This window comes from Komagataeibacter diospyri (genome assembly GCF_043995075.1).
Taxonomy (GTDB): domain Bacteria; phylum Pseudomonadota; class Alphaproteobacteria; order Acetobacterales; family Acetobacteraceae; genus Komagataeibacter; species Komagataeibacter diospyri.
The window spans coordinates 1,974,394-2,089,068 of the sequence record NZ_CP171836.1 but is presented as its reverse complement, the minus strand read 5'-3'; the positions used below and the strand labels follow the sequence as shown (position 1 = coordinate 2,089,068).

The window sequence follows — 114,675 nt, the reverse complement described above, 5'->3', positions numbered from 1 at the left end:
GTATTTTCATCGGGAACGGGGGCGGACAGGAAGGACTGCCGGTGGGAATGGGGCATTGCGGGCGGTTCAGTGACGCTCGACTTCCGCTGCAAGGACATAGCCACCCCCGCGTACTGTCTTGATAAGCTGCGCGTTACGCCCGTTATCTTCCAGCTTGCGGCGCAGGCGGCTTATGGCCACGTCGATCGCCCGGTCAAACGGGCCGGCCTGCCGACCGCGCAGCAGGTCAAACAGCATGTCGCGGGTCATGACGCGGTTGGCCCGTTCCAGCAGGGCCAGAAGCAGGTCGTATTCCCCGCCCGTCAACGGCACTTCCACCCCTTCGGGGTTGAGTAGCCGACGCCGCCCGGTATCCAGTTCCCACCCGGCAAAGCGCAGCGTATGCAGCACCGGCACGCTGCGGGGGTCGGGGATGTCGGATGCGCGGCGCAGCACGGCGCGGATACGGGCCAGCAGTTCACGTGGGTTGAAGGGCTTGGGCACGTAATCATCGGCACCCAGTTCCAGACCGATGATCCGGTCGGTATCATCGCCCATGGCGGTCAGCATGACGATGGGCACATTCGCCTGCGTGCGCAGCCAGCGCGAGATGTCCAGCCCGCTTTCACCCGGCAGCATGAGGTCGAGGATCACCAGCTGGTAATGCCCTTCGGACCAGCGGCGGCGTGCTTCGTGGCCATCACGCGCGGTGGTGACGCGCAGTTCGTTGCGTTCGAGGAAGCGTGCCAGCAGGTCACGGATCTCGCGGTCATCATCAATGATCAGGATATGCGGCAGCGGGCTCATGTCACGATCCTACATCACAAAAAGGGCGGGAACATCAGATGTTTCAATCCGTAGCAATTCCCGTCCCATCAGGTGAGAACCCTCAGGCCAGCCAGCTGGGAACCGGCAGGTCCTTGGCGCGCAGGAATTCGGGATTGAACAGCTTGGACTGGTAACGCGCGCCCCCGTCACACAGGATGGTGACGATGCGGTGCCCCGGCCCCATGGCGCGGGCGACACGGATGGCAGCAGCGATGTTGATGCCCGCCGAGCCGCCGACCGACAGCCCTTCATGGATCAGCAGGTCATAGATCTGTTCCAGCGCTTCCGGGTCGGGAATGCGCACGGCGTCATCAAAATGCAGGCCCTCAAGGTTGCCCGTTACCCGCGACTGGCCGATGCCTTCGGTCACGGATGACCCGCTGACCGACAGGTCGCCCGACCTGACCCAGCCATACAGGCCCGACCCCTCCGGATCCGCCAGCACGACGCGCGGCCGTGCGACACCGGCCTTTTTCGCGCAGTCCTCCAGCCCCAGCGTAACGCCGGCCAGCGTGCCGCCTGTCCCGCACGAGCAGGTAAAGGCATCGATCCTGCCATCCAGCTGGTTCCAGATTTCGGGGGCCGTGGTGTGGCGGTGGCCTTCACGGTTGGCGGTATTGTCAAACTGGTTGGCCCAGACGCCGCCAGTCTCCTCCGCCAGGCGGCGCGAGACATGGACGTAGTTGCCCGGATCGCGGAACGGCTTGGCCGGGACCAGGCGCAGGTCGGCACCGATCATGCTCAGGAAGTCGATTTTCTCCCGGCTCTGTGTCTCGGGCATCACGATGACCGAACGGTAGCCACGCGCGTTGGCCACCAGCGTCAGCCCGATGCCGGTATTGCCCGCCGTCCCTTCGACAATCGTGCCGCCGGGCTTGAGCGTGCCACGGCGTTCGGCATCGTTGATGATGGCAAGGGCCGCGCGGTCCTTGACCGAGCCGCCGGGATTCATGAATTCCGCCTTGCCGTAGATATCGCAGCCCGTTGCCTCTGATGCCCGTCGCAGGCGGATCAGGGGCGTATTGCCGATGGCAGCCGGCATGTCCGGTGAGAGGGATGAGGCGGGATTTGCACTTTCGGCCATAAGGCAGCACCTTCACTGGTCTGGATCATATCATGCGGCACGGCGGCCAGACATGGCGGCCATGCCGGGCGTGTTGCATTCCTTACTATCAGGAATGCGTGCGGCTTGGCATATCCCTAAACAGGTTTTCCCGATGAAAGGAAACAGCGATGATTGATGATATTTCCCCCGCCGCCACGTGGGAGGCCGTGCGTGGCCGCCCCAACGCCTGGCTTGTTGATGTGCGCACCCCCATGGAATGGGAGCATATCGGCGTGCCCGACCTGTCGGGTGCGGGCAAGGTGCTGGTGCGTGACAGCTGGCAGCTGCCGCCTGCAGGGCAGGTCAACCCGGATTTCATCACCACGCTGGAAAAGGCGGGGATCGGCAGGACGGACGAGGTCTATTTCATCTGCCGTTCCGGCGCGCGCAGCATGGCGGCCGCCCACGCGGCGTATGATGCGGGCTATCACAATGTACACAACGTGGCCGACGGGTTTGAAGGGCCTGAGGATGCAACCGGCAGCCGTGGCCGCCTTGCCGGCTGGCAGGCATCCGAACTGCCGTGGTCACGCGGCTGACTGACATGGCCGTTACAGCCAGATCCGGCCCGGCGGGCATGAACCTTGCCGGGTGCGGTGGCTACTGGTCCGTCTGCGGTTCGCTGTCGGCATCGTAGCGGACCTGCAGCACGACGCACCAGGGGTAGCGCGGATCGAGGCTTTTGCCACTGTGGTCGGCCAGTCGCCCATCACGGCCCACCGGCACATGGGTCAAAGCGACCGCGTCGTCTATGTTGCCACCGATAATGCTGATTTCATGGCCGAAGGGCGCATCATCATGCGGGCCTGCCACCACGATGCCGCAATGGGCAGGAAAGCCCTGTTTCGTGGGCAGGTCACGAAAACGCACCGACTTGCTGGCCCCCCGCCCCACACAGATCAGATCCCCCAGCTTTGGCGCATAGCGGGCGGGACTGCGTGCCTTCACGCCCTTTTCCTGCCCGCTTGCGGCTGCGTTGATGTAAGTGGCGTGGTTGGGGGAATAGGCAAAACGGTCGTTCGCTCCCGCCACCCGCATGACATAGGAAATGAATGCCGCCGACCAGGCAAAGCGGCCATCATGCACGAAATCGGTTATGTGGCCGTCCGCATCATGCTTGCCGTCCCATGCGATCTCGGTTTCCTGCGGGTCCTGACCGATCCACCAGTATTCGCCCACGCGCTGCCACAGACCGGGCGTGCGTTCGGGCTTGACCACCGGCGTGGTTGGTTCAGGGCGCAGCAGGGGGTCGTCATCACTGACCGGTTCGCCAAACAGCCGCCATTCGCGCAGGGCAATGGCCACCACGTCCTGCCGGGTAAAGGGTTCGTAATTGCGGGTGGCGAAATCCGGCACATGGGTATTGACCGCCATCGGCCCCGCCCCGGTTGCGTATTGCGCGACCGGCGTGGTCGCCCGCCGGGCATGGTCGTCCGGCCCATGGGCACAGGCGGCAAGGCAGGCCAGGAACAGGAGGGGGGCTAACTTGCGCAAAATCGGCACTCCATTGCAGGCGGCGTGCTCATTCCATACGGGGTGGACCGCGCTGGTGGAAGGGGGGACGGCGCTGTATGGATGAAAATGCATCCTGCATCCGGCCCCATGGGGAAGGTGGCCATTGCATGTGGCGCAGGTATATTTTGACATGCGCCTGTATTGTCAGGATGACGTCAGGCGGTGCGGTCAATATCCGGGCCGCTTCAGCGGGCACGGTTTCGGTGCAGGAATAATGATCACCGGTAACCTGCGGTCATACTGTTATGTCAGCTCAGATATAGGCATATCGCGGCGGTGTTCGGCATCAAAGGCGATGGGGATTAAGGGAAAGGTATTCCGATGCCTGACCACAGATCAATGGCAGGATAGGGACGCCTGCAGGTTCGGGGTTGCGCATGCGCGATATCAGTCACGTAACATGATGCGCATGACCCGACCGGCATGATGCGAACGGACCAGCGGCGGTCGTTACAGGCTGGACGGGAAGGGGGTAATCCCCGCGGGTCCGATGACCGCCGGGATCATCCCGTCAATCTCCGGTCATGCCCGGCACATGATTCAGGTGCCGATCCGGTCAGTCGTCAAACCGGTCGCCCGTGTTTGTAGCATAATGGGTACGCCATGCGCCTTCAGACACCATGCATTCCGAGTAAAAATGGACATGGTTGCCACCAGCCTTGGCGGTGGCGTTGCCTGTTGCCCCTTTTGAAATGACACCCATCGAGGCTTTCGTCTCACATTTCTGCTCGGCTGCGATGTAGCGGGGGTCATGTTCATCCATGGCGGCAATGTAGCCCCTGACCTGGCCATAAGGTGAATTCGCATGGACATGGCGCTGGGGCATGCTGAAGTGGTGCGAACGGGCCTGGGCACCGGATGTGAGGATCGTGGCAAGGCATAGCCCCGCAAACAGGATGCGGAGGGAGGGCATGGCAGGCTTCTCCTGAAATGGTCATGCGCGGTTGTGTCGTGGGTATAGGGATGCGGACCGGCCGTGTCAGTGGGTCACAGCTTCGGCCATGCGTTCACTGGTGGGCTGTATTGCGGTTTCATGTCCGGCATGGGGCAGGCTGTCAGGGCGGGGCAGGGAGCGCGCCTCGATCTGCAGTTCCTGTTCAATGAAATCAAGTTCCTGATTGATGGTCCATTCGGTTTCATCATTGATGTGCTTCTGGATCACGCGCATGTGCAGGCGTTCGCGCATGTGCCGGATGATACGGAAGCGCAGCGCCAGTTCGGCGCGCTTTTCCCGTATGGCGGTCGCGCGGATGCTGGCTTCTGCAGCACGGGAATTATCCAGCCGGTGCACGGTGTCCTGATATTCATGCAGCAGGCGGCCAATGGCTTCCTGTTTCAGGTCCACCGATTCCTCATGGCCGGGCAGGTCCTCGATTTCCTGCTGCGCCAGCGCCGCCTGTTCGGCATGCAGGGTCTGGATGGCGGTCTGCGCCAGTTCGATGCGCATCATGTCCAGTTCGTGCAGGGTGGGGTCTTCCTCATCCGTACTCATGCCATGCAGCAGCGACGGGATGGCGAGGCTGGCCAGCAGGAGCGAGCAGATGATGACGCCCGCCGCCAGCGTGACCAGCAGATCACGCCCCGGAAAGCCCGGCCCGGACAGGGACGCCACCGGGAGTGACAGCACGGCTGCCAGCGTAATGGCTCCGCGCGTGCCCGCCACCGTCATCAGCAGCACCGTGCGTATGGATGGAATGACGGTCTTGCGGTGGCGGAAATGGGCGAAAAGCCGTCGTGCGGAAATGGAAATCCAGATCCATGCGAAGCGGATCAGGCTCATCATGAGCTGGATCCCGATGATGGCCAGGATCAGGAACCATGGCGAAACACCGCCCGCGCGTGCGATCGCGGCGCCGCCGTTCACCAGGTCGGGCAGCTGAAGTCCCAGCAGCAGGAAGATCACGGCATTGAAGGTGAAGTTCACCATGTCCCACACCGTGGTGGCTTTCAGGCGCGTCTCGGTCCGGGCTTCGTTCATCACGCCGGTAAACTTGACGGTCATGCCCCCCGCCACGGCGGCAAGGATGCCTGAACACTGCAGCGCGTCGGCAATCAGGTAGATGCCGAACGGCAGCATCATGGCCAGCGTGATATGGGTGGGCGGGTCGTCATACCCGCGCACCAGCAGCATGTGTTCCGCCCGGCAGGCGGCCCATGCGCAGGCAATGCCGATCACCACGCCGCCGGTGGACATGAAGATGAAGCTGCCCAGCGCCTGCTGGAAGGAAAACAGCCCCGTCATGGCTGCCGCCACCGCGAACTTGAAGCACACCAGCCCCGATGCGTCGTTCAGCAGCGCTTCTCCATGCAGGATATGCACCACGCGCGCGGGTGCGCGGCCACCTTCGATCATGCTGCCGACCGATACCGCGTCGGTGGGGGACATGACGGCGGCGAGTGCAAAGGCCGCAGGCAGCAGGATGGGGGGGATCAGCCAGTGGATGAAGTAACCACAGACCAGCGTGGTAAAGACCACCAGTCCCAGCGCCATCATGATGATGATGTTCCGCAGTTCGCCAAATTCGCGCATCGGCATGCGGTAGGCATCAGCATAGAGCAGCGGCGGGATGAACAGCAGCAGGAACATGTCGGGATCGAAGCCGATATTCAGCCCCGCCAGGGCGGCGATCGCCCCAACCCCGATCTGGATCAGCGGCAGGGGCACGGGAATGCGCCCCACGCGTGAAATCAGGCTGCTGATCCCGGTGACGGTCAGTAATGCAAGGGTGATGAAAACGGCATGCATCTGCAGGGGTCTTTTTTATATTTCTATTGTTGTTGGGGAATACTTCATTTTTCATTTAATTAAAAATACAAAAAATGTTATTTCGAAGTCTCTGTTTTGTTATTTTCTTCTGCCTGCCATGCAGGAAATAAAGATTTCCCCCTGCTTTCATTGACCCGGTCCGCCCCAATTCCCATTATCGGGGTAAGAGGGGCCGCAAGGTCGTATTCATGGTGTTCGGGACGATAACGGGCGTGGCACAGGCCGGGCTGGCATGTTCCGACGGAGGGATGATTTTTAAGTGAGCAAGGATCCATACGAAGTACTCGGCGTCGCCCGCACGGCAAGTCAGGATGATATCCGCAAGGCCTATCGCAAGCTGGCCAAGAAATATCATCCCGACCTCAACCCCGGTGACAAGGTGGCGGAGGAGAACTTCAAGGCCGTTGGCGCGGCCAATGCCCTGCTGTCGGATGAGGAACAGCGCGCCCGCTTCGACCGTGGCGAAATCGACGCCGCAGGACAGGAAAAGGGCTTCGGTTTCGGTGGCGGGCGTGGCGGCTACCGTGACCATGCCGAAGGGGCGCAGGGTTTCAATTACGGCGGCGGCCAGTTTTCGGAAGATGATCTGGGCGATATTTTCGGCACCATGTTCGGTCAGGGCGGCGGGGCCGGCTTTGGCGGGGGATTCCGCCGCAGGCCGCAGGGGCCTCAGCCGGGGGGCGACCGGCAGTACGCACTGACCGTAAGCTTCCTTGATTCCGTCAATGGCGGCACTTCGCGCATTACCCTGCCCGGCGGCGCGCAGCTGGATGTGAAGATTCCCGCCGGCATTACCGACGGCCAGGTCATGCGCCTGCGTGGCAAGGGGGACCCGGGCATACAGGGCGGCCCCGCGGGTGATGCGCTGATTACCATCACCGTCGCCCCGGACAGTACCTACACGCGTGATGGCAATGACATCCGCATGTCGCTGCCGGTGGACCTGAAAACGGCGGTGCTCGGCGGCAGCATCACCATTCCCACGCCTGCGGGCCCGGTAAAGATGAATGTCCCGCCCCATTCCGACAGTGGCAGCGTGCTGCGCCTGCGCGGACGCGGGGTCAAGGCGCATGGCAAGCAGGAAGCAGGCAACCTGTATGTCAAGCTGGTCGTGACCATAGGCAAGGTGGACCCTGCCCTTGAGGCCTTCCTGAAAGGCACGACGACGGATGAGGCGAAGGAGCAGGGGAAGGACAAGAAGGCATGATCACGCTCGAAACCCTGTGCGTGCGTATCGGCAACGTGCCAGCGGACGAGGTGCAGGGCTGGATCGACAGCGACTGGCTGCGTCCCGAAGGGGTGCGCGGGCATTACCTGTTCCGCGAGATTGACGAGGCCCGCGCCCGCCTGATCCTTGAACTGCGCGATGACATGGGCATCAACGCGGAAGGGATGCCCGTCGTCCTGTCCCTGCTGGATCAGCTTTATGCCGCCCGGCGCCAGATGCGTCGCCTGCGTGAGGCCATCAGCGTCCCGCGTGAAAACGAACTGCGCAGCCGGGTGCGCGCCCTGCTTGCCAGCATGCAGGACTGACTGATCGTATGGCCCCCATGCCGAACCGGCATGGGGTATTTTTTACTTAATCCGCGCGGCTGAGCGGCAGGTTCATCTTCTGGCCCGGCTTTTCGCCCTGCATCTGCAGGTCGGCGGCGTTGGGCGATGTCAGGCGGAACACCGCGCGCGGATTGTCATTAATCGACCGTAGCGATGTATCGTCCTGCACCTTCATTTCAATGGTGCGTCCGGTCAGGCCGGTGATCTTGCCCAGCGAGTCCGGCAGGCGGAGGTACAGCCTTGCCGCCGGGCCAAGCGCCTTGTTGGCGCTGATGGTGACAGGCTGGAGACCCAGCGCTGTCCAGTTTCCGGTATAGGCGCCCGGACCATAGGGGGGCTTTGGGTCCGTGCCATCGGCGCGGGCGATGGTGCTGCACCCGACAGCGCCACCCAGGGCCAGTGCGGCCAGTGCCATGTGGAATGGTTTCATCAATTACAGTCTTCCTGATCTGATTCCGGCATTCACAATGGCAGGTGCGCGCCCCGATGGGCAAGCGCACGCGCTGCACGCCAGTCCCCACGGATGGAAACGGGCAGGGCATAATCCATATGTTTTATATATGGAAATAGCCTTGAATATATATTGGACGTACGAACCCGCCTGCTTCACCATCCCCCTGCAATCACATATGACCGGGAAGTGCGGCGCCCAGGGGCGTGCTGTCACCCGATGCAGGAGACTCAGGTCTTGAAGCTGAAATGCTACTCGGTAGGCGATATCGATACCCGTTCCAGTGCTGCGGATACGACGGGCGTGCGTCCGCGCATGAACCGTCTGTACCAGACATCCACCATGGCGGCACTGCTGGACGCGGTGTACGATGGGGAGACCACCCTTGATGAACTGCTGATGCACGGTAATTTCGGGCTGGGCACGTTCAACGGGCTGGATGGCGAGATGATCGTCAATGACAGCGTGATCCACCAGTTCCGCGCCGACGGTCAGGCCGGACGCGTGCCGGGTGATCTCAAGACCCCGTTCGCCTGCGTCACCTTCTTCAACCCGGAGAAGGAATACATGATCGACACGGCGCAGGACAAGGAAGGCTTCGAGGCGATTGTCGACCAGCTGGTCAACAATCCCAACCTGTTCGCCGCCGTGCGCTTTACCGGCATGTTCGAACGGGTCGAGACCCGCACCGTGTTCTGCCAGTGCCGTCCCTATCCGCCCATGCTGGAAGTGGTGGCGCGCCAGCCGACCATGCAGCTTGGTGCGTCCACCGGCACCATGCTCGGCTTTCGCACGCCGGGCTACATGCAGGGCGTGAACGTCGCGGGCTATCACCTGCACTTCCTGACGGAAGACGGGCGTCGCGGTGGCCACGTGACCGATTACGGCGTGCTGAAGGGCAGGCTGGAAGTGGGCGTGATTTCCGACGTGGAAATCCAGCTGCCCCGTACGGAACAGTTCGCGCGCGCCAACCTGTCCCCCGAAAACATTCACGAAGCCATTCGCGTGGCTGAAGGCGGCTGAGGGGTTTTTCCCCTCCCGTTTCCTTGGAATTGACCGCCCGCGCACTGGCTGCGGCGCCTACCCGTTCAGGATATCTGAAATAATGACTGACAAGAACAAACCTGCCACGCCTGAGTGCGGGGCGGACATGATCGTGCGCAACCTGGTCGCACACGGCACCACCCACGTATTCGGTATTCCGGGTGCAAAGGTGGACCGCCTGTTTGACGCGCTGGTGGACAGTCCGATCGAAACGGTGGTGACCCGGCATGAACAGAATGCTGCCTTCATCGCCGGTGGTATTGGCCGCCTGACGGGCAAGGCGGGTGTGGCCATCGCAACTTCCGGCCCCGGTGCGTCCAACTTCGTGACCGGTCTTGCGACCGCCAATTCCGAAGGCGACCCGGTGCTGGCCATTGGTGGCGCGGTCAAGCTGGCCGACCGGCTGAAGCTTACGCACCAGAGTATGGACACCGTTGCCCTGTTCCAGCCGATCACGAAATACAGCGCGGAAATCACATCTCCTGCTGCCGTGTCGGAATGCATTTCCAACGCCCTGCGCTTTGCCGAAAGTGGCCGTCCGGGTGCGGCCTTCGTCAGTACGCCGATGGATATCCTGTCCATGCCAGCCGAAGGCAAGGTGCTGTCGGGCCGCAAGGTGCCCACCGCCGGCGCCGCCCCCGCTGAAGCCGTGAACGAGGCGCTGACGCTGGTGCGCAAGGCGCAGCGTCCCGTCATCCTGCTGGGCCTGCTGGCCAGCCGCCCTGATGTCGCTGACGCCGTGCGCGCGCTGGTCGCAACCACGGGCGTGCCGGTTATCGGTACCTATCAGGCTGCGGGCGCGGTGTCGGAAGACCTGTCGGACCGTTTTGGCGGTCGTGTCGGCCTGTTCCGCAATCAGCCGGGCGACCAGCTGCTGCATGAGGCGGATCTGGTCATCTCGATCGGTTACAACCCGATCGAATACGATCCGTGGCTGTGGAATGTCGATAACGGCCGCAGGATCGTCCATGTTGACGTCGTGGCTGCCGAACTGGACACGCATTACGACCCGGCGGTTGAACTGGTCGGTGACATTGCCGCATCTGTTCGCGCTCTTGCGACGCAGGCGGGCAAGCTGCCGCGTGCGCCCCAGCTGGAAGAAATCCTGTCGCAGTACCACGCGACCCGTCTGGCCGCGCTGTCGGGCGCGCGCAGCACCTCCAACACGGCGGTGCATCCGCTGCAGATCGTGCGTGAGCTTGAGCCGTTCGTGACCCCTGATGTCACGATGTGCCTTGACATGGGCACCTTTCACATCTGGCTGGCACGTTACCTGCTGTCCTTCCGTGCGCGCCAGATGCTGATCAGCAATGGCCAGCAGACCATGGGCGTCGGCCTGCCGTGGGGTATTGCCGCAAGCCTGGTCAACCCGGCGCAGAAAGTGATCTCCATTTCCGGTGACGGCGGTTTCATGATGTCATGCATGGAACTGGAAACGGCGGTGCGGCTGAAGTGCAACCTGATCCACATGGTCTGGGTTGATCAGGCCTACAACATGGTCGAGATGCAGGAAAAGAAGAAGTACGGTCGTGGTTCGGGTGTGGAATTCGGGCCGATCGACTTCGCCCTGTTCGCCCGTTCGTGTGGCGCGCACGGCATTTCGGTGCAGTCTGCCGACGGGATTGCCAGCGCAATGCGCGAAGCCATGGAAATCGAAGGTCCGGTCGTGATCTCGGTGCCGGTTGACTATTCCCAGAATCACCTGCTGATGAAGCCGCTGGCCACGCTGGGCGAGACGTCGGCCGCCGCATAAACCGGTCGCATGCATGACGCGAACGGCCCGCCACGCCCTGACCGGCGGGCGGGTCGTTCTGTTTGGACATGTGACATCGGCATTTTATGCGCACGTCGTCCGATGCAGAACATGCCAGACTATAAAACGCTATTTTGGAAATGCGGCATGGCCTGGCCACGGGGCGCCGGCAGGTTTCAGAATGGGATTGAGGAACAAATAAAATGCTGAAAGCGGCACAGGACATGTCATCTACTGCGGGCGCACGACTGGTTACGGAACTTCAGCAGGTGGTGGGACACCACCATGTGCTGACCGAAGACGGGGCGACCCTGCCGTATCGCCGGGGGTTCCGTTTTGGCGAAGGCCGCGCGCTGGCGGTGGTCATGCCCGGTTCGCTGGTGGAACAGTGGCGTGTGCTGCAGGCCTGTGTGAAGGCGGGCGTGATCGTGATCATGCAGGCAGCCAATACCGGGCTGACCGGCGGCTCCACGCCTGATGGCAATACCTATGACCGCGACGTGGTGATCGTGCACAGCATGCGCATGCGCACGATCCACCTGATTGGCGAAGGCAGGCAGGTCGTGTGCCTGCCCGGCGCCACGCTGGACCAGCTTGAAAACATGCTCAAGCCCATCGGGCGTGAACCGCATTCGGTTATCGGGTCGTCATGCATTGGCGCGTCGGTGTTTGGCGGTGTCAGCAACAATTCCGGTGGCGCACTGGTGCGCCGTGGCCCGGCCTATACCGATATGGCGCTGTTCGCGCAGGTGTCGGACAGGGGCGAGCTGCAGCTGGTCAACCACCTTGGCATCGAACTGGGCAGCGATCCCGAGGAAATCCTGAAGCGCACGGAAGAAGGCAACTTCCCTGACGCCAGCATCAACTGGAACGCAGGCCGCGGGCATGACGACGATTATGCCCGGCATGTGCGCGACGTGAATGCTGACACGCCCGCCCGCTATAATGCCGACCTGCGTCGCCTGCACGAAGGGGCTGGCTGTGCGGGCAAGCTGGGTCTGTTCGCCGTCCGTCTTGATACGTTCGAGGCGGAAAAGGATCCCGTCGTCTTCTATATCGGCACCAACCAGACCGATGTGCTGGAAGACGTGCGTCGCCACATCCTGTCATCCTTTGCCGAACTGCCGATTGCGGGCGAATACCTGCATCGCGACGCGTTCAACATTGCCGAAAAATACGGCAAGGACACGTTTGTCATCATCCGCATGATCGGCACGAAGCGCCTGCCGGCCATGTTCGCGATGAAAAACGCGTTTGACCGTCTGGCTGATAAAATCGGGTTCCTGCCCAAGCATTTCAGCGACCGGTTCATGCAGTTCATGAGCCATTTCTTTCCGCAGCACCTGCCCGCGCGCATGCGCGACTACCGTGACCGGTTTGAACATCACCTGATGCTCAAGGTCAGTGCGTCGGGCGCGCAGGAAGCACGGGAATTCCTGAAAAGCCATTTTGCAACGCATGAGGGCGATTTCTTCGAATGCACGCCCGATGAGGGATCGAAGGCATTCCTGCACCGCTTTGCCGCAGCAGGAGCCGCCGTGCGGTACCGCAACGTCCATACCGATACGACCGAGAATATCGTGGCGCTGGACGTGGCCCTGCGCCGTAACGACCAGAACTGGTTCGAGGTACTACCGAAAGACATCAATGACGAGATCATCGTCAAGCTGTACTATGGCCATTTCCTGTGCCACGTAATGCATCAGGATTATGTGGTCCGCAAAGGCTATGACTGCATGGCGCTGGAACACCGCATGCTGCCGCTGCTGGACAGACGCGGCGCGCGGTACCCGGCGGAACATAATTTCGGGCACCTGTATGCGGCACCCGATGACGTGCTGGCCCATTACCGTCAGCTTGATCCGTGCAACTGTTTCAATCCGGGCATTGGTCAGGCCACCAAGCGCCGGAACTGGGTTGCCGAAAGTGTAGGGTGAGCAGCTGGCCGCACACGCGGCCGCCCCTGCTGTCCTTTCGGCATAATGGCCCGGTTGCGGGCCATCCATGTGGTTCCCCCATGATGGGGAAAGGGCGCGGCATGCCACGCCCCCACACAAGGGAAGGAAAGTCTGAATAATGACATATACAGTTGGCCATTACCTTGGTGAACGCCTGGCGCAGATCGGGCTCAAGGATCATTTCGCGGTTGCGGGCGACTACAATCTTGTCCTGCTGGATCAGCTTCTTGAAATTGACGGCCTGCGGCAGGTTTATTGCTGTAACGAACTGAACTGCGGTTTCAGCGCGGAAGGTTACGCCCGTGCGAACGGGGCGGGTGCCGCCGTCGTCACCTTCAGCGTGGGCGCGCTGTCGGCGCTGAACGCCATTGGCGGCGCATATGCTGAAAACCTGCCGGTCATTCTGATTTCTGGTGCGCCCAACTCCAACGATCATGGCAGCGGGCATATCCTGCACCATACCATTGGCACGCCGGATTATGGCTACCAGCTTGAAATCGCCAAACGCCTGACCTGTGCGGCGGTCTCGATCACTTCGGCCGGGGACGCACCGGTGCTGATCGACCACGCCATCCGCACCGCGCTGCGTGAGAAGAAGCCGGCCTATATCGAAATCGCGTGTAATGTCTCGTCCCAGCCATGCCCGCGTCCTGGTCCGGCAGGCGCGATCCTGGCGGATGCGCCGTCCGACCCGGACACGCTGAAACTGGCGATTGATGAACTGGCCGACTTCATTGCCGCGCGCAGGAAGCCGATCATGCTGGTGGGCAGCCGCCTGCGTGCCGCAGGCTGCGAGGATGCCGCCATCCGTCTGGCCGATACGCTGGGCTGCGTCGTGACTACCATGGCCGCCGCCAAGAGCTTCTTCCCCGAAGATCACCCCGCCTATGCCGGGACGTACTGGGGGGATGTCAGCAGCCCCGGTGCGCAGCAGATCTTTGACTGGGCGGATGGTGTGCTGTGCCTGACGCCGGTGTTCAATGATTATTCCACCGTTGGCTGGACCGCGTGGCCCAGGGGCGACAACGTGGCGCTGATGGATACGCGGCATATCGCGGCCGGTGGCAAGGCATTTGACGGCGTGCACCTGCGTGATGTGATCGAAGGTCTGATCGCACGGCTGAAGGGCCAACCAAAAAAGGATGCGACGCTGGTTGAATACCGCCGCATCAAACCTCCCGAAGCGCCGGTGGCCGTAGCCGACCCCAATGCCCCGCTGGTACGGGCCGAAATGGCCCGCCAGATTCAGGGCCTGCTGACATCCGATACGTCTGTCATTGCCGAGACCGGGGATTCCTGGTTCAACGCCATGCAGATGAAGCTGCCGCGCGGTGCGCGCGTGGAACTGGAAATGCAGTGGGGTCATATCGGCTGGTCCGTGCCCGCCACCTTCGGTTATGCCGTGGCTGCACCCGAACGTCGGATCATTGCCATGATTGGCGACGGATCGTTCCAGTTGACGGCGCAGGAAGTGGCCCAGATGGTGCGGCTGAAGCTGCCGGTGATCATTTTCCTGGTCAACAACCGTGGCTACACCATTGAAGTCCAGATCCATGATGGTCCGTACAACAATATCAAGAACTGGGACTATGCAGGTCTCGTGAACGTATTCAACGCGGAAGACGGCCATGGCAAGGGTTTCCGCGCCACGACCGGCGCTGAAATGGAAAAGGCCATTGCCGCAGCCGTCGCGAATAAGGAAGGTCCGACACTGATCGAATGCGTGATCGATCGTGACGATTGCACCAGCGACCTGATTTCGTGGGGCCGCCGCGTTGCAACCGCCAATGCCCGGCCGCCTGCCGTGCGCTGATTACGAGCCGCTGTAATGCCCGAATGGGATCATATGGGTGGGGGCGCCTTCGGGTGCCCCCTTGTCGTATGGGATGTGTTTTTCAGGGGCTGTTTTAAAGAAGTCTCTTAAATGGGAAGACAAAGGAACATGACGGCAATAACCGGCCCACGCGTGGGATGTGGTGCGGCCATTGTGGATAAAAAGGGCCGTATCCTGCTGCTGCGACGTCTGAAACGGCCGGAAGCCGGATGCTGGGGCCTGCCCGGTGGCAAGGTGGATTCTTACGAAACCACGGCCCAGGCGGCAGAACGTGAAATTGCGGAGGAACTGGGCATCACCATACAGGCCCGTGACCTGCTATGCCTTGTGGAGCAGATGGACGCCGATGCCGGATATCACTGGATTTCGCCTGTGTATCTGGTCACATCATGGCAGGGTGTGCCGGCCCTTATGGAACCGGACAAGCATGAAGGCCCATGCTGGTACGCACTGGACGCGTTGCCGGTGGATCTGACCGAACCAACCCGCCATGCCCTGGCGGCCCTGCAGATGCGATCAGAAAAATAATGTCAAAGTTTGATTTTTATCGTGGCCGGTGTGCTGGCCATGCGGTCAACTGATTAAACGATGCTGGCAGATCAGGCATTGTCGGTAGTGGTTGCCAGCGTGCGGGCATAGTCCCGCAGGGCGCGACGGTGGCGGGAATAGATCATCCGGGTGGTCTGGGACCGGGTCGGGATTTCATCGGATGCCACGGACAGTCCAACGGCGACGACGGGGGAAGCTGCCGGGGACGAGGCAATCGTGTCAACTGCAGGGGTCATTGCTGTTTTTCCGTTATGTGCCAAGGACGGGACGGGCTCCGGTGAATCGGGTTGTTAACCGAACGACACATTACCTAACGTCCATACATGTCAGGAATGAGGCATAAAAGACATACCACGCCGGAAATGCGATTCTGTAAGTCACATTTAATTGATACCATGCAACCCAGCGGCATTCTGTCCTGCGCATTACAAAAGTTTCCAAAAAGTAATGTGGCCGCATTCATCGCATAGATGAATTAAAAAAATATCTAATTATCCTTTTCTCCAAACCGGTGTCAGCCGATATCGCGCAGCAGTCGCCCCCGTGTCCACGCATGGCATAACCCCAGCGTGCCGTCGAACCAGTCGGGGCCAAGGCTGTGGACCTGTTGTGTGTCGTGATGCGTGCCGGTCCATGCCAGAAGCTGGATGCGGCGCTGGATGACCAGGGCGGGCAGGATGTCCAGATCCGCCTGTGTAATGGTGCCTGTCGTGCTGTAGCCGCGTAGCCAGTGATCGACCCAGCGCGGTACATGCGGATGGTCTTCATGGAAACTCAGCGCTGCCGCAAGATCCTGCATGAACCAGCTTATGCCGCAGTCATCAAAGTCGATCAGGCGTGTATGCGTGCCGCTGACCAGCAGGTTGGCCAGCCGCAGGTCGGCATGGATCAGTCCGAATCGATCCGGGTGCATGCCATAACCGGCCAGTTGCGCATCAACCTGCCGCACGCATTGCGCAATCAGGTCGTGTGCGGATGGGGTCATGCCCGGTACCCAGTCCCATCGTCCCCACAGGGCGTGGGGACCCGTCATGGTGTCAGGTGTCCATATCTTGCGGATAAACCCGTCGGGACGCGTCCAGCCGCGGCTGTGGCCATGCAGGCGTGCGGTCATGCGGCCCAGCCGGTCAAAGGCTGCCGGGTCAATGTCCGACGTGGGTTCGGTGCCATCCATCCATGCAAACAGGACCGCATGGCGCGTTACCCCGTCACCACACTGCACGGTGCGCAGGGGCATGCCGTCATGGGCGGGGATGGGCAGGGGAACTTCCAGTCCCGCTACGTGAAGGGCATCAAGCCATGCCAGTTCGCTGCGGATTTCGGGCGCGCTGTGGTAGCCGGGCCGGTGCAGGCGCAGTGCATAACGTCGCCCATCGCCTGCGTCGATACGGAAAATGACGTTTTCTGAAATGGACAGCAGGGTGGTCTGCGCATCAGGCAGGCGGTAATCAGCCAGTGCCGTATGGGCCTGTCGGTAAAGGAGGGCGGGATCGGTCATGATCCGCCCCCCATACCGTGGGAAACCCCATTGATGAAGGGTGCGTTACAGGATGCAGTTGAACTGCAGGCCCATCACCGCCGCATCATGATAGGTCGTGGTGCCGCCGGGGCGGTTGATGTACTGGAAATCCGGCTGGAAGCTCATGCCACGAGCGGTGTGGATGTTGTAGAACAGCTCGTACACATCTTCATGCGTCTGGATGCCCCATACCTTGCCCCACTGGTTGGTCAGGAACGGCGTGCCAGCCAGCACCGAGGATTCCTGCTGCAGGACGGATGCGCGGCTCATTTCGAAATAGTGGAACATTGCCCCCACCGTATCGAGCGGACGGCCCCATTTCGCACCGGTTTCCACCATGCCGGCCCATGCGTGGTATTTCATTGCCGAGACCTTGCCCGACGTATACATGAAGCCCGCCAGCGCGATCAGGCCGTTGGTCGGACCTGCGCCATTGCGCATGAACATCTGGTCTGCCTGGAACCATGCGGTACTGACGCCCGACTGCTTGCGGAACGGCCGGCCCGTCAGAACGGCCGAGTTGCCGTTTATGTCCTGATACAGGTCGCTGTACTGGGAATTGTCGTAGCCGTAACCTGCCTTGTAGTGACCGGCCAGGTGGTGGGGACCAAATTCCGGCAGCCAGCCGATTTCCACCGGGGTGGAGAATTTGCCAAGGCCACTCTGTGCCCATGACCAGCCTGAAATGCCACCGTTATAGGAATGCGGTGATACGGCGAACATACTGGCCATGATGTAGGTATCGACCGTCGGCATGACGCGGGCTACGACACCCAGGTTGCCCGAAGGCCAGTCACGGCCACCCGGCACGTATTTGCCCGGCGCGGGGTTACCGCATATCGACACGTTCATGAAGTCACAGAACAGCGGGGATGCGGCGAAGAAGCTGCCCACCGGGATCCAGCCTGCGCTGATGTCCAGCCGGTTATGGAACAGGGACTGTTCGGCATACATGTACACCAGATGGGCGACCACGTTACCACGGGCGCCATAGATCTGCTGCACGCCGGCAAGGGAATCGTGAATGTAATCGGTACTGGCATTACGGCCATGACCGTTCACGATCATGGTATGTGTCCAGAAATTCTTCGGTGCACCGGCCAGCTTGTGCCAGTCGATATCGATTTCCACACCGACCTGACCCGCATCGGTCACGCCCTGCTTGGCACCGCCACGGAAGTTACCCGCCAGCTCCTCATGCACGTCGGCCTCGATATGTACGCCGTGTTTCAGCAGGAAGGGCTGAATCCCGGCCCAGTCCCCGAAAAAATGCTGGTTTCCGTAAGGCGCGCTGAAAAATGATCCCGGATCGTTCACTGGGACATTACGTCGTGCATTGACGTTGAGGCTGGGCTGAGAGCCGATCACGCCCTGTCCTTCGCCGGGGATGGCCTGTGCCGATGCGGTTTCACTCTGGGTGAAAAACGCAAGAAGAAGCAGGGATAGCGGGACAAAAAAGCGGGAGAATGTTCTGATCATCCGCGTATCGATAGCATATTTCATGCCGAATATAAACCTTGGCAGGGGAATTATGTAAAAACTAATGTTTTGTAAAATAACGGTAAAGGAATTTTTTTTGTTATATCAATAGATTTATGTAAGATGTTATTATTAATGTGTATGTTTTTTTGTGCAATGCACAAATACATCAGAATTTTGTGTTTGTTCTCACACATTACTCATTATTTCCCTGTCGGAATGACGGTGGGCATGCCCGCTGCGATGCCCGTTGACGCCATGGCGCGGGAATGGTGAACATGGCTTCATGTCGCGACTTGATATGAAAAAAACCTTCCTGCCTGTCCGCATCGCGGTGCTGACGGTATCCGATACCCGTACGCCGGAAACGGACAGATCCGGCGATATACTGGCCGCGCGCATCACCGCCGCAGGCCATGCCGTGGCAGCGCGCGCCATCGTGTCCGATGATGTCGGGCAGCTTGCCGCCACCCTGTCGGGGTGGGTTGCGGACCCGCAGGTGGATGTCGTCATCTCGACGGGCGGCACGGGGGTAACGGGCCGTGACGTTACGCCGGAAGCTTTCGATAAAGTGATCGAAAAACGGATTGAAGGCTTTGGTGAGCTGTTTCGCATGCTGTCCTACCAGAAAATCGGCACATCCACGATCCAGTCACGCGCACTGGCTGGGGTTGCGAATGGTACTTATCTGTTCGCGTTGCCCGGGTCATCCGGCGCGGTGAAGGACGGGTGGGACGACATACTGGTCTGGCAGCTCGACAGTCGCCATGTGCCCTGCAATTTTGTCGAACTCATGCCCCGGCTGCGTGAGCACCTGTCCCCGGACGACCATCACGACTGACCGGATAACGGGAAGGAAACGGATAATGAGCGCACCAAGGCTGCTGCTGCTGGCTGGCGATTATGTCGAGGATTATGAGGTCATGGTGCCCTATCAGGCCCTGACCATGCTGGGCTATCGCGTTGATGCGGTCTGTCCGGGCCGCAGGAAGGGCGAACATGTCCTGACCGCCATCCATGATTTTGAGGGGGCGCAGACCTACAGTGAAAAGCCGGGTCACCGCTTTGCGCTGAACGCGACCTTTGATGAGATCAGTCACGGCGACTACGCGGGCCTTGTCCTGCCCGGTGGGCGTGCGCCGGAATACCTGCGGCTGGACGCACGGGTGATCGAACTGGTCCGCGCCTTTGCCGACCGGCCCATTGCTGCGATCTGCCATGCGGGCCAGCTTCTGGCTGCCGCCCGCATCATTTCGGGACGGAAGGTTTCAGCCTATCCTGCCTGCCGCCCGGAAGTGGAACTGGCAGATGGTATTTATGCCGATATCGCGCTGGATGCCGCGATTACCGATGGCCAGCTGGTCACGGCCCCGGCATGGCCCGCCCATCCGGCATGGCTTGCACAGTTCATCGCCGTGCTGGGGGCGAAAGTCACCCTGTAGCCTCGCGATAAATAAAGAAGTTTCTGGCGAAGCTTTTTTTAAGCTTCAGGGAAACGCCGCCTTTTTAAAAAAGGCGGCACCAAAAACTTTTTTTATCAATCAGATACCGCTGCTGTTCATGGCCGGACGGTTGAGGATCGACAGGAATTCGCGCCGTGTGTCCGAATTGGTACGGAAGGTGCCCAGCATGCGGCTGGTGACCATCGACACGCCGGGACGATGCACGCCGCGCGTGGTCATGCACTGGTGCGATGCCTCGATCACCACCCCCACGCCATAAGGCTGCAGTTCCTCGTTGATGGTGTTGGCGATCTGGGCCGTCAGCCGTTCCTGGATCTGGAAACGCCGGGCGTAGGCATCCACCACGCGGGCCAGCTTGGAAATCCCCACCACCCGCTTGCGCGGCAGGTAGGCTACGTGGGCCACCCCAATGATGGGCACCATGTGGTGTTCGCAATGGCTTTCCACGCGGATATCGCGCAGCAGCACCATCTCGTCATAATCATCGACTTCGGAAAAGGTGCGGCGCAGCAGGTCGACCGGGTCTTCGGCATAGCCGCAGAAGAATTCGTCATATGATTTTATGACGCGCTGGGGCGTATCACGCAGTCCCTCGCGGTCGGGATCTTCACCCGCCCAGCGCAGCAGGGTGCGGACGGCCTCCTCTGCTTCCGTGCGGGAGGGGCGGGAATCGATGGGAGTCATGCTGTTGGTTCTTGTTGCATGGGCCTGTCCGGCAGGGACACGCCGCAGAGGGGAAATTTAATGAAGGATGGCCGGATGATGCGGGCTGTCCAGGCTGAAGACGGGAATACTGACATCAAAATGCTGCCGGCTGGCGGGGCGGATCATGTGGTACATGCCACCCATGAAGCCGGTTGGCGTTTCAAGGGCGGCCCCGGACATGTATTCGAAACTGGCGGCGGCGTCGATAAGGGGCTGCTCCCCTACCACGCCGTCGCCTTCCACGCGGTCGATCCGTCCCTTTCCGTCCACGATGCGCCAGCTGCGGCGCAGTAGCTGGATCTGGTCCTTGCCGTGGTTTTCGATACGGATTCGGTACGCCCATACATAACGGTGTTCATCCGGTTCCGACTGGTCATCCAGCCAGAAGGTCTGGACAACCACGCGGACATTGTCGGTCGTCGCCTCGAAACAGGGGGTATTGTCCATTGTCTCGCCCAGCGGGGATTCCGCTCCTTCCCCACCGGGGGGAGGGAAAGGCCTGTTCTTGCTCATGGAGGGAAGCTCCTTGCTTACCGGTTGCCCAGCGCCGCGATGCCGCGCTTGAGGTCATCAATCAGGTCGTCGGCATCTTCCAGTCCGACGGAAAAGCGGATCGCCCCGTCTGTAATGCCAAGGCGGGCGCGTTCTTCGGGCGCCAGCTTCATGTGCGTGGTCGTGGCCGGATGCGTGACAAGCGAGCGCGCATCGCCAAGGTTGTTGGAAATCGAGATCAGGCGCAGTGCGTTCATGAAGACGAACGCCCCTTCCTTGCCGCCCTCGACCTCAAACGCCACCAGCGTGGAACCGGCGGACATCTGCTTTTTTGCCAGCTCATACTGCGGGTGGTCCTTGCGGCCGGGATAGAAGACCCGGACGATGCCGGGTGCATCCGCCAGGAAGTCCGCAACCCTTGCGGCATTCTGCGTCATGGCATTCACGCGCAGGCCCAGTGTCTCGATGCTTTTCAGCATGACCCATGCGTTGAAGGGCGACAGGCTGTTGCCGGTATTGCGGGTAAAGGGACGCAGGACCTCGTCAATCCATTTGGCATTGCCCAGCACCGCGCCACCCAGTACGCGGCCCTGTCCGTCGATATGCTTGGTGCATGAATACACCACCACGTCCGCACCCAGTTCCAGCGGCTTCTGGTACAGCGGGGTCGCGAACACATTATCCACCACCACAGTCGCCCCGGCCTTGTGCGCCAGTTCACAGATCATGCGGATGTCCAGCACATCCAGCATCGGGTTGGACGGGCTTTCCAGCAGCACGGCGCGCGCAGGCTTGCTCAGCGCGTCCTTCCATGCCGCCATGTCGCCACCATCGACGAATATGGTTTCCACGCCATAACGCGGCAGCAGCTCGGCCACGATCCAGTGGCACGAACCGAACAGTGCGCGTGACGCCACGACCCGGTCTCCCGCGCGCACCTGCGCCAGCAGGGCGGAGGAGACAGCGCCCATGCCCGTTGCCGTCAGCACGCAGGCTTCCGCGCCCTCCAGATCACACAGGCGGCGTTCAAGGTTGGACGTGGTCGGATTGCCAAAGCGCGAATACTGGTAATGCGAGACATCGCCCGTAAAAGTACCCTCGGCCTGTTCCGCGCTGTCATAGACAAAGCCGGAGGTCAGGAACATCGCTTCGCTGGTTTCACCATATGGCGTACGCTCAAGGCCCGCGTTGATCAGACGGGTGGCGGGGCGGAAGGATTTGGGATCAGGCTGGTCAGTCATGGCGGATGGCGATTCCTGTGAACGGGGATGGGCGTGAATACGGGCAGGGGCCAGCGCCGGTTCTGTTCCGGCAGCCCATTCCCCCAAAAGGCGGTTCACGACCGTGGAAACCATGATGCCCGCGCCCTTGCGGGCGGGATCAGGCCTCTTTAGCGCGTATGTTTTACCTCGCCGCAAGCCGGCCGTATCAAATCACGAGGGTCTGACGGGCAAGCCAGCCAGACATCAATGCTTATTGCGGATCAGGGCAGGGTGCGTCAACTGCCGCCCGTATGGCGGGGTGATTGCATCCGTCCGGCTTGTGCAGTATAGAGGGGCCGGAACGCGGGTGTAGTTCAATGGTAGAACGGCAGCTTCCCAAGCTGCATACGAGGGTTCGATTCCCTTCACCCGCTCCATCCCCCCCAAAAAAACACCATGTCCAGCCGATCTGTCCGGCAATGTCGGTGTCGCGAGGTACCGGTCGTTTACCTGTCTGTCGGCGTGGGGGACGGTTCGTCTGCCGCCTGCGTATCGATATAGGTCGTGCCGGTCCAGATCCAGCGATCCGTGTCATCAACCAGCAGGTCATGCATGCCGTCATGCATCTGTGGGGTAATGGTGATCGGCCCGCTGACGGAATCCAGAACCAAAATCCACTTGCGCCCATCGGGCAGATACACGGACGTGGAACATCCCGCCGATCCGCACAGGCTGGCGGACTGCAACTGTACAAACAACGCCATGCGGCGCGGGTTGTCCGACAACTGGCCCGATCCGGTCAACAGGACGGGCTGTTCACGCTGGTTCGCGGCGTCATGCAGGTCCTGTGTCACCAGTTTTCGGGCCTGCCGGTCCAGTTCGGTGCCGGGATGCTGCGCCAGGATCACCGGTCCGCTTTCCGCCCGCGCAACACCCGTGCCCGACAGAAGTGCTGCAGACAGGCTGGCGACACAGGCAGCCCCACGAAGGGAAGGGAAAAATCGGGGCATGGCGGACACTCCGGCTGGGGGAACAGGGTTGCGCACCCAATGTCTTTCATGCCGAAAGGTTCCCCATTCGTGCGGGGCGGATGCCGCAACCCGGCCATTTCCCTGATGCTGCCAGACCGGGACAGGACTGGCTCCCGTCCCGCTGCAGGGTCAGTTGCTTGTGTGGCGGTGGAACGTCATGGCGGTCTGTGGCGTCGCTGTGCCGGTCGTGCTGGGCCAGCTTGCCTCGATCCGGTCGCTCAGTTCATTCAGCAGGTTTTCGGTCACCTTGGCAATATTGGCATTGCTGCCCGTATTGCCCTGCGTGACGATGGTGGTGCGGTTACGCAGGATGGAGGCGCGCGAATCCTGCGGAATGATGGCCCAGTCTGCATTCAGGGCGGCCTGGCCGTCGCGGCTGACATCAAGACGGCTGATATTGAGCTGCAGCCGCCATGTCGGCCGGTCAGGCTGGCTCTGGTCGGTTACGAACAGGTGCGGCCATTTCTGCGCCAGCCGCGCCGTGATCAGGTCGGTCGCACCCACCGACAGGCGGCTGGCCCAGCGGCCCAGCCCACTGCGTTCGATCTCGTGGCCGTTGCGCACCATGATGTCCTGACTGTCCAGATAGTCGGGCATGCGCGCGCGTTCGACCTCGATCACGGGCGTGCTGTCCGTGATGGGCATGGTGGCGGTGCTTTCCGCGCCGACGGCCACGGCGGGCGCGCCAAGGGTATAGAAGCGCACCGGGGCGGAGGAACAGGCCGACAGCACAACCGCCGACAGCAGCAGTCCGCCCCCTGCCCGCAGGGCCGGATACAAACGGGAAAGGGAGACAGCGGGCTGGCGCGTTTTCATTTATTGCGTCCCATCAGCAGAAGTTGCGGATTACTTTCGACTTCATTGGCGAATCCGCGCAGCCCGTAACCAGCTTCCATAATATCACGCATCGTATCGTCCAGATTGAGCCTGTCACGTGATTGCGGGTCGGTCAGCGTTCGCAGGCTGGCAAGGGTTTCATGCGCCTGTGTCATGGTCTGGCGGGTATTGGCGATCAGCGTCAGAAGCTCCGCCCGCCGTGCGGCGAACTGCTGGCTGTTGGTGGCGATCAGCTGGTCCAGCTTGTTGATGGTGATGCTGGCGCGGTTTTCCACATCTGCAACGGCAGTACGGATGTGGGTGACCGCCGCGTCACTATGTACGGATGTCTCGCGGATACTGGCGATCATGCCCGGCAGGTCACGGTTCATGTCTTCCGCCAGCTTGTGGATACTGGCCATAGCGGTCTGCAGATCATGATGAAGCTGCTGGACGGATATGGCGACCAGCGAGGTTTCCATCTGCTGCAGCGCCGTCTGTCCCATCGGTATTTCCGTCAGGTCCGTGTCCACCAGTCCCGGGTGCAGCAGGGCCGGTACGTTGGGGGCAAGGTCAAGGTCAAGCTCGGTCTGTCCGGTGACAAGGCTGTGCAGCGACATTTCCGCCCGCAGCCCGTTGGCGATCAGTTCGGACAATGCCGGCAGGTCGCTGCGACCGGGCGCATGGTCGGGATCAAACAGGATATAGACCGGCATGTAGGTGTGATGGCTGGCCGGATCGACCTTGACCGTAATGCGTTCGACGGCACCCACCGGCACGCCCCGGAAATTAACGGGGGAGCCGATGTCCAGCCCGTTGGTCGGGCTTTCAAAAATCACCAGTGCCTCGGTGGTGCGACCGGGCAGGGGAAGCGATCCCTTTACGCCCAGTATGACGAGCGCAATGGCCGCAACCCCCAGCACGGCTGAACCGATCAGCGTCTGCCTGCCGGGCATTGGCATTACCCGTTTCCAGCGGGGCTGGAACTGTCCAGCTGTTCACGGTGCATGAAGGCATGAACCATCGGATCGGTGCAGTGGTCGCGCAGCCAGCGTGGTGATCCGTGGGCAATGGCGGTTTTCTGGTCGGCATCAAGGAAGATGCCGTCATCAGCGATGTGGAACAGGCTGGACAGTTCATGGCTGACGATGATGATCGTCGCCCCCAGCCCGTCGCGCAGGTTCAGGATCAGTTCATCCAGGCGGGCGGACGTGATCGGGTCCAGCCCGGCGGAGGGTTCATCAAAAAACAGGATGTCAGGGTCCAGCGACATGGCGCGTGCGAGGCCCGCACGCTTGCGCATGCCGCCACTGAGTTCGGACGGATACTGATCAATGGCGTGCAGCATGCCCACCAGCCCCAGCTTGAGTTCCACAAGCTGGCGGATCACGTCCGGTTTCAGCTTGGTGAACATCTGCATGGGCAGGGCGACGTTTTCGCCTACCGTCATGGAACTCCACAGCGCGCCACTTTGGAACAGGACGCCGAAACGCCGCCCGATCCGCACGCGGCTGGCGTCATCGCCTGCCCAGTAATCGTCCTTTTCCACCAGGTAAGTGCCATGGGTGGGACGCAGCAGGCCGATCATGCTCTTGAGCAGGGTGCTCTTGCCGCAGCCCGACCCGCCCATGACCGCAAAGATGCTGCCACGCTTTACGCGAAAGGATACGTCGTGCTGGATCACCTTGCTGCCGAAGGCCAGCGTCACGTCATCGACGGAAATCATCACCGGGCGGTCATCGGTGGAGGGCATCTGGGTATTCGTATCATTCATGACGGTCAGATCCCGATGACATTGGCAATAACCGCGAAAATCGCATCCAGCGCGATTACGCCCACAATGCCCACGACCACGGCCTTGGTCGCGGCAATGCCCACGTCGGCGGCGCTACGTCCGGCCTTCAGCCCGATGCGGCAGCTGGTCAGGCCGACAAAGGTGCCGAACACGAAGCTCTTGATGAAGCCGAAGGTGAACTGGTCCAGCGGCAGCGCCTGGATCGTTTCATGGAAGTAGCCCAGCGGCGACACATCCAGCATGATGTAGGACACGAAGAACCCGCCCAGCATGCCGATAAGGCACCCGTACAGGTAAAGCAGCGGCATGGTGAAGGCGAGTGCCAGCACCGAAGGCAGGATCAGGTAACTGGAAACCGGGATGCCGAATACCTGCAGCGCGTCGATTTCTTCATTGGCCTGCATGGTGGAAATGCGCGCGGCATAGGCGCCACCGGTGCGCCCGGCCATGATGATGGCGGTCATGACGGCGGACATCTCGCGCACCATGGCGATGGCCACAAGGCTTGCGACATAGATGTCGGCCGCGAATTTATGCAGTTCCACCGAACCGACAAAGGCAAGGATCGCGCCCACCAGAAAGTTCACCACGCCCACGATCAGCAGCGCCGCAGGCCCCGCCGCATTCAGGTCGGACATGAGGTCGACGGTGCGCATCATCCCGCGCCCGACCAGTGAGGCCAGGCCACCACGGGCTGCGGCCGTCCCCATTTCGCTGACGCAGCCGACCTCGTTCAGGGTATCGAGCGTAAACTGTCCCACTGCCGCCACCGGCGCGAAATGGTGGGAGGGTGGAGGCGTTGGTTCGGGTGGGATTTCAGGCAGCAGGTCCAGCAGCTTGTGCGCGGATTCCGGCAGGGTGTTGGTATCGACTTCCACATGGGCTTCACGCGCGCTGCGCTTGAGTTCCCACAGGAAGCTGATGAGCGAGGTATCCCATCTGCCCAGCTGGTCGGTGCGGAATTCAACCGGCTCACCGTGCGGCACATCCTTCAGTGCCTCGGCGGGAAAGGCGGGGGTACGTCCTTCCTGTGCAATCCAGTTCCCTGACAGTGTGACAAGGGTCCGGTTCGCCTCGGGCTGAAGATGCCATTGCGGCGCACCATTGACGGACGTATTCACCAGCCTCTCCAACCTCAGTGCCGCAACCTATGCCTGCCCGGTCACGGGGGCGGCATGCACAGAACGATCCCCGTCCACGTTACATGGATGCGTCGCGCATGCGTATGGCGGGCATCCCATGGTATTCTGTTTTCCATACCAGATGACCCGCCCGGCACAAGCCCCGCCGGTGTGGAGGCTCCGCGATGGCAACGCATGGCTTTGGGTTACTGCTGGTCCGTATCGGGCACGCCGCGTGGGTCATGCAGTATATCCAGCGCTGGATCCGCAACCGGCCTTCCCTGCACGACAGCCGTGATATCCGCCACCAGCCGCCGTGCCACCGGAAGTCGGTAATGCAGCGGATCCCAGAAATTATCGCGGTTTTCCGTCAATGGGCTGTCATGGTTGAAATCAAGGGCGATCACGTTGGGCCAGTGGGCCGCGATCCTTTCTACCCCTAGCCTGCATGCCTGCAGCCGGGTTGCGGCGATACCGCCTGCCGTTCCGTGCAGGAAAGCGGACGCAGGCGCAAACCACAGGATGGGTATGGTGGAAGCAGGCATGCGTCCGACCATTGAATCCAGTAGCGCCATGGTGGCCGGTGGCGTGGCGGCCATGCCCGGTGGGGCGGGGGTGTTGTCAGGTGGCGTCCAGTGGTCGAAGGCGGCCTGCACCCGGTTGCGCAGCTGGTCATAGCGGTTATCGGGCGGCACGAAACTGGTGTAGCCATCCAGACCGAAACGCTGGGTTTTCAGCCCCACCAGCCACAGGAACTGGTTGGTCGCTTCCTGCAGGGCATACAGGCTGGCCATGTGCAGGTAGCCGGTCCATGCGGGGTGGCCATACATCCATTCCGGCCACGGGCGGTTGGGGGATGTCAGGCTGCCGGGGCGTTCATGGCACCAGGCGGCGTCCACATCGATCATGACAATGCGCGGGGCGGGATGGGCACGCAGGAAGGTATCGAGTTCGCGCGCCTGTTCCCACGGGCTGGCGCTGTTCATGGCCATGTTCAGGAAATGGGTGCCCAGTGCGCGGTCCATCACGACGGGCTGGATCAGCCTGCTGGTGGATGTACCCAGCATGACGGAATCGAAGCGCGGGTTACGCGCCAGCGCGGGCATGGTGTAGCGGGCATTGGATGTAATGGGAATGCGTGGCAGGCAGGGGGAAAAGGGCAGTACGTCCCACGGGTCAACCGTTACGATGAACAGGTAAAGCCCGCCGCCCACCACCAGCATGGTTCCCAGCGCAAGCCGGCAGAACTGCTTCCATGCGCCAGGGCGCGCCCGCGTCATTGATGGCGGAATGTTACGACCAGTACGTCACGATAGGCCGGTCGCGCGGGATCAAGGGGCTTTACCGCCGTCACCCCGTGATAGACGCGGTTGTCGTTGACCACCGCCGTATCCAGCGGTTCATCCAGCATGAAGCTGCCTACCATGTTGCGTTGCAGGTCATGGATCGCGGTTTCGCCCGACATGACGTTCTCGCGCCGGATCATCACGACCATGACCCAGTCCACGCCATCACGGTGCAGCCCTTCCGGTGTGGGCTGGCCGGGACTGTCATCCAGCGCCTCGATACGGAACTGGTGGATTTCGGTATGCCATGTATCAGGCATGCTGGCCGGATCGGTCAGGTCCGCCACGATCCGGTGCATGAGCCGCAGGATGGCGACCAGTGCGGGGTGTGCGCCCACTTCCGGTTCCACCGCGCGGAACCAGCGTTCGATCCCGCCATTGAGTTCGTTGTAATCACGGCTCTGGTAATGGGGCTGGTGTTTCTTGCGCTGGATGCCGTCGTCGCTGATGGAAAAAGTGGCATGGCGGCGGCGGCGGTAACGCCCGCCATCCGCCATGTAGCGGTCCAGGCCCAGCCGGTTCCAGCTGGCGGCGAAGCTGGTCCAGTCCCGTAGGCCATACTGCTCCAGCAGGGGCCGCATCTCCCCTGCCGGCACGAAAGCGTAGCCATCCGTGCGCAGGGGAGATTCCAGTCGCGCCAGCAGCGTGGGCGTGCCGTCAGCCATGGGAGGGTTCATCGCCCTTGGGGCTGGTTGCATCCCTGCCGTCGCTGTCATCCGGGCTGGGGGGGGCAGGTTTGGACGCATCAGGCTGCGCGTTGTGCGCAGCGAGGATGGCTGCGGGGTTTTCCTCCATGTTCATCTGCAGGGCGCCCTTCGGGCCATTGGCCAGCAGGTTGAGCGAAGTCGGAATCGGGAATGCGACCTTTTCCTTCACCATGCGCGCGCCAAGACGGGCATAGTATTCACGATAGACCTTCCACTTCGCTCCCGCCGCCGTGCGGATGGAGCCAAGGAACTTGGCCCCGTTCCCATCAGCCTGTTCGACACCAAGGAACGAGAAGTCGGACTTGATCAGCGGGCCATAGACGGGGTCCTTGCGCAGCACGGACAACTCGTCCTTCAGGATCGCCGCGACCCGGTGCGGATCTTCCGTCAGGTCCAGCATGAAGCTGACCACCACAAGGTTGTAATCACGTGAGGTATTGGCGATCGACGTGACGGAGGAGAACGGGATGATATGCAGGTCCCCGTTGATCGCGCGCAGTCGCAGGGTGCGGATCGACAGGTGTTCCACCGTACCCGCGACACTGCCCGCGGTGACCCAGTCACCCACCTGCATCGCATTTTCCACCAGCATGAAGAAGCCGGTGATGAAGTCCTTGACCAGACTCTGCGAACCGAAGGCGATGGCCGCACCCATGATGCCCGCACCGGTCAGCAGCGGGGCGACGTTGATGCCAATCTGCGACAGCGTGGTCACGGTCACGATGATGATGATGAAGGTCAGCAGCACCGTGCGGATGATCGGCAGTACCGTGCGCAGCCGGGTGGCGCGGGATGCCTGGTCCGATGTCTCGAACCGGGTAATCTGGTTCTGCAGCGTGGCGTTGGCTACTTCCCACACCACGATGGCGATGGTGTAGGCGATCATGACCGTCAGCATGGCCCCCACGATCTTGGTGCCCAGCGAACCATGCACGAAGAAGCGGATGGCGGGCAGCCCCCATGACTGCAGCAGCAGCACGACGGTCACGAATGTCAGCAGCACCGACAGCGCACGCCGCGCGATGGGGTAGTAGTAGTCCACGCGGGCCTGCAGGCCGGGATAGCGCTTTTCGGTCGCTTCAGGCACATGGAAGATCTTGTTCTGCACGCTGAAGGCCAGCACGGACAGCAGCCGTGCGCCAAGGATGACCACAATGGTCAGCGACAGCGTGCGCAGGATCCAGGCATAGCCACCACGGATCTGGGTGGCCCAGACCAGCCACAGCGCGAAGTCGAAGAACATGGCCGGAATCCACCAGAAGCGGACCATCTTGCCCACGAAGATCCAGAACGGCTTTTCACGCAGGCGGCCCGAGGGCTGCAGTGCCGCACCCACATGGTGGCGGATGCGCCAGATGAAGATCGCGATCAGGATATGTTCGATCAGCACCACGGCGCGGATGATGGCTTCCGTGCCGCGGGCGGGCATGTGAAACACGCCACCCAGCGTGGACAGGCAGACCACGATGGACGGGGCCGCGACAAGGAAGTTCCACCACCGCGTGACCATGCGCGCCGTCGCGTCCGATGCACTGCACAGGCGGATGGTGGGGGAGTGCGGGACGAACACCGTCTCCAGCAGCAGGTAGATCACGCGCGCAATTACGTACGCGTTCGTCAGCGTGATGGTGACCATCGCGGCCTGATGGGTGGAGGTGAACAGCGCGGATGCGCCATAACCCAGCCCGCAGAACAGGGCGACCGGCAGCAGTTTGATCAGCAGGTGCAGCAGTGAATAGGGAATGCGCGTGATGATGCGCAGCGTTTCATGCTGCTGGCGGTCATCGTTCTGGCGTGCCTGTTCGGTCTGCTGTTCGGCCTGTGCATCGGCGGTGGTGGCGGGCGGCGGGGCAGGCTGGTTCTCATCCGCCTGGTCTTCCCGCTTCAGGCGCTGGTTCAGGCGTTGCTCGGTCGCCACTGCGCGCGCGGTGACACCCGCCAGCGGCTTGCGCATGGCGATGGACAGCGCGCGTTCGGCAACAAGGGCGAGGATGAAGATGATGCTGGCGCGACCCATTGCATCCAGCAGGATCCGGCGTGAATCCGCATTGGACAGGATGGAGTGAACCCACCGGCCCACAAAGGCCAGGTCCTTGAACAGCCCCATGAAGTTCTGGCCCTGCTGCAACGCGATGTCGCGTATGTGGGTCAGTTCGCTCATGGTTTCGCTGCTGATGCTGTCGGGTTCAAGCGACACATCGGCAGGGGCGGCTTTTTTCGCGGGGGCCGCAGCAGCCGGGGCTGGTTTGGGCGCGGGCAGCCCCTTGGCGATGGCGTCAAGGGTGCGGGTGAACTCCTCGCGCTTCTGCGGGTCGTTCATGACCGACAGTACCTGCTGCGCCTGCTGGCTGGTTATGCCCTGCGGGGCTGCGTCGGTATCCGCCGCGCGGGCCTGCATGGCCCATGGCAGTAGTGCCAGCATGAAGGCCGCCAGCAATGTCAGGATACCGCCCCGTCTGGACCGGGTTGGGGCGGAATGGACCGTTGTCGCGTAATGGGCCGACATGCGGATTGTTCACCTCCTTGGAAAATCAGGAAACCCGGCGCAGCGTCAGGTTCCCCGCCGTAACACCAAAACGCCCGCGCGCATTCCTGCGCGGGGCGGACCGTCATGCTGCGGGAAAAACATTCAATATCAGAATAGAAGGCCGAGCGAGGCGGGAAGGTTGCATTTTTGCCATGTTTTTTTGTGTCAGCCACCCCATTGCGGTGGCGGCGGGGCAGCGGCCCGTGCCTCGCGGCGGATCACGCAGGTGCCCGCCAGGATGTCATGCAGACCCTGCTTGCGCTGCGTCCACATGACCATGAGGAAGCCCACCCCACAGATCAGCGCCGACAGGTATTTGCCGAAATACCGCCCCGCCGCGCGCAGCAGCGTGATGCGGTTGCCATACAGGTCGGTCACGCGCATGTTGCACATGATCTTGCCCGGCGTGGCCTGCAGGGATGATGCCTCGAACACGATGTAATACGCGGCGGGCAGCAGCAGGGTAATCAGTTCGAACAGCCCGTTGCCGTTCCAGTGCAGGTGGGGCGTGCTGGACAGGATGGTGTAGTCTGCGGGCTGGATATAGGAGATGCGGTAGTCGCCCCCGCTGCCCCCCGTCGATTGCGGGTCGAATATCGAGATCGACAGGCTGGGCGGTACCAGCAGCATGCCCAGCAGGCCGAGCACCGCCCATAGCACGATGGAATCGATCACATAGGCCACGACCCGGATCCAGAACCCCCCATAGGTCCAGACGTCCTGTGGGGTGGAAGCAGGGCGGAAAAACGGGTTTGTCATGCAGGCGTTTCCTGTCTGGCAGACGTGGTGGGTATACCCGGACAGCAATGCCATCGCTGCGTGCGCAACGGAACAGGAAAAAACGGCCTCCCCTCAATCAGGTGCCCATTATTGCCTAGCTGCGGTAGGAACCGTTGATGTCGATATAGCCGTGCGTCAGGTCGCAGCCCCATGCCTGCGCTGTGCCGTTGCCAAGTCCCAGGTCAATGGTAATCTCGATTTCCTGCCCGCGCATATGCGCGACCACGGGGGTTTCATCGTAATCGGGCGCAACGGTGCCATTCTGGGCGATCCATGCTCCGCCAATGCCGACCGACAGCGTATCACGGTTGGCGGGTTCGCCACATTTGCCAACCGCCATGACGACGCGGCCCCAGTTGGCGTCTTCCCCCGCCACGGCCGTCTTGACCAGCGGGGAATTGGCGACGGCCATGGCCACGCGGTGGGCCGATTCATCGGATACGGCGCCGGTGACGGTGATGTGCATCATCTTCGTCACGCCTTCCCCGTCGCGGATCACCAGCAGCGCCAGTTCCAGCAGCAGGGAATCGAGTGCATCGCGGAAATCCGCCAGGTCGGTCGACTGTGCATCCCCGATTTCCGCATTGCCCGCCTGCCCGGTGGCGAACAGCAGGATCATGTCGGAGGTGGATGTATCCGAATCCACAGTGATGCAGTTGAAGCTGCGGTTGACGCCATCGGCCAGCAGGGACTGGATCACGCTGGCGGGCAGCTTCGCATCAGTTGCGATGAAGGACAGCAGGGTCGCCATGTCCGGTGCCACCATGCCGCTGCCCTTGACGATGCCCTGGATGCGCACCGTCGTTTCACCAATGCGTGCCGTGCGGGTCGCGGCCTTGGGAAAGGTGTCGGTGGTCATGATGCCACGTGCGGCGTCCGCCCACCCGTCATCGGACAGGGTGGCGTACAGGCCGGGCAGGGCGGCTGAAATCTTCTGATAGGGCAGGATTTCACCGATCACGCCGGTGGAGGCGAGGAAGACCTCGCTCGCGGCACAGTTGACCAGACGTGCCGCATCAGCTGCATTGGCCTGTGTCGCCTCGAAGCCGGCGCGGCCGGTAAAGACATTGGCGTTCCCGGCATTGACCACCAGAGCACGCGCACGGCCATCGGCCATCGCGGCGCGGCACCAGTCCACCGGCGCGCCGGGGCATTTGCTGCGGGTATACACGCCTGCCACCGTCGTGCCCGGCGCGAATTCCGCCATTACCAGATCGGTCCGCCCCTTGTAGCGGATGCCTGCCGCTGTTGCACCAAAACGCACGCCCGCCACGGGCGGAAGGTCAGGCATTGGCCGGGCAAGGGGGGAGACGGGCAGGGCATGGGCCATGGTCAGTCAGGATCCTGGGATGACAGCGGGAAACAGGGAATGAATATAATAAGGGCGCGGGCGGGAATGCGGTTGCATGCCCACCCGCGCCACAGTCCGGTCAGTGGGCAGCGGGCTGTTCAGGCAGCGGCTTGCCATCGGGGCCGAAGCGCACGACCTTGACCTGTGACAGGGCGTTGCTGACGGCCTTCTGCACGCCTTCCTGGATCAGCTTCTGGCGGATCTGGTCGCGGGTTGCATCCAGCGTGGGCGTCGGCGCGGTGCGCTTGCCCAGCACCTGAATTACGTGCCAGCCATACTGGGTATGAACCGGGGTCTGGCTGAAGGTGTTGGGCTGCATGGCCGATGCCGCATCCCAGAAGGTCGGCAGCATGTCGCCCTTCTTGAACCAGCCAAGATCGCCGCCATTCTGCTTGGCCGACCCGGGGTCCTTGGACAGCTTGGTGGCCAGCTGGCCGAAATCGGCGCCGCCCTTGAGCTGCTTGATGACGTCGTTGGCCTCGGCCTCGGTCTGCACCAGAATATGACGGGCGTGGATTTCTTCCGCGCCCGGCTTGTTGGCGTAGTTCTTGTCGTAATACGCCTTGACCGCATCATCGGTCAGCGTGGGGGCGACCTGTGCCGACAGATACGCATTCTGCAGCGCATTCTGTGACGCCTGCTGCATCTGCTGCTGGACGTCGGGCTGCTTGTCCAGCCCGGCCTTGGCGGCTGCGACCTGGATGGCGCGCTGGTCCACAAGCTGGTTGAGCAGGATCGGCACGATGATGTTGTCGGGCAGCTTGCGCAGCTGCTCGGGCATCGTGGCCATGGCCTGCCGCACATCATTGAGGCGGATGTCCTGTCCGTTCACGCTGGCGAGGAGCGGATTCTGGTCCGCCGTGGCCGGCGCGCCCGGCTTGGCCGCCGCGGGGGCGGGTGCCGGGGCGGGTGTCGCCGCGAATGCAGGAGGGATGATGAAAGAGGAAGCAAGCAGGGCCATCGTTGCGACAGCCTTTGCCGGACTGATAGTCCGCATGTGCAAAAAACCCTAGTTATGAACGCGTTCGGCAGGCATCATGGCGAAGGGTGGCCCGGCCTGCAAGGGCCGGATGCGATATGGCCGTTTTCCCCCGCTTTTGCCACGGCGCTGCGGTCCATCGGTTGACCGTTGGCGGCGTGGGTCCTATCTCATGTCTCCGCGCGAGAATTTTATCCGCCAAGCCTGCCCCCGCCCCCGCCGGTCCGTCGCGGGCGTGCGGGAATGCCATTCCGGGAAGGTCTTCATGTTCGCCAGTATTGCCCGCGCCCTGTTCGGAACCGCCAATGACCGGGCGCTGAAATCGTACCAGCGGCGCGTGCCCGCGATCAACGCGCTGGAAGCCCAGGTCCAGACGCTGGACGATGCCGCCCTTGCCGCCAAGACGCCCGAATTCCGTGAACGCCTTGCCAAAGGTGAAACGCTGGATGCCCTGCTGCCCGAAGCCTTCGCCGTCTGCCGCGAGGCCTCGAAGCGTGTGCTGGGCATGCGGCATTTCGATGTGCAGCTGATTGGTGGCATGGTCCTGCATGATGGCAAGATTGCGGAAATGCGCACCGGTGAGGGAAAGACCCTCGTCGCGACCCTTGCCGTCTATCTCAGCGCGCTGGCGGGTAAAGGCGTGCATGTCGTGACCGTCAACGACTACCTGGCCAGCCGCGATGCAGACCAGATGGGCAGGCTGTACGAATTCCTTGGGCTGAGCGTGGGCGTGGTCGTGCCCAACATGCCCGAGGACGAGCGCCGCGCCGCCTACCGTGCCGACATAACCTACGGCACCAACAACGAATTTGGCTTCGACTATCTGCGCGACAACATGAAGTACCGCGTGGAAGACATGGTCCAGCGGCCCTTTCACCATGCCATTGTCGATGAAGTCGACTCGATCCTGATCGATGAGGCGCGCACCCCCCTCATCATCTCCGGCCCTGCCGAGGACAGTTCCGACCTGTACCGTGCGGTGGACGAAGTGATGGTCGCCCTGGTGGCTGACCCGGAGGCGTATGAGAAGGACGAGAAATTCCGCTCCGTCATCCTGACCGAAAAGGGCGCGGAACAGGTGGAGGAGCTGCTGCGCGGTGCTGGCGTCCTGCACGAAGGCGGCCTGTATGACAGCCAGAACGTGGCGGTGATCCACCACGTCCAGCAGTCTCTGCGCGCGCATACGCTGTTCACCCGTGATGTCGATTACATCGTGCGCGGTGGCAAGGTGGTCATCATTGATGAGTTCACCGGCCGCATGATGGAAGGCCGCCGGTATTCGGATGGCCTGCACCAGGCGCTGGAAGCCAAGGAACATGTCGAGGTCCAGCAGGAAAACCAGACCCTGGCCTCGATCACGTTCCAGAACTACTTCCGCATGTATCCCCGCCTGTCCGGCATGACCGGCACGGCCATGACGGAAGCCGACGAATTCGCGGATATCTACAAGCTCGACGTAATCGAGATCCCGACAAACCTGCCCGTCGCGCGCAAGGACGATGATGACGAGGTCTACCTGACCGCACGGGAGAAATACGAGGCGGTCGCGAGCCTTATCAAGGATATCAGCAAGACATCCGGCCAGCCGGTGCTGGTGGGCACCACCTCGATCGAGAAGAGCGAATACCTCTCGTCCCTGCTGCGCCAGCATGGCATCAAGCATAACGTGCTGAACGCCCGTTTCCATGAACTCGAGGCCGAGATCGTGGCGCAGGCCGGGGCGCCGGGCGCGATCACGATTGCGACCAACATGGCCGGGCGCGGCACGGACATCAAGCTGGGCGGCAATGTGGACATGCTGATCCATCAGCGCCTTGCCGGAATCGAGGATCCGGACGAACGTGCCCTGCGCGAGCAGGAACTGCGTGAGACGGTGGCCCGCGATCACGATATCGTGCGCAAGGCGGGTGGCCTGTATGTCATCGGCACCGAGCGGCACGAAAGCCGCCGTATCGACAACCAGCTGCGTGGGCGCGCGGGCCGTCAGGGCGATCCGGGCAATTCGCGCTTCTTCATCTCGCTTGAAGATGACCTCATGCGCATCTTCGGTACCGACCGCATGGGCAACATGCTGCAGAAGCTGGGCCTGAAGGAGGGGGAGGCGATCGTCCATCCCTGGATCAACAAGGCCCTTGAGCGTGCGCAGAAGAAGGTCGAGGCCCGTAACTTCGACATGCGGAAGAACACGCTCAAATATGATGACGTGATGAATGACCAGCGCAAGGAAGTCTATGCCCAGCGCCGGGAATACATGGCGGCGGAGGATGTCTCCCCCATCATCACCGAAATGCGTGAAGACGTGATCCATGACATGGTGGCCCGTCGCATTCCCGAAAAATCCTTTGCCGAACAGTGGCTGAAGGATGAACTGGCGCAGGATGTGCAGACCACGCTGAACCTGACCCTGCCAATCGCGGAATGGGCGAAGGAAGACGGCGTGGACGCCACGGTCGTCGCCGAACGGATCGAGCAGGCGGCCGCCCAGTCACAGGCCAGCCGGGCCGCCAATTTCGGACCGTCCGTCATGCGCTATGTGGAAAAACAGGTGCTGTTGACCACGTTTGACGCGGTATGGAAGGAACACCTGCTGGCGCTGGACCAGCTGCGGCAGGGCATCGGCCTGCGCGCCTATGGCCAGAAGGACCCGCTGAACGAGTTCAAGCACGAGGCGTTTGAGCTGTTCCATGCCATGCTTGACCACCTGCGGGTGCGCGTGACGTCAACCATGGCGCGGGTGGAAATGGCACCGCCGCCGATCGACAACCCGTTTGCCGGTGTCGCCGAAATCCATTCCGACCCGGAGGTGCCGGGGCTGGAGAACGAGCCGGGACCGGGGCTTATGCCCGACGCGACGGGCAGCCAGCCGGACCCGTCCATGGCGACACCCATTGGCGGGGCTGCGGTCATGCCTGATGACCCGTCCAGCTGGGGCGAGGTCTCACGCAATTCGCCCTGCCCCTGCGGGTCAGGCAAGAAATACAAGCACTGCCACGGGCGGCTGGTCTGACCAGCCGTCCCGGTGCGGACAGCCAAGAACGATAGACGAAACAGGATCAGGGACGAACGATGGCGGGTCATTCCCAATTCAAGAACATCATGCATCGCAAGGGCGCGCAGGACGCCAAGCGGGCCAAGCAGTTTGCCAAGGTCATTCGTGAAATCACCGTGGCCACGCGTGAGGGCATGCCCGACCCGGCCATGAACCCGCGCCTGCGCGCCGCGATTTCGGCCGCGCGTGAAGTCAACATGCCCAAGGACACGGTTGAGCGCGCGATCAAGAAGGCATCGGGTGCTGGCGGCGGTGATGACTACACCGAAGTCCGTTACGAAGGGTATGGCCCCGCCGGTGTGGCCGTGATCGTGGAAGGACTGACGGATAACCGCAACCGCACGGCGTCCGACGTGCGGGCTGCGTTTTCCAAGCATGGCGGTTCACTGGGGGAGACGAATTCGGTGTCCTTCATGTTCACTCGCCTTGGCGTGATTACCTATCCGCTTGATGCGGCCAGCGAGGATGACCTGATCGAAACCGGGCTTGAAGCCGGGGCCGAGAATGTCGAGACCGTGGACGGCGTGCATGAAGTGACCTGCCCGGTCGAATCTTTTTTTGCCGTGCGTGACGCGCTGGAAACCCGCTTTGGCGAACCCGCTTCGGCCAAGCTGGACTGGCGGCCGTCCAACACGGTTGAACTGGATGAAGACAGGGCGCGCAGCGTGTTCAAGCTGATCGACACGCTGGAAGACCATGACGACGTGCAGGCGGTGTACGCCAATTTCGACGTGCCGGACGACGTGGCCGAAAAGCTGTCGGCCTGACCCGGCCGGTGGTCCGCATCCTTGGCATTGACCCCGGCCTGCGGTTTACCGGTTGGGGGGTCGTGACGGCGCAGGGTAACCGGCTGAGCCACGTGGCCGATGGTGTGATCGCCACCGATTCGGCATGGAGCGTGCCCGAGCGCCTGCGTCACCTGCATGATGCGCTGCTGGAACTGGCCCGTAACTTCGCCCCGGATGAAGCCGCGGTCGAGGAAACCTATGTCAACCGCAACGGGGCCGCGACGCTGAAGCTGGGTTACGCCCGTGGCGTTGGGCTGCTGGTGCCGATGCTGCTGGACATTCCCGTATCCGAATACGGGGCGAAAACGGTCAAGCGCGCCGTGGTTGGCACCGGGGCCGCGACAAAGGAGCAGGTCAGCATGATGGTCCGTCGTATCCTGCCCACGGCCCTGCTGAAGCGCGCGGATGCCGCGGATGCGCTGGCGGTCGCCATCTGCCACGCGCACCATCGCGCCAGCGCAGCCCACATCGCCAACGCGACGAGGATGGCATGATCGCGCAACTGCGTGGCCTGCTGGCGCAGGTGGAGGCGGATCGTTGCGTGATTGACGTAAATGGCGTCGGCTATCTGGTACAGGCGTCCAGCCGCACGCTGGCCGTCCTGCCACAGCCACCGGAACTGGCGTGCGTGCTGGTGGAAACCGTGGTGCGCGAAGACGCCATCCTGCTTTACGGTTTTGCCGAGGCGTCGGAGCGGTCATGGTTCCGCCTGCTGACCACCGTGCAGGGAGTGGGGGCCAAGGTGGCGCTGGCTATCCTGTCCGTCCTGCCGCCGCCTGACCTGATGGTGGCCATTGGCGGAGGGGACAAGGCCATGCTGACCCGTGCGGGCGGCGTAGGCGCGCGCCTGGCCCAGCGCATCGTGACCGAACTGCGTGACAAATGTGAAGGCATGCCCACGGGCGCACCGGCGGGCAGTGTGGTGCCGGGCGTGACCATTACCGTGCCGACGCAGCGCAGCATCGCGGCGGATGCGTTGCTGGCGCTATCCGGCCTTGGCTTCCGCCGGGCTGAAGCGCAGCCAGTAGTGGAACGCGTGATTGACCGGCTGGAAGGCAGTGCCGACCTGGATGTCGTGATCCGTGACGCGCTGAAGGAGCTGGCCCGATGAGCGAACAGCCCGAGCGTGAGATCGACGCCCGCCGGGGCGAGGAAGACGGCAACGAAGGTTCGTTCCGCCCCCAGACGCTTGACGATTTTACCGGCCAGAAGGCCAGCCGTGAGAATCTGGCCATTTTCATCGCTGCCGCGCGGCAGCGTGGCGATGCGCTGGACCATGTGCTGCTGCACGGGCCGCCGGGACTGGGCAAGACCACACTGGCGCAGATCGTGGCGCGTGAACTGGGCGTGGGCTTCCGCGCGACATCGGGGCCGGTGATCCAGCGCGCTGGGGATCTGGCCGCGATCCTGACCAACCTGCAGCCGCGCGACGTGCTGTTCATTGACGAAATCCACCGCCTGCACCCGTCCATCGAGGAAGTGCTGTACCCGGCGATGGAGGATTTCCAGCTTGATCTGATTATTGGGGAAGGGCCTGCCGCGCGCTCGGTGCGGATTGATCTTGCCCCCTTTACGCTGGTGGCCGCCACCACGCGCGCGGGTCTGCTGGCGACCCCGCTGCGTGACCGGTTTGGCATTCCGCTGCGGCTGGTGTTCTACACGCCTGAAGAACTGCGCCAGATCGTGACCCGTGGCGCGCGCAAGCTGGAATTCGACCTTACACCGGAGGGGGCGGAGGAAATCGCCCGCCGTTCGCGTGGCACGCCACGCATCGCGGGCAGGCTGCTGCGCCGGGTGAGAGATTTCGCCGCCGTGGCGCGCGCGGGCAGCGGGCCGGTTGACCGGGCGCTGGCCGATGCTGCGCTGTCGCGTCTGGAAGTCGATTCGATGGGCTTGGATGGCATGGACCGCCGCTATCTGCGCCGTATTGCCGAATATCACCATGGCGGTCCGGTGGGCGTGGAAACGCTGGCGGCCGCCCTGGCTGAAGCACGCGATACACTTGAGGACGTGATCGAGCCTTACCTGATTCAGGAAGGGCTTGTGCTACGGACAAGCCGCGGGCGCATGCTGGGCGAACGGGGCTGGCGGCATCTTGGGCTGCAGCCCCCCGCCCGCACGCCTGGACAGGGTGACCTGCTGGGGGATGACTGATGGTGGAACATAATATCGATTTCCGTATCTATTATGAGGATACGGACGCGGGTGGCGTGGTCTATCACGCCCGCTATCTTGCGCTGGCGGAACGCGCCCGCACGGAAGCCATCCGCGCGCAGGGGCAGGCGGCGTCCGACCTGCTGGCCGATTACGGGCTGGCCTTCGTGGTGCGGCATGCGGCCATCGACTACCGTGCACCGCTTCGGCTGGATGATATCGTGCGTATCACGACTCGCCTGACCGAACTCGGGGCGGCAAGCTGTCGGCTCATGCAGGATTTCCACCGCGTGGATGGGGCTGGCGATCTGGGATGCGGATCGCTGGATGTCCGTCTGGCCTGCGTTCGCGCACAGGATGGGCGCGCTGCCCGATTTCCGCCGCGATGGCGTGATCTGTTACGCGAACTCGTGGCCTGAGCCAGACGGAGGCATGCAGTCTGCATGTGCTTTTCGTGCCATGGGTTGACCGGGATGCAAGGCTGTGCGGAAAGCGGGTTGGCCGCGACTTGCTAAAGGGGCAAGTTTCGTGTTTGTGCGAACGGTCAAGGTGGGCAGGAGGTATATTTGGACCAAGCGGTTAACGCGGCGAATCTGGGCGCTGCAGCGGGTGATCTGTCGATGTGGGCGTTGTTCATGCACGCATCGATTGTCGTTAAGCTGGTAATGATTGGCCTGGTGACCTGCAGTGTGATTGTGTGGGCAATCATTTTCGACAAATTCACGACTGTCCGCCGGATCAACCGGCAGGCGAATGATTTTGAGGAACGCTTCTGGGCCGGTGGCAGCCTTGATGACCTGTACGAATCCGATGGCGCCAAGCCGGTCCACCCGATGGCCGCCGTATTCGGTGCGGCCATGGGGGAATGGCGGCGTTCATCGCGCATTACCGGCATCGACCTGGTGCATGGTGGGGTGCAGGATCGTGTCAACCGCGCCATGGCCATTACCATTACGCGTGAAATGGACCGCCTGAACCGGTGGGTCATCTTCCTCGCCACCATCGGACCGGTGGCACCGTTCATCGGCCTGTTCGGCACGGTCTGGGGCATCATGCATGCCTTCGGGTCGATCGCGGCGATGCACAACACCAACCTGTCCGTCGTGGCCCCCGGTATTTCCGAAGCCCTGTTTGCAACCGCCATCGGCCTTGTCACGGCCATTCCTGCGGTGATCGCCTATAACGTGATCAGCAACAGCATGGGCGTGTTCGAAGACCGGCTGGACGCCTTCGGCACCGAATTCGCCGCCATCCTGTCGCGTCAGTCCGAAGAAAGGGGTGCGTGACCATGGGGGCAAGCCTGAGCGACCTGCGTGGACGCCGGCGCAAGCGGCGGCCCATGGCGGAAATCAACGTCACCCCCCTGGTTGACGTGATGCTGGTGCTGCTCATCATCTTCATGGTGACGGCACCAATGATGACCAGTGGCGTGAACGTGGACCTGCCCAAGACGGACGCGGCCCCGGTCAATACGGACACCAAGCCGATTACCGTCTCTATCCGGTCCAATGGCGACCTGTATCTGGGGGATGATCCCGTCTCGCCGGACCAGCTGGTCGACCAGTTGAAGGCGGCGGCCCAGAATGACCGTGAACACCGCATTTTCGTGCGCGGGGATTCCCATATCGATTATGGGCGTGTGATGCAGATCATGGGCCAGATCACGGCAGGTGGCTTTACGCACGTGGCTCTGCTGGCACAGCAGCCGCCCGGTGGCCATTAAGCTGAACCTGATACCGGGAGCCGTCTGATCGTGGTGCCACCGCGTCGTTCCGAACGTGTCCTCATGCGGCGTTCCGTCATTGTGTCGGGCGGGCTGCATGTCGCACTGCTGCTGGCCGTGCTGCTGCGGATGCCGGTGCCGGTTCCCAGGGAACCGCCGCCGCCACCCACGATCGAGATGGAATTCGCAGCCGATACCGGTACGTCCACCCCGCACAAGGGTGACAAGCCAGCACCCAGGCCCGCCCCGGCGCCCGCGCCGGTCAGGCAGGATGCGCCCCCTGCGCCCACCCCACCGGAAAAAGCACCCAATGAGGAAGCGGCCCCGCCGCCGCCGCCTCCGCCCCCCATGCCACCGCCGCAGCAGGCGCCCAGGCCGGTACCCGACGCGCCAACGCCCCCGCGTGAACAGCAGCCCTCGCCCGATGCGGTAAAGCTGCCGCCCACGCTGGCCAAGGCTGCCCCGGCACAGGCCCATGCCCCGGTGCCCCCTTCGGCCCAGCCGGACCCGACGGCCGCGCCCAAGGTGCAGGAGAAGTCAAGCACGACGCAGCCCAATGAGGCGAAGAAGCACGTGCCTGATACGCATTCCCTGCTGGCGACGCTGGATGCGTTCCGCGCGGACCAGAAGCAGACCCATCCGCCCAAGGCGCGGCCCAACCCGCAGCAGGGAGGCGCGCCGGATGGCGGCGGAACACCGGATGGGGATATCACCAGCGCGCTGAACGCAACGCAGCAGAAGGCAATCGGCAATTCCGTGCGGCGCTGTTATTCGGAAGATACGGCCGCGCGTAATTATGCCCAGTTCGTGGCGCATCTGGTTGTGACAGTGGATGAAACGGGCACGGCGCGGCTGGTGGAATTTGCTCCCCAGACACAGGCGCAGATGGCGTCGGACCCGTCCTACCGCGCGCTGGCGGAACGTGCGCGTGATGCGGTGCTAAGCCCCACCTGTGCCAAACTGCCCATTCCGCAGAACCTTCTGGGCCAGACCAGGCAACTGAAATTCGTATTCCGTCCCTGAGATAAAGTGGACGAAGGCGAGGAGAGGAAAATGACGTCAAGCGTAAAGCCATTGATTCCCGATGATGATGCCGATCGGCTGGCCGCGGCCTTTGGCCGTCGCGGTTTCATGGGGGCTGGTGTGGCCGGGGGCCTTATGGCCACGCCGCTGTTTGCCGCGGGTGTCGCCCACGCGCAGGCGGGCGATGCCGAAATCACGGTGGACCAGGCCCGCACGGCACCCATTCCCATTGTCCTGCCTTCGCTGGGCAGTGGTGTGGCGCAGCAGATCACGGATGTCATTTCCGCTGATCTGGGAAATTGTGGCCTGTTCCGTCCCATCAGCGCCAGCATGCCGCAGGGCACGCCTGATTTCGGCAGCTACAAGTCCATGGGCGCACGCGCAGCCATGACCGGCAGGGTCATGGACCAGGGCGGCAGCCTGCGGGTGGAATTCCGCCTGTGGGATGTCGTGACCGGCAAGCAGATCCAGGGCACGGCCTATACCGCATCTGCCCAGGACTGGCGTCGCATCGCGCATGTGATTGCTGATGTGATCTATGGCCGCCTGCTGGGTGAGCAGGGATATTTCAATTCCCGCATTGCCTATATCGCCCGTTCCGGCCCGCGCGCGCGCCAGACCACCCGGCTGGCCATCATGGATCAGGACGGGGCGGACAGCCGTTACCTGACCAACGGGCAGTGGCTGACGCTGACGCCGCGTTTCAATCCGGCAAATAGTGAGCTGGCATTCATGTCGTATGCCAACTATAGGCCGCGTGTTTACCTGTTCAACCTGAATACCGGACAGCAGAGACTGCTGGGTGATTTTTCAGGTATTTCCTTTGCGCCCCGTTTCGCCCCGGATGGACGTTCCGTGGTCCTGTCGGTCACGCGTGGTGGCGGGTCGGATATCTATACCGTGGACCTGGCCACGATGGCGCGGCGGCAGCTTACGTCCTCCGGTGCGATTGACACCAGCCCGTCCTATAGCCCCGATGGGTCGCAGATCGTCTTCAACTCCGATCGTGGCGGCTCTCCGCAGCTTTATATCATGAGTGCTGCGGGCGGCGACGCGAAGCGGATTTCCTATGGCCACGGGCATTATGGATCCCCGGTCTGGTCCCCGCGTGGCGACCTGATCGCGTTTTCACGTATTGCCAATGGCAGTTTCTCGCTGGGGGTCATGGCCCCCGACGGAACGGGGGAGCGGATCCTGACGCAGGGCTTTACGGTGGAAAGCCCGACTTTCTGCCCCAATGGCCGTGTGCTGGCCTTCTGTCGCCAGAGTTCGGCAGGCAGCAATGGTGCCGGATTTGCAACAGGTATCAATACAATTGATATTACCGGCTTCCATGAACGGGCCCTGCCGGCGGGCAGTGCGTCCGATCCGACATGGTCGCCGCTGAACAAGTAATTCTTTCAATGTGTTGGGCAGATAATATTCCGCTACCTAATCATTTAACAAATGGCGGGTATGTGTTTGTCCAACATTGACTGTGGCCGGATTTTATCTCTATGCTAGCGGCGGTTTCCAGCGATCGCGAGTTTCTGTTTGGACAGTTTGTTTGGCAGGGCGCAACGAGACTCGGGACCGTTCTATATTTAAATCCGGAAATTCAACAAATGGTTTCAAGCAATGAAACCGATCCAGGATCAAAAGTAATGAAACTGAAGCTTCTCGGTGCGGCCGGCATGGCCCTTTTTCTCGCTGCCTGTTCCGATCATGCGAACAAGAACGTGAACACGGGCGCCGCCACGCAGCAGGTCGGCCCGGCCCCGGGCAGCGAGGCTGACCTGGTTGCAACCGCTGGTGACCGCGTGCTGTTCGCGCTGAACCAGAACACGCTGTCGAGCGATGCGAAGGCAACGCTGGACAAGCAGGCAGCCTGGCTGGCCAAGTACCCGCAGGTACACGTGCAGATCGCTGGTAACTGCGATGATCGTGGCACGGAAGAATACAACATCGCGCTGGGTGAACGTCGTGCCAACGCGGCGCATGACTACCTGGTGGCAAAGGGTGTCGATGCATCGCGCATCACCACCATTTCCTATGGCAAGGACCGTCCGACCGCTGTTGGCGATGACGAAGCGTCCTGGGCCCAGAACCGTAACGCCATCACGGCGGTACAGTAAGTTTCTGCCCACGCTTTTTATGGCGTGACAGTTATGGAACCGGCCGGGCGCTTATCGCTCGGCCGGTTTTGTTTTAGGTATGCATGTCTTGTGTTTCAAAGGGTTTGGTCCATGCAGTCTGTGATGTCATGTTTCCTTTCGGTCCCCGCCCTGTGCCGACGGTGGGGCAGGGTGGGCGTGCTGGCCGGTGGGGTCTCGCTGGTGGGCATGGGGCTGGCGCAGGCTGCTGACAATAGCGGCAATCTGACCCTGCAGCTGCTTGACCGCGTCAATGCGCTGGAAGACCAGACGCGGGAAATGCGCGGTCAGATCGACCAGTTGACCAATCAGGTCCAGCAGCAGAACGCAACCATGAACAAGCAGATCGAGGACATGAACTTCGCCATGCAGCATGGCCATGGCGGTGCTGGTGCCAGTACCGTTGCCCCGCCTGCCACCGCAGCGGCTGCGGCCCCGGCCGCTGCATCTGCCAAGCGCACGCCTGACGAAGTGCTGAAAGCCGGAAATGACGCGCTGCTGAAACAGGATTACGCCACGGCGCAGGCTGATGCACAGCAGGTTCTGTCCGGTCCCAAATCGCCCCGACAGGTGGATGCCCAGTATCTTCTGGCCCAGTCACTGGCGGGGCAGAAACAGTATCGTCAGTCGGCGCTGGCCTATTATGACGCCTATAACCGTGCGCCGCACGGCCAGCGCGCACCCAGCGCCCTGCTGGGGGTGGCAGCGACGCTTGTGGCGCTGAATGACAGGGCATCGGCCTGTCAGGCGCTGGACAAGCTGTCCAGTGAGTTTCCTGAACCCGCCGCCCGTATCAAATCCGCCGAACAGGTTTATCGTAAGCGCGCCAAGTGTAGCTGACCTGCGGCAGGGCGCTGGTGCTTTCGGCTGAAGCGGTTAATCCGTCGCATTTTTCTGCCATGATGGTGGCCCTTGGCCCATGGCCGGGTCAGGGCGTGCCAGTTGCGGTTGCCGTATCGGGGGGGGCGGACAGCATGGCGCTGGCCATTCTTGCGCGGCAATGGCGGCGTGATGTGGTTGCGCTGGTGGTCGATCATGGCCTGCGTGCCGAATCCCGATCCGAAGCCGTGCAGACCCTGGCCCGGCTGTCCACGCTTGGCATCCCCGGTCTCCTGCTGTCCCTGACGGGGCTGGTGCGCGGTCCCCGCATGGCGGAACGTGCCCGGCGCATGCGCTATCAGGCCCTGTTTGCCGCCTGTCGCGAAATCGGGGCGCTGGACCTGCTGGTGGCCCATCATGCGGGGGATCAGGCTGAAACGGTCATGATGCGCAGGCGCGCCGCCAGTGGGAATGACGGACTGGCGGCCATGGCGGCTGAGATTCCTGTAACCGATGTGCGGCTTGTCAGGCCCTTGCTGGGAATTCCCAAGTCTGCCCTGTATGCCACCGTCCGCGCGGCAGGGGTGGCATGGGTGGAAGACCCGTCAAACCATGACCTGCGTACGGAACGGGCGCGTGCGCGGCAGGCGCTGGCGCATGATGGGGCGCACGCCGCGCAGTTGCTGGCCGGGGCCCGGCACGCAGGGGCAGGGCGTATGGCGCGTGATGCGGCGGATGCGCGGTGGCTTGCGGCCCATGCGCGGTTCCATTGCGGGGGCTGGGTGGTGCTGCCGGCGGGGCTGGCGTCCGCACGACTGCTATCCGCCCTGATCGGCGTGATTGGGGGACGGGATTACCCGCCGGGGCGCGAGGCTGTCGAAAGACTGGCCCATACGCCCCGGCCCGCAACCCTGGCGGGTGCGGCCATCATTCCGTGGCGTGATGGGCAGTGGATCATCGCGCGTGAGGAATCGGCGCTTGCGCCCCCCATACCTGCCCGCGCGGGCATTATATGGGATCGGCGCTTCGTGCTGCGGACGCACGCCGTGATGCCGGGGTGGACCATGGGGGCAGCTGGGGCCGTGGCGTCATGGTGGCCTGCCGGCCGGTCGCGTTCCATCTGGCCCGCGCGCGTGTTGCGCACGCTACCCGCGCTGTGGCATGATGGACGGGTAATGGCCGTTCCGCATATGGGGCTGTGCACGCAGGATTGCGTGGCCGATGCAGTTTTTGTGAACCAGCCACCCCATCCCGTGCTGCCCGGAGCCATGTTTTGTGCTCCCGATGACGGACCTTCTGATCCATTGTCATAAAAGGTGGCGGATTGGGGGTGTGAATGTCCCTTGATCGTCCTATGTATGTTAGGACGTAGTGAACGTGGCGTCTGTTCGTCTGCCCGCGTGGGGTGATGACGAAGGGGCCAGCGCATGGAACAGTAGGCAAGATGAACAATTTCGGCCGCAACCTGGCCCTGTGGGTTATCATCATCGTCCTGTTGCTGCTGCTGTTTAACGTTTTCCAGCCGGGAAGCGTGCAGCACGCATCGCAGCAACTGGCGTATTCCGATTTCATCGGAGACGTGAACAGCGGACATGTCCGGTCTGTCGTGGTGCAGGAACATAATATTACCGGCACGTTGACGGATGGCACCTCGTTCGACACGTACGCGCCGCAGGACCCGACCCTGATTTCCCGCCTGACGGACAAGGGGGTGGAGGTCGCGGCCAAACCGCTGGAAAGCGACACGAACCCCTTCCTGCGTTACCTCATCAACTATGCGCCGCTGCTGCTTATGGTGGGTGCCTGGATCTTCATCATGCGCCAGATGCAGTCCGGTGGCGGGCGCGCCATGGGATTTGGCAAGTCGCGTGCGCGGATGCTGACCGAAAAGCAGGGCCGCGTAACGTTTGACGACGTGGCCGGCATTGATGAAGCCAAGGGCGAACTGCAGGAAATCGTCGACTTCCTGCGTGATCCGCAGAAATTTACCCGCCTGGGTGGCAAGATCCCGAAGGGCGTGCTGCTGGTCGGTCCTCCCGGCACCGGTAAGACGCTGCTGGCCCGCGCCATCGCGGGTGAGGCGAACGTGCCGTTCTTCACCATTTCCGGTTCCGACTTCGTGGAAATGTTCGTGGGTGTGGGGGCGTCGCGTGTCCGTGACATGTTCGAACAGGGCAAGAAGGCTGCGCCCTGCATCATCTTCATTGACGAAATCGACGCTGTCGGCCGCCACCGTGGCGCGGGCCTTGGCGGCGGGAATGACGAGCGCGAGCAGACCCTGAACCAGATGCTGGTCGAGATGGACGGGTTTGACAGCAATGAGGGCGTGATCCTGATTGCTGCGACCAACCGTCCCGACGTGCTGGACCCCGCCCTGCTGCGTCCCGGCCGTTTTGACCGTCAGGTCGTGGTGCCCAACCCCGATGTGGCAGGCCGCGAAAAGATCCTGCGTGTCCATATGCGCAAGGTACCGCTGGCATCCGATGTGGATCCCAAGGTCATTGCCCGTGGCACGCCCGGCTTCTCTGGCGCGGATCTGGCCAACCTTGTCAATGAAGCGGCCCTTATGGCGGCCCGGCTTGGCAAGCGTACTGTCGCCATGCTGGAATTCGAGAATGCCAAGGACAAGGTGATGATGGGGGCCGAGCGCCGGTCCCTGGTCATGACCGAGGACGAAAAGAAGATGACCGCCTATCATGAAGGTGGTCATGCGCTGGTAGGCATCCTGACCCCCGGTTCCGACCCGGTTCACAAGGCGACCATCATTCCGCGTGGGCGTGCGCTGGGCATGGTGATGAGCCTGCCGGAAAAAGACCGTTATTCCGAAAGCAGGTCATGGTGTATCGGCAAGCTGACGCTGGCCATGGGTGGACGTGCGGCTGAGGAAATCATCTTTGGCCCGGACAATGTATCTACCGGCGCTTCAGGCGACATCAAGATGGCGACCGACGTGGCCCGCCGCATGGTGACCGAATGGGGCATGAGCGAAAAGCTGGGCATGGTGGCCTATGGCGGTAACGGACAGGAAGTGTTCCTTGGTCACAGTGTCACGCAGAACAAGAACGTGTCCGAGGAAACAGCCCGCGAGATCGATAATGAGGTCCGCAAGCTGATCGACGCCGCATACGATCGTGCCCGTAGCCTGCTGCTGGAACATATTGACCAGCTGCACCGTCTGGGTAGCGCCCTGCTGGAATATGAAACCCTGACGGGTGAGGAAATCCGGCAGGTACTGCGTGGCGAGAAGATCGAGCGCGTGGTGGTGGATGACCCGATGCCGGAAAACCGGCGTCCGTCCGTGCCGCCTTCGGCCCCTTCCGCCCCGGTGGCGCCGCTGCCCGCGCCGGAAGGTGGCGGTGGAGTCGGCACGGCGCCGGCTGGCTAGGACATTTGATCTGGACGGAAGAAGATGGCGGGGTGGCCCATGGCTGCCCCGCCATGTTTGTATCTGAAGCATAAGGAATTGTTTGAAATAATCCCTTGATAGGAAAGTAATAAAAGTTTTTGGGTGCCGCCTTTTTTTAATAAAGGCGGCATTGTCCGAAGCCGTTAGAACCATTCTTGGGATAAACCGGTTTCCGAAAAATGCTTTCCCGGATACCCGCATTGACAGGATGATCATGAACGACTGGCTGATTGAACCCCTTGCCCTGCTGCATGGGCAAGCCGCCCGGCAGGCCGTGGCGGCTGGTCTGGCCCGCTGGCTGGCGGGGGGGGCATCCGCCTATACGCTGGCGCGCCTGTGGGGTGGGGGGAAAGACGGACATATCTTTCCGGTTCGCGCCATTCCTGCACAATGGGCGGGGGTTGTGGACAGGGTCAGCACGGGATTTCCTGATGCCGGTCTGCCGCCCGGGCCGCAGGTAATGGGAATCATCAATGTCACCCCCGACAGTTTCAGCGATGGGGGACGGCATTACTGCGTTGCCCCCGCGCTGGAATCCATACAGGCGATGTATGCGGCCGGATGCCGGATTGTTGATATTGGCGGCGAAAGCACCCGTCCCGGTGCCCCGCCGGTGACCGCGGAAGAAGAATGGCGGCGTATCGGGCCGGTTATCCATGCGGTGCGGGAATGCACTGTCCTTGATGACCTGCTCCTGTCCATTGATACGCGACAGGGCATGGTCATGGACCGTGCGCTGGGGGCAGGGGCCAATATCATCAATGATGTCTCGGCCCTGACATATGATCCGGCGGCGCGTGGCGTGGTAGCGCGGCATGGCTGCCCGGTCATGCTCATGCACATGCGCGGCACGCCTGCAACCATGCGTGACCATACGGCCTATGATGATATTGCGGTGGATGTAGTGCGTGAACTGTCGCAGCGGGTGGACGAAGCGGTGGCCGCCGGTATCGACAGGACGCGCATACTGGTTGATCCCGGTATCGGTTTTGCCAAGACGGTGGAGGGCAATCTGGACCTGCTTGCCCGCCTGCCGTTGCTGGCCAATCTGGGCTGTCGGGTGGTGCTGGGCGTTTCACGCAAGCGCATGCTGGGTGAAATCTGTGACCAGCCGGATGCGGCCCGTCGTGATCCGGCCACCATTGCCGCCAGCCTGCCGGGACTGGTTTTTGCAGGCACCGTGCTGCGCGTTCATAACGTTACGGCCATGATGCAGGCCATGCGGGTCTGCCAAGGGCTGGATCGTCACTGACAGGTAAGGTAGGTCGGTGTACGACCTGAATGCATCCGGAGATCCCCAGTAATGGTAAAAACAAGAAAGCTGTTCGGTACTGATGGAATTCGGGGCACCGCCAACCGTTTTCCCATGACGGTCGAAGTGGCACAGAAGCTGGGACAGGCTGCCGGCCTTCGCTTCATTCAGGGGACGCATCGCCATAGCGTACTGCTGGGCAAGGATACGCGCCTGTCGGGGTACATGATCGAATGTGCGCTGGTGTCGGGTTTCCTGTCGGCGGGCATGGATGTGACGCTGGTGGGACCAATGCCCACACCTGCCATTGCCATGCTGACCCGTTCGCTGCGCGCGGATCTGGGGGTCATGATCTCGGCGTCGCATAACCCGTATGGTGATAACGGCATCAAGCTGTTCGGCCCGGATGGTTTCAAGCTGTCGGATGAGACGGAAGCCGGGATCGAGGCGGCGATGGGTTCCGACCTGACCCACATGCTGGCGGCCCCGGACCAGATCGGTCGCGCATCCCGTCTGAATGACGCGGCGGGACGGTATGTGGAAAACGCCAAATCATCGTTCCCGCGCGGGCTGCGGCTGGACGGACTGCGTATCGTGATCGACTGCGCCAATGGCGCGGCCTACCGTGTGGCACCTACGGCATTGTGGGAACTGGGGGCAGAGGTTGTGCGGATCGGGTGTGACCCCGATGGCATCAACATCAACGAAGGCTGTGGCTCAACCCGGCCCGAAGCCCTGTGTGCCGCCGTGCTGCGGCACCGCGCGGATATCGGCATAGCCCTTGATGGGGATGCCGACCGGGTACTGATTTCCGATGAAAAGGGCCGTCTGATCGATGGTGATCAGATCCTTGCCCTGATTTCCAAGTCATGGGCGCGGCAGGGACGACTGTCCAGCCGGTATATCGTGGCGACCGTCATGTCCAACATGGGGCTGGAGCGTTATCTGGAAACACAGGGGCTGGAACTGGTCCGCACGGCGGTGGGTGACCGTTACGTGGTCGAAAAGATGCGTGAACTCGGCGCTAATATCGGTGGCGAGCAGTCAGGGCACATGGTTCTGTCCGATTTCGCCACGACGGGCGACGGGCTGATCGCCGCCCTGCAGGTACTGGCGGAAGTGGTTGAATCCGGCCGTCCCGCCAGTGCGGTCTGCCGCATGTTCAAACCCTATCCCCAGCTTTTGCAGAATGTCCGCTTTGCCGGAAAAAGCCCGCTGCAGGACCCGCAGGTGCACGAAGCGTGCAAGGCCGCGGAAAAACGCCTGGGGGAACGCGGCCGGCTGCTGCTGCGTGAAAGCGGGACTGAACCGCTGGTGCGCGTGATGGCGGAAGCGGAAGATGAAGTGCTGGTGAAAGAAGTGGTCGAGGATATGTGCGACGCAATCAACGCGATCCAGATGGCGGGCTGATCCATGCGTGGGCGTATCCTTATCATGGCAGGCAGCGATAGCGGGGGCGGAGCCGGTATCCAGGCGGATATCAAGACCGTCACCATGCTGGGTGGTTTCGCCATGACCGCCGTGACGGCGCTGACCGCGCAGAATACCTTGGGTGTGCAGGAAGTGATGCCGGTATCGCCCGCTTTCATAATCGCGCAGATGCGCTGCGTCATGGATGACCTGGGCGTGGATGCGTTCAAGAGCGGCATGCTGGATCGTCCCGAAGCGATCGAAGCCATCGCCAGTGTACTGATGACCTCCGCTGATATTCCCTACGTCCTTGACCCGGTCATGGTGGCGAAGGGGGGGGCGGCGTTATTGCAGGACAGTGCGCTGTCTACCCTGAAATCGCGGCTGTTGCCGCTTGCATCCGTCCTGACCCCCAACCTGCCGGAAGCCGAGGCCCTGCTGGAACGACGGATCGGGAACCGGGCGGAAATGATTGCTGCAGCATACGACCTGCTGGTTCTGGGACCGCGTGCCGTATTGCTCAAGGGTGGGCATATGGAAGGGGATGAACTGGTGGATGTGCTGCTGGAACGTGGCGGCGTAGCGGAAGAATTCGTGACCCGGCGCATCCATACCCGCCATACGCATGGAACCGGTTGTACGCTGGCCAGTGCGATTGCAACCGGCCTGGGGCAGGGCATGCCCCTGCGTGATGCGGTAGTACGGGCACGTGCCTATGTGCAGCAGGCAATTGCCGGGGCTCCCGGTTATGGTGCGGGGGCTGGGCCACTGGACCATACGGCTGGAATGACGATGTGGGGATATTAATATTTAATTAATAAAGCGAATGGTATTAATTCATAATCGTCATAACAGGAGAGTAATATATTATCAACTTTAGGTTGTCCTAAATTTACAATGCACTTATAGGTGGTTTTGTTGTAAAATATCTACTGGATGGTCGATATGCGGATCCTGCTTGTTGAGCCTGTTGCACGAAAAGCCGAAGAGACCACCCGGCATATGGAAAAAGGTGGATTTACAGTCGATCATGTCGATACGGGGCATGATGCGCTGGGCATGCTGAAATCGTACAATTACGATCTTGCTGTTATTGATGTCCGGCTTCCTGATTTGGATGGGTATGAAGTCCTGCGCATCAGCCGGGCCGCACGTGTACCCACCCCGGTGCTGGTCCTGTCGGAAGAACGGACCGCCATGGCCAAGGTAAAGGCATTTTCCATCGGTGCGGATGATTATGTGACACGTCCCTATGAATCCATGGAACTGACCGCACGGATGCAGGCGGTCATCCGGCGATCAAAGGGGTATAGTGAACCAACGCTGCGCGCGGGGGAGCTTGAGCTGAGTCTGGACAGCCGGGAAGTCACGGTCCATGGCCAGAATGTACACCTGACCGGCAAGGAATACATGATCCTGGAGCTGTTGCTGCTGCGCAAGGGCATGGTGCTGACCAAGGATGCCTTCCTTAATCACCTGTATGGCGGCATGGATGAACCGGAAATGAAGATCATTGACGTCTTCATCTGCAAGCTGCGCAAAAAACTGCAGATGGCAGGGGCAGGGCAGCTTATCTCCACCGTATGGGGACAGGGTTACGTCCTGCGTGATGAAGGCAGTCCGCTTGCAGTGCCCCCTGAACAGGCCAAGACGCATGCAGCGGTTTTCTGACCGCGGCATGGCTGTCGCTGGATGACTTTCTGGCACCTCGTGCCTTAAAAAAGGCATGGATAACAGTTGAATCTGGTAGTAATTAAAAAAGGCAGGCCACCGTATGGTGAGCCTGCCTGAGTTTTAAAGTGATGATTCGATATGCGATGCCCCCATCGCCCTGCTGTTATTGCATTGGTGTTCCACCCCCGGACATGAGATAAATCAAAGTCGGTCGGAATAATGCATATGTTTTTTCTGTCACATCTTTATTCCGTTTCGCGCATGGGACAGGATGCGGGAATTAACAGGATGGAAACAGGCAGAATGTCGATGGGACACAGGAAAAGGTTCAGGAACCTATACACTGGCGGCGCATTGCTGGTTGCGGCGGCTGGTGGCCTGACGGCGTGCGAAAGCGTGCATGACCAGATTGTGGACAAGGAAAACAGCCTGGCTGCGGCAGGGTTTGTCGCCCGTCCCGCCAATACGCCGGAACGTCAGGAAATGCTGCAGAAACTTCCCCCCAATCGGTTTCTTCAGAAATCGTTCGGGGATCACATGCTGTATGTCTATTCCGACCCCAAGGTATGTAATTGCCTGTATGTCGGTAACCAGGCGGCCTATGGACGGTACATGTCCTATGTGCAGGCCCAGAACCTGGCAGACCAGCAGCAGATGACCGCCGATATGTACCAGGATGCTTCATGGAACTGGGGCATGTGGGGCTGGGGTGGCGGCTGGGGCGGCCCATGGGGTGGCGGCTGGTGGTAAAGGGTAAGGTACATCCGTGTACCGCACCTGTTCAGTGATATTTCACACTATTTTGGGGCGGTGGTCGGCATAGACCACCATTTGCCACGCTTCGCGTGTACCCAGCCGGTGCGGGTGGGCATGGGCGGGGGGCAGGAGATGCCCCTCGCTTGCGGCAATTTCCACGCCGCAGCCAACACAGCGATAAATGCCGGAATGGGGTGCTACGGTACGAGGGGGATGGATCTTGTCGAATTCAGGATCGGTCCACGTATCAACAAACTGTGCGGACTGGTAAAGGGCCATCCCGTTCTCCATAGTTTCCCATATCGGTTGCCAGGAACTGTCCAGCCTGCCAACAGGGCTGTTAAAACAACCTTTAGCATGCATGTTATGTTATACCACCATCTTCGGTCATCCGCCTTTCCGGTAACTGAATGCAACATTCCGGATGGGCATGTTGCGCAGGTTATGGAACGGTTCGCGACGGTCGGAGTATAAGGCAGTATATTATTTAAATTCGTGTAATACTAATTCCCTGAATGCAGGGTCAGTGACTGGTCAATGGTCTGGGTAACGATTGCGTTCAGGCCGCCATGCGCGGCAGTCCACTGGAATGGATCGGCATCATTGTTGAATGTCGGGTCAAGCTGGTCATTGGTGACCGTGCCATAAACCTGAAAATACATGTCGGGACGGGCCGGGATGGTATCCATTGTCCATGTCCAGTCATCGGACAACAGCGCCATCGCACCAATGTGCGCGCAGGGGTGGGCACGGGACAGGGTCGTTGCCGTTGTGGTCATGAGGGCCGCCTGCGGACGGTGATAATCGCCGTCCCCCCCGATATCTTCCATCTGTAACTGGCGACGGCGCGCTTCTTCCGCTGGTGTGACGTTCCGCCATCCATCCCCGTCCGGGGCGGCGTGGGCACGATCCAGCGGGTCGGATGCAGGCCCGAAGGCATGCCCGGCATAGCTGAACGCTGTGCCCGCAGGTACATGGATCGGGCCACGCGCTGGCGTATCCTGTACAAAGGCGTTTTCCACCGCGTGCTGTTCCAGGCACAGCTCGATTTCGCCACCTGCCCGTGCGGGCCGGGCCGACAGGACCGCGCAGGCCATGCCGACATATGCAGCGGTAAGGCAGGCTGTCCGTAGCCGGTCAGGCAGGCAATGCCGCTTTCCTGACCGGAAAGCGGCATATGACGTAAGCATGCAGTGCATGAAAACGACCGGAAACGACTGCGTATCAGTGGGCAGCGGATTTCTTGCCGCTACCCTGGCCTTCGGGGGAGCCGACCATGTCTTCGGATACGAAGCGGATGCTGTTCTGTGCTTCCTGCAGTGCGCTGTCGGCGCCCTTGGTGTCCTTGCCTGCCAGCAGGTTGGATGCACGGTAGACATCGCCCGCGCTGGCGTCGAGCGGGGCGATGGCCAGGACGAAGTCAACATCCACGGCCGCAACCTGCAGGTTCTGCGCCGCCTGTGCGGTCTGGCCCTTGTTCAGGCTGGTATTGGCGGACGCCACGGCCGAACCCTTGGTGGATGTGGGCTCAAGGTCCTCGGTCACGATATATTCGCCATCAACCGGCAGCCACGCGACAGGCTGGGTGGAAGCCGCGGCGGAGGGCGCGGGCGTGCCGGCCGGGGCCTTCCTGGGCGGGGTCAGCTGGGCTTCCGCCTTCATGAACACCTTGTTGTCGCTCTTGGCGCGGGTCAGGGCATTGTTGGCGTCGGTCAGCAGCTTTGCCGCACCGGCAGGGTCGTTATTGGCCAGTGCGGTACGGGCCATGGCGATGTCGTCAAATGCACGGCTGCCATCCGCCGACAGCTTGGCGAAGTCACGGTTGACGGCACGACCGTTGGAAGGGACGGCATGGGCAACACCCAGCGCGGTTCCCATCATCAGGGCTGCGGCAGGCAGTAGGGCGAATTTCTTCATGGTTCATACTCCGGTCTCTGTCACCGCATCATCGCGCGGCGCCAGATGTAACAAAAGATGTAGCAACGCAATGCCGCTGCCCTGTCTTCGCATGTCAGGCCTGACCGGGCGCAATCGGTGTAAAATGCGGTATGGTCATGTTTCCGCCATGCGTTAGTATGAAACGGTGTCGTTCCCGTCTGGAACGGACCTGTCTATCAAGGAATGAACCATGTCTGAATGTACAACCAAGTGCCCTTCCAAGTCCCCTTGCCTCAAGGGCATCCTGGTTCTTGGCGCGATCGCCGGTGTCATCGCGTATTTCCTTAAGAAGAAGAAGTGCAACGGCTGATCCGCCGTAATGTCGTGCCGGCCATGCCCCATCGGGGCGTGGCCGCGCGCGGCACGCCATGCCAGCAGGCGGATGGCGCGCCGTGACGCAGCAGCCTGCGCACCGCCGTATCATCCATGTAGACATGGATGCATTCTATGCTTCGGTTGAACAGCGCGATGACCCGGCCCTGCGGGGCAGGCCCCTTGCCGTAGGGGGACTGGGCCGCCGTGGGGTGGTTGCCGCAGCCAGTTACGAAGCCCGTCGTTTCGGTGTCCGTTCGGCCATGCCGTCCGTGACCGCGCTACGTAAATGCCCTGACCTGGTGTTCGTGCCACCGCGCTTTGATGTCTATCGCGCCGTCTCGGCACAGGTTCATGACATCTTTTCGCGTTTTACCCCGCTGATCCAGCCGCTTTCGCTTGATGAAGCCTATCTGGATGTCACCCGTCCTTTGCTGCCCTATCCATCCGCCACGGCAATTGCACAGACCATTCGTGACCTGATCCGCGCGGAAACGGGGCTGACCGCATCTGCAGGCGTGTCCTACAATAAATTCCTGGCCAAGCTGGCGTCGGATTATCGCAAACCGGACGGGCAGTTTGTCATAACGCCGCGTATGGGGGGCGATTTTGTGGCGGCCCTGCCGGTGGAAGAATTTCACGGCATCGGCCCGGCCACGGCGGCGCGGATGCATGCGCTGGGCATTCGCACGGGACTGGACCTGCGGCAGCAGCCACTGTCCCGCCTGCTGCGGCATTTTGGCAAGGCGGCAGATTTCTATTATGGCATCGCGCGCGGAATCGACGAACGCCCGGTCGAGGTCAATCGTCCGCGCCGTTCGGTGGGAGCCGAAAAAACATTCGAAGCCGATATCCATGACTGGCCCATGGCACGCGATATTGTGGTGGACCTGTCGGCACGTGTCTGGGACCGCTGCACGTCCCGCAGCCTGACGGGCGTTACCGTGACAGTAAAAGTAAAATACAACGATTTCCGCCAGATCGTGCGTGGGCGCACGGCGGAGGAGCCAGTGCATGACGCAATCGATCTTACGGATCGGGCACAGGCATTGCTGGCCCCCTGCTTTCCTCCGCCACGGGGCATAAGGCTACTGGGCATTACCGTATCGGGACTGCGCACCCGCGATACACAGCCTGCGCCCCGGCAACTGGCACTGTTCGGGTAAAGGAAAATGCTACCTTTTTGAAAAAAAGGCGGCATCCATGAACTTTTATCTGTCTAAGGGCATGATGGCGTTCTTTTCGTTACGGCGTGCATATGAATTCGTCAGATCGTTCGTCATGTGAAAGGATGGTACCTGTATCGATAACAAACAGGATGCAGGAAAAGCCTAGATGGTAGAATCCACACGGGTCATTATGGTTTCGGGTGCCGCACGTGGCATGGGAGCCGCCATCGCCCGCAAATTTCATGACGAGGGCTGGTGTGTCAGCCTTGGCATGCGTACCCCCCACATGCCTGCATGGGCGGATGGGGAGCGTGTGCTGGTTTCCAGCTATGATGCCCTTGACGCCACGACCGAAGCGGCATGGGTAGCCGAGACACAGGCCCGTTTCGGACGGATTGACGCTGTCGTGGCCAATGCGGGCATCGGGACATGGAACAGCGTCATCGACATTTCCGAACGTGATATGAACGACATGCTGGAAGTCCATATCAAAAGCCCCCGCAGGCTTGTGGCCGCCGCATGGGACCAGTTGGTGGCCTGTGGACAGGGGCGGGTGATCGTGATTGGTTCACTGTCCAGCAAACGTGTCTATGATGCGGATTCGTGAGCCTATGCCGTGTCCAAATTCGGGTCGCTGGCGCTGGCCCACGCCATCCGGCATGCAGGTTTTGACCATGGCATCCGCGCTACCGTCATCTGCCCGGGATTCGTCAAGACGGACATGGTGGCTGGCATGATGCCGGACCTGAAAATGACCCCGCCGGAGGAAATCGGCCGTATTGCCCATTTCCTTGTCACATCGCCCAACGAGGTCAGCATTTCCGAAGTGCCGGTCAACTGCCGGGCAGAAGAAAGCTTCTGACCCGGCAGCCCGCACAACGTCCGCCGCGTTCCGTCGCAGCCGTTCAGGCAGGCGGATAGGCGGGCAGGGGGGCGGGACGCAGGTCGGCGGGCAGGTATAACGGATGTTCCGGCCGGCCCGAACGGCGGCTCAGGCGCATGGCGCTGACGGTAATGCCGTGCTGCTGCAGCATCCGTACCACTTCCGGCCCCCGCGGCAGCAGGCTTTTGATCTGGGGGGAGCCATAGGCGGCGATCACCAGATCGGCCCGGCGCGCCATTTCCAGCAGGTGACGGTCATTATCGGGGCCAACCGGGTCGGGCACTTCCGTCAGGCGTTTCTGGTCGGTGCAGCGATAGGCGAACGTATTGCCCACCAGCAGCGTGCCGTATCCCCATGCACGTGCATAACGCTGGCACTTGGCCACGGTGCGGTCGTCCCCGTCCTCGGTCGCGACCGAAGGGTTCATCATGAGCCACATGACAGCGGGACGGTCCGCATCCCACGTGCGGGTCAGTTCGTAACGGTAACATCTGTCCCGGCCGCCATAGACGGCATGGCTGACCACATCATCGGCCAGGCGCAGCGGACGGGAAGACCCCACATGGTGGGTGGCAGACGGCTTGGTATCCATGGCCGTATTCATACGCATGGCCGCGTGAAGGTCTACCCCATGCGGCCATGCATCATCCTATCGGACGGAAAACTGTCTTTCGAAAAGCTTCAGGAAGAATGCCGCCTTTTTAAGAAAGGCGGCATCCAAAAATTTTATTATTTTTTATCAATGATCTGTCTTGAAACGAGTCCTCAGCGTGGCGTGCCGATCTTGTGTGGGGCAACCATGATTTCACGCCCCTTGAGCATGCCATCCCAGTACAGCGCCGGCATGACCCATTCCTTCAGCATCCATGCCAGATGCGTGGGCTTCTGGCCATTGAGCAGCCATGTCGGCAGGGTCGGCTCCAGCTTGCCGCCATAACCGAATTCCGCCAGCACGATCTTGCCGCGTTCGACCGTCAGCGGGCAGGCGCCGTAACCGTTGTAATCGGCGACGGCAGGCTTGTGGTCCAGCGTGGCCAGCACGTTGACTGCAACCACCGGGGCCTGCACGCGCACGGCTGCCGCCGTCTTGGCGTTGGACGTGCCGGCAACATCACCCAGCGCGAAGACGTTTTCGTATTTTGTATGCCGCAGGGTGGCGGGATCAACCGATACCCAGCCGCCTTCACCCGCCAGCGGGCTGTTGCGGATCACATCCGGCGCGCGCTGGGGCGGGACGACATGCAGCATGTCGAATTCCGTCTCGGTCGTGGTCTTGGTTCCGTCTTCGGCTACGTTGGTGAAGGTCGCGACCCGGTTCTTGCCATCCACCTTCGTCAGGTTGGATTTCAGGCGCAGGTCGATGTGGTAGCGCTGGATGTATTCCATAAGGGCCGGCACGAATTCCTTCACCCCGAACAGCCCCGGCGTGGCGGTGTGGAAGGAGACGTTGATATTGTCGGCCAGCCCCCGCTTGCGCCATGCGTCACAGGCCAGGTACATCGCCTTCTGCGGGGCGCCTGCGCATTTGATGGGCATGGGTGGCTGGGTGAATATGGCATTGCCACGGCCCAGCGTCTGCACCAGTTGCCATGTGTAGGGGGCAAGATCGTAACGGTAGTTGGATGTCACACCGTTGCGGCCCAGCGTTTCGTTCAGCCCCTCGATTGCGTCCCAGTCCAGCGTCAGGCCGGTGGCGACAACCAGCACGTTGTAGCGGATGGACGACCCGTTCGACAGGTGGACAAGGTTCGATTCGGGTTCAAACCCGGTCGCCGCCGCCTGCACCCAGTCGGCACCCGCGGGGATCAGCCGCTTTTCCGAACGGCGCGTCTGGGACTGCTTGAATACCCCGCCGCCCACCAGTGTCCAGCCCGGCTGGTAGAAATGTGATCCCGACGGCTCGATGATCGCGACCGTGATACCGCCCCGACGCCTGAGGATGCTGGCAGCCGTGGACAGGCCGGCCGCCCCGCCGCCTACCACGACAACATCATAGGTCAGCCCGTGTGCGGGGCTGGACAGGTTCGGGGCGGCTGCGTCGGTATCTGTCATGAAGGGTCTCCGTAACTCAGAATGAATGATCGGCTGTAATCGGCTGCGGCAGGGATGTCATGAGCCGCTGACCGGAATTTTGATATAACTTACACCATTGTCTTCCGGTTCGGGCAGGTGCCCGCCACGCATGTTGACCTGCACCGAAGGCATGATCAGGTTTGGCAGCGACAGCGTGGCGTCGCGTGCGGTACGCATCGTGACGAATGTATTTTCATCCACGCCGTCATGAACGTGGACATTGTCGCGCCGTTCCGCGCCGATTGTGGTTTCCCACGCATATTCATCGCGTCCCGGCGCCTTGTAGTCATGGCACAGGAAAACACGGGTTTCATCGGGCAGGGAAAGCAGCCGCCGGATGGAATGGTACAGCGTGCGGGCATCGCCACCGGGAAAATCGGCGCGCGCGGTGCCGTAATCGGGCATGAACAGCGTATCACCGATGAAGGCGGCGTCCGAGATCACATAAGCCATGTCCGCGGGTGTGTGGCCAGGCACATGCATGGCGATGACGGGAAGTGAACCCAGCATGAACTGCGTCCCGTCGCTGAACAGGCAGTCGAACTGCGACCCGTCGCGCGCGAAGCGTGTGCCCGCATTGAACATTTTGCCAAAGATGTCCTGCACGCGGATGATGGATTCCCCGATGCCCAGCTTTCCGCCCAGCCGTTCCTGCAGCCACGGCGCTGCGGACAGATGGTCGGCATGGACGTGGGTTTCCAGCAGCCATTCCACCTTCAGCTTTTCCGCCGTCACGTAATCCACGATTTCCTGCGCCATGGCGTGGTCGGTGCGGCCGGATGCGGGGTCGTAGTCCATCACGCTGTCCACAACGGCGCAGGCCATGGTGGCCGGATCATGGACGACATGTGTGGCAGTGAAGGTCGGATCGTCAAAAAACGTCCTGACAACAGGCATATGGCCTGTGGCGCGGCATGTTGTGATCTGGCTGGTGGCGGCCGCGATGACAGGGTCGGTCATGGAATATTTTCCATACTTTATGAATTACATAATAAATGTATGTTATAAGATGGCTTGCGTCAAGGCGCGACAGATGCAAAAGGGCAGGGTATGAGTAACGAGGGCAGCATTCCCGCAACCGGCGGCGTGATCGAAGCACGCCCGTTGCGTATTGGTGACGTGGCGCCGGACTTTCAGGCCCGCACAACGAAAGGTGAGATACGCCTGTCGGATTTCCGTGGGCGCTGGCTTCTGTTTTTTTCGCACCCGGCGGATTTCACGCCGGTCTGCACCAGCGAATTCATGGCGCTGGCCAAGGCGCAGGACCGTTTCGATGCGCTGGACTGCGCCCTGCTGGGGCTGTCGGTTGACAGCCTGTACGCGCATCTTGCGTGGTTGGAGACGATATACGAACGCTTCGGGGTCGAGATTCCCTTTCCGCTGGTGGAAGATCCCTCCATGGCGGTATGTCGCGCCTATGGCATGCTGGACCAGACCGCGCAGGACAGTGCGACCGTGCGCGCGTGCTACGTGATCGATCCCGATGGCATTGTCCGTGCCGTGATGTGGTATCCCATGTCTGTCGGCCGTTCGGTGGAGGAACTGCTCCGTCTTGTCGAAGCCCTGCGCCGCAGTGCCGGCAACGCCGTCATGACACCCGAGGGCTGGGTGCCGGGTGGTGATGTGGTCAGGCCAGTGCCTACCACGCAGGCCGGTGTGCGCAAGGCTGCGGGTGAATGCTGGTTCTATAACAGCGTGCCCGATACGGGCCGCACGCGCTAGCGCGCCATGTCCGGCAATGGGGAAATGATGCCCGACCACAAGAACCGCGATCGCCGTTCCTATATCCTGACACTGTCATGCCCGAACCGTCCGGGCATTGTCGCCGCGATCAGCCACACACTGTTCGAACTGGGTGGGGATATCGCGGGCGCCCAGCAGTTTGACGAACGCGAAAGCCGTATCTTCTTCATGCGCGTCGTGTTCAGCGTGCCGGCCGATGGCATCGCGCGCGGGGGGCTTGACGTCGCGCTGGCCCGGGTTGCCGCCCGGTTCAGCATGAAATGGTCGCTGCGCGAGAACCCGCGTCCCACCCGCACCGTCATCATGGTCTCGCGCTTTGACCACTGCCTTGTGGACCTGCTGTACCGCTGGCGCATTGGCGAACTGGCCATCGAACCGGTGGCCATCATCGCCAACCACCCCCGGCAGACCTACGCCCATATCGATCTGGACGGCATTGCGTTCCACTACCTGCCGGTCACCGCCGCCACCCGCGGCGAACAGGAAGCCCGCATCGCGGATATCGTACGCGAGACGGATGCTGAACTGGTGGTGCTGGCGCGGTACATGCAGATCCTGTCCGATGGCATGAGTGAATGGCTTGCCGGGCGCTGCATCAACATCCATCATTCCTTCCTGCCCGGTTTCAAGGGGGCGAAGCCCTATCATCAGGCCTTTGCGCGTGGTGTGAAGCTGATCGGGGCCACGGCCCATTTCGTGACTCCCGACCTGGATGAAGGTCCGATTATTGAACAGGATGTCGAACGCATCACCCATGCCGACAGCCCTGATGACCTGATCCGCAAGGGACGTGACATCGAACGCCGGGTGCTGGCCCGCGCCGTACGCTATTTCACCGAATGCCGGGTCATTCCCAACGGGCACAAGACGATCGTGTTCAACCCATGACGCCAGCGGGACACGGTGGCGGACCACGGCGTGACCGGCACCCGCAGCCCATGCCGGACGCCGACATGCAGTCCGCCGGTTTCCGACAGGCGCGCCTGGCGCGCAAGACCGCCCTGATCGAGGATTATGTCGAACTGATCGATGACCTGCTCAATGACGGGCAGGAAGCGCGACAGGTGGATATCGCCGCCCGGCTGGGCGTATCACAACCTACGGTGGCCAAGATGCTGGTGCGGCTGGAAGCGGACGGGCTGGTGACGCGCCGCCCGTATCGCGGCATTTTCCTGACCGAGGCCGGGCATGACATGGCGGCCCTGAGCCGCGCGCGGCATCATACGGTTGAACGCTTCCTGCGCGCGCTGGGCGTAAGTGAAGCCAATGCCCGTATTGATGCCGAGGGCATGGAGCATTATGTGGGCGCTGAAACGCTGGATGCTTTCCGTCACGCACTGGATGCGGGTCTTGCCGCATTCATGAAAACCGCCAGCACGCACCGCCACGACTGACCCCCGCCGGGGGGGCAGGCCACGGGGGGGGACGCCCACAGGGGGGAACGCCATGACCAGACGCGCGGGTTCTGCCGACCTGCCGCTGCATACCGGCCGCGTGCCTGCATGGCTGGGCCAGCGCATGGCGCGCCTTGGCGCGGTCGTCACACAGGCGATCATCCATCATTACGGGCGTGATGAATTCCTGCGCCGCCTTGCCCATCCTTTCTGGTTCCAGTCCTTTGGCGCGGTCATGGGCATGGACTGGCATTCATCGGGCATGACCACCAGCGTGATCGGTGCGCTCAAGCGCGGGCTGGCCCCGTTGCAGGACGAACTGGGCCTGTATGTGTGTGGCGGTCGGGGTCGACATTCGCGCCGCACGCCTGATGAGCTGCTGGAAGTGGGGCAGGCGACCGGCCTTGATGCAACCCCGCTGGTGGCGACCAGCCGTATGGTGGCGAAAGTGGACAGCGCCGCCGTGCAGGACGGGTTCGATCTGTACCTGCATGGATTCATGGTGGCGGCGGATGGGCGGTGGTGTGTGGTCCAGCAGGGCATGCATGCGGGCCAGCGCATGGCGCGGCGCTATCACTGGCTGTCCGAAGGGCTGGATGATTTTGTTGAAGCCCCGCACGCGGCCATTGATGGCCAGGTCACGAAGTCTGCGATCATGAACCTGACTGACCGGCGTGCCGATGCCTCGCGCCGGGGACAGGTGGACCTGCTGCACGACATGGGGCCGGACAGGCTGACACGCGAACTCATGCGTATCGAGGGGCGTCCACCCCCACCAGTGCCCGCGCAGGGGGAACTGCCGCACCTGTCCATGCCCGGCCACCATGATGTCCAGCCACAGGATGTGAACATGCGTCGCCTGCATGGCGCGCTGGCTGCGGCGGCGGAAGCGGGGCCGCGTGATTTCGCGGGCCTGCTGCGCGTGCCCGGTGTGGGCGCGCGGACCGTGCGCGCGCTGGCGCTGGTGGCGGAGGTCGTGCATGGCGCGCCGTGCCGTTTTTCCGATCCGGCGCGGTTTTCACTGGCCCATGGCGGCAAGGACCGCCATCCCTATCCCGTGCCGGTGGCGGTGTATGACCGTACGCTGTCGGTCATGAAGGCGGCGGTGACGGCGGCGAAGCTGGGGCGTGAGGAACGGCTGGACGCCATCCGCAGGCTGGATGCGGCAGCACGCCGTCTGGAACGGGACGCGACCGGCCCCACCTTTTCCGCCATCATGGCAGAGGAATACAACCGTTCACACGAATATGGCGGCCGGTCGGTGTTTGGATATGAACCACCGCCGCCCCGACGGGTTTCAGAAGAAGGGGAGCGAAACCGGGTCATGCGCCATGATGGCCAGCCACAGGACCAGCAGGGACACGATCGTGATACGTCCCGCCAGTCGGGATAGGGGTGCGTCTGTCATGCAGCCATGATACCGGGCCGAATACGGCAGAAATACGGGTCATTCCGTTCGTCACGCCTGGAGGGCAGCATCACATCCATGACCGTCATTGATCCCCGTTTGCCCCATCCGGCAAACCCCGATCCCGCGCCCGATATGGCGGGGGTGGTCGACCTGCAGCGTTACCGGCATCATCCGCTTGCCTTCATTTTCCATTACGTGCGCCTGCATGCGCGCTGGCATGTCATCATAGTCGGCGCGATTGCGGTGGCGGTTGCGTGCAACGTGGGCATGTCCGCCATCATCCGCCATCTGGTCGATGGCATGACGCAGGGCGGGCGGGGGATGGGGGCGGTATGGGTATCCATCATCCTGTTCTGCGGTACCATCATCTGTGACAACGCGGCATGGCGTGTCGCGGGGTGGATGGCGTCGGGTGTGTTCGTGCGCGTGGGTGGTGATGTGCGCCAGGACCTGTTCCGATATCTGACCGGCCACGCCGCGACCTATTTCGCGGAGCGGCTGTCCGGTGCGCTGGCGGCACGTGTGTCGGCAGCCGCGGCTGCGGTGGTGGCGCTGGAAAACATGGCGGCATGGAACCTGCTGCCTTCGGTGCTGAACCTTGTGCTGGCCATCGTCACCCTTGGCACGGTCAGCCCGTGGATGGCGCTGGTTCTGGTGGGCATGACCCTGCTGCTGGGCCTTGGCATATACCGGCTGGCGGGGCGGGGGCAGTTCCTGCACCTGTCCTATGCCGCCGAGGCGGCGGAGGTGGACGGCGAAATGCTGGATGTAATGCAGAACCTGCCGCTGGTGCGTGCGTATGGCATGATCGGTTCCGAACATGGCCGCATGCGCAGGCGCATTCAGGTGGAAACGGGCATGCACAGCCGGTCGCTGCGGTACATGGAACAGCTGCGCATGATCCATTCCACCGTCACCGCCTTCATGACCACGGGGCTTCTGGTCTGGACGGTGCTGCTGTGGCGCATGCACCAGGCCACGACGGGTGATGTGGTGATGGTGACGACGCTGGGGTTCCTGATCCTGAACTGCACGCGCGACCTTGCTTTTTCAATGGTCGAGGCCATGAAGCATGTCACCCGCCTGTCCGAAACGCTGGGTCATCTGCTGGTGCCGCATGAACATAGCGGTGTCGTGGAGTCCATGACCCTGCCTTCCGCCGCATGTCGGGGGCATGTGCGGCTGCGTGATGTCACCTTTGCCTATCCCGGCAGTCCGCCCGTCCTGTCGCATTTCGATCTGGATATTCCCGCAGGCAGCCGTGTCGGGCTGGTGGGGGTATCGGGATCAGGCAAAAGTACGGTCCTCGCCCTGTTGCAGCGCCAGCGTTTCGTGCAGGCGGGGGCGGTGGAAATGGATGGCATCAACATTCTGGAACTGGATGAGGCCAGCCTGCGCGCCACCATGGCGGTCGTGCCGCAGGATGTGTACCTGCTGCGCCGCTCGGTAGGGGAAAATATCCGCTATGGCCGCCCCGACGCCACCGATGCCGAAGTCCGCGCGGCGGCGGAGGCCGCGGGATGTAGCGGTTTTATCGCCGCCATGCCGCGTGGGTTCGATACCGTGGTGGGGGAGCGTGGCGTGATGCTGTCGGGTGGGCAGCGCCAGCGCATCGCCATTGCGCGTGCCTTTCTGCGCAATGCGCCGGTGCTGATCCTGGATGAGGCGACCAGCGCGCTGGATGGTGAAAGCGAGCGCCATGTCCATGCTGCCCTTGAGCGGCTGATGGTCGGGCGCACCGTGATCGCGGTGGCGCACCGCCTGTCCACGTTGCGGGGGTTTGACCGCATCGTGGTGATGGAGAAAGGACGCATCGCCCAGCAGGGCAGCATGGCGGAACTCGAACGCGTGCCCGGTCCCTATCGTGACAGGCTGCTGCCCATGGGCGGCGACCTGCCGGCATAGGGATCAGTGCGCGGCAGGCTGGGCAGCGGGGCTGTCCGTTGGCGCCAGCAGGGTGCTGCTGCCCGCAGGTGGCGGCGGGGGGGTATCGACCATGCGGGCGATGGCGGTGCGCGTGCTCAGCACGCCATGTGTCGCCTGCCCCCGGTCATCGGGCATGTCCTGCTGCGGGGTCATGAAGATCATGTCCTGTGGAAAGGCCATGAGGACCCGCCTGCGGCGCAGGAAATTCATGCCAAGGACGCTGTAGGTGGTCTTTTCCACGTTCACGTCCAGACCAAGGTTCTGCCATGTCCCCAGCGTGACATTATCGAAATGATGCCGCCGTCCGTTCAGGATCTTGCCTGCATTGGTGCGCACATGCATATCCGCATGCAGCATGGCACTGGTCAGGCCCAGCGCGCGTGCATCCCTGCGTGAAAGGGAGGAGATGTCGGCCCCCGGTTCGATTTCCATCCGGACGGTGCGCTCCCCCACCCGCAGGGCCACCCCGGTCATCCGCCCGGTGGAATCGGGCAGAAGCGGCAGCGCCGTGCTGTCAGCCCCCAGCCAGTCACGCATTGGCGGGCACGCCTTGCCCTCACGCGGCAGGAACAGGACCATGCGCCGGGCCGGAAAATCGAACAGCACGTCATAATTACCCAGCACATCATACCCGATGATCCCCAGCACCGGCCGGGTGTTGATATGCGGCAGGCCGATCCCCTCCAGCAGGGCGGGTACGTTTTCCGCCATGCCGTTGTTTATGCGCAGGGTGTTCAGGGTGGTGGCGTAAGTGGTGTCCTCGCCTGCGATGGTCTTGATGTTGACGATGGATTCCACGGGGAAATCATGTGTCGTGGCGGCGTACACGCCCACCCTGTCCTGTGTCACGCTGATATAGGACAGCCCGTCCGTCGCGTTGAACGTGACGGGAATGATGGGGCTGCCGCTATTGGTCAGCAGCGGGGCCGTGATGACATGGGCAATGCAGGCGGCAGGCAGGCCATACAGCAGTTCCGGCGCGGCTTCGGGCGGTGGCGGGGGATGGTGAATGGGACGGGCATGGGTGGACCCCGCGCAGCTCATGATACCCATGGCGCACAGGCCCGCGCGCAGGATGCGCGGAGGCATGTCAGTCAGGCTGGTCAGCCAGGTATTCCGCCACATCGGCAGTTGCGTCCTGTGGGGATTCGGTCTGGTCGAAACGGGTGTAGTCAACGGTGATCCGTCCATCCGGCCCGGCGTTTATGATATCCACGAAGCGATGGTTATAGAGCATACGGTCAAATCCGTAAGCCGAGCGAGCGAATACTGTCTGGCCGGATGCTTCGTCCGTGCCGGTCAGGCTGACGATGATTTCCGCTTCCTGTGCCGACAGGTCGGCTTCCGTCATGCCATATAGCGGGCTGTCTTCATCAATGACATGTGTGGGCGTGCAGGCAAAGCGCAGCACCGGCACATGGGCCTGCTGCAGGGTCAGGGGATCAAACTGTCGCACCACCCGGCCCGCGGGCGTGCGGATCAGGCGGGCCAGAGCGAATTCCACATCCACCGACAGGATCGGGCTGCGCCTGCAGTTGGCAATGCGGATATCAAGGTGAAGCTGGTTGTTTTCGCGTAGTATGAGCGCCTTGTCACTGAACATGACCCGGGCGCGGGGGCGGGAAAAACGGGCGAAGATCAGCCCGGTCGCCAGGGCGTTTATCATCATGCCGCCCAGTACCTCCACCGTGGCGATCAGGTTGGCGGTACGGCTGATGGGGATCATGCCGCCATAGCCCACGGTGGACAGGGTCTGCACGCTGAAAAAGAAGAAATCGGCAAAGCTGTGCGGATGCGTGCCGCTGATCCCGTCACTGTCCGCCATGTACAGCAGGGCGAACAGCAGGTTGATGCCGACATAAACCAGCAGGGAGCCATAGAAGAACGTGCTCCACGGTGCGGTCAGGGCATGGTGATAGAAATCGGACCAGATGCGGTCAACCTGCCCCACGCGTATGATCGTATCATGCCCGTTATCTTCCAGACGGTGGGTATTCGCAGCCCCTGATGGCGGGGGCGTGGGTCTGGTGGACCGGGCTGTGCGGTCTGGCGCGGCATGCTGGGCCATGACGTATCCTGTGTGCGCATGTCGTATTGCATCAGGATCAGGCCGACCTGACAAGTTTTGTAATATTCCATGTCGCGCTACAGGACAACGTCCGTTCTGCTGGACGGAACGGGCATGCAGTCTACATATCCATGCAGACATGCCTGCACCGGAGACCTGCGATGACAGACGACCCAGCCCCCGAACAGATGGAACACATGGCCCGGACGCTGGAGGGTACGGGTCGTTACCGTGTCCTGCGCCCGCTGGCGCCACGCGTGCTGGACCATTATCCGGCGGGGGCGGGCACGCGGCTTGGCATGTTCCTTGATCTTGAGACAACCGGGCTGAGTGCCGCCCAGGACGAAATCATCGAATTCGGGATCGTGCCCTTCGTCTATACGCTGGACGGTCGGATACTGGGATCGCTGGAGCCCTTCAGTCGCCTGCGTGAACCGTCCTGTCCCATTCCGGCCCAGATTACCGAACTGACCGGCATTACCCCGGCCATGGTGGCGGGACAGTCCGTCACCCCGGAAGAGGTGGAGCGTTTTGTCGCGCCTGCATCATTAATTATCGCTCATAATGCAAATTTCGACCGCAAGTTTGCAGAACGCTTCACGCCTGCCTTCACTACCAAGCCGTGGGCATGTTCCATGCGCGATGTCGATTGGGCGGCGGAAGGGTATGAAGGGCGCAAGCTGTCCTATCTGGGCATGCAGGCGGGCTTCTGGTTCGATGGCCATCGGGCGGTGGATGACTGTCAGGCGGGGATTGCGATTCTGGATCGTGACCTGCCGGTATCGGGGCGTCCGGCGCTGGGGGTGCTGCTGGAAAATGCGCGGCAGATCCGTTGCCGGATCTGGGCTGAAAACGCGCCTTATGAATACAAGGATATGCTACGCCAGCGTGGTTACCGCTGGAATGATGGAACCGATGGCAACCCGCGTGCATGGTCCATCTCGCTGCCTGAAGAGCAGGTGGCGGCAGAACTGGCATTCCTGTCGGCCGAGGTCTATGCGCGCCCCGTTGAACTGCCCGTAACCCGCATCACGCCGTGGGACCGTTTTTCCACGCGGTGCTGACGGCACGACCACAGGGTATATCGGGTGGAATGATCCTCAGAGCCTGAATCAGAAAGCGGTTTGATTGATTTTCCGCAGAACCCTGCGGATATGGGCAATCATCAACCATGCATGGGATGACGAGATTGTTGCCTCGACATCCTTCGTGAGGCGGCAGCAGCGTCCGAGCCATGCAAAGCTGCGCTCCACGATCCAGCGTTTCGGTAAGATGACGAAGCCTTCGTCTCGATTGCTATGCCTGACGATTTCGATCGTCCATCGGCTGCGTTCAGCCAGCGCACCACGCAACTTCTCGCCAGCATATCCCCCGTCACCGATCAGATGGCGAAGCCAGGGGAATAATGAGCGTATTCTGGTCGCTACCAGCGGCGCACCATCACGATCCTGAACGTCAGCGGGATGTACGACAGCCGCCACGACATGGCCCGGCGTGTCGGTCGCGATATGCCGCTTGCTTGCGGCCCCAGATCTTCTTACCCGCGTCATAACCGCGTGGGCCGCCATTTTCAGCGGTTTTAACCGACTGGCTGTCGATAATGCCCACTGAAGGCGTGGCGTCTCGCCCGTTCTGCTCACGCGACAGGATCACGAGAATATGGTTCATCGTTTCCCATCGTCCCTCGCGTATCCAACGGTAGAGATAGCCCTGTAAGGTCGTGAAGGCCGGAAAGTGCCGGAGCAACTGCCGCCATTGGCAGCCGGTCGTGACGATATGGAGGATCGCCTCCATGACCCGGCGCAAATCCGTACGTCGTGGTCTCCCCGGTCGTTTCCTCTCGCGCATCAAAGGCGCAATCAGTGCCCACTCCGCATCGCGCAGGTCGCTTGCATACTCCAGATCGTCCCTTTGATACTGCGCGCGGGTGATTTCAATCCAGGCCATCCTGATCTCATCAGGTTCTCGCAAACCCATAAATCATAACCTGCTGAAATCACTCAACTCATTTTCGGTCAGACACTGAGACCCTGTTGGACGTTATCCAGGATAGTCCTGAAGACCTCGCAAAATTCAAAAACCATGACTATGCGTTGAAAGATGCTGTCAGCAAGGTTGTTCGCAGGAAGTCACGACAACAGAAAAATCAGGAAACCACCACATTCCCAGAAGAGAAACTTACATATCAATTATAAAAAATAATATATACTACAAATAAATTACTCATTTATCCTTGCAATCAGGTAGGTCAGTATAGAGAGACGGGTCTACCTGGTAAATCTTCCAAACACTACTTTCACGGTGTAACCTGACACACACTGCAAGCGGTTCACCAGCCCCTTTTGGAAAATTCATGAAAAGTCGAATAACTGAATTATTTCTATCTGCCTTTATTTCTGTGACCGACATAAAAGAGGCCCATCGTGCATCGAAATCCTGAGTATGGGTGAAATAATCCCTATCTCCAGTCAAATCACTGTAAGTTCCAGATTCATAGGCCGAAATTATTTTTTTGTGCAATTTTTTTGTAATATATTTTCCAATATCCATGTTGCAAAACAAACCATCACGTTCTTTTTTCGTACCATCATTACTAAACATATGATCGCAAGTGATCATGTATTTTTGATAAAATTCCAGAACTTCCTGTGCTGGTGTTGTACTCTGGGCATATGCCCAGAGTGGAAAAATGGTAAAAATACAAAGGGTTAATATTTTATATCCGTTACGAATACCGGTAAATTTTATAGATTGGTTTCTCATTGCGATATACCGATTGCGTCCCTTGATCTTCTTGCCCGCGTCATAACCGCGTGGATCGCCGTTTTCAGTAGTTTTAACCGACTGGCTGTCGATAATGCCCACTGAAGGCGTGGCGTCTCGCCCGTCCTGCTCACGCGACAGGATCACGAGAATATGGTTCATCGCTTCCTATCTTCCCTCGCGTATCCAACGGTAGAAATAGCCCTGTACGGTTGTAAAGGCCGGAAAGTGCCGGGGCAACTGCCGCCATTGGCAGCCGGTCGTGACGATATGGAGGATCGCCTCCATGACACGGCGCAAATCCGTACGTCGTGGTCTCCCCGGTCGTTTCCTCTCGGGCATCAAAGGCGCAATCAGCGCCCACTCCGCATCGCGAAGCTCGCTTGCATACTCCAGATCGTCCCTTTGATACTGCGCGCGGGTGATTTCAGTCCAGGCCATCCTGATCTCATCAGGTTCTCGTAAACCCATAAATCATAACCTGCTGAAATCACTTAACTCATTTTCGGTCAGACACTCAGATTATAAATAATAAAAGTTTTTGTGAAGATTTTTTTTAAATAGTACAAGATAATTTCATTTAAAAAATGAAGAGATTAAAAACTTTTATTATTTTTTATCAGTATATTTATTTTGAATATTTCTTAGGGGACGCCCATAAACTCATCGCCCAGATAATTGGGCGGCCCGCCATTCAGGCCTTCCGCCTCGAAGCCATCATCATACGGCCCGGAATAGAACCCCATGCCGTAATTATGTTCGTTCCAGTCATTGTTGGCGATCATCGGCCCATCAGGTCCCGATAACTGCGGGCCGGTCGGCCCGGCGCAGGCGGCAAGGGCTGCTGCCATCCCGATCAGGGGAAGCAGTCTGCAAAGGGGATTGCGTGTCATTTTTCCGGTCATGTCGGCTTTCTTTACTCGGGCCGGGATACCGGCCTGTCCTGTCCCGCCAGCGGGCCGGGTACCTGACGCCCACGGTGCCAGACCTGCTGGATACGATCCAGCGCCGTTGGGTCCTGTGCCGGATTGCCTGAGACCACCAGCAGGTCCGCCAGTTGTCCCGCCGCGATGGTGCCCCGGTCCGTAAGCTGCATGAGGTGGGCGGCATCCCCCGTCGCCAGCGTAATGGCCTGCAGCGGGGTCAGCCCGGCCATGACCGACAGCCGGAATTCCCGATGTTCGGCAAAACCGGGAATGCGGGTTGGCGTCGCCCCCGAATCCGTACCGAACCCGATGGAGATGCCCGCACGGTAAAGGGTCAGCAGATTGCGCATGTTCATCGCCAGCGCCTTGTGTGCTGCTGCGGTCAGCGGGGCTGCCAGAACCTTTTCCCGCCATGTCGGATCCGCGAACTGCTGGCGCAACGCAGGCGACAGCCCGAATGACAGGAAGGGATCATCCAGCCATTCGGGATGCTCGGCAAAGATATAGTTGGCTTCATCAAGGTCCAGCGTCGCGATATAGCCCGTGCCCTGCTGTGTCATGGCGTGGATCAGGGTGGCGTCAACCGGTTTGTCGCGCACGCCGTGGGCAAGGATGTCCACGCCCGCGGCCACCAGCGCGCGGGCATCGGACAGGTCATGGATATGGGCGGCCACGCGCTTGCCGCGCAGATGGGCCTGCGTAATGGCGGCGCGGTATATCTCGGGCTGCATTTTGGGCAGGCCACGTGCGCCGGGCACGCCGTTGCGGAAATCATCGACCCACAGCTTGATCAGGTCCGTACCTTCATCCGCCATTTTATTGACCGCGGCGCGGGCTTCATCGGGCGTGGTGGGACGGAAAACCTGATCCGCGCCAAGGTGGAACATGTTCTGCGGTGGCACGCCATCGGGTGCGCCAATGCCCTGATCCACGCCAAACAGGTCGGCGCCGGGGTTAAGGCCCGCATGCTGCTCGCGCCGCAGGTCGTCAAACAGGGGTGAACGGTTCAGTCCCAGCGCAACAATGGTCAGCACTCCGTAACGTTCATACTGCGACAGTTCGGACAGGATGTTGGCGCGGGTATAATTGACTTCCCCATTCTGCGTGCCGCTGACCTGTCCCACATGGCTGTGGTCGGAAATCAGTCCGGGCAGCACGGTCTGGCCCGACAGGTCAATGGTCCGTGCATGTGCTGCTGACGGCAGGTTGTGACCGGTTGCCGCGATATGTCCGCCGCGGATCAGGATATCCGTATCCGCCTGCGGCGCGCTGCCCGTGCCATCAATAACGGTGGCATGGCGCAGCAGCACCGGCCGGTCGGGCCGGGCATGGGCCATGCCGTGGGCCAGCAGAAGCCCCGTCATGAAGGTCAGCAGGGCAGGGCGACGGTAACGGAACATGGCGGGATCTCCATCCGGCGGGACGGCGCAGTGTGGAACGCGTGCAAACGCGCGTCCATTCACATCTGGGCGGGCCGGGCGACTGCTTGCTAACCCTGCTTGTGGAACATCCTGCAAATTGTGAAAAAAGCCTTGGAAAACGCTGCCTTTTTTCAAAAAAAGGCCGTAACTGAAAACTTTCATTATTTATCAATAAGTTGTTTTCAGTCAGCTTTTTCAGGTGAAACCTAGCGCGGCAGGCGTGTCGCCCCGCCTTCGATCAGATCGGTAAATGCGTCGGCCACGTCACCGCTTTCAGGAAAGCAGACAAGGACGTCATCGCTTTCCGATTTGGCTTCGCGGGCAGGCGTGATCACGCTGTCCCAATCGCCCGACAGTGAGGTCACGGTGCCGATTGCCGGTTCCACAAACTGCCATGATCCGCCCTTGACCGTTGATCCCATGACGGTTGTCAGCAGGAATATGCAGGCCTGCGGCGGCAGGGGCGAGGGTGTGCGCCGGAACTGGTAGATCGTGCCGGATTTTCCAAATAGCGTGAAAGAAGTCCACGGTTCCATAAGCCTGTTCCCTCCTTGGGTGGTGGTCGCACTATGCCATATCTCATCACGCCGGTGGGATAGGGTCGCGTCGTCCATCAGCCATGCGGGCCACGTTGTGTCGGGCTCTCTGTCGATGGCGCAATGGATGCCTGATATCCCCGGCAAATAAGGGGGTATCCCGTAATTGATGATGCAATGCCTGCCATGACCCTGCCGACAGGCGACCGGAATTTTTTATCATTCATGGGATGTTTCATGGGGCGGCGGCCTGAAACAGGATTTTCACCATTAGAATGGGATGATGCGGCCCTTAAGGTTGAAGTAAGACGTTTTTCCAGGTCAAGAAAATGTTTCAAGGGGTCAAGAATGTTGCCGGTGGAGCGGTCTATCGTGGTGATGGAAGCCAGTCCGGGCTTCGTGTTAAGCGGGGGCATTCATCATGCGTGTTGCCTGTACAGGCCATCCTAAGATCTGTTGTGGACAATGACCCGACCTTCCGTGACTGCTGCCGCCCCGCTGACTCCGCCGCATGATGCAGACGGCCCCGCGCCCGCGCCCGCGCTCCAGCGCCGGTTCGGGGTCTTTCATCTATGGGGCATTGCCGTAGGTCTTGTGATTTCGGGGGAATATTTCGGGTGGAGTTACGGGTGGGCCACGGCGGGCACGCTGGGTTTCCTTGTCACCACGTTCATGGTTGCGCTCATGTATGCGGCGCTGATTTTTTCCTATACCGAACTGACCACTTCCATACCGAAGGCAGGCGGTCCGTTTGCGTATGTTCTGGCGGCTTATGGTCCCGTACCGGCATTCCTTACGGGCTTTGCGTCGATCATGGAATTTGTCTTTGCGCCCCCCGCCATCGCGCTGGCGATCGGGGCCTATCTGCATGTGCAATATCCCGATGTCAGCGCATCGACGGCCGCGACTGGCGCCTATGTAGTGTTCATGGCGCTGAATATATTCGGTGTGAATATTGCGGCCACATTTGAACTGGTCATTACCATAGCGGCCATTGCCGAGCTTCTTGTGTTCATGATTGTGGTGATGCCCGGTTTTTCGTGGGCGAATTTCGTCCATGATGGCTGGGCCGGGTCCGATACGTTCAGCCTGCATGCCGTTGGCGGCATTCTGGCGGCGGTTCCCTTCGCCATATGGTTTTTCCTTGCGATTGAAGGGGTGGCCATGACAGCGGAAGAAGCGCACACCCCGCACCGGACCATTCCGGTGGCCTACATCGCCGGGATCATGACCCTGATGGTTCTGGCGTTTGGCATCATGATCCTTGCAGGCGGCGTGGGTGACTGGAAGACCCTGGCCAGCCTGAACGACCCGCTGCCACAGGCCATGCTGAGCGTGGTCGGCCCCCGCAGCGGTTATGTGCATATGCTGGTGTGGCTTGGGCTGTTCGGTCTTGTGGCGTCTTTCCATGGGATCATCATGGGGTATTCGCGCCAGATCTATGCCATGGCGCGTGAAGGCTACCTGCCTGTGGTGCTGGGGCGTCTGCATCCCCGGTTCGGGACGCCGTGGGCCGCAACGCTGGCTGGCGGGATCGTGGGGATGCTGGCCATCTATGGTGACCGGTATATTACCATCGGTGGCCAGCCGCTGACCGCCAATATCGTGACCATATCGGTATTCGGTGCGCTGACCATGTACCTGTTTGCCATGGCCAGCCTGTTCCGGCTGCGGCATAGGCAGCCGGAACGGGTGCGGCCATGGTCCGTACCGGGTTATCCTGTGGTGCCCGTGTTTGCCTTTGTCGCGGCGTCCTGTGCACTGGTGGGCATGGCAGCCAGTCATCTGGCCATTTTTGGCATCTACGTCGTGTTCATGGTCATGGGGCTTACGGTTTATCTGATCAGCCGCAGGGCTGAAGCCTGAGGGGGCTGACCGGCAGGTGCTGTCCGGTCGCGTGTATCTGGTTTTTCGGTGCGCGCTTGTGTCAATATAAGTGTCTTGTTCCTTAATATTAAGGAATTCACCATCGCGCAGCTTTTGCGACGGGAATTGAAGTATAGTAAAATGACTTCCGTCCAGATCGTCATTGCTGGCATGGGGGGCACTGACGACATGCCCTACATAATTCTGGCATCATGGCGTTTAGGCTTGTTCCAGATCGTCAAAACATGAAAACTGGCAGTCGCTTCAGGATGTGGGGAAGGGACGATGCTGTCTGGCGATATACCCGGCCCGGCAGATGGCGCGATCAGGCAGCCGCACGTGCTTGCCGCCGCTGCTACAGGGGCATACCAGTTCATTCGTGAACAGGGCTGCGATCCTGATCGCGTGGCCCTGTCTGCCGGGCTGCGGCTTGATCCGGGCCTGTCGCAGACGGCCTTGCTCGACCTTGCCGGATACTGCCTTCTGTTTGAGGAAACCACCCGGCAGAGCGGGCATGCAGGGGTGGGCCTGTCATATGGCCGGCATTTTACCCCGGACATGCTGGGCCTGATCGGTTTTATCGCCATGGCGTCCCCCACGTTGGGCAATGCGGTGGAAAATGTGGCTGAACTGTTTCCGTATCATCAGGGCGGTACCATTACCCGCCTTGTCTATCAGGATGATGGATGCGCGCGGCTGGAATACCGGATCATGACGGGTGGCATCATCGGGCGTGAGCAGGATGCGGAACTGACCATGGGTATGTTCTGTAACATATTCCGCCATGTGCTGGGGCAATACTGGGCGCCACGGGCCATCTGGCTGGAACATCGCCGCATTGCCGCGCCGGGCGAATACGATAATGCCTTTGGCGCGCCGGTGCATTTTGGCATGGGCGTCAATGCGGTCGTGTTTGACAGGGCGGAAATGGGCTGCGCCATGCCGCAGGGAAATGTGCGGCTGCTTGATGTGCTGCGGTGTAGCCTGACAGCACTGTCATCTGCCGACATGCGCCAGCAGGCGCCGCCCGCCATGGATCCGCTGCTGTTGCGCATCCGCACCGAAATCCGGTATTCCATGGGCAATGGCGTGCCGGCCCTGTCGCAGATGGCGGAAACGCTGCGCATGCCGCGCTGGACCCTGCAGCGTCGTCTGGATGCAATGGGCATCACATTTTCCGCCCTGGTGGAACGGACCCGGCAGGAAATGGCCCGCGAATACCTTGCCCGTCCCATGATGCCTGTTGGCGAAATCGCGTTACTGCTGGGATATTCGGAAATCAGCGCTTTCAGTCGCGCATTCCGCAAATGGACCGGGGTGTCGCCACGCCTGTACCGCGCGGCGCGGCAGTCAGGTCAAGTCTTTGTGCCTGTCGGTCAAGATATCTGAAAACAGACGTTTATAATTCAGCCGTGGATGAACTACCTCCCGTTGGGAAGGCTATTGTACTGTGTCATATCATGCTTTTCTGGGGGGGGAGAAATTCTGCTTTTCCTCCCTGAAACAGGTACTTGCCTATGCTTCACCCTATCGCAGCGGTGATGAACTGGCAGGGGTTGCGGCACCTGATCCCCTGCAGCGCATCGGTGCGCGTGAAGCGCTGGCGAACATTCCGCTCCGGACCTTTCTGAACGAGGTTCCTGTCCCGTACGAGACGGATGAAGTCACGCGGCTGATTATTGACAGTCATGATGCCGCGGCCTTTGCCCCCGTCGCGCATATGACGGTGGGGGACCTGCGCGACTGGCTGCTGGATCATGAAACTGACGGCGCGACCCTTGCGGCGCTTGCGCCGGGACTGACGGCGGAAATGGTTGCGGCGGTCAGCAAGCTCATGCGCAATCAGGATCTGGTGACGGTTGCGCGCAAGATTACGGTCCGTACGGCCTTTCGCAACACGCAGGGCCTGCCGGGATGCATGGGATCGCGGCTGCAGCCCAATCACCCGGTGGACAGCCTGCCGGGCATTGCCGCATCCATGCTGGATGGCCTGCTGCTGGGGGTGGGTGATGCCGTGGTCGGCATAAACCCCGCATCAGACAACATGGCCAATGCCAGTGACATCCTGCATATGCTTGAAGATGTGCGGGTGCGGTATGACATTCCCATACAGACCTGCCTGCTGACGCATGTGACCAATACACTTCAGCTTATGGAGCGGAATGCGCCGGTGGACCTCGTATTCCAGTCCATATCGGGCACACAGGAGGCGAATGCCGGCTTTGGCATTTCCCTGTCAGTGCTGTCGGAAGCGTATATGGCCAGCCAGTCGCTGGGGCGGGGAACGCTGGGCACGAATACCATGTATTTCGAAACGGGACAGGGGTCGGCCCTGTCGGCCGACGCCCATCATGGCATGGACCAGCAGACGGCGGAGGTACGGGCCTATGCCGTGGCGCGGGCTTTCTCGCCACTGCTGGTCAATACGGTGGTCGGCTTCATCGGCCCGGAATATCTGTACGATGGCAAACAGATCATCCGGGCGGGGCTGGAAGACCATTTCTGCGGGAAGCTCATGGGGCTGCCGATGGGGTGTGACGTCTGTTACACCAATCATGCGGAAGTGGATCAGGACGACATGGACAACCTGATGATGCTGTTATGCACCGCAGGCATCAATTTCCTTATCGCCGTACCCGGCAGTGATGACATCATGCTGAATTACCAGAGCCTGTCCTACCACGATATCCAGACCCTGCGTTCGCTGTTTGGCGTGCGGGCGGCGCCGGAGTTTGAAGAGTGGCTGGTTGCGCGTGAAATGGTTGATGCAAAGGGTCGGATACGCGTCAATTCCCCCAGCATTTTTTCCGGGATGATACCCTGTAATGACTGATGATCGTCCCATTTCCTGGCAGGCATTGCAGGCACGGACTTCGGCGCGCATCGGCCTTGCCCGTGCGGGCAACACGATTTCCGGCGCGGCGGTACGGGAATTCCAGTACGCCCATGTCCGTGCGCGTCATGCTGTCTCCATCGCGCTGGATATCAACCAACTGAACCTGTCGCTGCCTCATATCGAGGTTGAAAGCAGGGCTGGGGACCGTGATGAATACGTCAGGCGTCCCGACCTTGGGCGACAGTTGTCCGACACAAGTCGGGAAAGCCTGCCACATGGGCGGTATGATATCGTGTTTGTCATTGCCGATGGACTGTCGGCTCTCGCGGCGCAGCAGCAGGGGCCTGCAGTACTGGCAGCGATAATACCCTTGCTGGCGGACTGGTGTATCGCCCCGCTGGTTGTGGCGCAAAGGGCGCGGGTGGCGTTGGGCGATGAAATCGCGACCTGCCTGGGTGCGCGGTGCGTGGTGATGATGATCGGGGAGCGTCCCGGCCTGCGCTGTGCCGAAAGCATGAGTCTGTACATGACATGGAACCCGAAGGTCGGGATGCGGGATTCAGGACGGAACTGCATTTCCAATATCCATGGTCATGGCGGGTTATCCGCCATGACGGCAGCAAGCAGTCTGGTATGGTTGCTGAAGATGGCGCGAATGCGCAATTACAGTGGCGTCAATCTCAAAGACGAAACCTGTACTATTGAACAGACAGTCCGACCGGATGGGCAGAAAATGTTATTGGATAGAACAGACCAGTAAAAAAACGGTCGCTGAGAGGCTGGTTGGAAAGTCAAGCCGGGAAACTTCCTGTAATTAAAGGAAGTTGTTTGGTGAAGCTTTGTCAGAAGCTTCAGGGAATGCAGTCTTGTTTTGGCAGGGGCGGCGTCAAAATTTTTTACAATAAGTTTTGTTTTCAAACTGCCTTTATGGCCATAGGCGCGCCAGCCTATCCGCTGTAACCCGGGCAACGAAGCCCGCAGGATACAAATTAAAATAAAGCGGCAATCTGGAAAGTGCCTGTAATCAGCTTACATCCGCAAAAAATTGCGACAAAGTAGCTGGCGTCCCGTACGGGATTCGAACCCGTGTTGCCGCCGTGAAAGGGCGGTGTCCTAGGCCTCTAGACGAACGGGACTAAAGGCGTGAGCGGTAAGTATCCCGACACGGGGGTGGGGTCAACCCCCTGATTCAAAAATATTGAAATTATTGGGCGATTGCCGCGTCGCGGATAAAAAAAGTGGCGGATGTCCGGCCGTTCCAGCTTTCCGCGCGCAGCCATCCCGCCAGATGCAGCGGCGGGCTGTCGCGATCTTCCAGCACGGGGGCCAGGGGACTTTCATTGGCGCGGAACACCAGCGCCTTCAGTCGGGGACCACGGCCTTCGCCCTGCAGCGTCAGGCGCAGGGTATTGCCTTCCCGCCCGATCCGTTCGGCATAGGCCACGCGCACGCGGGGCAGGGCGATCAGGGGTTCATCATTGCCCGCGCCAAAGGGGGCCAGACGGTCCATGTCGGTCGCCAGGGCCACATCGGCGGCAGCGACATTCACCACGGCGTCGATGGTCAGGTCCACGGCATCGGGCAGGCTGGCGGCGGTAGCCAGGTGGCGGTCAAGGAATTCCTGCAGGGCGGGAATGCCATCCGCTGGCAGGCCGAAGCCCGCCGCCATGGCATGTCCCCCCCCCGATGACAGCAGTCCCGCCTGTCGTGCCGCGATAATGGCGCCACCAAGGTCCAGCCCCGGAACGGACCGGGCGGAGCCTTTTATGCTGCCATCTTCCATTTCCGCACCCACCAGAACGGGGCGGTTGAATTTTTCCTTGATACGTCCGGCCACGATTCCGACCACGCCGGGGTGCCAGTCCCGGCCGCTCAGCACCAGTACGGCATGACCCTGCGCGCGTTGTTCGGCCGCCAGTTCCATGGCGCGGTCAAGGATGCCGGATTCGACGCCCTGCCGGTTATGGTTGACGGAATTCAGCTTCTCGGCCAGTGCCTGCGCTTCCGCTGCGTCCGCGCACAGCAGCAGGCGCAGCCCCAGACCGGAATCCGCGATACGCCCGCCGGCATTGATGCGCGGCCCCAGCGCGAATCCACATGTAAATGCTGATAGCGGGTCACGTGCCCCCGCCGCATCCAGCAGTGCGGACAATCCCGTGCGCTGCCGTCGTGCCATGACTTTCAGCCCCTGGGTGACAAAGGCGCGGTTCAGGCCGCTTAACGGCATGACGTCGCATACGGTCGCCAGCGCGACGAGGTCGAGGCTGTCCATAAGCTGCGGGTCGGGATGGGTGTCGAACCACCCGTCGTGACGCAGGATGCGCACTGTGGCCACCACGGTCATGAATGTGACCGCGGCGGCACAGATGCCGTGTAGTCCCGAAGGGCAGTCGGGCCGGTTCGGGTTGACCGTGGCCAGCACGCGCGGCAGTGCGCCCTGCACCTGATGGTGGTCAAGGACAATGACGTCACCGCGCCCGCTTGCGTGTTCCAGCACCTCCACCGCCGCCGTGCCGCAGTCCAGGCAGACGATCAGGGTCGCCTCCTGGTCCTGCATGGCCGCGATTGCGGGCGCGTTCGGGCCGTAACCTTCCCGCATGCGGTCAGGAATATGGGTCAGCACCGTGCAGCCCTGACGGCGCAGGAAATCGGTCAGGAGTGCCGTGGAACACGCGCCATCCACGTCATAATCCCCGAACAGGCCCACCGTTTCTCCATTGCGGATGGCAGTGGCCAGACGGGCAGCCGCCGTATCCATATCCGTAAAGGTGGACGGGTCGGGCATCAGCGCGCGCAGGGTGGGTGTCAGGTAGGTTGCAACCTGTTCGGGTGCGATACGGCGCAGGGCCAGCATGCGGCCCACGATTTCCGGTAGCCCGGTCTGCTGTGCAATGGCCATGCCCATGCGGTCGGTATGGCTGGCCTGTCCGCCTTCGCGCCAGTTCCACCGGCGGCCCGTAACACTGCGGGTAACCCCCAGCACGGCTGGCTCCTGTTCCTCCTGTGGCGCGGGGGACGCGGGAAAGGGGGCAAGCAGGTCGGCAGCGGACATGAAAACGGATCCTTGTTGGTATGCGGCGCACGGGAAGGCAGGGGGAATGGTCCGACCGGAACCATTCCCCGCCCGACGGTCAGGCCGCTTCGATACGGATCAGCGCAGGCTCATCCAGTACGGCGGACAGTTCCGCAATATGGTGCAGCGCGTGCTGCATCGCCGCCTCGCTGGTTTTGTGCGTCAGCAGCACCAGCGGCACGGCATGGGTACCATCGGCGCGGACGTCATGCGCATCGGCATGCTGGAGCATGCTGCGCAGCGATACCCCGTTGTCCCGCAGTACTGCCGTTATGTCGGCAATCACGCCGGGGCGGTCTTCCACATTCAGGCGCAGGTAGTACTCACCCGTAAACGACTTGCTGGGCAGGGCTACGGCCTGCATCAGGCTGTCAGCGGCACAACCCCAGACCGGCATGGCGGAGCCACGGGCTATGTCGATCAGGTCGGCGCATACGGCGGTGGCGGTCGGCCCTTCGCCCGCACCGCGGCCTTCCAGCATCAGGCGGCCGGCAAAGGCCCCTTCCGCCACCACGGCGTTGAAGACGCCATTGACTTCCGCGATTGGCGCATCCTGCGGCACAAGGCAGGGATGCACCCGGGCCTCGATGCCGTTTTCATGCTGGCGCGCGATACCCAGCAGCTTGATGCGGTAACCCATCCTGCGCGCGAACTGCAGGTCCAGCGCGCCGATGCGGCGGATGCCTTCGATATAGACGGAGGCAAACACCACGGGCCGACCGAACGCCAGGCCGGCAAGGATTGCCAGCTTGTGCGCGGTATCGATGCCATCCACATCGGTCGATGGATCGGCCTCGGCATAGCCAAGCTTCTGCGCATCGGACAGGATTTCGGCAAAGTCCCGCCCGGTTTCATGCATGACGGTCAGGATGTAGTTGCACGTGCCGTTCAGGATGCCGCCGATCTTCAGGATCCGGTCCGCTGCCAGTCCCTCGCGCACGGTCTTGATGGCGGGAATGCCACCGGCCACAGCCGCCTCGAACATCAATGGCACGCCAGCTGCCTGCGCCGTGCAGGCCAGTTCGGCACCGTGAATGGCGATCAGCGCCTTGTTGGCGGTCACTACCGGGCGCCGGTTTTCCAGTGCGCGGGTCACCGTCAGGCGCGCAGCGCCTTCAGCCCCGCCAATCAGTTCTGCCACTACATCCACGTCGGGGTGGGTGGCCAGTTCCTCGGGCGTGTCACACCAGGCGACATTGCCCAGGTCTATGCCACGGTCACGCGTGCGGTCGCGCGCGCTGACGGCGGTCACCACCAGTTCGCGGCCCGCGCGGGCACGGATCAGGGACGCGTTTTCACGCAGCAGTTTTACAACGCCGGCACCAACCGTGCCCAGTCCCGCAATACCGATGCGCAGCGGCGGTTTGGGGGCGGGTTTGCAAGGGGAAGAAGTCATCTGTTTTCCGTCAACCGAGTGGGCAGTCATGAATGGGCAGGCTGCGAGTCAGGCAGCGGGGCAGCCTGCTGCGTGGTGGGGGCGATGCCGCCATGTTCCGTCATGAAATGGCGGATGGAACGGCAGGCCTGACGCAGGCGCTGGGTATTTTCCACCAGTCCGATGCGCACGAAACCCTCGCCATGTTCCCCGAAGCCAAGGCCGGGGGCCACCGCGACGCCCGCTTCCTTCAGCAGCAGCTTGGAAAAACCCACGCTGCCCAGTTCGCGGAAGCGTCCGGGGATGGGGGCCCATGCGAACATCGACCCTTCGGGGGAAGGAACCTCCCATCCTGCCGCCTGCAGTCCCTGGATCAGCACGTCACGGCGTTTGCGATAGATGTCGCGGATTTCAGCCACACAGTCCTGCGGGCCGCTGAGTGCCGCGACCGCCGCGACCTGAATGGGGGTGAACGCGCCATAGTCCAGATAGGACTTGATACGGGTAAGGGCCGCGATCAGCTTCGGGTTGCCCGCGGCAAAGCCCATGCGCCAGCCCGCCATGGAATAGGTCTTGGACAGGGACGTGAATTCAACGGCGATGTCCTTCGCCCCGGGAACCTCAAGGATGGAAGGGGGCACATTGTCGCCAAAATAGATTTCCGCATACGCAAGGTCCGACAGGATCCAGATTTCATGCTTGCGCGCAAAGGCCACCAGCTTGCGGTAGAAATCAAGGTCCGCGAGATATGCGGTGGGATTTGACGGAAAATTGACGATCAGCGCAGTGGGCTTCGGCACGGAATGGCGCACCGCGCGGTCCAGTGCTTCCAGCATTTCATCATCCGGTGTCGCGGGAATGGAGCGCACGGACGCGCCTGCGATGATGAAGCCGAACTGATGGATGGGATAGGACGGATTGGGTACCAGGATCGTATCGCCCGGGCTGGTGATGGCGGAGGCGAGATTCGCCAGCCCTTCCTTGGACCCAAGGGTCGCAATCACTTCCGTCTCGGGGTCCAGCTTTACGTTGAAACGTCGTTCGTAATACCCCGCCAGCGCCCGGCGCAGTCCCGGAATGCCACGGCTGACGGAATAACGGTGCGCGCGCGGGTCCGCCACCGTTTCCACCAGCTTCTGCACGATATGGGGCGGGGTGGGGGTGTCGGGATTGCCCATGCCCAGATCAATGATATCCTCCCCCCGCGCTCGGGCCTGGGCCTTGGCCTTGTTGACTTCAGCGAAGACATAGGGCGGCAGGCGGCGGATACGATGGAATTCTTCGGTCATGGGACGCTCTGTTGCGGGCGCACGGCAGGATGTGCGCCGGGTTGGAAAAATGACATGCCCGCCCGGCGGGGGGCATGCACCACACTCTAGCGCACGATGGCAATTCTTGCACCATTGCCAAAGGCATGGGCGTGTACCACGATTCGGTTGGCTGGCACGCCACGCGCCCGCAGCATGTTGGTCAGGGTGCGGGTGCGCAGCAGGGCAAGATTGAGGGCCGCGGTCTGCCCTTCCGCCGTGGCGGTGGCGGCATTGCCATAACCATTCACGATCACAAAGCGGTTGCCCCGCTGTTTCACGACGTTGCCGACCACGTCTTCCTCGCCATCCTCGATCTGGTCCGACCCGGGCAGGAAGCGTACCGGGTCCCCGTCTTCCGGCGTTGCCAGATGATAGGTGGGCAGGTCCATGCCGTCTCGCGCGGCATTGTCGGGCAGGCTGATCCCACCCACGGAGGGCAGTTCGGGCGGTGCATCGGCGATCGATGGCAGGTTGGCGGGAATCGCCTCGGGCGTGTCGGATACCGTTTCCGTCACCTCCGGCATGACCAGCTGTCCATTGCTGTCACGCACGGGTTCGGCCTGATGGGACATGCCACGTTCGGATTTTGGCCTGGTGCCCGCTGCTGCCTGCCTTCCTGCCTGCGTGCCGTCATCCGCCGCCGCGAGGGAGGCGGATTGTCCCCCACCATTGCTGGCCGGGTGCGACGGGATGGGGGGAATGTCGGCAGCCGTGGGCATGGTGCCCATGATCGCGTCCTGGCGCTGGTTGAGTTCGCGCTGGGCCTCAAGGTCGGCGGTGATGTCCTGACGCAGGTCGGGTGAGGGGAGTTCGGGCGTCCTGTCCGGCCCTAGCCCGACCTTGGGATAGGGCTGGTGCGTACCGGGTGGCGGGGGACGCTGCTGGCCGATCACGCCGCCCTGGTAGTTATGGTACCAGTCGGACACGGAATCGACCGTGTCCTGATGGTGCGCGCAGCCCGCCACACCGGTGGCAAGCAACGCCAGCAGGGCAGCCCGCGCGACGGCGGTCTGTCTGGACGGCGGAAAAAAAAATCTTCCGGGACTTGGCGATAGTGCCCGCTTTCCCAATCTTAGCTCCCATGGCCTTTTTTTGGCCTGCACACAACACGACCGGGGCAAACTAGCCTGCAATGCCGATCTTAGCGAGGGGGATCGCGCACCGGGTCCGTAGCCGGCAGCGGTCATCGTGGCTGATTGTCAGGTCGGGACTTGGCACCGGACGCAAGGCGGCGCAGGATAAGGACATGACCAGGACAGTCCCGGAGCATAGGGAGAACCCGATGAACGGCATGCAGCCGAAACACCGCATCCGCATGGATGATGAAGATCCCAGGGATCCCAGGGATCCCGATATCCCCGAACCCCAGGGCCCGGAAACCGAGGAACCCGACAAGAACCGTACGTTGTCCTCCCCCATCGGGGAACTGGAAAGTCGTCTGTTCGATCAGCGCAAGGTGCTGGTGTTCGGTCCGATCAATGACAAGATCGCCCGTGACGTGACCGGTCGCCTGCTGGCGCTGGCCGGTGCGTCGGACAAGCCGATCGATGTGTACGTGAACTCCCCCGGCGGTCATGTGGAAAGTGGCGACACCATCCATGACATGATCCGCTTTGTCGATTCGGTGGCGCCCGTCAACATGATCGGTACCGGCTGGGTCGCATCCGCTGGCGCGCTGATCTTTGCCGCGGGCAATAAGGAACGGCGCTACTGCCTGCCCAATACGCGTTTCCTGCTGCACCAGCCCATGGGCGGCGTGCGTGGCCCCGCGACCGATATCGATATCGAAGCGCGCGAGATCATCAAGATGCGTGAGCGCCTGAACCGCCTGTTCGCGCGTGAAACCGGACAGCCTTATGAAAAGGTGTGCAAGGATACGGACCGCAATTACTGGATGTCCGCGCATGAGGCGATCGAATACGGGCTGGTGACGCGCGTGATCGACAAAATCTCTGACCTGCATTGATTTAAGGCAAGGCGGACCGCCTGTCGGGTCCATAATGCTGATGGTGCGTTGTGCGGGGGGTGTTTCGGCATTCCCCGCAAATTTCAGATAACAGTTCTGCACTTCCTGGTTTGGTGTGATATGGACACCAGAAATCAGGGTGTCAGCTGTTGGGATAAATGCCACATCGGCCGGCGTATCCACGCGACACCGTTCCGAGCAGCGAGCCGACATGACGAAATCACTTTCTGACATCTACACTACTCTGCCCGAAGCCCGCGACCCGGGGGCCGCGACCCCTGATGCCGTGGCAAAGGCCGATTTCAACGCCCGTCACTGGTCCAGCCCGGTGCCGGGCCCGCTTACGCCCGGATCGGCGGAGCACAAGAAGGCGGTGGCGGACATGTTCCGCGACACCTTCAATCCCTACAAACCCTCGGTCATCGAATGGCCCAAGCTGGACAAGGAAACGCTGGAACGCGTGACCTCGCTGCCGATCTGGGACATTGCCGTGCAGACCGAAGGCAAGGCCCGCCTGCGCATGGCGGCCTATGCCCGCCTGATTGACGACCCGGACATGAAGGATGCCCTGTCACGCAACGCGTGGGAGGAAAACCGCCATAAGGAAGTCCTGTCCAAGATGGTGGCGGCCTACGATATCCCGCTGGCGTCCGAACCCCCCTACATCGAACCGCGCGATGTGGAATGGGCCTATCTGGTCACGGGTTTTTCGGAATGCGTGGACAGCTTCTTCGCGTTCGGCCTGTTCGCCATCGCGCAGAAATCCGCCTTCTTCCCCCCCGCGCTGATCGATACGTTCGAGCCGGTGATGCAGGAAGAATGCCGCCATATCCTGCTGTTCGCCAACTGGCTGGCGTGGCATCGCGCCACCATGCCGATGTGGAAGCGCCCCTGGTTCGAGGCGCGCGTGATCGGCGTATGGTTCTTCCTGCTGTATGAACGTCTGGGCATGGTCACGACGTTCGATGCCGAAGGCAACAAGCACGAACAGGACAACAACTTCACCGTGAATGGCACGAAGGAAGTCGCCAATGTCGACGTGCCGCTGCGCGACATGATCGACATCTGCCTGATCGAGAACGAACGCCGTTTTTCCGGCTACGACCCGCGCCTGCTGCGGCCGAAGCTTGCGCCCAATCTTGCGCGTCTCATCCGCTTCTTCCTGCCGCGCACGCCCAATTCCGCCAGTCTGGAAAGCCAGGCCGGCGCGGCGTAACCGTCCAGTCCCCACCCGCAAATGCGGCGGGTGGGGCCATATCCTCAGCCCAGGGTAGGGGTAGCTGTGCCTGCGCCGAAATCAAGCTGGCCCAGATAGGCCACGCGGCTTGCGGCCACGATGTCGCCGATCCGGCCACCCTCGATCCGGGCATAGGCATAGACCTTGCTTTCCTCCTCATCGGAGGAACCGATCGCAAGCCCCGCGAACTGCGTGCCCGCTTCATCCTTCAGCTGCCATACATCCCCGCGCACGACCGCATCGTATTTGTAGCGGAAGCCGGGAATGATCTTTGTCAGCAGCAGCGGCATGACTTCCGTGACATCCAGCGCCGTGCGTACGAAGGCGGTGCAGGCTTCATCGGGCACGAAATAGCCCTTGGCCGCCGCCGTCATCATGATCAGGCCGGGCGTTGTCCTGCCGTTCGTGACAAGGCGGCTGCGAATGACGATTTTCTGGTCATCGCGTGAGACTTCCGATGCAAGCATCACGGTGCCCACCGGTGCTGCCAGCAGGTCGGGCACAACCGTCATCTGGGTCAGGGGAAGGGTGGCGAGGATGGTCATCTCTCATTCTCCAGCAGGCAATGTGTCGGTAACGCTGCGGGTGGACCGTGTACAGCGTTACGTTTCATGACAACCATACGCCCGTTCACGTGTTTTAGGATGCATGGCACACGCGCGTCATATGCGTGGCAGAAATGTCCCGGTCCGGCCGTATGCGCAATACTATTGGCGCGGCGGGGTGCATGCCCCATGTAAACAGCATGAACGCCATGTGGACCAATTGCATGGCGCATAACGGGAGGAAAAGCCGGATGTCAGGTTATATTACGAAGGGTCTGGCCGCCCTGACGGTGATGGTGGCGGTCAGTCATGGTGGCGTAGCACATGCACGCAGCCATTCCAGCGGAAACAGCAGTGACATGGGCAGCTATACACCGGGTGAATCAGAAGCGAACGATGCATCCGCCGGGGTAAGGGGTAACTATAGCGCGCCGGAAACCGGTTCGGGCGGTGGCGTGCCACAGTTCCGTAATGATGGCGAGGAATCCGACCAGATGACAGGCGCCATGATGATGCCCGGCACCGCATCGGGCAGCGAAGCCCCCGGCATGAGTGACGGCAGTTATTCCAACATGCATATTGGTGGGGAAGACAGTTCGATTCTGCTCGGCGTTGACTGATACGACCGTCACGTTCCCAGTGTCTTCACGCAGCTACCAGGCCAGCAGGTGATCGGTATGGCAGCATATTCATCCGTCACGTCGCGTATGCCCCAGCGGTACAGTTGGGAAACCCGCTGGCTGCACTGGATCACCGCCGTCCTGGTGGTGGAACAGTTCGTGGTGGGGCAGGTGGCGTGGCACCTTATGGACCGCACGGCCCCCATGCGGTCGTTTCTGGCGGTTACCCATACGTCGCTGGGCGTGCTGCTGGCGGCGGTGTTCGTTACCCGCATGGCATGGGCAATGACGGGGGGGAAAGCAATTCGTTTTCCCGTTGTAACATTTCAGGATCGTGTCGCGCGCCGCATACACCGCCTGCTTTATCTGCTGCTGGGCGGGGAAATCGTGTTCGGTTACATGGCGCGCTGGACAACTGGGCGTCCCGTGATTGCATTTGGCGTGCCGATCAATTCCCCTTTTCCGGCATTGATGGGCGGGGCGCATTTCTTTTTTTCGTCGTTACATCATTGGAATGCATGGTTACTGTTCTGTCTGGCATGCTTTCACGCCGGCGCAGGATTTTATCACCTGCTGGGGATCCGGGATCAGGTTTTCCAACGCATGCTGCCCTAATGGCGGCATGCGGGGCTTGGTGGACTGCTACCGTTTGCAATCCAGCCAGAAACAAACAGAAACAATACGAAAATAGGTATAATTTAGGAAAATAAACCTATTATTGTATGTTGGTCTGGTATTTCCTTATTAATATTGGAGCAGTGTTCCTATCAGCATGATGTAGGGATGCGGGAGATTGGATATAGGATTTTGAACGGGATATTTGTTGTTGCATATTCTGGAAACCTTTACTAATATCCGATTAATCATAATAAATATAAAAATAAATATCTGATACTTTGTTAAATGCCCCTATTGTAGGCGTTTGATACCGGTCGGTTTTCCGCATTACGTGTGTGGTGGCAGATTTTACCCAGAAATCTGCTGATAACTGGATGGTATTGATCGTTGAAAAATGGAATCAATGAGCAATCATATCTATGAACTGAGGGTTTATAACCCCTTTCTGCTGTCTGGTGCGCTGATCGTTTGTGTGCTGGGTGCATGGATTACCATGCGACTGGTCGCCCGCGTATCTGAAACCAGTGGCAGGCAGCGTGTCGGCTGGTATTTTCTGACCGCCATGGCGGGTGCCAGCTTTGTCTGGTGTACTCATTTTGCGGCCATGCTGGCCTATCATGCCGGCGCCGACGTGAATCTGGACCCGCAGTATACCGTGCTTTCGCTGGTGGCCATGTTCGTGGCCATGCCCTGTGCGGTCATGGTGGCGGTCAGGCTGCGCGGGCGCGGGGGCTGCATGCTGGGGGGAATCATCCTCGGCCTTGGTATCGCCAGCATGCATTATATCGGCATGGCGGCGTACCATATCGATGCGCCCGTCGTGTGGAACATGCCGCTGGCGATCGTGTCGGTCCTGATCGGCATCGGGCTGTCCGCCGCAGCCCTGCTGCTGGCGTTGCGCCCGGTCAGCCTGCGGCGCGAGATCGAAATGACGCTGGCCATGGTGGGTGCCGTGGCCGGGCTGCATTTCACCGGCATGGCGGCCATGCATGTCACCATGCACCCGCATATGCAGATGCTGCATGACAATGAACAGTTTCAGGCCATCGGCTTCGCTGTCATTGCCGGTTCGATGCTGACAATCATTGCCGGTATCGCCTGCTTTGTCATTGACGGCAGCGTGCGGCAGGAATCGTATGACGAACTGCACCGCATGGCCATGTCCGATGCGCTGACCGGCCTGCCCAACCGCATAAGCTTCAATGAACGCCTCAATCAGGAAGTCGCAACGGCTGACCAGAATGGCGAACAGTTTGCGGTCATTGGTATTGACCTTAATAAATTTAAGGAAATCAACGATACCCGTGGCCATGCGGCTGGCGATGTCGTGCTGACCACACTGGCCGGGCGTTTCAGCGCGCTACTGGGGGAAGGAGAATTCGTGGCTCGTCTGGGGGGGGATGAATTCATAGCCATCCACCGCACGTCGGATCAGGCGGAACTGCATGATTTCGTAAACCGCATCCAGCAGGCGCTGAACCAGCCCATTCCCATTGATGATTACATGGTGACCAGTGGCGGCAGCATCGGGGTTGCGGTCTATCCGGTTGATGCGACGGACAGTGAAACCCTGATCTCGCGCGCCGATCTTGCCATGTATCGCGCCAAGACCGACCTGCAGCATACGATCTGGTATTATGAAAGCTCGCTGGACCAGAACGTGCGTGAACGCCGTGCGATGGGTGATGACCTGCGCGACGCCATGACCAATGGCCAGCTTTCGCTGTTCTTTCAGGTGCAGACTGTCGTCGCGACGGGCGCGGTTTCGGGATATGAGGCCCTGCTGCGGTGGGAACATCCGGTGCGTGGCAGCGTTCCCCCCACGGAAATCCTGGACCTTGCCTATGAAAACGGCCTGATTATCGAACTGGGTGAATGGGTGCTGGACCAGGCGTGCCAGGCTGCGGTGGGCTGGGATGGGGATGTCCGTGTCGCGGTCAACATGTCCGCATCGCAGTTCCTGCTGCCGCGTTTTGCCGATACGGTGCAGGCGACCCTTGCACGCACTGGCCTGCCCGCGGGCCGCCTTGTCATCGAAATTACCGAGGCAACGATACAGCGTGACCGTCCGCGTGCCTTGGCCATGGCCCGTAAGGTGCATGCGCTTGGGGTCAGGCTTGCGCTGGACGAATTCGGTGGCCCGAAATCGGTCCTGTCGATGCTGCGCGAATTCCCCTTTGACAAGATCAAGATCGACCGCACCCTCATGCAGCAGGTGGGCACGGACCCGGCCATGGCCGAACTGGTGCGCTCCGTCATGATCGCGGGTCATGCGCTGCAGGTCTCTGTTCTGGCGCAGGGGATCGAGACGCCGGCCCAGCTTGCGCTGCTGTCATCCGAAGGGTGTGACGAAGGGCAGGGCTACCTGCTTGGCCGTCCCGCGCATGCCCCCATGGCGGCAACCGTGCCAGCGCCTGCAGCCCCCACCATGCCACAGGCGTTCGCTGCGACGCCCATGCGTGCGGCGTGCGCCCCGTCATTCTATCCCGCCGCCTGATTGCCGGCTGGAATATTCCTATGAAACTGTGTGAGAAAGTAATGAACCCCCACGAAGCGCCTGCCATGACTGACGACCACAAGCCTGCCACCAAGCTGGACATGACAGCGGATGTCAGCCTCCAGCTGCTGGAGCAGGCAACGGATGGCGTCGTGATCATCAATGAGCGCAACGAGGTCGTGTTTTTCAACCCGGCAGCGGAAAAACTGTGGGGTTTCACCGAGGAAGAGGTGATTGGCCGCAATGTCAGCTGCCTCGTTCCCTCGGTCTATCGCGCCGATCATGACAGCTATATCTACAAGAACCGCAAGACGGGCGTGAACCGTATTGTCGGCACCTCACGCGAAGTCACGTTCGAGAACAAGGCCGGGGACTACATTTCGGGCGAGATGTCGATCTCGACCGCGCTGCTGGGGCCGGAAAAGAAGCGCTACTACATGGCCTTCATGAAGGGCGTGACCGAGGAAAGCCACCGCCGCAAGCTGCTGGACCTGCAGAATACGGTATTCCAGGCCATTTCCAATGACATGCAGGTGGAGGACGTAGCCGACCTCGTCTGCCGTGAAGTGGAAAGCTTTGTTCCCAACACGGTGTCCGCCATCATCCTGCTGGATGAAAACAACCGCCTGAGCATCCTGTCCGGTCCCGGCCTGCCGCGGCGTTATGCCGCAGCCCTTGAAAACATGTCCCTGACCGAAGGGGATCTTGCCGCACTGGGCAATGACCTGTCCGAAGCGAACAGCATCGTGTGGGACAGCTACCGCTCGCTCGGGATCTCGCTGGGGCTGCATAATTGCTGGGCTTCGGCCATCAAGTCGCGCAACGGGCGGATTTCGGGCATTTTCGCGCTGTATTCGCGCAACCAGTACAAGCTGAGCGACTGGCCGCAGAAGATCGTCACCGGTTGCGTGCCGTTCTGTAGCGTCGTGATCGAGAATTATGAGGCCCAGCAGCATATCTCGCAGCTGGCCAACCATGATTCCCTGACGGGTTTCCTGAACCGGACCGCCATCCACAAGGTCATCAAGTCGATGATCGACCGGCCGGGTGACAATCAGTTCGCGGTCTTCATGATCGACGTGGACCGTTTCCGCGATATCAACGACACCCTTGGCCACCAGAATGGCGATGCCTTCCTCAAGGCGATTGCCGAACGGCTGAAGGGCATGTCACGCAGCAACTATATCCTCAGCCGTTCGGGCGGTGATGAATTCGTCATCGTCATGCCCGACAGTGATGAAGCAAAGGCATCCGCCTTTGCCGAAAGCCTGATCAAGGCCATGCAGGAACCCATCGAGATTGCGGGCAACCTGCTTGTCGTCTCGCTTGGCATCGGCATCAGCGTGTTCCCTGAAAACGGGCCGGATGGCGAATCCCTGCTGGGCCATGCCGAAATCGCCATGCGCCGGTGCAAGAAGGAGGCGCGTGGTGGCTACTGTGTGTCCAGCACGGCGGATAACCGCGCGGCACAGGACCGGCTGCTGCTGGGGTCCGCGCTGCGTGAGTCGCTGGCCAAGGGCATGCTCAACCTGAATTACCAGCCGCAGGTCGATATCAAGACGGGCAGGCTGTATGGCGTGGAGGCCCTGTCGCGTTGGCAGCATCCGACGCTGGGCAACATCTACCCTTCACGTTTCATCGCGGTGGCGGAAGATACCGGGCAGATCGAGACGATCGGCACGTGGTCGCTGGAAGAAGCGACGCGCCAGATCATTGACTGGGAACGCCAGGGGCTGCATGTCCCTACGGTTTCGGTCAACCTGTCGGCAGCACACTTCCGCAACCGTGGCCTGCCTGCGCTGATCGAGCGTATCCTCAAGGAGCGCAAGCTGCAGCCTGAACGCCTGTGTGTCGAGATTACCGAAAGCGTCATGATGGACGAAAACGAGGACACGATGGAGGGGCTGGCCGCCATCCGTAACCTTGGCGTCGGGTTGTCGATGGATGATTTCGGGACGGGTTATTCATCCCTGTCACGGCTGACGCGCCTGCCGCTGACGGAAATCAAGATCGACCGCAGTTTCATCATGAACCTTGAACACGATCCCAATGCGCAGGCCGTGACCACGGCGGTGATCGGGATTGGCAACCGCCTGAACATGACCGTCGTGACCGAAGGGGTCGAGACGGAGGCGCAGCTCAAGCTGCTGCGGGGGCTGAACTGTGATGTGGTGCAGGGTTACCTGTTTGCCCGTCCCATGGCGCCCGATGCCCTGCTGAAATGGGCGAAAGGGCCGGACATGAAGCGCGTGTCCGACATGGCGCGCGATGTCCCGCATGAAGGCGAGCAGACAAAATAGGTCCCCGGGCGGTCCATGACCGCCCGCCCGTCCTGGTGCCTGCCTGGAAACAGGCATTTATAATTTTGGATTACCATGAAAACCGAGAACCCCAAGCCGCTTCCAGCTACCGAGACCATTCCTGACATCAGCTTTGAACTGCTGAATCAGGCCCGCGACGGGATGGTCATAATCGATGATCATAACATGATCCTGTATGCCAACCCTGCGGCTGAAACGCTGTGGGGTTACGACACCGGCGCGCTGGCGGGCAGGCCGGTGGGTGAACTTCTGGCCGCATCGGTCGGGAACAGCAGCCTGCCGATCGCCGTGGAGGCACCGGCACTGGAGCCGGTCGCGGGTGAGGTCACGTTTGAAAACCGCAGCGGGGATTACATCTCCGCCGAGGTCAGCCTGACGGCGGCACGGCTGGGGAAGGGTGGACGCACCTATCGCCTGATGATGGTGCGTGGCATTACCGGCGCGGGCCATCGCAGCCGGGTGATGGAACTGCAGAATACTGTTTTCCGCTCCCTTTCCAGCGAGATCCAGATTCAGGACGTGGCCGACATGGTCTGCCGCGAGGTGGAGGTGCTGGTTCCCAATACCGTCGCCGTGCTGATCCTGCTTGATGAACAGAACCGCCTGCGCATCCTGTCCGGTCCCGGCATGCCGCGCCGCTTTGCCGCGGCCCTGGAAGAAATGCGCCTGACGGATGCGGATATCGCAGCCCTGGCCAATGATCTGGGTGAGGCCACCACCATTGTGTGGGACAGCTACCGTTCCGTGGGCATCTCGCTTGGGCTGCACCATTGCTGGGCATCGGCCATCCGTACCCGCAACGGGCGCATCACGGGCATTTTCGCGCTGTATTCGCGTTCCGAACGCAACCGGGGCGAATGGCCGGCCCAGATCGTCAGCAGCTGCGTACCGTTCTGTGGCGTGCTGATCGAGCAGCACGAGGCGCGCCAGCATATCTCGCAGCTGTCGAACTATGACCCGCTGACCGGTTTCCTGAACCGCACGGCGGTGCATAAGGTGATCCGCTCCCTGATCGGTCAGCCGGGTGACAATCATTTCGCGCTGTACATGATCGATATCGACCGTTTCCGCGATATCAATGATGCGCTGGGCCATATCAATGGCGATGGGTTCCTGAAATCCGTTTCCGAACGGCTGAAGGGTATTTCACGCAGCAATTATATTCTCAGCCGTTCCGGTTCGAATGAATTCCTGATTATCGTGCCGAATACGAACCAGGCAGACGCACTGAAATTTGCCGACAGGCTGCATGAATGCGTAAAGCAGCCGATTGAAATCGGTGGCAACATGATCGTGCCGACCCTGGGTATCGGCATCAGCCTGTTCCCCGAAAACGGGCCGGACGGCGAATCCCTGCTCAGCTATGCCGAACAGGCGATGCGTCAGGCCAAGCGTTCGGGACTGGGCATGACCCACCTTGCGCGTTCGGAAGACAACAAGGCGGCACAGGACCGGCTGCTGCTGGGGTCGGCGCTGCGTGAATCGCTGGCGCAGGGCCTGCTCAACCTGCATTACCAGCCCCAGATCGATGTGCGGAACAATACGCTGTATGGTGTGGAGGCCCTGTCGCGGTGGAACCACCCGACACTGGGCAACATCTATCCCTCGCGCTTCATTGCCGTGGCCGAGGAAACCGGGCAGATCGAAGCCATTGGCACATGGTCGCTGGAACGCGCGGTGCAGCAGATCCTGGAATGGGACGCCCATGGCATTTATGTGCCGACGGTAGCGGTCAACCTGTCGGCGGGGCATTTCCGCAACCGTAATCTGCCCGGTTTCATTGCCCGCCTGCTCAGTGACAGCAATCTGGAGCCGCACCGCCTGACGGTCGAGATTACCGAAAGCGTCATGATGACGGAAAACGAGGATACGAACATGGTCCTGCAGGCCATTCGTAACCTTGGCGTCGCCCTGTCGATGGATGATTTCGGGACGGGATATTCGTCGCTCTCGAGGCTGACGCGCCTGCCGCTGACGGAAATCAAGATCGACCGCAGCTTCATCATGAACCTGGAGCACGACGCCAACGCACAGGCCGTGACCACGGCGGTGATCGGGATTGGCGGGCGCCTTGGCATGACGGTGGTGACCGAAGGTGTCGAGACCGTGCGTCAGCTTGACCTGCTGTGTCAGCTTGGCTGTGACGTGGTTCAGGGATACCTGTTCGCCCGTCCCATGACGCCGCAGAAGCTGGAGGAATGGATCAAGGAAGGCAGCTTGCAGACCGTTCTGCAAAAAGCGCAGGAAGAACGTAAGATCGCGTCTGCGGACTGACGTCCTCCCGGCATGTCAATGTAATGGCAGCACCCCGGTCCGAAAGGGCCGGGGTGTTTCATTATGGGGGTCATTACGGGTGAGGATGGTTTGCATGCTACCGGGCGCGTGCCATACATCGGGTCAGGACGTGGCGGGCACAGGCGTGGCCCGGCGCGATATTTTCCGCCCGCGCTGCCGACCTGCGGGCAATGGCCACAGGATAGTCCCATGACCTTACCCGTTTTTGATCTTTGTCTGAAAAATGGCAGCGTTGTCCTGCCTGATGCAACGGTCGTGACCGATGTATACGTGCGCGACGGGCGGATTGCCCGGATCGGGGGGCAGGGTGATGCCGGTCGCGTCATTGACTGTACCGGCCTGACCATCCTGCCCGGCGTCATCGACACGCAGGTCCATTTCCGTGAACCGGGCCTGACTGCGGCGGAAGATCTGGCGACCGGCAGCATGGCCGCCGTGATGGGAGGGATTACCGCCGTATTCGAAATGCCCAATACCAAGCCCGCCACCGACCGGCCCGAAGCCGTTGTCGACAAGCTGGAACGCGCGCGTGGGCGCATGTGGTGTGACCATGCGTTTTATGTGGGGGCCACGACCGACAATGCCGATCGGTGTGGTGAACTGGAAATGCTGCCCGGTACGGCGGGGATCAAGATTTTCATGGGGTCTTCCACCGGCAGCCTGCTGGTATCCGATGACGCGGTGCTGGAGCGCGTGCTGCGTTCGGGCCGCCGCCGTGTCGCCATCCATGCCGAAGACGAGGCCCGGCTGCATGAACGCCTGTCTGAACGCAAGGCAGGTGATCCATCCAGCCATCCTGTCTGGCGTGATGAGGAAACGGCCCTGCGCGCGACACGGCGTATCGTGCGTCTGGCGCGGCGCACGGGCCGGCGGATCCATGTGCTGCATGTCACGACACCCGCGGAACTGGAATTCCTGTCGGGGCACAAGGATATCGCCAGTTGTGAGGTAACCCCCCAGCATCTGACGCTGGCGGGTGAAGAAGCCTATGCCGAACTGGGCACGCTGGCGCAGATGAACCCGCCCATCCGTGGCCGCAAATGGCGTGATGGCCTGTGGTACTGGATGGGGCAGGGGGTGCCTGACATCATCGGGTCCGATCATGCGCCCCATACGTTGGAAGCCAAGCAGCGCAGTTATCCTGAAACGCCTTCGGGCATGCCCGGCGTGCAGACCCTGCTGCCGCTGATGCTGGACCATGTGGCGCATGGCCGCCTGTCGCTGCGTCGGGTGGTGGACATGACATCGGCCGGTCCGCAGCGCCTGTTCGGGCTGGTGCGCAAGGGGCGCATTGCCGTGGGGTATGATGCCGACTTCTCGGTGGTCGATCTTGCCGCGCGCTGGACGGTTCAGCAGGAATGGCTGGCTTCCAAATGTGGCTGGTCACCTTTTGTTGGTTGCGAACTGACGGGGCGCCCCATCGGCACGATCATTCGTGGCAATGTTGTCATGTGGGAAGGCCAGCTTGCCCCGACGGCCCAGGGCAAACCCCTGCTGTTTGACGCTACGGACCGCCCGCAATCCGTTTGAGCGGTGTCGCAGACAGGCAGACAGAAGGGCAGTAAAAGTTTCTGGATGCCGCTTTTTTCAAAAAAGCGGTATTCCCTGTAGCCCTTTGAAAAAAGCTTCACCTAAAACTTCTTGATGATTTGCAGTCTGTTTCAGACAGTCTCTTACTGGCCACAGGGGTAGCTACTCCGATTCCTTCTGCGGTCGTCTCCCATTTTTCAGCGCCAGACGGGCTAAACAGTAATGAAGCCCTGACCCAGGCAGATCATATGATCCGCGACATGATGGTGACCGCCGCATCGGCCTGATGCCACCTGTGCCATCGGACGTCCCCAGGCATGTCAGGAATATGTGGGATAAGACAGCCGACTGGACCATGAACCGCAGGCTGTGCGGAATGACATGGACTTACAGATTCTATCATATTTTTTGGAATTTGAATGGTGCCCAAGGGCGGGATCGAACCACCGACACTGCGATTTTCAGTCGCATGCTCTACCAACTGAGCTACTTGGGCACCGGGCCGTCTGTCCGGCTATGTCAGGGCAGTCGGGACCGCCGTGACGTTGGACAAGCGTTTAACCTACCTCATCATCGGGATCAACCCGTCTTGTGTATTTTTCATCCTCTCCGGATGGAATCTCCGTCGAGGGCACGCGGTACTGGCCGGAAAACCAGCGACCCAGGTCAACATCAGCGCATCGGCGCGAACAGAACGGTCGGTATTGCTGCTGTGCGGGTTGACCGCAGACGGGGCAGGGGGGAAGGGTAGACTGTTCAGCCATGATCGAATCTCCAGCCATTGGCGGGCAGGCCCTGATCCATGACAGGCTGAATTACGCGGCCCGTCAGGCGCATGAAGTCCTCCATCCAGCCCGGATGGTCCTGCAACAGCGCCATGATGCCATAACCACACGCCAGCATGACAGGGCGGCCATCGGGCGGCATGCCACGATAGGCCTGCATCTGCCCACGCAGCGCATGGAGCAGTCGGCCTTCGCGCGACTGGAACAGTTCATGCAGCGGCGGATGGATGCGCGGACGGACAATTTCCGCCAGCCCAAGCGCCGTAAAGCCCAGGAAGCGCGGACGCAGCGGGTCGTTTTTCAGTAACGCCTCGACCGTTTCCGACAGCGCCCGGCGCTTGCGTATGGCAAGCCCCGCGACATCGACAATGATCGCGCCGGACAGGTTGCGCAGCCGCAACTGGCGCAGCAGGTCAGGCAGTGCATCACGGTTGGCGGCAAACTGTGCCGTCTGCTTGGGGCGGCGGTCCATGCTGGTGCCTCCGCCATCCATGTCGATCGCTACCAGTGCGGGTGTGGGCGTAATGCTGGCCGACATGCCGCCGGGCAATGGCACAACGGGATCTTCCAGCGCATCGGCCTGCGCGCGGAGGTCACTGTCGAACGCGCAGTTGACGCGGGTCAGGCGTGGGTGAAAGACAGCAGGCAGCAGGGTGCCAATGGCGACGTCATCAATGATGATGGGCGCCAGCGGGTAATATCGGGCCAGTCGTTCCAGCGGCGTAGGACCACGACGCAGCAGTTTTGGTTCCGCCCCACCGGGCAGGTCGGACGGCAGGTTGCGCGCACCCAGCCGCACGCCCTTGCCCCCCTGTGCGCTGCGGGTGACGGTCACAAGGACGGTCTGCCCCTGTGTCAGGGGACCAAGTCCTTCAGAATCCGGCAGGAAACCTGCCTGCTCCAGTCCCGGCAGGGTGATGAACGTGCCGCCAAGTGCAGGGACATGGGCGCTGACACGGGCGCGATAGATATCGCCCACGCCATCAGCCATGTCAGGCCGCCACAGGGCAAAATCCTGCATGACGTCATTGTCCATGACGGCGATGCGGACCTCTCCAGGGCTGCTGCTGGCGCAGATGCGCATGCTCACCGGAGCCAGCATCCCTTCTGGCCACGCAGCATCTGCGCGGTTTCAAACAGTGGCAGGCCGACAATGCCGGTGTAGCTGCCAGACATGAAGCGCACGAACGCCGCCGCCTGGCCCTGGATGGCATAGCCCCCGGCCTTGCCGTTCCAGTCACCTGCTTCAATCAGCGCATCGATCTGCACCGACGTCAGGCGGGAGAATGTGACCGTGCTGGCGACCAGCCGGTTGCCCGCGCGGCCACCCTGCCATGCGGTGGTGGGACGCAGGGCCACGGCGGTAAAGACGGTATGGCGCCGTCCGGACAGCAGGTTAAGGCACCTGCGTGCCGTATCCGCATCCTCCGCCTTGGGCAGGATGCGTCGGCCAAGGGCCACAACGGTATCGGCCGCGATGACCAGTGCCGGAATATCCAACGTGCCCGCTACGTGTTCGGCCTTTTCCGTCGCCAGACGCTGGGCATGGGAACGGGGCAGTTCGTCAGGCCGGGGCGTTTCATCGATATCTGCTGGATGAACCTGATCGGGAACCAGCCCGATCTGTCGCAGGAGCGCGAGCCTGCGGGGGGAAGCCGAGGCGAGGACAAGCTGCGCACCCGTATCCGCCCCGGATGGAGCGGTGTCTGCGGTCATGACCGACAAAGGGCGGCTTACTTGAAGCGGAACGTGATGCGACCTTTTGTCAGGTCATAGGGCGTCATTTCCACATTCACGCGGTCGCCCGCCAGCACGCGGATACGGTTCTTGCGCATCTTGCCGCTGGTATGCGCCAGGATGGTATGCTCATTATCCAGTGTCACGCGGAACATGGCATTGGGCAGCAGTTCGGTTACTGTGCCACTGAATTCGATCATGTCTTCTTTAGACATCGTGTCCTTCAATCATCAAAATTGCCGTCATGCTGCGGGCCCGCAGCGCAATACGGTTGGTTTATGTGGGGATACTCGTCGCCCGGGTCAAGTTTCCTTATGCGCGGCGATCAAGGTCGGCCAGCCGGACCGACACGCTCAGTGCATGTGCATCAAGGCCTTCGGCCTGTGCCAGGCTGACGGCGGCGGGTCCGATCCTGCGCAGCGACTCGGGCTGTGCCTCGATGAACGTCGTGCGCTTGATGAAGTCGAACACCGACAGCCCGGACGAGAAACGCGCCGTGCGGCTGGTCGGCAGCACATGGTTGGGACCACCGACATAATCGCCAATGGCCTCGGGGCAGTACCGACCGACAAAAATGGCGCCAGCATGCCGCACGCGGTCAAAGACCGGGGCCGGATCATCGATCATGAGTTCCAGATGTTCAGGCGCTATGGTGTTTACAAGGTCGGCGGCCTCATTCAGGTCACGCACCGTGATGATTGCGCCATGGGCGTCCCAGCTGGTGCGGGCGATTTCAGCGCGCGGCAGGGTTTCCAGCTCGGTTGCGACCGCCTGTTCCACCTTCGCCGCCATGCCTGCATCCGGCGTGATCAGGATGGACTGGGCCATGGGGTCATGTTCGGCCTGCGCCAGCAGGTCGAGTGCGATGGCGCGGGGATCGTTGTTGCCATCCGCGATCACCACCACCTCGGATGGACCGGCGATGCTGTCGATTCCCACCGTGCCGAAGACCTGCCGCTTCGCTTCGGCCACATAGGCGTTGCCCGGTCCCACCACGCGGTCCACAGGTGCGATGGTGGCCGTGCCATAGGCCATGGCGCCCACGGCCTGCGCGCCGCCCACGCGGTAGATTTCAGTCACACCCGCGCGTCGCGCCGCCGCCAGCACCAGCGGATTGAGCGCGCCATCGGGCGTGGGCACGCACATGGCGATGCGCCCGACCCCCGCCACATGGGCGGGAATGGCGTTCATCAGCACGGAGGACGGATACGCCGCCTTGCCGCCCGGCACGTACAGCCCTACCGAGTCCAGTGCCGTCCAGCGCATGCCCAGCGTAACACCCGCATCATCCACGTAACGCATGTCGGATGGCATCTGCGCCTTGTGGAACGACTCGATCCGCGTGGCTGCGACTTCAAGGGATTCCAGCAATCTGGCCGGAACCTGCGCACAGGCGGCTTCGACTTCCGCTGCCGTGATCCGCAGGGTGGCGGGGGTGACATTGGCCCGGTCGAAACGGTTGGTGAATTCGCACAATGCGTCATCACCGCGTGCCCGCACGGCAGCCAGAATTTCGGTTACGGGGCCGTCCACGCGGGCGGTGTCGCTGTCACGGTCAGCCAGCAGGCCGGCGAATTCGGCTTTGAAATCAGGCTGGGTGGTATCAAGGCGCTTCATGCCTGCTGGTCCTTGGCTGGTGCGGAATTGGACGCCAGCGCCGTGCGGAAACGGTTGATGATGGCGCTTATGCGCTCGGGCTGGGTTTTCAGCGCCGTGCGATTCACGATCAGGCGGCTGGTGACATGGGCGATGGTGTGGGTTTCCTCCAGTCCGTTGGCGCGCAGGGTGGACCCCGTATCAACCAGATCAACGATCAGGTGGGACAGGTCCAGAACCGGGGCCAGTTCCATCGCGCCATGCAGGTGGACGATGCTGGCGTTGATGCCGCGCGCGGCAAAGTGACGGCGCGTGATGGAGGGATACTTGGTCGCGACCCGCACCTGTGACAGGCGGTTGGGATTGTCTTCAAGCCCGCTGCGGTCCTTGGGCTGGGCGATGGAAATGCGGCAGCCGCCGATACCCAGATCAAGCGGGGCGTAGATTTCGGGGTAGTCGAATTCCATCAGCACATCAGCGCCGCATATGCCGATCTGCGCGCCGCCAAAGGCAACGAAGGTCGCGACATCGAACGAGCGCACGCGCACCACGTCAATGTTGGGATCATTGGTTTCAAAGCGCAGCAGGCGACTTTTCTCGTCATTGAAATCCGGTCCGGGCACAATGCCCGCCCTATGCAGAAGCGGCGCCGCGGCTTTGAGGATACGGCCCTTGGGCAGGGCAAGTATCAGCGGGCTATCCGTTTCCGGAACGGCGGTCTGGGCCGGTGACAGGACGGTCAATGCATTCTCCGACATTGAAGGCTGGAGTTGCCCCGCATGGTACGGGGCGCCTCTGGTGACATGCGCGCATACCACATTCAGCCATCATGCAGGAAGGGCGCTTTTCTGGCGGCAGCTAGTCGGAAACGCGTTCGATATGCGCGCCGCACTGCGCCAGCTTGCGTTCCACGGCCTCGTAACCCCGGTCAAGGTGGTAGACGCGGCTCAGGATCGTCTCCCCATGGGCCGCAAGCCCCGCCAGGATAAGCGAGAACGATGCCCGCAGGTCGGTCGCCATGACTGGCGCACCGGACAGCGAATGCACGCCCCGGATAATGGCCGATGACCCATGCACGTTGATGCGCGCGCCCATGCGGTTGAGTTCGGGCACATGCATGAAACGGTTTTCGAAAATGGTTTCGGTCACCATCGATGCTCCTTCGGCAACCGACAGCAGCGCCATGAACTGGGCCTGCATGTCGGTGGGGAAGCCGGGATAGGGCTCGGTCATGATATCGACCCCGCGCAACGCGCCGGTGCGCTGTACGCGCACGGCCCCTTCCTCCTGCACCATCTCCACGCCCGCTTCTTCCAGCGCGCGCACGACGGCGCCAAGGTGTTCGACCTGACCGCCCACCAGGCGCAGCTCGCCGCCGGTAATGGCGGCAGCACAGGCATAGGTGCCGCATTCGATCCGGTCGGGCATGACGCGGTAATGCGCGCCATGCAGCCCGTCCACCCCGTCAATGACCAGCTTGCCCGTGCCGATGCCGGTAATGCGCGCGCCCATGGCGTTGAGGCAGCCGACAAGGTCCCCGATTTCGGGTTCACGCGCGGCATTGACGATTTCGGTGCGCCCTTTGGCCAGGGTTGCGGCCATCAGCAGGTTTTCCGTAGCACCCACGGAGGCGAACGGCAGGATCACCCGCTCCCCCTTCAGGCCGTGGGGGGCTTCGGCATGGATGTAGCCATTTTCCAGCGTGATCTTTGCCCCCAGCGTTTCCAGCGCCTTCAGGTGCAGGTCAACCGGGCGCGTGCCGATGGCGCAGCCACCGGGCAGCGACACGCGGGCTTCGCCACAGCGTGCCAGAAGCGGGCCGAGCACAAGGATCGATGCCCGCATCTTGGATACGATATTGTAGGGGGCCTCGGTATTGGTGATCTCGCCACCAACCGACAGTGTGCCACCGTCGCCGCTGACATCTTCCACCGTCAGGCCATGCTGTTCAAGCAGCCTGCGCATGGTGCGGATGTCCGCAATGCGCGGGACATTGTCCAGCACCAGCTTTTCGGAGGTCAGCAGCCCCGCCACCAGCAGCTTCAGGGCGGAATTCTTTGCCCCGCCAATGACGATGTCCCCACGCAGCGGGTGGCCGCCGTGAATGATGAAACGGTCCATGACTTGCGCTTCCTGCCCTTACATACGCGGCGGGGCGACGCCGACCTGCCCCATGTATTTGCCCTTGCGGTCGGCGTAGCTGACTTCACACGGTGATGCCCCCTGGAAGAACAGGAACTGGCAGATCCCTTCATTGGCGTAAATGCGCGCGGGCAGGGGGGTAGTGTTGCTGATCTCGATCGTGACCTGCCCTTCCCATTCCGGTTCCAGCGGGGTCACGTTCACGATGATGCCGCAGCGCGCATAGGTGGACTTGCCCAGGCAGACCACCAGCGTGTCGCGCGGTATGCGGAAATATTCGACCGTGTGCGCCAGCACGAAGCTGTGCGGCGGAATGGTGCAGCAGTCGCCCCGGCGGGTGACAAAGCTGTTTTCGGCAAAGTTCTTGGGATCGACCACCGCGTTGTCCACGTCGGTGAAAATCTTGAATTCATTGGCGACGCGCGCATCATACCCGTACGATGACAGCCCGAAGGAAATCACGCCCTCCCGGCTCTGCTTTTCCACGAAGGGTTCGATCATGCCATGGTCCGTGGCCATGCGACGAATCCACGTATCGGGCATTATTGGCATGCTGTCCCTTCCTTCGGCATCAGTGGCGCGGCACGCGGGCAACCCGTCGGCCGTTGCGCGACCACTAACGAAGTGGCCGCCCGACCGCAACCGCAATCACGCTTCGTTGCTGGATATGTCGCCGCTGCCGGGGGCATCGGACGCAGGGGCCGTGCGGGCACGGGTCTGCTGCTTGCGCCGGCGCAGGTTGGCGCGCAGGGCCTCGGCTTCCCGGGCCAGGCGCTGCTGGCGGGCGGCCTCGGCCCGATCGGTCAGGCGGGGTGTGTCAGGCCGTTCGGTCATGGGGTGTTTTCACGTAGCGACGGGAAGGGGAATGCCCGCCATCCATGGGGATGGCGGGCGGACAATCAGGCTGATGTGGCGGGTTCGGCCGGGGCGGGAGCCGCAGGCTGTTTCGCGTCCGTAGCGGGCGGCATGTCCTGCGGAATGCCACGACGGATAAGCAGTTCACGCAGCGCCTTGACCACGGGGAAGATTTCCACGTTGCGGTCGTAGCCAGCCTCGTTCCACGCGGCCTGTTCCAGTTCCACGATTTCCTTGTCTTCAAGGAAGATGCGGTTGGTGAACCAGCCCAGCGCGGGCCAGATCATGTCGATCAGGAACGGGGTCTGCGGGCGCAGGATGGACAGCAGGCCAAAGGACTGGGTTACGCGTTCGTCCTTGTCCACCGGCACGTAGGCGGTCCACAGATCCATGATCAGGTCACCGTCCTTGTCGGTGATGCGCAGGGTCTGGTACGGATATTCCGTGCGGATCGTCACAACTTCCTCAACGGGCTGTTCCTTGCCCTGCAGGTCCTTGTGCTTGCCAAAGATCAGGCGTTCGGCCAGCGGCTGCTGTCCCGCGCAGCGCATGAAGCTGTAACGTGCCTCGATAAAGTCCTCGCCCTTGTCCTGCCCCAGGAAACGGGCCTTGATCTGGCCCATCTGGCGGCGGTGCAGGAACTGATGGTTCATGTCCATCAGGTTTTCATGCATGAAGGTGTAGTGGCAGTTCACCCGCGGGCTGAAATGCTTGGTCTTGTATTTGGGGTTGTCTGTCTGGGCCAGCTTGGGGAAGGGGGTGCTGTCTGCCTTGTCCGGGTCGCCGGGAAAGATGAAGATCAGCCCGCCCGCTTCACGCACCGGGAAGGTACGTACGCCATTGGGCAGCTTGCCCTTGCCAAGATAGGGCACGTCGATGCAGCGGCCCGAACGGCCAAAGGCCCAGCCATGATAGCAGCAGCGCACGGTCTGGCCGTTCACGGTGCCCTTGCTCAGCGGGACCTGCCGGTGGGGGCAACGGTCATACAGCGCGAAGACGCTGCCCTCTTCGGGGCGGACCAGCACGATGGGAATGCCAGCATAGCTGACGGCCAGCGTCTTGTCGCGTTTCAGGTCGGCTGACCATGCCACCGGATACCAGAAATCCGGGTTGGAGTTGACCCGGCGCAGGTCGGGGTGGTGGGGGCCGGGTACGGGGGTGATATCGTCGGTCTGGGCGGGGGAAATCTGGTTCATGTGGTGCAGTCCCGAAGTGTTCGCGTTGAAACGGCGGGCCGCGGGTCATCCCCGTCCGCCAGAAAGAAGAATGCGCAATGGGTGAAGAATTTCAGTCGTCTTGTCGACTGTAAAACCACCCGTTGCATAAGGCCCATGCTGAATACTGGATGCTCGGCCCGGCTTTTTGGAATGCCATGAGGCAGATCAAGGTAATCCCGCACCCGATATGGCACAATTACCGCACACGTGCTGCTATCCTGCCTGTGGCAGGGCTTCATCACCCCAGCCCATGTCCGCCATGGCGGCATGGTAGAAGGTATTCGCCAACTGCGTGTGCAGCAGTTCATCATATACGGACAGGGTCGCGTACTGCATCGCCTGTGTTGAATAATGGTCGCGCACATTCTCGCGCGCGTGCCATGCCAGCCGGGTGCGTTCTTCCTGTGTCATGGTGGCGATATGGCGCATGCAGGCTGCCAGTGCCTGCACGTCATCGGGGGGGAATACGAAACCGGTCACGCCGTCATCCACCGTTTCCAGCGCCGCGCCATGGCCCGCCACGATAACGGGGCGGCCCATGGCCTGGGCTTCCACCACGACGCGGCCGAAGGGTTCGGGCCGCAGCGAGGGTACAACCACCATGTCCGCCAGCATCATGGCGGCCGGCATGTCGGCGCAGTGCCCGGCAAAACGCAGGTGCGTGGCGATTCCCCTGCGCTGGGCGAGAGTGACGAGTTCGCGGCCCAGCTTTTCGTTCGCCTCACCCACGAAAATGCACACCCAGTCCCCGTTGAAGCCCGCTGTTTCATTCATCCGCGCCAGCGCCTCGATCAGCAGCGCATGCCCCTTCCACGGGGTCACGCGCGCGGGCAGCATGATGACGGTGGCGCCGTCGGGGATGTTCCACAGGTTGATCAGGTTCTGCACCCGGTTGCCGCGCACGCCCTGCGGGTCGAAGCGCAGCATGTCTGCCCCGCGCGGGATCAGGCGCAGGCGATCGTCGCCCACCCTGTATTCCTCACGCAGGCGGTTTTCGATGTAGCGGCTTATGGCAATAACCCGGTTGCCGGACGCCAGCACGCTGTTGTACCGCCGCTTGCCCGGCAGGTTGGCGGCGTGCACGCCATGCCATGTAGTGACCAGCGGTATCTTCAGCCGCCTGCATGCCAGGGAGGCCGCCCATGCAGGCGCGCGCGAACGCGCATGGACCAGATTGACACCGAATTCCCGGATGACATGGCGCAGGCGGGCCGCGTTGCGCATGATGGAAAGGGGATTCTTCGCTTTCAGGTCCATCTCGACCGGAATGGCCCCGATGTATTTCAGGCGCGGGACAAGGCGTCCGCCCGCACTGGCCACGATGGCCGTGCCACCGCCCTGGACGATGGCACGCGCCATTTCCAGCGTGCCATGTTCTATCCCGCCGGATTCGAGGGCTGGCAGGGCCTGCAGGATGACAGGTCGGTCGCTCACGGTTTGCATCACCCTTCCCCATATCATGATCGTATCGGAACTGCACGGGTCGGTGGCGAATGGGGGGCTGGCCCTTGACCTTCTTGGCGGGCAGGCCGACGAATGCGGTAATGAGAGTCTTTGCGTGCCTGCCTGTATCCCCCTTTTCCCTGCCGGAGGGGTGTCCCGTTCGTCCCGCCATTGCGCCGGTCCGGCCCGCCCGCCGGGTGCGGGTGGGATGCCGGGGCATCATGGCGGCTGGTGTCGTGATTGTGGGGGCATGCCTGCTGCTGGCAGTCAACGTCGCGTGGAATGGCCGTGTATGGGCGGCTGATGCGCCACGGGCCGCCGCCCCGACACCTGTCCCCACCGTGCCGGAGCATGAGGGGGCCGGGCATGATGCATGGAGCTTCGCCCGCTGCACCGCCACCGTGTCCGATGATCCCGATGGCGCGCGTGATTATGCCGAGGACTGGCTGAACCATGGCGGTGGCCTGGAGGCCCAGCAGTGCGAAGCCCTTGCGCGCATCGAACTGGGGGATGTGGCGACGGCGGCGGCATCGCTGGACCGTCTGGCGCATGTGCCCGGCTGGCCCGTGGGGGACTCGGCCCATGCGGGCATGCAGCCAGATACCCCGCAGTCCCTGCGCCGCCGCGCGGCCGTCGCTGAACAGGCAGCGCGGGCATGGCAGGCGGATGACAGCCCGAAACAGGCATTTGATAGCGCGACCTATGGCCTGATGCTGGAACCGGATGACGTGCCGCTACGTCTGGTCTATGCGCGGGTCGCGGTTGAACTGGATCAGCCCCAGAGGGCGATCGATACCCTGACACCGCTGCCATCCGTTCCGGCGGAACGTGATGAGGCACTGGTCGCGCGCGCGGCCGCATGGCGCCGGATGGGCCGGATCGAACAGGCCATGACCGATATCAACGCGGCCCTGAAGGACATGCCCCGCAATGGCGCGGCACTGCTGGAACGCGGTATCCTGTACCAGCGCGAGGGCCAGATGGCGCAGGCGCGCGCCGACTGGCAGGATGTCGTGACGCTGGCCCCGGATTCGGATGAGGCCGATCTGGCGCGTCAGGATCTGTCGCTGCTTGAAACCGACCCCGAGGCACCCTGAACCCATGGCCCGCATTCTGGTTATCCGGCTGGGCGCGCTGGGCGATTTCATCCAGTCCTTCGCGCCGTTCGCGGCCATTCGCGCCCATTATGTGCATGATACGGTCGACCTGCTGACGCAGGCGCCCTTTGCCGAGCTTGCACGGCATGCACCGTGGTTCGACCATGTGCATGTCGACCGCAGGCCGCCATGGCGTGACCTGCCTGCGGTCATGGCGCTGCGCCGACTGCTGCGGTCGTATGACTTTATTTATGACTTGCAGACATCTGGCCGCAGCACGCGCTATTTTCACCTGTCGGGCATGAAGGCATGGTCGGGAATCGCTCGCGGCGCGCAGGCGGTGCATGACAGCCCGCAGCGGCGCATCATGCATACCCGTGCGCGCCAGCGTGACCAGTTGCGCCGCGCGGGAATCGACAGCCTGCCGGTGCCCGACCTGTCGTGGCTTATGCACGATGGTCCTGTTTTGCCCGCGCCCTATGGCGTGCTGGTGCCGGGGGCGGCGGCGCATCGCCCGGCCAAGCGCTGGCCTGTGGAACGCTACGCCGCCCTTGCGCGGCACATGCATGCGCAAGGGCTGTCGCCCGTTATCGTGGGGGGCAGGGGGGAAGGCACGCTTGCCGCCACCATCCGCGACACCTGCCCTGTTGCGGTGGACCTGACGGGGCGGACATCGCTGCTGGAACTGGGTGGCGTGATGGCGCGGGCAGCATGCGCTGTGGGAAACGACACCGGCCCCATGCATCTTGCGGCGGCTCTTGGCGTGCCCAGCACCGTGCTGTTTTCAGCCGACAGCAACCCTGCCCTGACCGCGCCCGTGGGCCAGTATGCGGGGCAGGTGCGGATCATTTATGTACATGATCTGGCTACTCTGCGCGTTGACAGGGTTGCGGCAACGCTCGCCTGACGCCATTACAGCGGAATATCTTCTTACCGGAGCAATGAAACCATGCCTGCCATAACCCTGCCTGACGGATCCGTTCGCCGCTTTGACGGGGCAGTGACGGGCACTACCGTGGCGCAATCCATCGGTGCCGGACTGGCCCGCGCCGCCCTCGCCATGGAAGTGGATGGCAGGCTTATGGATATTGGTCGCGAGATCGATCATGACGCCAGGGTCCGCTTTGTCACGCGCAAGGACCCCGAGGCGCTGGAAATGATCCGCCATGACGCCGCCCATGTGCTGGCCGAAGCGGTGCAGTCGCTGTTTCCCGGAACCCAGGTCACGATCGGCCCATCGATCGAAAACGGATTCTATTACGATTTCTATCGCAACGAACCGTTCAGGCCGGAAGATTTCGCCGCGATCGAAAAGCGCATGGGTGAAATCGTGGCCGCGAACGAGCCTTTCGTGCGTGAGACATGGCCGCGCGAGAAGGCCATCGAATTCTTTGAAAACAAGGGTGAACGCTTCAAGGCCGAACTGATCCGTGATCTGCCCGAAGATGAGGAAATATCGATCTACCGTCAGGGTGAATGGCTGGATCTGTGCCGTGGGCCGCACCTGCGCGGCACGGCGGATGTGGGCAATGCCTTCAAGCTTATGAAAGTGGCAGGGGCCTACTGGCGCGGCGATCACCGCAACCCCATGCTGACGCGCATCTATGGCACGGCATGGCGCGACCGCAAGGAGCTGGAGGCGCACCTGCACCAGCTTGAGGAAGCCGAGCGCCGCGACCACCGCCGCATCGGGCGCGAGATGGATCTGTTCCACATTCAGGAAGAAGCCGTGGGTCAGATCTTCTGGCACCCCAAGGGCTGGCGCCTGTATTCGGTGCTGCAGGACTATATGCGCCGCGCGCAGAACGGTAATGGCTATCAGGAAGTGCGCACGCCGCAGCTTGTGGACCGCGCCCTGTGGGAAGCGTCCGGGCACTGGGACAAGTACCGCGAGCACATGTTCATCGCCACAGTCGAGGACGAGGACAAGACCCTTGCCCTGAAGCCGATGAACTGCCCGTGCCATGTGCAGATCTTCCGCCACGGGCTGCGTTCTTACCGTGAACTGCCGCTGCGCATGGCTGAATTCGGTGCCTGCCACCGTTATGAACCGTCTGGCGCGCTGCACGGTATCATGCGCGTGCGCGGCTTCACGCAGGATGATGCGCATATTTTCTGCACCGAAGACCAGATCGCCGATGAAACCGCGCGTTTCGTGCGCATGCTGGCTGATGTGTATCAGGATCTCGGGTTCGAGCATTTCCGCGTGAAATTCGCCGACCGTCCCGAACAGCGCGCCGGTGATGATGCGACATGGGACCGCGCGGAAAACGCGCTGAAAGTCGCGTGTGACATGGCGGGTGTCACGTATGAGCACAATCCCGGCGAGGGCGCGTTTTATGGCCCCAAGCTGGAATTCGTGCTGCGTGACGCCATTGGGCGTGACTGGCAGTGCGGCACGCTGCAGGTCGATTACGTGCTGCCCGAACGGCTGGATGCATCCTATGTGGGTGAGGACAGCGCGCGGCATCGTCCCGTCATGCTGCACCGGGCGATTCTGGGATCGTTCGAGCGATTCCTTGGCATCCTGATAGAACAGCATGCGGGCCGTTTCCCGCTATGGCTTGCGCCGGTGCAGGTGGTGGTGGCGTCCATCGTGACCGATGCGGCGGATTATGCCCAACATGTGACCGACAGCCTGCGCAAGGCGGGTCTGGTGGTGGAAGCCGACCTGCGGAATGAAAAGATCAACGCCAAGATTCGCGAACACAGCCTTGCGCGCGTGCCGGTCATTTTAGTGGTTGGCCGCAAGGAAGCGGAGGAAAATACCGTCGCCCTGCGTCGTCTTGGCGGCAAGGCGCAGGAAGTCCTGCCGCTGGAAGAAGCGGTGTCCGCCCTTGCATATGAAGCCCTGCCACCCGATATCCGCAGGGCACGCGGCTGATCCATCTGGTTCCGTGCCACGATTGCATGGCTGTTTTCGCAGGTACGGGACAAGACAGTACTTGATCTGGGACGCGTCTTTGCGTCACATATCTTTCCATAATGTAAGGTCATGCCTTGCCTGTGCGTTTCCCATGGTTTCAGCCACGGACGCGCGGGTATGCGGGATGGCCTTATCTGCCGTTTGAATGAAACAGTTACAGGAGCTGACCATAGCCAGACCCCCGATGCCCACTCCGCCAAATCGAGAGGGCCCCCGTGTCAATGAAGAGATCCGCGTACCGCAGGTCCGTCTGATCGACGAAGAAGGCGAGATGCTGGGCATCATGTCCACGCGTGATGCGCTGGCCCGTGCCTATTCTGTTGGCCTTGACCTTCTGGAAATCAGCCCGAACGCCGAGCCGCCCGTGGCGAAGGTCCTTGATTACGGGAAGTTCAAGTACGAACAGCAGAAGAAGCGCAACGAAGCGCGCAAGAAGCAGAAAGTCATTGAAATCAAGGAAGTCAAGGTTCGTCCGAATATTGACGAAAATGACTATCAGGTGAAAATGCGTGCGATGAAGACCTTCATCGGCGAAGGCGACAAGGTGAAGGTCACCCTGCGTTTCCGTGGCCGTGAAATGGCGCATCAGGATCTGGGTGTGAAGGTTCTGGAGCGTATCCGCGCAGAAATGGATGAGGTCGCCAAGGTTGAGCATATGCCCAAGCTTGAAAACCGCCAGATGATCATGGTGCTGGCCCCGCGCTAGGCGCAGTGTCACTGTCCGCATCATGAAAAAGGCCCGGTGGGATTATTCCACCGGGCCTTTTTCGTCTGTCCTGCATATGAGGAAACAGGAACGGCAGACAGATCCTGCCCCTTATCCACCGTCGTGCGGTATGTATGGGGGATATCGGTCAATCCGTTCTGCATGGTTTTGGGCATGACAGAAAGATTCGGCCCGTTAACTCATTAATATGGAAAAGTTTCTGGGTGCCGCCTTTTTCAGGAAGGCGGCGTTCTTGGAAGCTTTTTGAAAAAAGCTTCACCAGAAACTTTCCATTATTGGCGGGCTTTTATCCGGCGGGCTTCAGGATCAGCGTGGCGCGGACGGTTGCCGTGACATCCTGCAGGCCGGTCGGCGCTTCCGGGGCGGGCATGTCCATGCTGGCGGCGCGGGCCATCATCATCATGGGCATCGGACGCGGCATGTTCTGGTCTTCCAGCGTCACGCTGCGGATGGAGGCGATAGTCAGCTTCAGCGTGGATGCTGCCGCCTGGGCACGCTGCTGCATGTCCTGCAGGGCCAGCGTTTCGGCCCCGCGGGTCAGTTCCATCCGCTTTTCACGTGACAGGGACCAGTCCAGCCGCGTCAGGGCCAGATTATCGGCCTGTAACTGACCCACCAGTGGCAGCAGGACCTTGCCATCCGTGGCGGTCAGACGGATGCTC

At 61.5% G+C, this 114,675-nt stretch carries 105 protein-coding genes, 3 tRNA genes, 3 pseudogenes and 1 riboswitch (2 of these 112 cut by a window edge); of the genes and pseudogenes, 54 read left to right on the top strand and 57 right to left on the bottom strand.

Annotated features, from left to right (window positions below; translation table 11 throughout):
• The 3 genes from ACE2AA_RS09835 to ACE2AA_RS09825 all read right to left on the bottom strand — a co-directional run.
• Nucleotides 1-56 carry the start of an ATP-binding protein gene (locus tag ACE2AA_RS09835; protein WP_141261169.1) on the bottom strand. Its footprint begins 1,540 nt before the window's first position, so the window shows 56 of its 1,596 coding nt (coding positions 1-56); the start codon lies at nt 54-56; its stop codon lies beyond the left edge, outside the window.
• A gap of 10 nt (nt 57-66) precedes the next feature.
• Entirely contained in the window at nt 67-786 is a 720-nt protein-coding gene (locus tag ACE2AA_RS09830) for a response regulator (protein ID WP_141261167.1), read from the bottom strand.
• A gap of 82 nt (nt 787-868) precedes the next feature.
• Nucleotides 869-1,891 (bottom strand): cysteine synthase A, encoded by a 1,023-nt coding sequence (locus ACE2AA_RS09825; protein WP_141301268.1) that lies wholly within the window; start codon nt 1,889-1,891, stop codon nt 869-871.
• 149 nt (nt 1,892-2,040) lie between these two features.
• On the opposite strand from ACE2AA_RS09825, the gene ACE2AA_RS09820 reads away from it, so the two are divergent.
• Entirely contained in the window at nt 2,041-2,451 is a 411-nt protein-coding gene (locus tag ACE2AA_RS09820; protein ID WP_141261164.1) for a rhodanese-like domain-containing protein, read from the top strand.
• A 61-nt stretch (nt 2,452-2,512) separates the two neighbouring features.
• Here the strand turns inward: ACE2AA_RS09820 and ACE2AA_RS09815 are convergent, their stop codons facing one another.
• The 3 genes from ACE2AA_RS09815 to ACE2AA_RS09805 all read right to left on the bottom strand — a co-directional run bounded on the left by ACE2AA_RS09815 (nt 2,513) and on the right by ACE2AA_RS09805 (nt 6,173).
• Nucleotides 2,513-3,406, bottom strand: coding sequence for a DUF2272 domain-containing protein (locus tag ACE2AA_RS09815; RefSeq protein WP_141261162.1), 894 nt, complete (start codon nt 3,404-3,406; stop codon nt 2,513-2,515).
• A gap of 577 nt (nt 3,407-3,983) precedes the next feature.
• The gene (locus ACE2AA_RS09810; protein WP_141261160.1) at nt 3,984-4,340 is read right to left on the bottom strand and encodes a hypothetical protein; all 357 of its coding nucleotides are present in this window, start codon (nt 4,338-4,340) and stop codon (nt 3,984-3,986) included.
• 66 nt (nt 4,341-4,406) lie between these two features.
• Complete coding sequence (locus ACE2AA_RS09805; RefSeq protein WP_395369615.1) at nt 4,407-6,173, bottom strand: Na+/H+ antiporter; 1,767 nt, start codon at nt 6,171-6,173, stop codon at nt 4,407-4,409.
• Between the two features lie 280 nt (nt 6,174-6,453).
• Between ACE2AA_RS09805 and ACE2AA_RS09800 the strand changes: the two genes are divergently transcribed.
• A complete protein-coding gene (locus ACE2AA_RS09800) occupies nt 6,454-7,401 on the top strand; it encodes a DnaJ C-terminal domain-containing protein (protein WP_395369613.1) in 948 nt (315 codons plus the stop codon).
• Nucleotides 7,398-7,727, top strand: coding sequence for a chaperone modulator CbpM (locus ACE2AA_RS09795; RefSeq protein ID WP_025439436.1), 330 nt, complete (start codon nt 7,398-7,400; stop codon nt 7,725-7,727). The genes ACE2AA_RS09800 and ACE2AA_RS09795 overlap by 4 nt, the downstream gene beginning before the upstream one ends.
• Before the next feature lie 46 nt (nt 7,728-7,773).
• Here ACE2AA_RS09795 and ACE2AA_RS09790 read toward each other — a convergent pair whose 3' ends face one another.
• Nucleotides 7,774-8,178, bottom strand: a complete 405-nt coding sequence (locus ACE2AA_RS09790) for a hypothetical protein (RefSeq protein ID WP_141261154.1) — start codon at nt 8,176-8,178, stop codon at nt 7,774-7,776.
• Nucleotides 8,179-8,418: 240 nt separating this feature from the next.
• On the opposite strand from ACE2AA_RS09790, the gene budA reads away from it, so the two are divergent.
• The 5 genes from budA (at nt 8,419) to ACE2AA_RS09765 (ending at nt 15,316) form a co-directional block, all read left to right on the top strand.
• On the top strand, nt 8,419-9,222 hold the full coding sequence (budA, locus tag ACE2AA_RS09785; protein ID WP_193557673.1) for an acetolactate decarboxylase: 804 nt from the start codon (nt 8,419-8,421) through the stop codon (nt 9,220-9,222).
• 82 nt (nt 9,223-9,304) lie between these two features.
• A complete protein-coding gene (alsS, locus tag ACE2AA_RS09780) occupies nt 9,305-10,996 on the top strand; it encodes an acetolactate synthase AlsS (RefSeq protein WP_141301260.1) in 1,692 nt (563 codons plus the stop codon).
• Between the two features lie 203 nt (nt 10,997-11,199).
• On the top strand, nt 11,200-12,933 hold the full coding sequence (gene dld, locus ACE2AA_RS09775; protein ID WP_395369612.1) for a D-lactate dehydrogenase: 1,734 nt from the start codon (nt 11,200-11,202) through the stop codon (nt 12,931-12,933).
• A gap of 139 nt (nt 12,934-13,072) precedes the next feature.
• On the top strand, nt 13,073-14,767 hold the full coding sequence (locus tag ACE2AA_RS09770; RefSeq protein WP_395369611.1) for an alpha-keto acid decarboxylase family protein: 1,695 nt from the start codon (nt 13,073-13,075) through the stop codon (nt 14,765-14,767).
• 129 nt (nt 14,768-14,896) lie between these two features.
• Entirely contained in the window at nt 14,897-15,316 is a 420-nt protein-coding gene (locus ACE2AA_RS09765) for an NUDIX domain-containing protein (protein WP_395369610.1), read from the top strand.
• A gap of 71 nt (nt 15,317-15,387) precedes the next feature.
• Here the strand turns inward: ACE2AA_RS09765 and ACE2AA_RS09760 are convergent, their stop codons facing one another.
• From ACE2AA_RS09760 to ACE2AA_RS09750, 3 genes are all read right to left on the bottom strand, one after another.
• Nucleotides 15,388-15,573, bottom strand: coding sequence for a hypothetical protein (locus ACE2AA_RS09760; RefSeq protein ID WP_141261134.1), 186 nt, complete (start codon nt 15,571-15,573; stop codon nt 15,388-15,390).
• Nucleotides 15,574-15,851: 278 nt separating this feature from the next.
• The gene (locus ACE2AA_RS09755; RefSeq protein WP_395369608.1) at nt 15,852-16,835 is read right to left on the bottom strand and encodes a phosphotransferase enzyme family protein; all 984 of its coding nucleotides are present in this window, start codon (nt 16,833-16,835) and stop codon (nt 15,852-15,854) included.
• A 45-nt stretch (nt 16,836-16,880) separates the two neighbouring features.
• Nucleotides 16,881-18,359, bottom strand: a complete 1,479-nt coding sequence (locus ACE2AA_RS09750) for a carbohydrate porin (RefSeq protein WP_141261130.1) — start codon at nt 18,357-18,359, stop codon at nt 16,881-16,883.
• Nucleotides 18,360-18,621: 262 nt separating this feature from the next.
• Here ACE2AA_RS09750 and moaB point away from each other — a divergent pair, with 262 nt between their 5' ends.
• Together moaB and ACE2AA_RS09740 are read left to right on the top strand one after the other, a co-directional pair.
• On the top strand, nt 18,622-19,176 hold the full coding sequence (gene moaB / locus ACE2AA_RS09745) for a molybdenum cofactor biosynthesis protein B (protein WP_141301254.1): 555 nt from the start codon (nt 18,622-18,624) through the stop codon (nt 19,174-19,176).
• 25 nt (nt 19,177-19,201) lie between these two features.
• Nucleotides 19,202-19,777 carry a DJ-1/PfpI family protein gene (locus ACE2AA_RS09740; protein WP_141261126.1) on the top strand — a complete coding sequence of 192 codons (576 nt, stop codon included), beginning with the start codon at nt 19,202-19,204 and terminating at the stop codon, nt 19,775-19,777.
• A 99-nt stretch (nt 19,778-19,876) separates the two neighbouring features.
• Here the strand turns inward: ACE2AA_RS09740 and folE are convergent, their stop codons facing one another.
• The 3 genes from folE to metZ form a co-directional block, all read right to left on the bottom strand.
• Nucleotides 19,877-20,482, bottom strand: coding sequence for a GTP cyclohydrolase I FolE (gene folE / locus ACE2AA_RS09735; protein WP_010509068.1), 606 nt, complete (start codon nt 20,480-20,482; stop codon nt 19,877-19,879).
• 57 nt (nt 20,483-20,539) lie between these two features.
• Nucleotides 20,540-20,950 carry a Co2+/Mg2+ efflux protein ApaG gene (apaG, locus tag ACE2AA_RS09730; RefSeq protein WP_141261212.1) on the bottom strand — a complete coding sequence of 137 codons (411 nt, stop codon included), beginning with the start codon at nt 20,948-20,950 and terminating at the stop codon, nt 20,540-20,542.
• Between the two features lie 83 nt (nt 20,951-21,033).
• Nucleotides 21,034-22,236, bottom strand: coding sequence for an O-succinylhomoserine sulfhydrylase (gene metZ, locus ACE2AA_RS09725; RefSeq protein ID WP_141261210.1), 1,203 nt, complete (start codon nt 22,234-22,236; stop codon nt 21,034-21,036).
• A 128-nt stretch (nt 22,237-22,364) separates the two neighbouring features.
• Nucleotides 22,365-22,445, bottom strand: a riboswitch (SAM riboswitch).
• A 115-nt stretch (nt 22,446-22,560) separates the two neighbouring features.
• Here metZ and ACE2AA_RS09720 point away from each other — a divergent pair.
• Nucleotides 22,561-22,634 (top strand) — tRNA-Gly (locus tag ACE2AA_RS09720).
• A gap of 69 nt (nt 22,635-22,703) precedes the next feature.
• Here ACE2AA_RS09720 and ACE2AA_RS09715 read toward each other — a convergent pair.
• From ACE2AA_RS09715 to ACE2AA_RS09665, 11 genes are all read right to left on the bottom strand, one after another.
• A complete protein-coding gene (locus tag ACE2AA_RS09715; protein WP_395369606.1) occupies nt 22,704-23,207 on the bottom strand; it encodes a hypothetical protein in 504 nt (167 codons plus the stop codon).
• Between the two features lie 150 nt (nt 23,208-23,357).
• Nucleotides 23,358-24,044: a membrane integrity-associated transporter subunit PqiC gene (locus tag ACE2AA_RS09710; RefSeq protein ID WP_141261124.1), complete on the bottom strand. Its 687-nt coding sequence runs from the start codon at nt 24,042-24,044 to the stop codon at nt 23,358-23,360.
• Complete coding sequence (locus ACE2AA_RS09705) at nt 24,041-25,006, bottom strand: MlaD family protein (RefSeq protein WP_395369604.1); 966 nt, start codon at nt 25,004-25,006, stop codon at nt 24,041-24,043. The genes ACE2AA_RS09710 and ACE2AA_RS09705 overlap by 4 nt, the downstream gene beginning before the upstream one ends.
• The gene (locus ACE2AA_RS09700; RefSeq protein ID WP_141261121.1) at nt 25,006-25,818 is read right to left on the bottom strand and encodes an ABC transporter ATP-binding protein; all 813 of its coding nucleotides are present in this window, start codon (nt 25,816-25,818) and stop codon (nt 25,006-25,008) included. The genes ACE2AA_RS09705 and ACE2AA_RS09700 overlap by 1 nt, the downstream gene beginning before the upstream one ends.
• 5 nt (nt 25,819-25,823) lie before the next feature.
• On the bottom strand, nt 25,824-26,960 hold the full coding sequence (locus ACE2AA_RS09695; RefSeq protein ID WP_141261118.1) for an ABC transporter permease: 1,137 nt from the start codon (nt 26,958-26,960) through the stop codon (nt 25,824-25,826).
• Between the two features lie 206 nt (nt 26,961-27,166).
• A complete protein-coding gene (locus ACE2AA_RS09690; protein ID WP_395369601.1) occupies nt 27,167-28,240 on the bottom strand; it encodes a hypothetical protein in 1,074 nt (357 codons plus the stop codon).
• The gene (locus tag ACE2AA_RS09685) at nt 28,237-28,971 is read right to left on the bottom strand and encodes a 2OG-Fe dioxygenase family protein (RefSeq protein ID WP_395369599.1); all 735 of its coding nucleotides are present in this window, start codon (nt 28,969-28,971) and stop codon (nt 28,237-28,239) included. The genes ACE2AA_RS09690 and ACE2AA_RS09685 overlap by 4 nt, the downstream gene beginning before the upstream one ends.
• Nucleotides 28,964-31,519 (bottom strand): mechanosensitive ion channel family protein, encoded by a 2,556-nt coding sequence (locus tag ACE2AA_RS09680; protein WP_395369598.1) that lies wholly within the window; start codon nt 31,517-31,519, stop codon nt 28,964-28,966. The genes ACE2AA_RS09685 and ACE2AA_RS09680 overlap by 8 nt, the downstream gene beginning before the upstream one ends.
• A gap of 186 nt (nt 31,520-31,705) precedes the next feature.
• Nucleotides 31,706-32,299, bottom strand: a complete 594-nt coding sequence (locus ACE2AA_RS09675) for an RDD family protein (protein WP_141261113.1) — start codon at nt 32,297-32,299, stop codon at nt 31,706-31,708.
• Nucleotides 32,300-32,414: 115 nt separating this feature from the next.
• Complete coding sequence (gene argJ, locus ACE2AA_RS09670; protein WP_395369596.1) at nt 32,415-33,650, bottom strand: bifunctional glutamate N-acetyltransferase/amino-acid acetyltransferase ArgJ; 1,236 nt, start codon at nt 33,648-33,650, stop codon at nt 32,415-32,417.
• Nucleotides 33,651-33,750: 100 nt separating this feature from the next.
• The gene (locus ACE2AA_RS09665; RefSeq protein WP_395369595.1) at nt 33,751-34,668 is read right to left on the bottom strand and encodes a peptidylprolyl isomerase; all 918 of its coding nucleotides are present in this window, start codon (nt 34,666-34,668) and stop codon (nt 33,751-33,753) included.
• Between the two features lie 247 nt (nt 34,669-34,915).
• Here ACE2AA_RS09665 and secA point away from each other — a divergent pair, with 247 nt between their 5' ends.
• From secA to ACE2AA_RS09570, 19 genes are all read left to right on the top strand, one after another.
• Nucleotides 34,916-37,657: a preprotein translocase subunit SecA gene (gene secA / locus ACE2AA_RS09660; protein WP_141301246.1), complete on the top strand. Its 2,742-nt coding sequence runs from the start codon at nt 34,916-34,918 to the stop codon at nt 37,655-37,657.
• Between the two features lie 59 nt (nt 37,658-37,716).
• Nucleotides 37,717-38,466 (top strand): YebC/PmpR family DNA-binding transcriptional regulator, encoded by a 750-nt coding sequence (locus ACE2AA_RS09655; RefSeq protein ID WP_141261106.1) that lies wholly within the window; start codon nt 37,717-37,719, stop codon nt 38,464-38,466.
• Nucleotides 38,467-38,474: 8 nt separating this feature from the next.
• On the top strand, nt 38,475-38,981 hold the full coding sequence (gene ruvC / locus ACE2AA_RS09650) for a crossover junction endodeoxyribonuclease RuvC (RefSeq protein WP_141261104.1): 507 nt from the start codon (nt 38,475-38,477) through the stop codon (nt 38,979-38,981).
• Nucleotides 38,978-39,598, top strand: coding sequence for a Holliday junction branch migration protein RuvA (ruvA, locus tag ACE2AA_RS09645; protein ID WP_141301244.1), 621 nt, complete (start codon nt 38,978-38,980; stop codon nt 39,596-39,598). The genes ruvC and ruvA overlap by 4 nt, the downstream gene beginning before the upstream one ends.
• Nucleotides 39,595-40,641 carry a Holliday junction branch migration DNA helicase RuvB gene (gene ruvB, locus ACE2AA_RS09640; protein ID WP_395369593.1) on the top strand — a complete coding sequence of 349 codons (1,047 nt, stop codon included), beginning with the start codon at nt 39,595-39,597 and terminating at the stop codon, nt 40,639-40,641. The genes ruvA and ruvB overlap by 4 nt, the downstream gene beginning before the upstream one ends.
• Nucleotides 40,641-41,060: a YbgC/FadM family acyl-CoA thioesterase gene (locus tag ACE2AA_RS09635; protein WP_141261098.1), complete on the top strand. Its 420-nt coding sequence runs from the start codon at nt 40,641-40,643 to the stop codon at nt 41,058-41,060. Before ruvB ends, ACE2AA_RS09635 begins: the two co-directional genes overlap by 1 nt.
• Before the next feature lie 201 nt (nt 41,061-41,261).
• Nucleotides 41,262-41,927, top strand: a complete 666-nt coding sequence (gene tolQ / locus ACE2AA_RS09630) for a protein TolQ (RefSeq protein WP_141261204.1) — start codon at nt 41,262-41,264, stop codon at nt 41,925-41,927.
• A 2-nt stretch (nt 41,928-41,929) separates the two neighbouring features.
• Nucleotides 41,930-42,364, top strand: coding sequence for a protein TolR (tolR, locus tag ACE2AA_RS09625; RefSeq protein ID WP_010515144.1), 435 nt, complete (start codon nt 41,930-41,932; stop codon nt 42,362-42,364).
• Nucleotides 42,365-42,394: 30 nt separating this feature from the next.
• The gene (locus ACE2AA_RS09620) at nt 42,395-43,387 is read left to right on the top strand and encodes an energy transducer TonB (protein ID WP_395369591.1); all 993 of its coding nucleotides are present in this window, start codon (nt 42,395-42,397) and stop codon (nt 43,385-43,387) included.
• Nucleotides 43,388-43,417: 30 nt separating this feature from the next.
• Entirely contained in the window at nt 43,418-44,782 is a 1,365-nt protein-coding gene (tolB, locus tag ACE2AA_RS09615) for a Tol-Pal system beta propeller repeat protein TolB (RefSeq protein ID WP_141261095.1), read from the top strand.
• 248 nt (nt 44,783-45,030) lie between these two features.
• On the top strand, nt 45,031-45,501 hold the full coding sequence (gene pal, locus ACE2AA_RS09610) for a peptidoglycan-associated lipoprotein Pal (RefSeq protein WP_141261093.1): 471 nt from the start codon (nt 45,031-45,033) through the stop codon (nt 45,499-45,501).
• A 111-nt stretch (nt 45,502-45,612) separates the two neighbouring features.
• Nucleotides 45,613-46,359, top strand: a complete 747-nt coding sequence (locus ACE2AA_RS09605; RefSeq protein WP_141261091.1) for a hypothetical protein — start codon at nt 45,613-45,615, stop codon at nt 46,357-46,359.
• Nucleotides 46,360-46,376: 17 nt separating this feature from the next.
• Nucleotides 46,377-47,651, top strand: coding sequence for a tRNA lysidine(34) synthetase TilS (tilS, locus tag ACE2AA_RS09600; RefSeq protein ID WP_395369589.1), 1,275 nt, complete (start codon nt 46,377-46,379; stop codon nt 47,649-47,651).
• Between the two features lie 131 nt (nt 47,652-47,782).
• On the top strand, nt 47,783-49,723 hold the full coding sequence (gene ftsH, locus ACE2AA_RS09595; RefSeq protein ID WP_025439397.1) for an ATP-dependent zinc metalloprotease FtsH: 1,941 nt from the start codon (nt 47,783-47,785) through the stop codon (nt 49,721-49,723).
• Between the two features lie 235 nt (nt 49,724-49,958).
• Entirely contained in the window at nt 49,959-50,996 is a 1,038-nt protein-coding gene (folP, locus tag ACE2AA_RS09590) for a dihydropteroate synthase (RefSeq protein ID WP_395369587.1), read from the top strand.
• A gap of 51 nt (nt 50,997-51,047) precedes the next feature.
• The gene (gene glmM / locus ACE2AA_RS09585; protein ID WP_395369585.1) at nt 51,048-52,406 is read left to right on the top strand and encodes a phosphoglucosamine mutase; all 1,359 of its coding nucleotides are present in this window, start codon (nt 51,048-51,050) and stop codon (nt 52,404-52,406) included.
• A gap of 3 nt (nt 52,407-52,409) precedes the next feature.
• Nucleotides 52,410-53,213 (top strand): bifunctional hydroxymethylpyrimidine kinase/phosphomethylpyrimidine kinase, encoded by an 804-nt coding sequence (gene thiD / locus ACE2AA_RS09580; protein WP_141261081.1) that lies wholly within the window; start codon nt 52,410-52,412, stop codon nt 53,211-53,213.
• Between the two features lie 138 nt (nt 53,214-53,351).
• Nucleotides 53,352-54,077 (top strand): response regulator transcription factor, encoded by a 726-nt coding sequence (locus ACE2AA_RS09575; protein ID WP_141261079.1) that lies wholly within the window; start codon nt 53,352-53,354, stop codon nt 54,075-54,077.
• A 312-nt stretch (nt 54,078-54,389) separates the two neighbouring features.
• A complete protein-coding gene (locus ACE2AA_RS09570) occupies nt 54,390-54,830 on the top strand; it encodes a hypothetical protein (protein ID WP_395369583.1) in 441 nt (146 codons plus the stop codon).
• A gap of 42 nt (nt 54,831-54,872) precedes the next feature.
• On the opposite strand, the gene ACE2AA_RS09565 is transcribed toward ACE2AA_RS09570, so the two are convergent.
• The 3 genes from ACE2AA_RS09565 to ACE2AA_RS09555 form a co-directional block, all read right to left on the bottom strand.
• On the bottom strand, nt 54,873-55,115 hold the full coding sequence (locus ACE2AA_RS09565) for a hypothetical protein (protein WP_193557671.1): 243 nt from the start codon (nt 55,113-55,115) through the stop codon (nt 54,873-54,875).
• 224 nt (nt 55,116-55,339) lie between these two features.
• Nucleotides 55,340-55,933: a hypothetical protein gene (locus ACE2AA_RS09560; RefSeq protein WP_395369581.1), complete on the bottom strand. Its 594-nt coding sequence runs from the start codon at nt 55,931-55,933 to the stop codon at nt 55,340-55,342.
• 127 nt (nt 55,934-56,060) lie between these two features.
• Nucleotides 56,061-56,753 (bottom strand): YfdX family protein, encoded by a 693-nt coding sequence (locus ACE2AA_RS09555; protein WP_141261073.1) that lies wholly within the window; start codon nt 56,751-56,753, stop codon nt 56,061-56,063.
• 413 nt (nt 56,754-57,166) lie between these two features.
• Here ACE2AA_RS09555 and dinB point away from each other — a divergent pair, with 413 nt between their 5' ends.
• Together dinB and ACE2AA_RS09545 are read left to right on the top strand one after the other, a co-directional pair.
• Nucleotides 57,167-58,252 (top strand): DNA polymerase IV, encoded by a 1,086-nt coding sequence (dinB, locus tag ACE2AA_RS09550; RefSeq protein ID WP_395369579.1) that lies wholly within the window; start codon nt 57,167-57,169, stop codon nt 58,250-58,252.
• Nucleotides 58,253-58,421: 169 nt separating this feature from the next.
• A pseudogene (locus tag ACE2AA_RS09545) lies at nt 58,422-59,117 on the top strand (SDR family NAD(P)-dependent oxidoreductase).
• A gap of 43 nt (nt 59,118-59,160) precedes the next feature.
• Here ACE2AA_RS09545 and ACE2AA_RS09540 read toward each other — a convergent pair.
• From ACE2AA_RS09540 to ACE2AA_RS09530, 3 genes are all read right to left on the bottom strand, one after another.
• On the bottom strand, nt 59,161-59,730 hold the full coding sequence (locus tag ACE2AA_RS09540) for a DUF1643 domain-containing protein (RefSeq protein ID WP_395369577.1): 570 nt from the start codon (nt 59,728-59,730) through the stop codon (nt 59,161-59,163).
• Between the two features lie 173 nt (nt 59,731-59,903).
• Nucleotides 59,904-61,190, bottom strand: a complete 1,287-nt coding sequence (locus ACE2AA_RS09535; RefSeq protein WP_141261065.1) for an FAD/NAD(P)-binding oxidoreductase — start codon at nt 61,188-61,190, stop codon at nt 59,904-59,906.
• A gap of 57 nt (nt 61,191-61,247) precedes the next feature.
• A complete protein-coding gene (locus tag ACE2AA_RS09530) occupies nt 61,248-62,171 on the bottom strand; it encodes an MBL fold metallo-hydrolase (protein ID WP_395369576.1) in 924 nt (307 codons plus the stop codon).
• A gap of 90 nt (nt 62,172-62,261) precedes the next feature.
• On the opposite strand from ACE2AA_RS09530, the gene ACE2AA_RS09525 reads away from it, so the two are divergent.
• From ACE2AA_RS09525 to ACE2AA_RS09505, 5 genes are all read left to right on the top strand, one after another.
• Nucleotides 62,262-62,933: a peroxiredoxin gene (locus ACE2AA_RS09525; RefSeq protein ID WP_141261061.1), complete on the top strand. Its 672-nt coding sequence runs from the start codon at nt 62,262-62,264 to the stop codon at nt 62,931-62,933.
• Nucleotides 62,934-62,939: 6 nt separating this feature from the next.
• Nucleotides 62,940-63,842 carry a formyltetrahydrofolate deformylase gene (gene purU / locus ACE2AA_RS09520; RefSeq protein WP_141261059.1) on the top strand — a complete coding sequence of 301 codons (903 nt, stop codon included), beginning with the start codon at nt 62,940-62,942 and terminating at the stop codon, nt 63,840-63,842.
• Entirely contained in the window at nt 63,839-64,348 is a 510-nt protein-coding gene (mntR, locus tag ACE2AA_RS09515) for a manganese-binding transcriptional regulator MntR (protein WP_395369573.1), read from the top strand. The genes purU and mntR overlap by 4 nt, the downstream gene beginning before the upstream one ends.
• Nucleotides 64,349-64,400: 52 nt before the next feature.
• Nucleotides 64,401-65,741, top strand: coding sequence for a DUF763 domain-containing protein (locus ACE2AA_RS09510; RefSeq protein ID WP_395369572.1), 1,341 nt, complete (start codon nt 64,401-64,403; stop codon nt 65,739-65,741).
• A 93-nt stretch (nt 65,742-65,834) separates the two neighbouring features.
• Nucleotides 65,835-67,664: an ABC transporter ATP-binding protein gene (locus ACE2AA_RS09505; protein WP_395369571.1), complete on the top strand. Its 1,830-nt coding sequence runs from the start codon at nt 65,835-65,837 to the stop codon at nt 67,662-67,664.
• Nucleotides 67,665-67,667: 3 nt separating this feature from the next.
• Here the strand turns inward: ACE2AA_RS09505 and ACE2AA_RS09500 are convergent, their stop codons facing one another.
• Together ACE2AA_RS09500 and ACE2AA_RS09495 are read right to left on the bottom strand one after the other, a co-directional pair.
• A complete protein-coding gene (locus tag ACE2AA_RS09500; protein WP_395369569.1) occupies nt 67,668-68,810 on the bottom strand; it encodes a retropepsin-like aspartic protease in 1,143 nt (380 codons plus the stop codon).
• The gene (locus ACE2AA_RS09495; RefSeq protein ID WP_395369567.1) at nt 68,776-69,753 is read right to left on the bottom strand and encodes an ion channel; all 978 of its coding nucleotides are present in this window, start codon (nt 69,751-69,753) and stop codon (nt 68,776-68,778) included. Before ACE2AA_RS09495 ends, ACE2AA_RS09500 begins: the two co-directional genes overlap by 35 nt.
• 161 nt (nt 69,754-69,914) lie before the next feature.
• Between ACE2AA_RS09495 and ACE2AA_RS09490 the strand changes: the two genes are divergently transcribed.
• The gene (locus tag ACE2AA_RS09490; protein WP_141261050.1) at nt 69,915-70,817 is read left to right on the top strand and encodes a 3'-5' exonuclease; all 903 of its coding nucleotides are present in this window, start codon (nt 69,915-69,917) and stop codon (nt 70,815-70,817) included.
• A gap of 48 nt (nt 70,818-70,865) precedes the next feature.
• Here ACE2AA_RS09490 and ACE2AA_RS09485 read toward each other — a convergent pair.
• The 6 genes and pseudogenes from ACE2AA_RS09485 to ACE2AA_RS09460 all read right to left on the bottom strand — a co-directional run bounded on the left by ACE2AA_RS09485 (nt 70,866) and on the right by ACE2AA_RS09460 (nt 75,399).
• A pseudogene (locus tag ACE2AA_RS09485) lies at nt 70,866-71,700 on the bottom strand (IS5 family transposase).
• Between the two features lie 276 nt (nt 71,701-71,976).
• Complete coding sequence (locus ACE2AA_RS09480; protein WP_395372181.1) at nt 71,977-72,516, bottom strand: DUF3828 domain-containing protein; 540 nt, start codon at nt 72,514-72,516, stop codon at nt 71,977-71,979.
• Nucleotides 72,517-72,957 (bottom strand): annotated as a pseudogene (locus ACE2AA_RS09475) (IS5 family transposase); the annotation flags it as partial. It lies immediately after the preceding gene.
• Nucleotides 72,958-73,160: 203 nt separating this feature from the next.
• Nucleotides 73,161-73,409 carry a hypothetical protein gene (locus ACE2AA_RS09470; RefSeq protein WP_227000991.1) on the bottom strand — a complete coding sequence of 83 codons (249 nt, stop codon included), beginning with the start codon at nt 73,407-73,409 and terminating at the stop codon, nt 73,161-73,163.
• A gap of 23 nt (nt 73,410-73,432) precedes the next feature.
• On the bottom strand, nt 73,433-74,842 hold the full coding sequence (locus ACE2AA_RS09465; RefSeq protein ID WP_395369566.1) for an amidohydrolase family protein: 1,410 nt from the start codon (nt 74,840-74,842) through the stop codon (nt 73,433-73,435).
• A 227-nt stretch (nt 74,843-75,069) separates the two neighbouring features.
• Nucleotides 75,070-75,399, bottom strand: a complete 330-nt coding sequence (locus ACE2AA_RS09460; protein ID WP_141261196.1) for a hypothetical protein — start codon at nt 75,397-75,399, stop codon at nt 75,070-75,072.
• Between the two features lie 465 nt (nt 75,400-75,864).
• Between ACE2AA_RS09460 and eat the strand changes: the two genes are divergently transcribed.
• From eat to eutC, 4 genes are all read left to right on the top strand, one after another.
• Nucleotides 75,865-77,265 (top strand): ethanolamine permease, encoded by a 1,401-nt coding sequence (gene eat / locus ACE2AA_RS09455; RefSeq protein ID WP_395369564.1) that lies wholly within the window; start codon nt 75,865-75,867, stop codon nt 77,263-77,265.
• A 285-nt stretch (nt 77,266-77,550) separates the two neighbouring features.
• Complete coding sequence (locus ACE2AA_RS09450) at nt 77,551-78,654, top strand: AraC family transcriptional regulator (protein ID WP_141301205.1); 1,104 nt, start codon at nt 77,551-77,553, stop codon at nt 78,652-78,654.
• A gap of 61 nt (nt 78,655-78,715) precedes the next feature.
• The gene (locus ACE2AA_RS09445) at nt 78,716-80,098 is read left to right on the top strand and encodes an ethanolamine ammonia-lyase subunit EutB (protein WP_395369562.1); all 1,383 of its coding nucleotides are present in this window, start codon (nt 78,716-78,718) and stop codon (nt 80,096-80,098) included.
• Nucleotides 80,091-80,861, top strand: coding sequence for an ethanolamine ammonia-lyase subunit EutC (gene eutC / locus ACE2AA_RS09440; protein ID WP_395369560.1), 771 nt, complete (start codon nt 80,091-80,093; stop codon nt 80,859-80,861). The genes ACE2AA_RS09445 and eutC overlap by 8 nt, the downstream gene beginning before the upstream one ends.
• 300 nt (nt 80,862-81,161) lie before the next feature.
• Here the strand turns inward: eutC and ACE2AA_RS09435 are convergent.
• From ACE2AA_RS09435 to ACE2AA_RS09415, 5 genes are all read right to left on the bottom strand, one after another.
• Nucleotides 81,162-81,237: transfer RNA gene (locus ACE2AA_RS09435), tRNA-Glu, on the bottom strand.
• 68 nt (nt 81,238-81,305) lie between these two features.
• Nucleotides 81,306-83,153 (bottom strand): single-stranded-DNA-specific exonuclease RecJ, encoded by a 1,848-nt coding sequence (recJ, locus tag ACE2AA_RS09430; RefSeq protein WP_395369559.1) that lies wholly within the window; start codon nt 83,151-83,153, stop codon nt 81,306-81,308.
• A 79-nt stretch (nt 83,154-83,232) separates the two neighbouring features.
• On the bottom strand, nt 83,233-84,570 hold the full coding sequence (locus tag ACE2AA_RS09425; RefSeq protein WP_141261035.1) for a homoserine dehydrogenase: 1,338 nt from the start codon (nt 84,568-84,570) through the stop codon (nt 83,233-83,235).
• A 26-nt stretch (nt 84,571-84,596) separates the two neighbouring features.
• Nucleotides 84,597-85,838, bottom strand: coding sequence for an LL-diaminopimelate aminotransferase (locus tag ACE2AA_RS09420; protein ID WP_141261033.1), 1,242 nt, complete (start codon nt 85,836-85,838; stop codon nt 84,597-84,599).
• A gap of 86 nt (nt 85,839-85,924) precedes the next feature.
• Nucleotides 85,925-86,839, bottom strand: coding sequence for a hypothetical protein (locus tag ACE2AA_RS09415; protein WP_227000984.1), 915 nt, complete (start codon nt 86,837-86,839; stop codon nt 85,925-85,927).
• Nucleotides 86,840-87,141: 302 nt separating this feature from the next.
• Between ACE2AA_RS09415 and ACE2AA_RS09410 the strand changes: the two genes are divergently transcribed.
• Both ACE2AA_RS09410 and ACE2AA_RS09405 read left to right on the top strand, forming a co-directional pair.
• Nucleotides 87,142-87,825 (top strand): ATP-dependent Clp protease proteolytic subunit, encoded by a 684-nt coding sequence (locus ACE2AA_RS09410; RefSeq protein WP_395372180.1) that lies wholly within the window; start codon nt 87,142-87,144, stop codon nt 87,823-87,825.
• Between the two features lie 211 nt (nt 87,826-88,036).
• Entirely contained in the window at nt 88,037-89,041 is a 1,005-nt protein-coding gene (locus ACE2AA_RS09405) for a ferritin-like domain-containing protein (protein WP_141301198.1), read from the top strand.
• Nucleotides 89,042-89,085: 44 nt separating this feature from the next.
• Here ACE2AA_RS09405 and ACE2AA_RS09400 read toward each other — a convergent pair whose 3' ends face one another.
• A complete protein-coding gene (locus ACE2AA_RS09400) occupies nt 89,086-89,607 on the bottom strand; it encodes a hypothetical protein (protein WP_141261027.1) in 522 nt (173 codons plus the stop codon).
• A gap of 251 nt (nt 89,608-89,858) precedes the next feature.
• Between ACE2AA_RS09400 and ACE2AA_RS09395 the strand changes: the two genes are divergently transcribed.
• From ACE2AA_RS09395 to ACE2AA_RS09370, 6 genes are all read left to right on the top strand, one after another.
• The gene (locus ACE2AA_RS09395; RefSeq protein WP_395369557.1) at nt 89,859-90,227 is read left to right on the top strand and encodes a hypothetical protein; all 369 of its coding nucleotides are present in this window, start codon (nt 89,859-89,861) and stop codon (nt 90,225-90,227) included.
• A gap of 57 nt (nt 90,228-90,284) precedes the next feature.
• Nucleotides 90,285-90,842, top strand: coding sequence for a cytochrome b (locus ACE2AA_RS09390; RefSeq protein WP_395369556.1), 558 nt, complete (start codon nt 90,285-90,287; stop codon nt 90,840-90,842).
• Between the two features lie 406 nt (nt 90,843-91,248).
• Nucleotides 91,249-93,342 carry a bifunctional diguanylate cyclase/phosphodiesterase gene (locus tag ACE2AA_RS09385; RefSeq protein WP_227000982.1) on the top strand — a complete coding sequence of 698 codons (2,094 nt, stop codon included), beginning with the start codon at nt 91,249-91,251 and terminating at the stop codon, nt 93,340-93,342.
• Nucleotides 93,343-93,407: 65 nt separating this feature from the next.
• Nucleotides 93,408-95,642, top strand: a complete 2,235-nt coding sequence (locus ACE2AA_RS09380; protein ID WP_141261020.1) for an EAL domain-containing protein — start codon at nt 93,408-93,410, stop codon at nt 95,640-95,642.
• Between the two features lie 75 nt (nt 95,643-95,717).
• Nucleotides 95,718-97,937, top strand: coding sequence for an EAL domain-containing protein (locus tag ACE2AA_RS09375; RefSeq protein WP_141261018.1), 2,220 nt, complete (start codon nt 95,718-95,720; stop codon nt 97,935-97,937).
• A 210-nt stretch (nt 97,938-98,147) separates the two neighbouring features.
• Nucleotides 98,148-99,488 carry a dihydroorotase gene (locus tag ACE2AA_RS09370; protein ID WP_395369555.1) on the top strand — a complete coding sequence of 447 codons (1,341 nt, stop codon included), beginning with the start codon at nt 98,148-98,150 and terminating at the stop codon, nt 99,486-99,488.
• Nucleotides 99,489-99,908: 420 nt separating this feature from the next.
• Here the strand turns inward: ACE2AA_RS09370 and ACE2AA_RS09365 are convergent.
• The 12 genes from ACE2AA_RS09365 to ACE2AA_RS09310 form a co-directional block, all read right to left on the bottom strand.
• Nucleotides 99,909-99,984: transfer RNA gene (locus ACE2AA_RS09365), tRNA-Phe, on the bottom strand.
• A gap of 61 nt (nt 99,985-100,045) precedes the next feature.
• Nucleotides 100,046-100,252: a DNA gyrase inhibitor YacG gene (locus ACE2AA_RS09360; RefSeq protein WP_141261013.1), complete on the bottom strand. Its 207-nt coding sequence runs from the start codon at nt 100,250-100,252 to the stop codon at nt 100,046-100,048.
• Nucleotides 100,245-101,375, bottom strand: coding sequence for a ribonuclease E/G (locus ACE2AA_RS09355; RefSeq protein WP_395369553.1), 1,131 nt, complete (start codon nt 101,373-101,375; stop codon nt 100,245-100,247). The genes ACE2AA_RS09360 and ACE2AA_RS09355 overlap by 8 nt, the downstream gene beginning before the upstream one ends.
• Nucleotides 101,360-101,989: a Maf family protein gene (locus ACE2AA_RS09350; RefSeq protein WP_395369552.1), complete on the bottom strand. Its 630-nt coding sequence runs from the start codon at nt 101,987-101,989 to the stop codon at nt 101,360-101,362. Before ACE2AA_RS09350 ends, ACE2AA_RS09355 begins: the two co-directional genes overlap by 16 nt.
• A gap of 17 nt (nt 101,990-102,006) precedes the next feature.
• Nucleotides 102,007-102,225, bottom strand: a complete 219-nt coding sequence (gene infA, locus ACE2AA_RS09345; protein ID WP_010508114.1) for a translation initiation factor IF-1 — start codon at nt 102,223-102,225, stop codon at nt 102,007-102,009.
• A 97-nt stretch (nt 102,226-102,322) separates the two neighbouring features.
• A complete protein-coding gene (gene hisD / locus ACE2AA_RS09340; RefSeq protein ID WP_141301184.1) occupies nt 102,323-103,627 on the bottom strand; it encodes a histidinol dehydrogenase in 1,305 nt (434 codons plus the stop codon).
• On the bottom strand, nt 103,624-104,424 hold the full coding sequence (gene hisG, locus ACE2AA_RS09335) for an ATP phosphoribosyltransferase (protein ID WP_141301182.1): 801 nt from the start codon (nt 104,422-104,424) through the stop codon (nt 103,624-103,626). Before hisG ends, hisD begins: the two co-directional genes overlap by 4 nt.
• Nucleotides 104,425-104,464: 40 nt before the next feature.
• Nucleotides 104,465-105,727, bottom strand: coding sequence for a UDP-N-acetylglucosamine 1-carboxyvinyltransferase (gene murA / locus ACE2AA_RS09330; protein WP_395369550.1), 1,263 nt, complete (start codon nt 105,725-105,727; stop codon nt 104,465-104,467).
• Between the two features lie 18 nt (nt 105,728-105,745).
• Nucleotides 105,746-106,300, bottom strand: a complete 555-nt coding sequence (dcd, locus tag ACE2AA_RS09325) for a dCTP deaminase (RefSeq protein WP_010508118.1) — start codon at nt 106,298-106,300, stop codon at nt 105,746-105,748.
• A 96-nt stretch (nt 106,301-106,396) separates the two neighbouring features.
• Entirely contained in the window at nt 106,397-106,582 is a 186-nt protein-coding gene (locus ACE2AA_RS09320; RefSeq protein ID WP_395369548.1) for a hypothetical protein, read from the bottom strand.
• 65 nt (nt 106,583-106,647) lie between these two features.
• Nucleotides 106,648-107,799: an aromatic ring-hydroxylating dioxygenase subunit alpha gene (locus tag ACE2AA_RS09315; protein ID WP_141261000.1), complete on the bottom strand. Its 1,152-nt coding sequence runs from the start codon at nt 107,797-107,799 to the stop codon at nt 106,648-106,650.
• 234 nt (nt 107,800-108,033) lie between these two features.
• On the bottom strand, nt 108,034-109,263 hold the full coding sequence (locus ACE2AA_RS09310; protein WP_141301178.1) for a glycosyltransferase family 4 protein: 1,230 nt from the start codon (nt 109,261-109,263) through the stop codon (nt 108,034-108,036).
• A gap of 101 nt (nt 109,264-109,364) precedes the next feature.
• Here ACE2AA_RS09310 and ACE2AA_RS09305 point away from each other — a divergent pair, with 101 nt between their 5' ends.
• The 4 genes from ACE2AA_RS09305 to infC all read left to right on the top strand — a co-directional run bounded on the left by ACE2AA_RS09305 (nt 109,365) and on the right by infC (nt 113,992).
• On the top strand, nt 109,365-110,360 hold the full coding sequence (locus tag ACE2AA_RS09305) for a tetratricopeptide repeat protein (protein ID WP_395369545.1): 996 nt from the start codon (nt 109,365-109,367) through the stop codon (nt 110,358-110,360).
• A 4-nt stretch (nt 110,361-110,364) separates the two neighbouring features.
• Complete coding sequence (locus tag ACE2AA_RS09300; protein ID WP_141260995.1) at nt 110,365-111,267, top strand: glycosyltransferase family 9 protein; 903 nt, start codon at nt 110,365-110,367, stop codon at nt 111,265-111,267.
• A 42-nt stretch (nt 111,268-111,309) separates the two neighbouring features.
• The gene (gene thrS, locus ACE2AA_RS09295) at nt 111,310-113,244 is read left to right on the top strand and encodes a threonine--tRNA ligase (RefSeq protein ID WP_141260993.1); all 1,935 of its coding nucleotides are present in this window, start codon (nt 111,310-111,312) and stop codon (nt 113,242-113,244) included.
• Nucleotides 113,245-113,470: 226 nt separating this feature from the next.
• Complete coding sequence (gene infC / locus ACE2AA_RS09290; RefSeq protein ID WP_010508127.1) at nt 113,471-113,992, top strand: translation initiation factor IF-3; 522 nt, start codon at nt 113,471-113,473, stop codon at nt 113,990-113,992.
• Nucleotides 113,993-114,299: 307 nt separating this feature from the next.
• Here the strand turns inward: infC and ACE2AA_RS09285 are convergent, their stop codons facing one another.
• A protein-coding gene (locus ACE2AA_RS09285) for an SIMPL domain-containing protein (RefSeq protein ID WP_141260991.1) crosses the window boundary here: on the bottom strand, nt 114,300-114,675 show its final stretch. It continues 389 nt past the right edge of the window; only the last 376 of its 765 coding nucleotides appear in the window; the start codon falls outside the window, past its right edge; the stop codon is at nt 114,300-114,302.

Coding starts and splice junctions, on each gene's coding strand:
- ACE2AA_RS09385 (WP_227000982.1), top strand. CDS start 91,249: ATGAGCAATCATATCTATGAACTGAGGGTTTATAACCCCTTTCTGCTG.
- ACE2AA_RS09655 (WP_141261106.1), top strand. CDS start 37,717: ATGGCGGGTCATTCCCAATTCAAGAACATCATGCATCGCAAGGGCGCG.
- ACE2AA_RS09755 (WP_395369608.1), bottom strand. CDS start 16,835: ATGACCGATCCCGCCCTCCTTTACCGACAGGCCCATACGGCACTGGCT.
- budA (WP_193557673.1), top strand. CDS start 8,419: ATGCAGGAGACTCAGGTCTTGAAGCTGAAATGCTACTCGGTAGGCGAT.
- recJ (WP_395369559.1), bottom strand. CDS start 83,153: ATGTCCGCTGCCGACCTGCTTGCCCCCTTTCCCGCGTCCCCCGCGCCA.
- infC (WP_010508127.1), top strand. CDS start 113,471: ATGCCCACTCCGCCAAATCGAGAGGGCCCCCGTGTCAATGAAGAGATC.
- ACE2AA_RS09390 (WP_395369556.1), top strand. CDS start 90,285: ATGGCAGCATATTCATCCGTCACGTCGCGTATGCCCCAGCGGTACAGT.
- tolQ (WP_141261204.1), top strand. CDS start 41,262: ATGTGGGCGTTGTTCATGCACGCATCGATTGTCGTTAAGCTGGTAATG.
- thrS (WP_141260993.1), top strand. CDS start 111,310: ATGCCTGCCATAACCCTGCCTGACGGATCCGTTCGCCGCTTTGACGGG.
- ACE2AA_RS09400 (WP_141261027.1), bottom strand. CDS start 89,607: ATGACCATCCTCGCCACCCTTCCCCTGACCCAGATGACGGTTGTGCCC.
- ACE2AA_RS09690 (WP_395369601.1), bottom strand. CDS start 28,240: ATGACGCGGGCGCGCCCTGGCGCATGGAAGCAGTTCTGCCGGCTTGCG.
- dld (WP_395369612.1), top strand. CDS start 11,200: ATGCTGAAAGCGGCACAGGACATGTCATCTACTGCGGGCGCACGACTG.
- ACE2AA_RS09510 (WP_395369572.1), top strand. CDS start 64,401: ATGACCAGACGCGCGGGTTCTGCCGACCTGCCGCTGCATACCGGCCGC.
- ACE2AA_RS09825 (WP_141301268.1), bottom strand. CDS start 1,891: ATGGCCGAAAGTGCAAATCCCGCCTCATCCCTCTCACCGGACATGCCG.
- ACE2AA_RS09665 (WP_395369595.1), bottom strand. CDS start 34,668: ATGCGGACTATCAGTCCGGCAAAGGCTGTCGCAACGATGGCCCTGCTT.
- ACE2AA_RS09685 (WP_395369599.1), bottom strand. CDS start 28,971: ATGGCTGACGGCACGCCCACGCTGCTGGCGCGACTGGAATCTCCCCTG.
- ruvA (WP_141301244.1), top strand. CDS start 38,978: ATGATCGCGCAACTGCGTGGCCTGCTGGCGCAGGTGGAGGCGGATCGT.
- ACE2AA_RS09790 (WP_141261154.1), bottom strand. CDS start 8,178: ATGAAACCATTCCACATGGCACTGGCCGCACTGGCCCTGGGTGGCGCT.
- ACE2AA_RS09470 (WP_227000991.1), bottom strand. CDS start 73,409: ATGACACGCAATCCCCTTTGCAGACTGCTTCCCCTGATCGGGATGGCA.
- ACE2AA_RS09480 (WP_395372181.1), bottom strand. CDS start 72,516: ATGAGAAACCAATCTATAAAATTTACCGGTATTCGTAACGGATATAAA.
- folE (WP_010509068.1), bottom strand. CDS start 20,482: ATGACTCCCATCGATTCCCGCCCCTCCCGCACGGAAGCAGAGGAGGCC.
- dcd (WP_010508118.1), bottom strand. CDS start 106,300: ATGCCAATAATGCCCGATACGTGGATTCGTCGCATGGCCACGGACCAT.
- ACE2AA_RS09395 (WP_395369557.1), top strand. CDS start 89,859: ATGTCAGGTTATATTACGAAGGGTCTGGCCGCCCTGACGGTGATGGTG.
- tolR (WP_010515144.1), top strand. CDS start 41,930: ATGGGGGCAAGCCTGAGCGACCTGCGTGGACGCCGGCGCAAGCGGCGG.
- tolB (WP_141261095.1), top strand. CDS start 43,418: ATGACGTCAAGCGTAAAGCCATTGATTCCCGATGATGATGCCGATCGG.
- ACE2AA_RS09760 (WP_141261134.1), bottom strand. CDS start 15,573: ATGACCCCTGCAGTTGACACGATTGCCTCGTCCCCGGCAGCTTCCCCC.
- ACE2AA_RS09535 (WP_141261065.1), bottom strand. CDS start 61,190: ATGACAGATACCGACGCAGCCGCCCCGAACCTGTCCAGCCCCGCACAC.
- ACE2AA_RS09605 (WP_141261091.1), top strand. CDS start 45,613: ATGCAGTCTGTGATGTCATGTTTCCTTTCGGTCCCCGCCCTGTGCCGA.
- ACE2AA_RS09795 (WP_025439436.1), top strand. CDS start 7,398: ATGATCACGCTCGAAACCCTGTGCGTGCGTATCGGCAACGTGCCAGCG.
- thiD (WP_141261081.1), top strand. CDS start 52,410: ATGCGTGGGCGTATCCTTATCATGGCAGGCAGCGATAGCGGGGGCGGA.
- ACE2AA_RS09370 (WP_395369555.1), top strand. CDS start 98,148: ATGACCTTACCCGTTTTTGATCTTTGTCTGAAAAATGGCAGCGTTGTC.
- ACE2AA_RS09450 (WP_141301205.1), top strand. CDS start 77,551: ATGCTGTCTGGCGATATACCCGGCCCGGCAGATGGCGCGATCAGGCAG.
- ACE2AA_RS09380 (WP_141261020.1), top strand. CDS start 93,408: ATGACTGACGACCACAAGCCTGCCACCAAGCTGGACATGACAGCGGAT.
- ACE2AA_RS09820 (WP_141261164.1), top strand. CDS start 2,041: ATGATTGATGATATTTCCCCCGCCGCCACGTGGGAGGCCGTGCGTGGC.
- pal (WP_141261093.1), top strand. CDS start 45,031: ATGAAACTGAAGCTTCTCGGTGCGGCCGGCATGGCCCTTTTTCTCGCT.
- ACE2AA_RS09350 (WP_395369552.1), bottom strand. CDS start 101,989: ATGACCGCAGACACCGCTCCATCCGGGGCGGATACGGGTGCGCAGCTT.
- ACE2AA_RS09410 (WP_395372180.1), top strand. CDS start 87,142: ATGAACGGCATGCAGCCGAAACACCGCATCCGCATGGATGATGAAGAT.
- ACE2AA_RS09715 (WP_395369606.1), bottom strand. CDS start 23,207: ATGCCCCGATTTTTCCCTTCCCTTCGTGGGGCTGCCTGTGTCGCCAGC.
- metZ (WP_141261210.1), bottom strand. CDS start 22,236: ATGACTGACCAGCCTGATCCCAAATCCTTCCGCCCCGCCACCCGTCTG.
- mntR (WP_395369573.1), top strand. CDS start 63,839: ATGACGCCAGCGGGACACGGTGGCGGACCACGGCGTGACCGGCACCCG.
- infA (WP_010508114.1), bottom strand. CDS start 102,225: ATGTCTAAAGAAGACATGATCGAATTCAGTGGCACAGTAACCGAACTG.
- murA (WP_395369550.1), bottom strand. CDS start 105,727: ATGGACCGTTTCATCATTCACGGCGGCCACCCGCTGCGTGGGGACATC.
- ACE2AA_RS09805 (WP_395369615.1), bottom strand. CDS start 6,173: ATGCATGCCGTTTTCATCACCCTTGCATTACTGACCGTCACCGGGATC.
- folP (WP_395369587.1), top strand. CDS start 49,959: ATGAACGACTGGCTGATTGAACCCCTTGCCCTGCTGCATGGGCAAGCC.
- ACE2AA_RS09375 (WP_141261018.1), top strand. CDS start 95,718: ATGAAAACCGAGAACCCCAAGCCGCTTCCAGCTACCGAGACCATTCCT.
- ACE2AA_RS09635 (WP_141261098.1), top strand. CDS start 40,641: ATGGTGGAACATAATATCGATTTCCGTATCTATTATGAGGATACGGAC.
- eutC (WP_395369560.1), top strand. CDS start 80,091: ATGACTGATGATCGTCCCATTTCCTGGCAGGCATTGCAGGCACGGACT.
- ruvB (WP_395369593.1), top strand. CDS start 39,595: ATGAGCGAACAGCCCGAGCGTGAGATCGACGCCCGCCGGGGCGAGGAA.
- ACE2AA_RS09420 (WP_141261033.1), bottom strand. CDS start 85,838: ATGACCGAAGAATTCCATCGTATCCGCCGCCTGCCGCCCTATGTCTTC.
- ACE2AA_RS09465 (WP_395369566.1), bottom strand. CDS start 74,842: ATGTTCCGTTACCGTCGCCCTGCCCTGCTGACCTTCATGACGGGGCTT.
- hisD (WP_141301184.1), bottom strand. CDS start 103,627: ATGAAGCGCCTTGATACCACCCAGCCTGATTTCAAAGCCGAATTCGCC.
- ACE2AA_RS09810 (WP_141261160.1), bottom strand. CDS start 4,340: ATGCCCTCCCTCCGCATCCTGTTTGCGGGGCTATGCCTTGCCACGATC.
- ACE2AA_RS09750 (WP_141261130.1), bottom strand. CDS start 18,359: ATGAAATATGCTATCGATACGCGGATGATCAGAACATTCTCCCGCTTT.
- ACE2AA_RS09425 (WP_141261035.1), bottom strand. CDS start 84,570: ATGACTTCTTCCCCTTGCAAACCCGCCCCCAAACCGCCGCTGCGCATC.
- ACE2AA_RS09830 (WP_141261167.1), bottom strand. CDS start 786: ATGAGCCCGCTGCCGCATATCCTGATCATTGATGATGACCGCGAGATC.
- apaG (WP_141261212.1), bottom strand. CDS start 20,950: ATGGACAATACCCCCTGTTTCGAGGCGACGACCGACAATGTCCGCGTG.
- ACE2AA_RS09570 (WP_395369583.1), top strand. CDS start 54,390: ATGGGACACAGGAAAAGGTTCAGGAACCTATACACTGGCGGCGCATTG.
- ACE2AA_RS09530 (WP_395369576.1), bottom strand. CDS start 62,171: ATGACCGACCCTGTCATCGCGGCCGCCACCAGCCAGATCACAACATGC.
- ACE2AA_RS09300 (WP_141260995.1), top strand. CDS start 110,365: ATGGCCCGCATTCTGGTTATCCGGCTGGGCGCGCTGGGCGATTTCATC.
- ACE2AA_RS09770 (WP_395369611.1), top strand. CDS start 13,073: ATGACATATACAGTTGGCCATTACCTTGGTGAACGCCTGGCGCAGATC.
- ACE2AA_RS09675 (WP_141261113.1), bottom strand. CDS start 32,299: ATGACAAACCCGTTTTTCCGCCCTGCTTCCACCCCACAGGACGTCTGG.
- ACE2AA_RS09540 (WP_395369577.1), bottom strand. CDS start 59,730: ATGGATACCAAGCCGTCTGCCACCCACCATGTGGGGTCTTCCCGTCCG.
- ACE2AA_RS09555 (WP_141261073.1), bottom strand. CDS start 56,753: ATGAAGAAATTCGCCCTACTGCCTGCCGCAGCCCTGATGATGGGAACC.
- ACE2AA_RS09500 (WP_395369569.1), bottom strand. CDS start 68,810: ATGTGGCGGAATACCTGGCTGACCAGCCTGACTGACATGCCTCCGCGC.
- ACE2AA_RS09305 (WP_395369545.1), top strand. CDS start 109,365: ATGAGAGTCTTTGCGTGCCTGCCTGTATCCCCCTTTTCCCTGCCGGAG.
- ACE2AA_RS09700 (WP_141261121.1), bottom strand. CDS start 25,818: ATGAATGATACGAATACCCAGATGCCCTCCACCGATGACCGCCCGGTG.
- ACE2AA_RS09765 (WP_395369610.1), top strand. CDS start 14,897: ATGACGGCAATAACCGGCCCACGCGTGGGATGTGGTGCGGCCATTGTG.
- ACE2AA_RS09680 (WP_395369598.1), bottom strand. CDS start 31,519: ATGTCGGCCCATTACGCGACAACGGTCCATTCCGCCCCAACCCGGTCC.
- ACE2AA_RS09460 (WP_141261196.1), bottom strand. CDS start 75,399: ATGGAACCGTGGACTTCTTTCACGCTATTTGGAAAATCCGGCACGATC.
- ACE2AA_RS09575 (WP_141261079.1), top strand. CDS start 53,352: ATGCGGATCCTGCTTGTTGAGCCTGTTGCACGAAAAGCCGAAGAGACC.
- eat (WP_395369564.1), top strand. CDS start 75,865: ATGACCCGACCTTCCGTGACTGCTGCCGCCCCGCTGACTCCGCCGCAT.
- alsS (WP_141301260.1), top strand. CDS start 9,305: ATGACTGACAAGAACAAACCTGCCACGCCTGAGTGCGGGGCGGACATG.
- ACE2AA_RS09495 (WP_395369567.1), bottom strand. CDS start 69,753: ATGGCCCAGCATGCCGCGCCAGACCGCACAGCCCGGTCCACCAGACCC.
- ACE2AA_RS09740 (WP_141261126.1), top strand. CDS start 19,202: ATGAGCGCACCAAGGCTGCTGCTGCTGGCTGGCGATTATGTCGAGGAT.
- ACE2AA_RS09405 (WP_141301198.1), top strand. CDS start 88,037: ATGACGAAATCACTTTCTGACATCTACACTACTCTGCCCGAAGCCCGC.
- ACE2AA_RS09310 (WP_141301178.1), bottom strand. CDS start 109,263: ATGCAAACCGTGAGCGACCGACCTGTCATCCTGCAGGCCCTGCCAGCC.
- glmM (WP_395369585.1), top strand. CDS start 51,048: ATGGTAAAAACAAGAAAGCTGTTCGGTACTGATGGAATTCGGGGCACC.
- ftsH (WP_025439397.1), top strand. CDS start 47,783: ATGAACAATTTCGGCCGCAACCTGGCCCTGTGGGTTATCATCATCGTC.
- ACE2AA_RS09505 (WP_395369571.1), top strand. CDS start 65,835: ATGACCGTCATTGATCCCCGTTTGCCCCATCCGGCAAACCCCGATCCC.
- purU (WP_141261059.1), top strand. CDS start 62,940: ATGTCCGGCAATGGGGAAATGATGCCCGACCACAAGAACCGCGATCGC.
- ACE2AA_RS09355 (WP_395369553.1), bottom strand. CDS start 101,375: ATGCTGGCTCCGGTGAGCATGCGCATCTGCGCCAGCAGCAGCCCTGGA.
- ACE2AA_RS09490 (WP_141261050.1), top strand. CDS start 69,915: ATGACAGACGACCCAGCCCCCGAACAGATGGAACACATGGCCCGGACG.
- argJ (WP_395369596.1), bottom strand. CDS start 33,650: ATGGCCCATGCCCTGCCCGTCTCCCCCCTTGCCCGGCCAATGCCTGAC.
- secA (WP_141301246.1), top strand. CDS start 34,916: ATGTTCGCCAGTATTGCCCGCGCCCTGTTCGGAACCGCCAATGACCGG.
- ACE2AA_RS09560 (WP_395369581.1), bottom strand. CDS start 55,933: ATGGCCTGCGCGGTCCTGTCGGCCCGGCCCGCACGGGCAGGTGGCGAA.
- ACE2AA_RS09525 (WP_141261061.1), top strand. CDS start 62,262: ATGAGTAACGAGGGCAGCATTCCCGCAACCGGCGGCGTGATCGAAGCA.
- moaB (WP_141301254.1), top strand. CDS start 18,622: ATGTCGCGACTTGATATGAAAAAAACCTTCCTGCCTGTCCGCATCGCG.
- ACE2AA_RS09360 (WP_141261013.1), bottom strand. CDS start 100,252: ATGGCTGAACAGTCTACCCTTCCCCCCTGCCCCGTCTGCGGTCAACCC.
- ACE2AA_RS09565 (WP_193557671.1), bottom strand. CDS start 55,115: ATGGCCCTTTACCAGTCCGCACAGTTTGTTGATACGTGGACCGATCCT.
- ACE2AA_RS09315 (WP_141261000.1), bottom strand. CDS start 107,799: ATGAACCAGATTTCCCCCGCCCAGACCGACGATATCACCCCCGTACCC.
- ACE2AA_RS09710 (WP_141261124.1), bottom strand. CDS start 24,044: ATGAAAACGCGCCAGCCCGCTGTCTCCCTTTCCCGTTTGTATCCGGCC.
- ACE2AA_RS09320 (WP_395369548.1), bottom strand. CDS start 106,582: ATGACCGAACGGCCTGACACACCCCGCCTGACCGATCGGGCCGAGGCC.
- ACE2AA_RS09705 (WP_395369604.1), bottom strand. CDS start 25,006: ATGCCAATGCCCGGCAGGCAGACGCTGATCGGTTCAGCCGTGCTGGGG.